General features: G+C 69.5%; 76 protein-coding genes and 3 tRNA genes. 62 read left to right on the top strand and 17 right to left on the bottom strand.

The features are described from left to right. Positions 1 to 2,617: P-loop NTPase fold protein (locus I5731_RS07305; protein WP_268926564.1), on the top strand; the 2,617-nt coding region annotated here is incomplete at its 5' end. Here the strand turns inward: I5731_RS07305 and I5731_RS07300 are convergent. After that, positions 2,595 to 3,515 (bottom strand): pirin family protein, encoded by a 921-nt coding sequence (locus I5731_RS07300; protein ID WP_197310713.1) that lies wholly within the window; start codon positions 3,513 to 3,515, stop codon positions 2,595 to 2,597. The genes I5731_RS07305 and I5731_RS07300 overlap by 23 nt on opposite strands. Positions 3,516 to 3,738: 223 nt before the next feature. Between I5731_RS07300 and I5731_RS20000 the strand changes: the two genes are divergently transcribed. The 4 genes from I5731_RS20000 to I5731_RS19995 all read left to right on the top strand — a co-directional run bounded on the left by I5731_RS20000 (position 3,739) and on the right by I5731_RS19995 (position 8,100). Continuing rightward, positions 3,739 to 5,475, top strand: a complete 1,737-nt coding sequence (locus I5731_RS20000) for a methyl-accepting chemotaxis protein (protein ID WP_197310712.1) — start codon at positions 3,739 to 3,741, stop codon at positions 5,473 to 5,475. 182 nt (positions 5,476 to 5,657) lie between these two features. After that, positions 5,658 to 6,023 (top strand): hypothetical protein, encoded by a 366-nt coding sequence (locus I5731_RS19750; protein WP_235981615.1) that lies wholly within the window; start codon positions 5,658 to 5,660, stop codon positions 6,021 to 6,023. Continuing rightward, complete coding sequence (locus I5731_RS07290) at positions 5,977 to 7,278, top strand: DNA-packaging protein (protein ID WP_407941829.1); 1,302 nt, start codon at positions 5,977 to 5,979, stop codon at positions 7,276 to 7,278. The genes I5731_RS19750 and I5731_RS07290 overlap by 47 nt, the downstream gene beginning before the upstream one ends. A 165-nt stretch (positions 7,279 to 7,443) precedes the next feature. Then, entirely contained in the window at positions 7,444 to 8,100 is a 657-nt protein-coding gene (locus tag I5731_RS19995) for a methyl-accepting chemotaxis protein (protein ID WP_328838354.1), read from the top strand. A gap of 112 nt (positions 8,101 to 8,212) precedes the next feature. On the opposite strand, the gene I5731_RS07280 is transcribed toward I5731_RS19995, so the two are convergent. After that, complete coding sequence (locus tag I5731_RS07280; RefSeq protein WP_197310710.1) at positions 8,213 to 8,566, bottom strand: hypothetical protein; 354 nt, start codon at positions 8,564 to 8,566, stop codon at positions 8,213 to 8,215. A gap of 166 nt (positions 8,567 to 8,732) precedes the next feature. On the opposite strand from I5731_RS07280, the gene I5731_RS07275 reads away from it, so the two are divergent. The 11 genes from I5731_RS07275 to I5731_RS07225 all read left to right on the top strand — a co-directional run bounded on the left by I5731_RS07275 (position 8,733) and on the right by I5731_RS07225 (position 15,637). Beyond that, the gene (locus tag I5731_RS07275) at positions 8,733 to 9,998 is read left to right on the top strand and encodes a phage portal protein (protein WP_197310709.1); all 1,266 of its coding nucleotides are present in this window, start codon (positions 8,733 to 8,735) and stop codon (positions 9,996 to 9,998) included. Further along, complete coding sequence (locus I5731_RS07270) at positions 9,989 to 10,177, top strand: hypothetical protein (protein WP_197310708.1); 189 nt, start codon at positions 9,989 to 9,991, stop codon at positions 10,175 to 10,177. Before I5731_RS07275 ends, I5731_RS07270 begins: the two co-directional genes overlap by 10 nt. A 441-nt stretch (positions 10,178 to 10,618) precedes the next feature. After that, positions 10,619 to 11,185, top strand: a complete 567-nt coding sequence (locus tag I5731_RS07265) for an HK97 family phage prohead protease (RefSeq protein ID WP_197310707.1) — start codon at positions 10,619 to 10,621, stop codon at positions 11,183 to 11,185. A gap of 61 nt (positions 11,186 to 11,246) precedes the next feature. Beyond that, positions 11,247 to 12,539 (top strand): phage major capsid protein, encoded by a 1,293-nt coding sequence (locus I5731_RS07260; RefSeq protein WP_197310706.1) that lies wholly within the window; start codon positions 11,247 to 11,249, stop codon positions 12,537 to 12,539. 100 nt (positions 12,540 to 12,639) lie between these two features. Then, positions 12,640 to 13,209, top strand: a complete 570-nt coding sequence (locus tag I5731_RS07255; RefSeq protein WP_197310705.1) for a head-tail connector protein — start codon at positions 12,640 to 12,642, stop codon at positions 13,207 to 13,209. Continuing rightward, positions 13,206 to 13,535 (top strand): head-tail adaptor protein, encoded by a 330-nt coding sequence (locus tag I5731_RS07250; protein ID WP_197310704.1) that lies wholly within the window; start codon positions 13,206 to 13,208, stop codon positions 13,533 to 13,535. The genes I5731_RS07255 and I5731_RS07250 overlap by 4 nt, the downstream gene beginning before the upstream one ends. Next, positions 13,532 to 13,957 (top strand): DUF3168 domain-containing protein, encoded by a 426-nt coding sequence (locus I5731_RS07245; RefSeq protein ID WP_197310703.1) that lies wholly within the window; start codon positions 13,532 to 13,534, stop codon positions 13,955 to 13,957. Before I5731_RS07250 ends, I5731_RS07245 begins: the two co-directional genes overlap by 4 nt. Positions 13,958 to 14,009: 52 nt before the next feature. Then, positions 14,010 to 14,423: a phage major tail protein, TP901-1 family gene (locus I5731_RS07240; RefSeq protein WP_197310702.1), complete on the top strand. Its 414-nt coding sequence runs from the start codon at positions 14,010 to 14,012 to the stop codon at positions 14,421 to 14,423. 1 nt (position 14,424) lies between these two features. After that, positions 14,425 to 14,841 (top strand): gene transfer agent family protein, encoded by a 417-nt coding sequence (locus I5731_RS07235; RefSeq protein ID WP_197310701.1) that lies wholly within the window; start codon positions 14,425 to 14,427, stop codon positions 14,839 to 14,841. Next, entirely contained in the window at positions 14,838 to 15,044 is a 207-nt protein-coding gene (locus I5731_RS07230) for a rcc01693 family protein (RefSeq protein WP_268926565.1), read from the top strand. The genes I5731_RS07235 and I5731_RS07230 overlap by 4 nt, the downstream gene beginning before the upstream one ends. 26 nt (positions 15,045 to 15,070) lie before the next feature. After that, positions 15,071 to 15,637: a phage tail tape measure protein gene (locus tag I5731_RS07225; protein WP_235981614.1), complete on the top strand. Its 567-nt coding sequence runs from the start codon at positions 15,071 to 15,073 to the stop codon at positions 15,635 to 15,637. Positions 15,638 to 15,667: 30 nt separating this feature from the next. Here the strand turns inward: I5731_RS07225 and I5731_RS07220 are convergent, their stop codons facing one another. Next, the gene (locus tag I5731_RS07220) at positions 15,668 to 15,931 is read right to left on the bottom strand and encodes a YdcH family protein (RefSeq protein WP_197310699.1); all 264 of its coding nucleotides are present in this window, start codon (positions 15,929 to 15,931) and stop codon (positions 15,668 to 15,670) included. 80 nt (positions 15,932 to 16,011) lie between these two features. Here I5731_RS07220 and I5731_RS07215 point away from each other — a divergent pair, with 80 nt between their 5' ends. The 19 genes from I5731_RS07215 to I5731_RS07125 all read left to right on the top strand — a co-directional run bounded on the left by I5731_RS07215 (position 16,012) and on the right by I5731_RS07125 (position 40,214). After that, positions 16,012 to 16,623, top strand: coding sequence for a DUF2460 domain-containing protein (locus I5731_RS07215; RefSeq protein ID WP_197310698.1), 612 nt, complete (start codon positions 16,012 to 16,014; stop codon positions 16,621 to 16,623). Between the two features lie 5 nt (positions 16,624 to 16,628). Next, positions 16,629 to 17,516: a DUF2163 domain-containing protein gene (locus I5731_RS07210; RefSeq protein ID WP_197310697.1), complete on the top strand. Its 888-nt coding sequence runs from the start codon at positions 16,629 to 16,631 to the stop codon at positions 17,514 to 17,516. Next, a complete protein-coding gene (locus I5731_RS07205) occupies positions 17,516 to 17,962 on the top strand; it encodes an NlpC/P60 family protein (RefSeq protein ID WP_197310696.1) in 447 nt (148 codons plus the stop codon). Before I5731_RS07210 ends, I5731_RS07205 begins: the two co-directional genes overlap by 1 nt. Before the next feature lie 45 nt (positions 17,963 to 18,007). Beyond that, complete coding sequence (locus I5731_RS07200) at positions 18,008 to 21,907, top strand: baseplate multidomain protein megatron (RefSeq protein WP_197310695.1); 3,900 nt, start codon at positions 18,008 to 18,010, stop codon at positions 21,905 to 21,907. Then, positions 21,900 to 23,579 carry a DUF2793 domain-containing protein gene (locus tag I5731_RS07195; protein WP_197310694.1) on the top strand — a complete coding sequence of 560 codons (1,680 nt, stop codon included), beginning with the start codon at positions 21,900 to 21,902 and terminating at the stop codon, positions 23,577 to 23,579. Before I5731_RS07200 ends, I5731_RS07195 begins: the two co-directional genes overlap by 8 nt. Further along, positions 23,579 to 23,902 (top strand): hypothetical protein, encoded by a 324-nt coding sequence (locus I5731_RS07190; protein ID WP_197310693.1) that lies wholly within the window; start codon positions 23,579 to 23,581, stop codon positions 23,900 to 23,902. The genes I5731_RS07195 and I5731_RS07190 overlap by 1 nt, the downstream gene beginning before the upstream one ends. An 80-nt stretch (positions 23,903 to 23,982) precedes the next feature. Continuing rightward, positions 23,983 to 24,297, top strand: a complete 315-nt coding sequence (locus tag I5731_RS07185) for a PepSY domain-containing protein (protein ID WP_197310692.1) — start codon at positions 23,983 to 23,985, stop codon at positions 24,295 to 24,297. A 32-nt stretch (positions 24,298 to 24,329) separates the two neighbouring features. After that, positions 24,330 to 25,007 (top strand): response regulator transcription factor, encoded by a 678-nt coding sequence (locus tag I5731_RS07180; RefSeq protein ID WP_197310691.1) that lies wholly within the window; start codon positions 24,330 to 24,332, stop codon positions 25,005 to 25,007. Continuing rightward, positions 25,004 to 26,392 (top strand): sensor histidine kinase, encoded by a 1,389-nt coding sequence (locus I5731_RS07175; RefSeq protein ID WP_235981612.1) that lies wholly within the window; start codon positions 25,004 to 25,006, stop codon positions 26,390 to 26,392. Before I5731_RS07180 ends, I5731_RS07175 begins: the two co-directional genes overlap by 4 nt. A 216-nt stretch (positions 26,393 to 26,608) precedes the next feature. Continuing rightward, a complete protein-coding gene (locus I5731_RS07170) occupies positions 26,609 to 27,085 on the top strand; it encodes an RT0821/Lpp0805 family surface protein (protein WP_197310690.1) in 477 nt (158 codons plus the stop codon). 206 nt (positions 27,086 to 27,291) lie between these two features. Further along, a complete protein-coding gene (locus I5731_RS07165; RefSeq protein ID WP_197310689.1) occupies positions 27,292 to 28,686 on the top strand; it encodes a hypothetical protein in 1,395 nt (464 codons plus the stop codon). Positions 28,687 to 28,918: 232 nt separating this feature from the next. Beyond that, positions 28,919 to 30,004 (top strand): c-type cytochrome biogenesis protein CcmI, encoded by a 1,086-nt coding sequence (gene ccmI, locus I5731_RS07160; RefSeq protein WP_197310688.1) that lies wholly within the window; start codon positions 28,919 to 28,921, stop codon positions 30,002 to 30,004. A 91-nt stretch (positions 30,005 to 30,095) separates the two neighbouring features. Further along, complete coding sequence (gene ccmE / locus I5731_RS07155; RefSeq protein ID WP_197310687.1) at positions 30,096 to 30,557, top strand: cytochrome c maturation protein CcmE; 462 nt, start codon at positions 30,096 to 30,098, stop codon at positions 30,555 to 30,557. Positions 30,558 to 30,629: 72 nt separating this feature from the next. Further along, positions 30,630 to 32,627, top strand: a complete 1,998-nt coding sequence (locus I5731_RS07150; protein ID WP_197310686.1) for a heme lyase CcmF/NrfE family subunit — start codon at positions 30,630 to 30,632, stop codon at positions 32,625 to 32,627. Positions 32,628 to 32,638: 11 nt separating this feature from the next. After that, complete coding sequence (locus I5731_RS07145; protein WP_197310685.1) at positions 32,639 to 33,121, top strand: cytochrome c-type biogenesis protein; 483 nt, start codon at positions 32,639 to 32,641, stop codon at positions 33,119 to 33,121. A gap of 186 nt (positions 33,122 to 33,307) precedes the next feature. Beyond that, on the top strand, positions 33,308 to 34,861 hold the full coding sequence (locus tag I5731_RS07140) for a Do family serine endopeptidase (RefSeq protein ID WP_197310684.1): 1,554 nt from the start codon (positions 33,308 to 33,310) through the stop codon (positions 34,859 to 34,861). A 221-nt stretch (positions 34,862 to 35,082) separates the two neighbouring features. Continuing rightward, complete coding sequence (locus I5731_RS07135; protein ID WP_197310683.1) at positions 35,083 to 35,763, top strand: response regulator transcription factor; 681 nt, start codon at positions 35,083 to 35,085, stop codon at positions 35,761 to 35,763. Further along, positions 35,750 to 37,210 carry an ATP-binding protein gene (locus I5731_RS07130; RefSeq protein ID WP_210336261.1) on the top strand — a complete coding sequence of 487 codons (1,461 nt, stop codon included), beginning with the start codon at positions 35,750 to 35,752 and terminating at the stop codon, positions 37,208 to 37,210. The genes I5731_RS07135 and I5731_RS07130 overlap by 14 nt, the downstream gene beginning before the upstream one ends. Next, positions 37,200 to 40,214, top strand: coding sequence for a bifunctional [glutamine synthetase] adenylyltransferase/[glutamine synthetase]-adenylyl-L-tyrosine phosphorylase (locus I5731_RS07125; protein ID WP_197310681.1), 3,015 nt, complete (start codon positions 37,200 to 37,202; stop codon positions 40,212 to 40,214). The genes I5731_RS07130 and I5731_RS07125 overlap by 11 nt, the downstream gene beginning before the upstream one ends. A gap of 290 nt (positions 40,215 to 40,504) precedes the next feature. Here I5731_RS07125 and I5731_RS07120 read toward each other — a convergent pair whose 3' ends face one another. Beyond that, positions 40,505 to 42,922, bottom strand: a complete 2,418-nt coding sequence (locus tag I5731_RS07120) for a PAS domain-containing protein (RefSeq protein ID WP_197310680.1) — start codon at positions 42,920 to 42,922, stop codon at positions 40,505 to 40,507. A 158-nt stretch (positions 42,923 to 43,080) separates the two neighbouring features. After that, entirely contained in the window at positions 43,081 to 45,726 is a 2,646-nt protein-coding gene (gene pepN / locus I5731_RS07115) for an aminopeptidase N (protein ID WP_197310679.1), read from the bottom strand. A gap of 229 nt (positions 45,727 to 45,955) precedes the next feature. Between pepN and I5731_RS07110 the strand changes: the two genes are divergently transcribed. The 4 genes from I5731_RS07110 to I5731_RS07095 all read left to right on the top strand — a co-directional run bounded on the left by I5731_RS07110 (position 45,956) and on the right by I5731_RS07095 (position 48,479). After that, complete coding sequence (locus tag I5731_RS07110) at positions 45,956 to 47,095, top strand: CaiB/BaiF CoA transferase family protein (protein ID WP_197310678.1); 1,140 nt, start codon at positions 45,956 to 45,958, stop codon at positions 47,093 to 47,095. A gap of 85 nt (positions 47,096 to 47,180) precedes the next feature. Continuing rightward, on the top strand, positions 47,181 to 47,405 hold the full coding sequence (relB, locus tag I5731_RS07105) for a type II toxin-antitoxin system RelB family antitoxin (protein ID WP_197310677.1): 225 nt from the start codon (positions 47,181 to 47,183) through the stop codon (positions 47,403 to 47,405). Then, a complete protein-coding gene (locus tag I5731_RS07100) occupies positions 47,389 to 47,658 on the top strand; it encodes a type II toxin-antitoxin system RelE family toxin (protein ID WP_197310676.1) in 270 nt (89 codons plus the stop codon). The genes relB and I5731_RS07100 overlap by 17 nt, the downstream gene beginning before the upstream one ends. A 116-nt stretch (positions 47,659 to 47,774) precedes the next feature. Beyond that, complete coding sequence (locus tag I5731_RS07095) at positions 47,775 to 48,479, top strand: hypothetical protein (RefSeq protein ID WP_197310675.1); 705 nt, start codon at positions 47,775 to 47,777, stop codon at positions 48,477 to 48,479. A gap of 230 nt (positions 48,480 to 48,709) precedes the next feature. On the opposite strand, the gene I5731_RS07090 is transcribed toward I5731_RS07095, so the two are convergent. Continuing rightward, positions 48,710 to 49,135, bottom strand: coding sequence for a hypothetical protein (locus I5731_RS07090; RefSeq protein WP_197310674.1), 426 nt, complete (start codon positions 49,133 to 49,135; stop codon positions 48,710 to 48,712). Between the two features lie 544 nt (positions 49,136 to 49,679). Between I5731_RS07090 and I5731_RS07085 the strand changes: the two genes are divergently transcribed. Then, a complete protein-coding gene (locus tag I5731_RS07085; RefSeq protein ID WP_197310673.1) occupies positions 49,680 to 51,869 on the top strand; it encodes an anthranilate synthase component I in 2,190 nt (729 codons plus the stop codon). A gap of 208 nt (positions 51,870 to 52,077) precedes the next feature. Here the strand turns inward: I5731_RS07085 and argE are convergent, their stop codons facing one another. Continuing rightward, on the bottom strand, positions 52,078 to 53,241 hold the full coding sequence (argE, locus tag I5731_RS07080; protein WP_197310672.1) for an acetylornithine deacetylase: 1,164 nt from the start codon (positions 53,239 to 53,241) through the stop codon (positions 52,078 to 52,080). Positions 53,242 to 53,627: 386 nt separating this feature from the next. On the opposite strand from argE, the gene I5731_RS07075 reads away from it, so the two are divergent. After that, positions 53,628 to 55,010: an NAD(P)-dependent oxidoreductase gene (locus I5731_RS07075; RefSeq protein ID WP_197310671.1), complete on the top strand. Its 1,383-nt coding sequence runs from the start codon at positions 53,628 to 53,630 to the stop codon at positions 55,008 to 55,010. 11 nt (positions 55,011 to 55,021) lie between these two features. Continuing rightward, the gene (gene preA, locus I5731_RS07070; protein ID WP_197310670.1) at positions 55,022 to 56,332 is read left to right on the top strand and encodes an NAD-dependent dihydropyrimidine dehydrogenase subunit PreA; all 1,311 of its coding nucleotides are present in this window, start codon (positions 55,022 to 55,024) and stop codon (positions 56,330 to 56,332) included. 12 nt (positions 56,333 to 56,344) lie between these two features. Here the strand turns inward: preA and I5731_RS07065 are convergent, their stop codons facing one another. Further along, a complete protein-coding gene (locus I5731_RS07065) occupies positions 56,345 to 56,818 on the bottom strand; it encodes a hypothetical protein (protein ID WP_197310669.1) in 474 nt (157 codons plus the stop codon). Positions 56,819 to 56,958: 140 nt separating this feature from the next. Then, positions 56,959 to 57,609, bottom strand: a complete 651-nt coding sequence (rutR, locus tag I5731_RS07060) for an HTH-type transcriptional regulator RutR (RefSeq protein ID WP_197310668.1) — start codon at positions 57,607 to 57,609, stop codon at positions 56,959 to 56,961. Positions 57,610 to 57,895: 286 nt separating this feature from the next. Here rutR and I5731_RS07055 point away from each other — a divergent pair, with 286 nt between their 5' ends. The 4 genes from I5731_RS07055 (at position 57,896) to I5731_RS07040 (ending at position 63,274) form a co-directional block, all read left to right on the top strand. Continuing rightward, positions 57,896 to 59,251 (top strand): aspartate aminotransferase family protein, encoded by a 1,356-nt coding sequence (locus I5731_RS07055; protein WP_197310667.1) that lies wholly within the window; start codon positions 57,896 to 57,898, stop codon positions 59,249 to 59,251. 63 nt (positions 59,252 to 59,314) lie between these two features. Continuing rightward, a complete protein-coding gene (locus I5731_RS07050) occupies positions 59,315 to 60,568 on the top strand; it encodes a Zn-dependent hydrolase (protein ID WP_197310666.1) in 1,254 nt (417 codons plus the stop codon). A gap of 229 nt (positions 60,569 to 60,797) precedes the next feature. Then, on the top strand, positions 60,798 to 62,258 hold the full coding sequence (hydA, locus tag I5731_RS07045) for a dihydropyrimidinase (RefSeq protein ID WP_197310665.1): 1,461 nt from the start codon (positions 60,798 to 60,800) through the stop codon (positions 62,256 to 62,258). 209 nt (positions 62,259 to 62,467) lie between these two features. Then, positions 62,468 to 63,274, top strand: coding sequence for an ABC transporter ATP-binding protein (locus I5731_RS07040; protein ID WP_197310664.1), 807 nt, complete (start codon positions 62,468 to 62,470; stop codon positions 63,272 to 63,274). Between the two features lie 997 nt (positions 63,275 to 64,271). Here the strand turns inward: I5731_RS07040 and I5731_RS07035 are convergent. Further along, on the bottom strand, positions 64,272 to 64,676 hold the full coding sequence (locus I5731_RS07035) for a cupin domain-containing protein (protein WP_197310663.1): 405 nt from the start codon (positions 64,674 to 64,676) through the stop codon (positions 64,272 to 64,274). A 62-nt stretch (positions 64,677 to 64,738) separates the two neighbouring features. Between I5731_RS07035 and I5731_RS07030 the strand changes: the two genes are divergently transcribed. The 8 genes from I5731_RS07030 to I5731_RS06995 all read left to right on the top strand — a co-directional run bounded on the left by I5731_RS07030 (position 64,739) and on the right by I5731_RS06995 (position 72,078). Continuing rightward, positions 64,739 to 65,659 (top strand): ABC transporter permease, encoded by a 921-nt coding sequence (locus tag I5731_RS07030; RefSeq protein ID WP_197310662.1) that lies wholly within the window; start codon positions 64,739 to 64,741, stop codon positions 65,657 to 65,659. Further along, positions 65,656 to 66,777 (top strand): ABC transporter permease, encoded by a 1,122-nt coding sequence (locus tag I5731_RS07025; protein WP_197310661.1) that lies wholly within the window; start codon positions 65,656 to 65,658, stop codon positions 66,775 to 66,777. Before I5731_RS07030 ends, I5731_RS07025 begins: the two co-directional genes overlap by 4 nt. Positions 66,778 to 66,809: 32 nt before the next feature. Next, positions 66,810 to 67,793: an ABC transporter substrate-binding protein gene (locus I5731_RS07020; RefSeq protein WP_197310660.1), complete on the top strand. Its 984-nt coding sequence runs from the start codon at positions 66,810 to 66,812 to the stop codon at positions 67,791 to 67,793. A 182-nt stretch (positions 67,794 to 67,975) separates the two neighbouring features. Further along, the gene (locus I5731_RS07015; RefSeq protein ID WP_268926563.1) at positions 67,976 to 68,980 is read left to right on the top strand and encodes an IS30 family transposase; all 1,005 of its coding nucleotides are present in this window, start codon (positions 67,976 to 67,978) and stop codon (positions 68,978 to 68,980) included. A gap of 519 nt (positions 68,981 to 69,499) precedes the next feature. Then, positions 69,500 to 69,985 (top strand): thiosulfate oxidation carrier protein SoxY, encoded by a 486-nt coding sequence (locus I5731_RS07010; RefSeq protein WP_197310658.1) that lies wholly within the window; start codon positions 69,500 to 69,502, stop codon positions 69,983 to 69,985. After that, entirely contained in the window at positions 69,982 to 70,332 is a 351-nt protein-coding gene (gene soxZ / locus I5731_RS07005; RefSeq protein WP_197310657.1) for a thiosulfate oxidation carrier complex protein SoxZ, read from the top strand. Before I5731_RS07010 ends, soxZ begins: the two co-directional genes overlap by 4 nt. A 142-nt stretch (positions 70,333 to 70,474) precedes the next feature. After that, positions 70,475 to 70,789 carry a c-type cytochrome gene (locus I5731_RS07000; protein ID WP_197310656.1) on the top strand — a complete coding sequence of 105 codons (315 nt, stop codon included), beginning with the start codon at positions 70,475 to 70,477 and terminating at the stop codon, positions 70,787 to 70,789. Positions 70,790 to 70,806: 17 nt separating this feature from the next. Beyond that, the gene (locus I5731_RS06995; RefSeq protein WP_197310655.1) at positions 70,807 to 72,078 is read left to right on the top strand and encodes an FCSD flavin-binding domain-containing protein; all 1,272 of its coding nucleotides are present in this window, start codon (positions 70,807 to 70,809) and stop codon (positions 72,076 to 72,078) included. Between the two features lie 112 nt (positions 72,079 to 72,190). Here I5731_RS06995 and I5731_RS06990 read toward each other — a convergent pair whose 3' ends face one another. Continuing rightward, a complete protein-coding gene (locus tag I5731_RS06990; RefSeq protein WP_197310654.1) occupies positions 72,191 to 72,631 on the bottom strand; it encodes a hypothetical protein in 441 nt (146 codons plus the stop codon). 165 nt (positions 72,632 to 72,796) lie between these two features. Further along, a complete protein-coding gene (locus I5731_RS06985) occupies positions 72,797 to 73,189 on the bottom strand; it encodes a c-type cytochrome (RefSeq protein WP_197310653.1) in 393 nt (130 codons plus the stop codon). Between the two features lie 379 nt (positions 73,190 to 73,568). Here I5731_RS06985 and I5731_RS06980 point away from each other — a divergent pair, with 379 nt between their 5' ends. Then, entirely contained in the window at positions 73,569 to 74,759 is a 1,191-nt protein-coding gene (locus tag I5731_RS06980) for an Mrp/NBP35 family ATP-binding protein (protein ID WP_197310652.1), read from the top strand. 28 nt (positions 74,760 to 74,787) lie between these two features. On the opposite strand, the gene I5731_RS06975 is transcribed toward I5731_RS06980, so the two are convergent. Further along, positions 74,788 to 75,078, bottom strand: a complete 291-nt coding sequence (locus tag I5731_RS06975; RefSeq protein WP_197310651.1) for a helix-turn-helix transcriptional regulator — start codon at positions 75,076 to 75,078, stop codon at positions 74,788 to 74,790. Between the two features lie 242 nt (positions 75,079 to 75,320). On the opposite strand from I5731_RS06975, the gene I5731_RS06970 reads away from it, so the two are divergent. After that, positions 75,321 to 75,914 (top strand): hypothetical protein, encoded by a 594-nt coding sequence (locus I5731_RS06970; protein ID WP_197310650.1) that lies wholly within the window; start codon positions 75,321 to 75,323, stop codon positions 75,912 to 75,914. A gap of 19 nt (positions 75,915 to 75,933) precedes the next feature. Here I5731_RS06970 and I5731_RS06965 read toward each other — a convergent pair whose 3' ends face one another. Beyond that, a complete protein-coding gene (locus I5731_RS06965; RefSeq protein ID WP_197310649.1) occupies positions 75,934 to 77,610 on the bottom strand; it encodes a serine/threonine-protein kinase in 1,677 nt (558 codons plus the stop codon). Positions 77,611 to 77,866: 256 nt separating this feature from the next. Here I5731_RS06965 and I5731_RS06960 point away from each other — a divergent pair, with 256 nt between their 5' ends. From I5731_RS06960 to I5731_RS06950, 3 genes are all read left to right on the top strand, one after another. Next, positions 77,867 to 79,036 (top strand): OmpA family protein, encoded by a 1,170-nt coding sequence (locus I5731_RS06960; RefSeq protein WP_197310648.1) that lies wholly within the window; start codon positions 77,867 to 77,869, stop codon positions 79,034 to 79,036. 67 nt (positions 79,037 to 79,103) lie between these two features. Next, positions 79,104 to 80,288 carry a caspase family protein gene (locus I5731_RS06955; RefSeq protein WP_235981610.1) on the top strand — a complete coding sequence of 395 codons (1,185 nt, stop codon included), beginning with the start codon at positions 79,104 to 79,106 and terminating at the stop codon, positions 80,286 to 80,288. A gap of 167 nt (positions 80,289 to 80,455) precedes the next feature. Beyond that, positions 80,456 to 84,436: a PIN domain-containing protein gene (locus I5731_RS06950; protein ID WP_197310646.1), complete on the top strand. Its 3,981-nt coding sequence runs from the start codon at positions 80,456 to 80,458 to the stop codon at positions 84,434 to 84,436. A 63-nt stretch (positions 84,437 to 84,499) separates the two neighbouring features. Here I5731_RS06950 and I5731_RS06945 read toward each other — a convergent pair. Together I5731_RS06945 and I5731_RS06940 are read right to left on the bottom strand one after the other, a co-directional pair. After that, positions 84,500 to 84,574, bottom strand: a tRNA-Thr gene (locus I5731_RS06945). 91 nt (positions 84,575 to 84,665) lie between these two features. Continuing rightward, positions 84,666 to 85,475 (bottom strand): TrmH family RNA methyltransferase, encoded by an 810-nt coding sequence (locus tag I5731_RS06940; protein ID WP_197310645.1) that lies wholly within the window; start codon positions 85,473 to 85,475, stop codon positions 84,666 to 84,668. Positions 85,476 to 85,697: 222 nt separating this feature from the next. On the opposite strand from I5731_RS06940, the gene I5731_RS06935 reads away from it, so the two are divergent. After that, a tRNA-Tyr gene (locus tag I5731_RS06935) sits at positions 85,698 to 85,782 on the top strand. Positions 85,783 to 85,841: 59 nt separating this feature from the next. Here I5731_RS06935 and I5731_RS06930 read toward each other — a convergent pair. After that, complete coding sequence (locus I5731_RS06930; RefSeq protein ID WP_197310644.1) at positions 85,842 to 87,233, bottom strand: RtcB family protein; 1,392 nt, start codon at positions 87,231 to 87,233, stop codon at positions 85,842 to 85,844. A gap of 280 nt (positions 87,234 to 87,513) precedes the next feature. On the opposite strand from I5731_RS06930, the gene I5731_RS06925 reads away from it, so the two are divergent. Then, a tRNA-Gly gene (locus tag I5731_RS06925) sits at positions 87,514 to 87,587 on the top strand. Positions 87,588 to 87,868: 281 nt separating this feature from the next. After that, positions 87,869 to 89,059, top strand: coding sequence for an elongation factor Tu (tuf, locus tag I5731_RS06920; protein ID WP_197309634.1), 1,191 nt, complete (start codon positions 87,869 to 87,871; stop codon positions 89,057 to 89,059).

Below are 89,059 nucleotides of genomic sequence, written 5' to 3'. Positions count from 1 at the left end.
GCTGCGCGGGCACGAGGGCACGGTCTGGAGCGTCGGCTTTTCCCCGGACGGCACGCGGATCGTCTCCGGCGGTGACGACGGCACGGTTCGGCTTTGGACACCGGACGGCGCTGCGGCGGGCGAGCCGCTGCGCGGGCACGAGGGCACGGTCTGGAGCGTCGGCTTTTCCCCGGACGGCACGCGGATCGTTTCGGGCGGCCATGACGGCACGGTGCGGCTGTGGACGCCGGACGGCGCTGCGGTGGGTGAGCCGCTGCGCGGGCACGAGGGCACGGTCTGGAGCGTCGGCTTTTCCCCGGACGGCACGCGGATCGTTTCGGGCGGCCGTGACGGCACGGTGCGGCTGTGGACGCGGGACGGCGCTGCGGTGGGTGAGCCGCTGCGCGGGCACGACGGCATGGTCTTCAGCGTCGGCTTTTCCCCGGACGGGACGCGGATCGTCTCGGGCGGCGAGGACGGCACGGTGCGGCTGTGGACGCCGGACGGACGCCGCCTTCTCGTCTTTCGCGGTTCGGTCTCTGGCGTCCCCTGGGTCGCGATCAACGATGTGGGGCAGATCGTTTCCGGAAACTGGGCCGGCCAGATCCATGTTTTTCAGCCAGAGCCGACGTTGCTGCTGCCGCCGCCGTGGACATGGCTCGCGCCCGGGTTCAGCCTTGCCTTGCTGGGAGCGGCATCCGCTGCCTGGCGAAGGGCGGCGGACGACATTCGCCGCGAGGCGGCGCATCGGGAGCAGCGAGTTCCCGCAGCGGCGGCGTTTCTCGATGCCGAAGGGCCGCTGGAGCGCCCGGACCTTGCCGGGCCGGCGATGTCGGCGCTCGTTCACCGGCTGTCCGGATTCATCCGCAATCGCGATACCGCGACCCCCTTCACCTTCGCGCTCGCCGGGGAGTGGGGCAGTGGCAAGTCGTCGGTGATGCGCCTGTTGCAGGACGATCTGGAGCGGGCGGGGTTTCCCACGATCTGGTTCAACGTCTGGCATCATCAGAATGAGGAGCACCTGTTCGCGGCGTTGATGGAGGCGATCCGCACCGAGGCGGCGCCGAGCCTGATGAGTTTTTCGGCCTATCGCTGGCACCCGCTCGCCTTTCGCCGCCGGCTGCTTGTCGAGCGGATGCAGGCGCATCCGTTGCGCTACGCCCTGCAACTCGCCGTCGCCATCTTCTTCGTGATCCTGCTCTGGAAGCTGGTCCCGACTGTCGACATGAGAACGTTGCCGGAAGGGCTGCTGAAGTGGACGGACCAGGGCATCGTTCTCGTCAAGCTCGCGGCGAGCCTCGGAGCCTTCTGGCTCGCCTTGCGGGAACTCGTGCTGCCGTTCAACGTGAAGCCCGGCGCGCTGCTGGCGAGCAGCGACGGCTGGCTGGGCACGCGGTCTTTCAATGATCGGCTCGGTTTCCGCCAGACCTTTGCGACGGCGTTCGGCGAAGTCACCCGCGCGATGGGCGACCGGCGCCTGACCATCCTGATCGACGACCTCGACCGCTGCCGGCCGGACCGGGTCGTCGACCTGCTGGAGGCGGTGAACTTTCTGACCAGCAACGGCAACTGCTTCGTGGTGCTCGGCCTGTCGGAAGGTCCCGTGACGGCGGCGATCGGGCTGAGTTTCAAGGAGATCGCCGACGAGCGAGTGCGGCCGACCCGGCGACGCGGTCGGGAGGCGAAGCCGGCGGCTGCGGCACGGCTCGCCTTCGCCCGCAACTATCTCGAAAAGCTGGTCACCCTGCGCGTCCCGGTTCCGGCGTTCGACGGCGCCGCGCTGCGGAACTGGCTGGACAACGGCGGTCTGCAGGCACGGTCGGCAAGGCCATCGGGATGGCGCGAGTTTGCGAGGGCGCTGCCGTTGCTCCTGTGCTTCGGATGTTTCGCGATTGGAGCCGCGCTTTTGGCCCGGGAAGTTGCCGGACCAATCGGCAGAACTTGGGACACCGCCCCCAAACAGCAGACGGATGCTATGCCGCCACCGCCGACCGGGCAGGCTGGAGTTCCGGCGCCGGTGCCGCAGGCTGGCGACAGCGCTGCTGCCCCGCCCGTCAATCCGGCCGGCGATCCTCTCGACGACCTGCAGCGGCGTTCGCCCGACCGCGGATACATCGCGCCGGCGGCGCCGCACTGGACGGCGGACTTGCACTGGCTGGCGGCGGGGCTGCTGCTGGTGGTTCCGCTGCTGCTGCTCAGCCCGTCGTGCCGACGGTACGTGTTCGGCTGGATCTCCGGCGTCGAGAGCGGCGTGCGGCGGGACAGCGACGAGTATCGCCGGGCGTTCGGGCTCTGGGCGCCGCTGGTGCTGTCCTCGCGCGGCTCGCCGCGGGCAATCAAGCGCTTTGCCAACCGGATGCGTTACCTGACCTCGGACGTCGAGGTGCGCGGCAACGAGGGCAAGATCGCCGCGCTGGTGGCGCTCGGCGCCCTCGACGAGGCCGGGCTACTGGACGCGGCGCGCGGGGTGGCGCAACTCGCGACGCTGCGCCATTTCGGCACCATAGAGGCGCTGGATGCCGGGATGCTGGCGGCGATCGGGGCGATTGCGCCGGCCGACTGGGACGATTATTGGGTCCGCACGGGGACGCCGATGGCTCCGCCCCCCGCCACGCCTACCCCTCCGGCAGCGGAATGAACTCGGTTTCGTCGGGGACGGGGTCGAAGCGGCCGCGTTTCCAGTCTTCTTTGGCCTGTTCGATGCGCTCGCGGCTGGAGGAGACGAAGTTCCACCAGATGTGGCGGGGGCCTTCGAGGGCGGTGCCGCCGAGGAACATCATGCGGGCGTCGTCGACGGCGCGCACGGCGATGGCGTCGCCCGGGCGGAAGACGAGGAGGCGGGGGCCTTCGAAGCGTTCGCCGGCGATCTCGACCGTGCCGTCAAGGACGTAGATCGCGCGCTCCTCGTGGTCGGGATCGAGCGGGGCGACGTGGCCGGCGGCGAGCGCCACCTCGATGTAGAACCAGTCCGACACCATGCTGACCGGCGAGGTGACGCCGAAGGCGGAGCCGCCGACGACGCGGGCGCGCAGGCCCGGCTCCTCGACGACGGGCAGCACGGCGGCGTCGAAGTGCTGGAACGACGGGTCGATCTCCTCGCGGCCGGCGGGGAGGGCGATCCAGCTCTGCAGGCCGAGCATGCGCTGGCCGTTCGCGCGCGCGACGTCGGGCGTGCGCTCGGAATGGGCGATGCCGCGGCCGGCGGTCATCAGGTTCATCGCGCCGGGTCGGATCTCCTGAATGTTGCCGACGCTGTCGCGGTGCATGACGCTGCCGTCGAAGAGATAGGTGACGGTGGCGAGACCGATGTGCGGGTGCGGGCGGACGTCGAAGCCGGCGCCGGGAACGAACTGCATCGGCCCCATCTGGTCGAAGAAGATGAACGGCCCGACCATCTGGCGCTTGCCGTGCGGCAGGGCGCGGCGGACGAGGAAACCGTCGCCGAGATCGCGGGCGCGCGGCACGACGACGAGCTCCAGCGCGTCGCACGAGCGCGGGTCGCCGGCGACGGGATCCTGCGAAGCGAGCCAGCTCATGGCGATGCTCCCTGAATGGTCGCCTGCGGGCAGGCGGGAGAACCCATGATGCCGCGGGCCGCGGCCGCCTGTCGATCCGGAAATCATCGGCGCCGCGGCGGGGCACGATCCGAGGTTGGCGTTTCGGGGGGCCGGGACCGGCTGCGGTTGCGGCCGGAATTCACCCTCTGTTAGCCATGTCGCCATAAAGTTGTGCGGACCAAAGCCCCCGGGGACGTCCGCCGTGTCGAAGATCTTCTCGTTTCGCCGTGAAGCCATGCCGGATCCGGTCGTGGCCTCGGCCGCTCCGGTTGCAACCGCCGCGGCCGAGGCGCCTCCGGCGCCGGCGGGGGGCATGCTCGATCTCGTCGAAGAGGACATCGCCCGCTCGCGGCTGCGGCTCGAGGCGGCGTCGGCGGATGTGGCCGATTTCATCCGGCACGGCGCGGAGCTGGCCGGCCGGGTCGCGGGGGACGCCGACACGCTGGCGACGACGATCGGTTCGGCGGTGGCGGCGGTCGACGCGCTCGGCGCCTCCTATGGCCACGTGGTCGAGGCCGGCCAGTCGATCGGCGGCGAGATCGGCAAGGTGAAGACGCTGTCGGTCGCGGCGCAGGACGGCGCGCGCCGGGCCGGCGACGGCGTCGAGGAACTCCGAGCCGCCATCGCGCGCATCGGCGTCGTGGTCGGGCTGATCGCCAAGGTCGCCAAGCAGACCAACCTGCTCGCCCTGAACGCGACGATCGAGGCCGAGCGGGCCGGCGAGGCGGGGCGCGGCTTTGCCATCGTCGCCAAGGAAGTGAAGTCGCTGTCGCGCGAGACGCAGGAGGCGACGGACGAGATCACGGGCACGATCGCGGCGCTGCAGGCGGCGGCCAAGCGCTCCGGCGGCAGCGTCGCCGAGGTGATCGAGATCATCGCGCAGCTGTCGCCGAGCTTTGCGCGGGTCGCCGACCTCGTCGCGGCGCAGGAGCAGCGCGTCGCCCATGCGGCTGCGAGCGCCGACGAGGTGCGAGCCTTCGTCGAAACCGTGGCGAGCCGCGCCGACGACATGAAGCGCAACAGCATCGCCTCGGCGGAGGCGGTCGGCGGCGTGCGCGGGGCGGCGGAGACGCTGCGCGACACCAGCCTGCGCACCTCGCAGCGCCTCGTCACGGTGCTGCGCCAGACCCCGGCCGCCGACCGGCGCCGACACGACCGCTTTCCGCTCGCAAACCGGGTGACGCTGTCGCGCGGCGGCAGCCTGGTTAGAGGCGTCAGTGTCGATCTTTCGCGCGGCGGCATGTTGGTGCGTCCCGCCGAGGCGGGTGCGCGGCTCGACGGCCGCTGCATCGCCGAGGTGCAGGGCGTCGGCCGGATCGAGGCGCGGGTGGTGGGCCAGTCGCCCATCGGGCTGCATCTGGCGTTTGCGGAAGGCCCGGAGACCGACCGGCTGGTCGGCGCCGCGGTGGACCGGCTGCAGGCCGAGTACCAGCCGCTGATCGACCGGGCGACGACGACCGCGCGGAAGATCGAGGAGATCTTCACCGCCGCGCTGGCGGAGGGGGCGATCGATGCGCGCGCGCTGTTCGACACCGACTATGTCGCAATCCCCGGCACCGACCCGCAGCAGTTCGACACCGCGGCGATGCCGTTCCTCGAGCGCGTGCTGCGGCCGCTGCAGGACGGGCTGCTCGGCGAGGACGAGCGGATGGTGTTCTGCGCCGCGGTCGACCGCAACGGGCTGCTCCCCGTGCACAACCCTGCGTTTTCGAAACCGCAGCGGCCGGGGGAGCCGGTGTGGAACAATGCCAACGCCCGCAACCGGCGCATCTTCGACGACCGCACCGGCCTGCTCGCCGCCCGCAACAGCCGGCCGTTCCTGATCCAGGCCTACACCCGCGACATGGGCGATCGCCAGGTGGAGATGAAGGAAGTCGACGCGCCGATCGTGGTCGGCGGCCGGCACTGGGGCGGGTTCCGGACGGCCTATCGGTTCTGATCAGGAAAAATTTCAGAACTAGGAATTTTGTCCTTGACAGCGTCGCGCTGCTCGGGCATGTTCTCGTCATGATCCGAGATGTGCGGGCGGCGGGGTCACCGCCGGGACGGAGCGGAATGGGGAAGCCGGGCGACTTATGGTCGGCCGGCTTTTTGCGTTTCGGCAGCGAGACGGGACGCGCGATGGCCGGGGCAGGGACACGGCGGGCGCCGCGACCGGAGACGCTGCTTGCCCGGATGCGGCGCACGCTGGGGCGCCAGGTCGAGGAACTCGAGAAGCGGTTCGCGGATGCGACCACGGTCGAGGAAAAGGACGCCCGCACGCTGGCGACGCTGGCGCGGGCGCTGGACGTGCTGATGACGCTCGAGAACGACGCGGGGAGGGGCCGTGCGGCAGCCGACCATGCCGGAGACGGCCGCCCCGGGTCCGCCGGACGCGAGCTCCCCGTCGGCCGCGACGGTGCCGCCGCCGCGGCCCTGCGCGGCGAACTTGCGCGCCGCCTTGAAGCGCTCTGCGCGGACGGGCCGGCTGACGGCGGCGCTGGATGAGCTCGACCCGGCGCTGGCCGAATGGCTGCTGACCGATTGGCCGACGTTTGCCCGGCCCGACCAGCTGCCGCCGGAGGGCGACTGGACCGTCTGGCTGGTGCTTGGCGGGCGCGGCGCGGGCAAGACGCGCACCGGCGCCGAATGGGTGCGGGCGCAGGCTTTGGGCGACCCGGCCGGCGGCATCGCCGCGGCGGGGCGGATCGCCCTCGTCGGCGAGACCTATTCGGATGTGCGCGACGTGATGGTCGAGGGCGTTTCGGGGCTGCTCGCCGTGCACGCCGCGGCGGAGCGTCCGCTCTGGCAGCCGAGCCGGCGCCGGCTGGAATGGCCGAACGGCGCCGTGGCGCAGGTGTTCTCGTCGGAGGATCCGGAGGGATTGCGCGGGCCGCAGTTCGACGTCGCCTGGGCCGATGAACTCGCCAAATGGCGCCACGCCGAGGCGACCTGGGACATGCTGCAGTTCGGCCTGCGCCTTGGCCGGCGGCCGCGGCAGGCGGTGACGACGACGCCGCGCGCGGTGCCGCTGCTCCGGCGGCTGCTGGCCGCGGAGGGGACCGTGATCTCGCGGGCGCCGACGCTGGCGAATGCGCGGTTCCTGGCGCCGGCGTTTCTCACGGCCGTGGTCGGGCGCTACGCCGGCACAAGGCTCGGGCGGCAGGAACTCGACGGCGAACTGATCGAGGAGCGCGCCGACGCGCTGTGGTCGCGGGCGCAGCTCGATGCGATCCGGATCGAGGGGCGGCCGGAGCTGCGCCGGATCGTGGTCGCGGTCGATCCGCCGGCCTCGTCGCATCGGCGCTCCGACGCCTGCGGCATCATTGCCGCCGGCATCGACGCGGCGGGCATCGGCTTCGTGCTCGCCGACGCCTCGCTGCGGGCGGCGCGGCCGGAGGTCTGGGCGCGGCGGGTGGTGGAGCTGTTTCACGCCGAGGAGGCGGACCTCGTCGTCGCCGAGGTCAACCAGGGCGGCGACATGGTCGCGGCGGTGCTGCGCGAGGTGGATGGCGCGGTGCCGGTGCGGGCGGTGCGGGCGAGCCGGGGCAAATGGCTGCGCGCCGAGCCGGTCGCCGCGCTCTATGCCCAGGGCCGGGTGCGACACGCCGGGCTGTTCCGCGAGCTGGAAGACGAGATGGCCGACTTCGGCATCGACGGGCTGTCGGGCGGCCGGTCGCCGGACCGGCTCGACGCGCTGGTCTGGGCGCTCGGGACGCTGATGCTGGGTCCGGAGCGACAGCCGCGGGTGCGGCGGACGTGAGCCGGCTCGTTGGACAGCATGCAAGCCTCTGAAATCGAACAGAATTTGACTAAAACTTGTGCACGGAGATCAACTAAGCATTAACCCTGACGGCCTAGCCTCGTCGCATCAGCCTCTGCGGGTGGGCCGCCGCGGCTGCAAACCATGACGGGCGGAGAGCGTGCGATGCTGGCGCCGGCCTTTGCGATCGACCTTGAAGAATTCACGCTGAGCATCGGCCGTCGCATCGACGGGTTTCTCTATCGCGGCCTCAACAGCGACGACTACGCCATGTGCTGGCTGTCGAGCGGCTTCGAGGCGCTGACGGGCTATCCGGCCGACCGCTTCGTGGCCGAGCGCAAGGCCTTCGCCGACCTGATCCATCCGGATGATCTCGGCGCCGTCAACGCGGCGGTGGCCGACGCGCTGGAGCGCACCGGGCGCTGGCAGCTGTTCTACCGGATCCGCCACGCGAGCGGCGACTGGGTCTATGTGCTGGAGACCGGCGGCGGCTGCGCCCCCGACCCCGCGACCGGACGTGTGCTCTATCTCGACGGCCTCATCGTCGAGGCGGGGCGGATGACCGAACTCGCCGGACGGCTCGAAACCGGGCAGGCGGCGGTCGAACTGATCAACGCCTCGGTGCGCGAGATCGTCCGGACGCTGAAGACGTTGCGCCTGCTGGCGCTGAACGCCCGCATCGAGGCGGCGCGGGCGAATGAGCATGGCGCCGGCTTCGGCGTCGTCGCCCAGGAAATGGTGGCACTGGCCGATACGGGCGAGACCGTGACGCGGGCGATCGAAGTCGAGCTGAAGAGCTTGAACGCAGTCGTCCGCATCTAGCGCCCCGTGGCGGCGGGACGACTGACCGCCATCCCGACACACGAACGCCCGGCCGGAGGGATCCGACCGGGCGTTGCTGTTTCAAGGCCGCAGCTGCGGCGCGACGGAGGCCTTATGGCGCCGTCGCGGGCGGCGGCAGGGCGGGCGAACCGTCGTCCGGCGGCGTCTGGTCGGCCGGCGCGGTGTTCTCCGGCGGCTGAACGGTCGGCTGGACGTCGTTCGGCGCCGGGGTCGCCGGCTCGGGCGTGGTGGTGGTGGCCGCCGGCGGTGCCGGGGTCACGGGGGCCGGCGTCGTCTCGGCCGCGGGGGCGTTGTCGATGGCGTCCTGCTCGGCCACGTCGGTCTGCACGATCGTCGTGTAGGCGAAGTAGAGCAGAGCGAGCGCGAGGCCGCCGATCAGGACGTAGAGGACGGGACGTCCCTTCTTGCCCTGCCGTGCTTCGGTCGGTTCGAGTTGCGGAGGCATCGGTCGTCTCCCTTTCAGATTCTTGTTCGAATGAGGCGTGGGACGGTCTCACCAGGGTGGGCCGGGCGGCGGAAGCCGTTCGTCCCGAGACACGCTCTGCAGGCTTAACGTTCCGGCGGCCCTCCGGTTCCCTCTCGTCATACTTCTTGTCAGCGAGGATTTGCCCATGCCGTGGGACACGATCCGCCGGCGCCTGCAGCGCCCGGCGCGCAGCACCGCGCCCGCCGAGCCGGCGCCGACGCCTCTGGGGCCGGCAGAAGCCAAGGCGTCACGCACGGCGGCGCTGATTGCATTCGCTCAGGGCGGACGGCCGGTGTGGACCGCGCGTGACTATGCGCCGCTGATCCGAGAGGGCTTCACGCGCAATCCGGTGGTGTACCGGGCGGTGCGCCTCGTCGCCGAGGCGGCGGCGAGCGTGCCGCTGGTGCTGACCGAGGGCGCCGAGGAACCCGAGACGCATCCGCTGCGCGACCTGCTCGCCCGGCCGAACGCCGGCGAGGCCGGTGCCGATTTCATGGAGGCGCTGTTCGGGCACCTGCTGCTCGCCGGCAACGCCTATGTCGAATGCGTCGCGGTCGAGGGCCGGCCGGCGGAACTGCACGCGCTCCGGCCCGACCGGATCAAGGTGGTCGCCGGCAGCGACGGATGGCCGGCCGGCTACGACTACAGCGTCGGCGGGCGGACGGTGCGCTTCCGCGACGGGGACGGCACGCCGCCGCTGCTGCACCTGAAGCTGTTCCATCCGCTCGACGACCACTACGGCTTCGCGCCGCTCGAGGCGGCGCAGGTCGGCCTCGACGTCCACAACGCGGCGGCGGCCTGGAACAAGGCGCTGCTCGACAATGCGGCGCGGCCGTCCGGCGCGCTGGTCTACCGCGGCGAGGGCGGGCTCAGCGACGAGCAGTTCGAGCGGCTGAAGCGTGAACTCGCCGACGGCTTCCAGGGGGCGGGCAATGCCGGGCGGCCACTGCTGCTGGAGGGCGGGCTCGACTGGACGGCGATGAGCCTCTCGCCGCAGGACATGGATTTCATGCAGGCGAAGAACGCGGCGGCGCGCGACGTGGCGCTCGCCTTCGGCGTGCCGCCGATGCTGCTCGGCATTCCGGGCGACGCGACCTACGCCAACTATGCTGAAGCCAACCGGGCCTTCTGGCGCCAGACCGTGCTGCCGCTGTGTCAGCGCGTCGCTGCGGCGCTCGCCGCCTGGCTCGGGCCGCTCTACGGCCAGGGGATCAGCCTGCGGGTCGATCTCGACCAGGTGCCGGCGCTCGGCGGCGAACGGCAGGAGCTGTGGCAGCGGGTGATGGCGGCCGACTTCCTCACCGTCAACGAGAAGCGCGCCGCGGTCGGCTATGCCCCCGTCGAGGACGGCGACCGGCTGCCCGCCGGGGGCGGCCGCGAGCCGAAGCCGGAGGGGCGGGGATGGATGTGACACGGGTCTTCGCCGAGCGCGGCGACCTCGCCCATCTCGCGCTGTTCCTGTGGGCGAGCGGATCGAGCGGGCTGCTGGTCTGGAGCTTGCGCGAGCTCGCGGCCTCCAACCGCCGGTTCAACGATTTCGTGGCCGAGAACGCGCGGCTGAATCAGTGGTTCAACGACGACGGGGCGTGAGCCGTTTCGGTCATCGATCTGACCGCACGGGCCTTTCCAGCCCGGGCTCAACCTCGCCCTTCGCGCGGGGGTGCGGGCGGCTGAGATGCGGCCTCAAAAAGCGGCGGCCGAACTTCAAGCGGCTGAATCGGCACGCGAAGTTCCCTGCGCAAGGGATTCATCCGACTCGGCTTTCGGGCGCAGCCTCATGTGCAGCGTCAAGCCGTTGAATCTACAGCTCTACATCGGAGAGGAGGGGAAAGTGACTCGACCGGCAGGGTCTGTCAACGACCTGATTCATCGCCTGAGGCCGTTGAATCAGTCTGGCAACGGCGGCGCGGATCCCGCCCCGCTGCCCGAGCCCGCGCGCGTCTTCGGCGCCTTCTCCGCCGGGCTGCGCCGGGTGCTCGCGTCGGAGGTGGCGCGGCTCAGGCCGCAGCCGCCGGACGCCGGGAGCCGGCGATGAGAAGCTTCGCCGCGGCGATCGCCGCGCCCGAGATCCGCACCGTGCCGGCCGCCTTCGGCCTGCCCGGCACGGACGGGGTGATCACCGGCTACGCCAGCCTGTTCGAGCGCGCGGACCTCGCCGGCGACGTGGTGGCGCCGGGGGCGTTCGCGGCGAGCCTCGCCCGGCGCGGGGTCGGCGGGGTGCGGCTGCTCTGGCAGCACGACCCGCGCGAGCCGATCGGCACCTGGCTCGAGATCGCCGAGGACCGGCACGGTCTGCGCGTCACCGGCCGGCTGCAGCTCGACGTCGCCCGCGGGCGGGAGGCGTTCAGCCTCGTTTCGGCCGGCGTGCTCGACGGGCTGTCGATCGGCTTTCGCACGGTGCGGGCGGTGCGCGAGCGCCGCGGCGCGGTGCGGCGGCTGCTCGAGGTCGACCTCTGGGAGATCTCGCTAGTGACCTTCCCGATGCAGCCGGACGCCCGGCTGGTGACGCCGGCGGCGGCCGGGACCGCGCCGGTCGTCCGCGCCATCCGCGCCGCCGCCCGGCGGCTCGATCCGAGACTGCCCGAGCACCGGACCTGACCGGCCGGCTCGGCTCCACCCGCGCCCGGCCGGCGGCCGGCGACGATGAAAGGACGACGACATGCAGATGAGTGGCATGGCCCCCGAGGTGCGGGGCGAGATCAAGGCCGAGGTGCGCGGTATCGCCGGCGGCGATCCGGCGGCCGGCGAAGTGGCGGGGGCCTTCGCCGAGTTCATGACGGCGTTCGACGCCTTCAAGGACGCGAACGACGAGCGGCTCGCGGCGATCGAGCGGCGCACGCTCGACCCGCTGACGCTGGAAAAGCTCGCCCGGATCGACCGGACGCTGGATGCCCGCAAGGCCGAGCTCGACCGGCTGACGGCGCGCAGCCAGCGCCCGCCGATCGCCGGTGACGACAGCGGCCGGCCGAGCGCGGCGGCGCTGGAGCACCGCGACGCCTTCCACGGCTATGTCCGCGGCGGCGGCGAGGCGGGGCTGAAGACACTGGAGGCGAAGGCGCTGTCGGTCGGCTCCGGCCCCGACGGCGGCTACCTGGTGCCCGAGGCGACCGAGGCCGAGATCGGCCGGCGGCTCGCGGTGCTGTCGCCGATCCGCGCGCTGGCCTCGGTGCGCACGGTGTCGACGGCGACCTACAAGCGGCCGTTCTCGGTGTCGGGGCCGGCGTCGGGCTGGGTCGGCGAGACGGCGGCGCGGCCGCAGACGGCGTCGCCGACGCTGGCCGAGCTCGCCTATCCGGCGATGGAGCTCTACGCGATGCCGGCCGCGACGCAGACGCTGCTCGACGATGCGGTGGTCGACATCGACGCCTGGCTCGCCGACGAGGTCGAGACGGCGTTCGCGGCGCAGGAGGGCACGGCCTTCGTCACCGGCAACGGCGTCAACAAGCCGACCGGCTTCCTCGCCGTCGACGTCGAGCCCGAGGCCGACTGGGAGTGGGGCAAGCTCGGCTACATCGCGAGCGGCGCGGCCGGTGCGTTTGCGGCGAGCAATCCGTCGGACCGGCTGATCGATCTCGTCTACGCGCTCAAAGCCGGCTATCGCCAGAACGCCAGCTTCGTGATGAACCGCCGCACCCAGGCGGCGATCCGCAAGCTCAAGGACGCCGACGGCAACTATCTCTGGCAGCCGCCGGCAATCGCCGGCGGGCGGGCGAGCCTGATGAGCTTCCCGCTCGCCGAGGTCGAGGAGATGCCGGATATCGGGGCCAACGCGCTGGCGGTGGCGTTCGGCGACTTCCGGCGCGGCTATCTCGTCGTCGACCGGGTCGGCGTGCGGGTGCTGCGCGATCCCTACTCGGCCAAGCCCTACGTGCTGTTCTACACGACCAAGCGCGTCGGCGGCGGCGTGCAGGACTTTGACGCGATCAAGCTGCTCCGCTTCGCCGAGAGCTGAGTCGCGGGCCGCGGCCGGGGTCGTTTCGCCGGTGGGGGTAGCCTCCGCCGGCAAAACGGCCAGCAGGACAAAATTCCCAAACATCGCGACGGAGGCGTCCATGACGACCGAGCGGATCGAGCCGCCGGCGACCGAGCCGGTGAGTCTCGCCGAGGCGAAGGCGTTCCTGCGCGTCGACGGCGACGGCGAGGACGAGCTGATCGCGAACCTGATCGCGGCGGCGCGCGAGCGGATCGAGCGGGCAGCGGGGCGGGCGATGATCGCGCAGGGCTGGCGGGTGCGCGTCGATGCGCTGCCGGCGGGGCGCGTGCTGGCGCTGCCGGTGCGGCCGGTGCTCGCCGTGACGGCGGTGCGGGTCGCCGATGCCGGCGGAGTGCTGCAACCTCTGGACGAGGCGGACTACGAGGTCGATACGGCCGGCGGGCGGGTCGCGATCAAGGCGGCGGTGGTGCCGGGGCGGCGCCTCGGCGGCATCGAGGTCGACGTCACGGCGGGCTACGGCGCGGCGGCGTCGAGCGTGCCGGAGGATCTGCGCCAGGCGGTGCGGCTGCTCGTCGCCGACGCCCATGCCAATCGCGGCGACGCGGCGACGGAACGGGCCGGGGCGGGACTGCCGGCCGCGGCGGCGGCGCTGATCGCGCCGTTCCGCCAACTGAGGCTCCTGCCATGACCGCGCCGGTCGCCATCGGCGCGCTGCGCCATCGCCTGACCGTCGAGGAGCCGGTCGCGACCACCGACGACCTCGGCGGCGCCGCGACCGTCTATGTCGTGGTCGGCGACGTCTGGGCCGCGGTCGCCGAACCGGCGCTCGCCGAGCGGGTCGGGGCCGACGACCGGCCGATCGGGGTCGCGACGCACCGGCTGGTGCTGCGCGACGACATCACGGTCGCGGTCGGCTGGCGGCTGACCGGGGGCGGGCGGAGCTTCCGCGTGCTCGCCGTCACGTCGGCGGGGCTGGGCTTCGTGCGCTGCCTCGCCGAGGCGGTGGCGCCATGAGCGCGGTGGTGCCGTCCCGCTTCGGCGACGCGGCGGCCGCCCTGCAAAGGGCCGTGCGGGGCCGGCTGCTCGGCGATGCCGCGGTGGTGGCGGCCTGCGGCGGACGCATTGTCGACGGGCCGCCGAAGGCCGGCGAGTATCCGTATCTCGCGTTTGCAACAGTGCGCGTGCGGCCGTTCGGCGGCGACGAGGCCGACGGGGCCGAGGTGACGCTCGGGCTCGACGCGGTCGGCCGCGGCGGCGGCCGGGCCGACGTGCTGGCGCTGGTCGCGGCCGTCGAGGCGGCGCTCGCTGCCTCGGCGCCGGCGCCGGATGAGATCCACCTCGTCGCGCTGCGCCTTGCCGGCGCCGAGGCCGAGCGGCTGCGCGACGGGCGCACCTGGCGCTGCCGGATGACGCTGGTGGCGCTGGTCGAGACCTGAGCCGGCCGGCGGTGGCCGCTGTTTTCACGAGACAACCATCAGGGAGCCGGACATGGCGGCGCAGCGGGGACGCGATCTTCTCCTCAAAGTCGATGCGGGCGGCACGGGCAGCTTCACCACGGTGGCCGGGCTGCGCGCCCGGCGGCTCGCCTTCAACGCGGCGGCGGTCGACGTCACCGACACCGACTCCGCCGGGCGGTGGCGCGAGCTGCTGGCGGGGGCCGGCGTGCGCCGGGCCAGCCTGTCGGGCAGCGGCCTGTTCAAGGACCAGGCCTCGGACGCCGCCGTGCGGCAGCTGTTCTTCGACGGCGTGATCCGGCCCTGGCAGGTGGTGGTGCCGGACTTCGGCACCATCGAGGGGCCGTTCCAGCTCACCGGGCTCGAATATGCCGGCAATCACGACGGCGAGGTCACCTACGAGATGGCGCTGGAATCGGCCGGCGCCCTCAGCTTCACGGGAGCCTGACATGGCCAACCGGCATCGCGGCGAGATCGACGCCGAGATCGGCGGTCGTCGCCGCACCCTGTGCCTCACCCTCGGCGCGCTCGCCGAACTCGAGGATCGCTTCGGCGCCGCCGATCTCGGCGCGCTCGCCGATCGTTTTGCCGGCGGGCGCCTGCGCGCCGCCGACGCGGCGGCGGTGATCGCCGCCGGGCTGCGCGGCGCCGGCGAGGCGGTGAGCGAGGCGGACGTCGCGACGATGCCGGCGGCCGGCGGCGCAGCGGGCTATGCGGCGATCGTGGTGCGGCTGCTGCAGGCGACCTTCGGCACCGCCGCGCCGGACGGGGAGGGCGGGACATCCCCCGGCGAGCCGCTGCACCCTTCGCAGCCCCGGCCGGCGACGCCCGGGGCGGACGGAGTGAGCACGGCCGCGCGGCGCTGACCGGCGCGCCGGTCGCCGCGGCGGCCTTTCCCTGGGACGAGGCGATGCGGCTCGGCTTCGGCGTGCTGCGGCTCGGCCCGGCGGCGTTCTGGGCGATGACGCCGCGCGAACTCGCGGCCGCCGCCGGCCGGCAGCGCCCGGCCGGCCCGGGCCGCGACGTGCTGGCCACGCTGATGGCGGCTTATCCGGACCATGCCGGCTGACCGGCGGCCGGAGGGAGGAGGGGTTCATGACCGACGAGACGGAAACCGGCGGGGCGGGCGCCCTCGCGGCGATCGCCGGGGAAGCGACGGCGCTGCGCGCGGTGCTCGGCGACCTCGACGGGTTGTCGGAGCGGTTCGGCGCCAATCTCGCCCGGGCGCTCGCCGGGGCGGTGGTGCAGGGGCGCTCGCTGGATGGCGTACTAAAGCAACTGGCGCTGTCGCTGTCGAGTTCGCTGCTGAACCAGGCGTTGGCGCCGCTCACGGGGGCGCTGACCGGGTTGCTCGGCAACCTGCTGGGCGGGGCTGCTTCGTCCGTGATGCCGTTCGCGGCGGGGGGCGTGATCGCGGCGCCGACCTATTTTCCGCTGCCCGGCGGCGGAACGGGCCTCGCGGGGGAGGCGGGGCCGGAGGCGATCGTGCCACTCGCCCGCGGCAGCGACGGCCGGCTCGGCATTCGGGGCGCGGCGGGCGGCGGCACCGTGTCGGTGACGTTCAACGTCACCACGCCGGATGCCGAAAGTTTCCGGCGCTCGGAGGGGCAGTTGACCGCGATGCTTGCCCGCGCCGCGGCGCGAGGGCGCCGCGGGCTGTGAAAAGATCCTCGCGACCGGCCTGACGGGGCGTCAGGCGACCGCCTTGCGGCGCAGGAGCAGGTAGCTGCTGATCTCGCCGAGAATGATGCGGCGCCGCGCCTTGAGGTCGGCGAGCGTTTCGTCCGTCGCCGCTTCGATGAGCGACTCGATCCGGTGGATGCGCTTGGTGATGGCCTGATGACTGGCCGCGAGCTCGGCGAACAGGGTGTCGTCGAGTTTCAGATCCCTGATCAGGGCGGCGTCGTCGGGGAATACTTCGGCGAGGTCGTGGGGAAGATGGTTCATCGCGCGCATCCTTTTTTCGTTGTCGTTCCCAAGGGTTGCAACCGGACGGCACGAACCGTCGCGGCCTCATTCAAACGGCGAGTGCCCCAATGCCTCCATCCTCCTTTCACGATGTCGGATTTCCCGTCGACATCGCATTCGGCGCTTCCGGCGGGCCGGAACGGCGGACAGAAATCGTAACGCTCGGATCGGGCCGCGAGTTCCGTAACAGCCGTTGGGCCGATGCCAGGCGCAGGTTCGACGCCGGCTACGGAATCAGGACGCTCGATGATCTCTACGAAGTAATTTCCTTTTTCGAAGAACGGCGCGGCCGGCTCTATGGCTTTCGGTTCCGGGACAAAACGGACTGGAAGTCCTGCGCGCCGGGGCAAACCCCGTCTCCGGCCGATCAAACTATCGGCATTGGCAATGGTAGCACGGTCAACTTCCAGCTCGTCAAGAGCTACGGATTGATGATGCCATATGTTAGGCGGATTACCCGGCCGGTCGCCGGAAGCGTGCGACCGAGTGTCGCAGCCGACATCGATCTCGCGACCGGGATGCTGACGTTCGCCGCGCCGCCGCCCGCCGGCGCCGTCGTCGCGGCGGGCTTTGCCTTCGACCTGCCGGCCCGCTTCGATACCGACCGCCTGGTGATCAGCCTCTCGGCCTTCGAGGCGGGCGAGATCCCGTCGATCCCCGTGGTCGAGATCGCGGAGTAACCCCGATGCGCAGCCTTCCCGACGATCTCGCCGCGCGCCTCGCGGCGGGCGCCACCACGCTTGCGAACTGCTGGCTGCTGACGCGCGCCGACGGCAGCCGCTTCGGCTTCACCGACCACGACCGCGACCTCGTCGTCGATGGCGTCACCTGCCGCGCCGCCTCCGGGCTCGATCGCTCGGCCGCCGCGGCGTCCGGCGATTTCGCCGCCGGCGACGAGGACCTCGCCGGCGTCGTCGCCGGCGAGTCGCTGAGCGAGGAGGACCTCGCCGCCGGCCGCTGGGACGGTGCGCGCGTCGAGGTCTACCTCACCGACTGGACCGATCCGGCGAGCGCCCTGCTGCTGCGGGCCGGCACGATCGGCGAGGTGGTGCGCAGCGACGGCGCTTTTCGCGCCGAACTGCGCGGTCCGGCGCATGCGCTGGGCCACCCGGTCGGCCGGCTGTTCGGCCGCGGCTGCGATGCCGAGCTCGGCGATGCGCGCTGCGCCGTCGCGCTCGACCATCCGGATTATCGCGCGACGGCGGATGTCGTCGGCGGCGACGGCATCGCCCGGCTGCTGCTCCAGGGCCTCGGCGCGTTCGACGACGACTGGTTCGCCGGTGGACTGCTGGTGCCGGCGAGCGGCGCGCTGGCGGACCGGCCGCTCAGGATTGACCTCGACCGCAGGGCAGGCGACCTGCGCGAGATCGTGCTCTGGCGGCGGGCACCCCTGGCACTTGCACCCGGCCTGCTGGTGACGCTGACGGCCGGCTGCGACAAGCGCTTCGCCACCTGCCGCACGAAGTTCGCCAACACGGTCAACTTTCGCGGTTTTCCGCACATGCCGGGCAACGACTTCGCCTTCGCCTATGCGCGCAGCGACGGCGGCAACACCGGCGGGGTGCTGTTCTGATGCCGCCGCTCGGACCCCCGACGCGCGCGGCGATCGTCGCCGAGACGTTTGGCTGGCTCGGCACGCCCTATCGCCATCAGGCCTCGTGCAAGGGCGCGGGCTGCGACTGTCTCGGGCTCGTCCGCGGCGTCTGGCGCGCGGTGATCGGCCCGGAGCCGGCTGCCGCCCCGCCCTATACGCCGGACTGGGCGGAGGCGGGGGCCGATACGCTCGCCGCCGCGGCCGCGCTGCATCTGGTGCCGGTGGCGGCGGAGGCGATGCGGCCGGGCGACGTGCTGCTGTTCCGCTGGCGCGCCGGCTTGCCGGCGAAGCACGCCGCGATCCTTGTCGATGTGGACCGGTTCGTTCACGCCCATGCCGGGGCCGCGGTCGCCGGCGCGGCGCTGTCACCCTGGTGGCGGCGCCGGCTCGCCGGGGTTTTTGCGTTTCCCGGCGTCACGGGCTGAACCCGGCCTGCATCTTCATCTGCCCGCAACCGACGGAATGCCGCCATGGCCACGCTCATCCTCGCCGCCGCCGGGGCCGTGTTCGGCCAGAGCTTCGGCCTCTTCGGCGTCGTCGCCGGCCGGGCGATCGGGGCGCTGGCCGGCGCGGCGCTCGACCGGGTGCTCGCCGGGTCGGGCGGCACGGTGGAGCGCGGCAAGCTCGCCGACCTGTCCGTGCAGGCCTCGATCGAGGGCGCGGCGATCCCGCGCCTCTACGGCCGCGCGCGCCTCGCGGGGCAGGTGATCTGGGCGACCGAGCTGGAAGAAACCGTGACGTCGGAAGGCGGCGGCGGCAAGGGCGGGCCGGAGGTCGAGACCTATCGCTATTTCGCGAACTTCGCCGTCGGCCTCTGCGAAGGGCCGATCGCGCGCATCGGCCGGGTCTGGGCCAACGGCCATTTGCTCGACCTCGACCGCATCACCATGCGGGTGCACCCGGGCGACGAGACGCAGATGCCCGACAGCCTGATCGAGGCGCGACAGGGCGCGGACGGGGCGCCGGCCTATCGCGGGCTCGCCTATGTCGTGTTCGAGCGGCTGCCGCTCGCCGACTTCGGCAACGCGCTGCCGCAACTCTCCTTCGAGGTGTTCCGGCCGGTCGGACGGCTGGAGAGGATGATCCGCGCCGTGACGCTGATCCCCGGCGCGACCGAGTTCGGCTACCACCCCACCCCCGTGACGCGGGCGCCCGAAGACGGTGTCAGCGAGGCGGAGAACGTGCATACGCCGATCGCCGCCACGGACGTGATCGCGGCGCTCGACGAGTTGCAGGACCTTTGTCCCCGGCTCGAGAGCCTCGCGATCGTGGTGAGCTGGTTCGGCGACGATCTCCGCGCCGACGCCTGCAGCGTGCGCCCGCGTGCCGAGCGCACCGACAAGGTGACGCGCGGCGCGACGTGGCGCGTTGCCGGCCTCACCCGCGCGGCGGCGGGCGCCGTCAGCAGCCTCGACGACCGGCCGGCCTTCGGCGGCACGCCGTCGGATGCGAGCGTCGCGGCGCTGATCCGGGAGGCGAAGGCGAGGGGCCTCGCCGTCACGCTCTATCCCTTCGTGATGATGGACGTCGCGCCGGGCAACGCCCGCGTCGATCCCTACACCGGGGCCACGCCGCAGCCGGCCTATCCCTGGCGCGGGCGGATCACCTGCGATCCCGCGCCCGGCCGGCCGGGATCGCCGGACGGCACCGCGGCGATCGAGGCGGTCGTGGCCGCGTTCGTCGGGGCGGCCGCTCCTGGTCATTTCACCGGACTGCCGGCGCTGGACACGGTCGCCTATGCGGGGCCGGCCGAATGGTCCTACCGCCGGCTGATCCTGCATTATGCGGCGCTCGCCGAGGTCGCCGGCGGGGTCGATGGCTTCCTGATCGGCTCGGAGCTGCGCGGGCTCACGGCGCTGAACGATGGTGCCCGCGGACATCCGTTCGTCGCCGCGCTGCGCAGTCTCGCCGCCGACGTGAAGGCGATGCTCAGGCCTGGAACCGAGGTCGGCTATGCGGCGGACTGGTCGGAATACGCCAATCATCGCCCGGACGACGGCAGCGGCGACGTCACCTTTCACCTCGATCCGCTCTGGGCCGACCCGAACATCGACTTCGTCGGCATCGACGCCTACCTGCCGCTGACCGACTGGCGCGAGGGCGACCATCTCGATGCGGCGATCGCCGACGGGCCGGCGGACCGGGCCTATCTCGCGGCAAGCGTCGCAGGCGGCGAGCTCTATGACTGGTACTACGCCAGCGACGCCGACCGCGCCGCGCAGCTGCGCAGCCCGATCACCGATGGGGCGGCGGGCAAGCCCTGGGTGTTCCGCATCAAGGACTTTTCCAATTGGTGGGGCAACCTGCATGTCGACCGCGTCGGCGGGGTCGAGGTCGGTACGCCGACCGCCTGGGTGCCGGGGCTGAAGCCGATCCGCTTCACCGAGATCGGCTGCCCGGCGGTCGACAACGGCGGCAACGAGCCGAACGTGTTTCCCGACCTCGTCTCCTCCGAAGGCCGGCCGCCGCACCACTCGCGCGGCCTGCGCGACGATCTGGTGCAGCGGCGCTATCTGGAAGTGCTGCTCGGCCATTTCGACCCGGCCGAGCCGGAGTTTGCGGCGGGGCACAACCCGCTGTCGCCCGTCGACGGCCGCCGCATGGTCGATGTGGCGCGCGCCCACGTCTGGTCCTACGACGCGCGGCCGTTTCCCGCCTTTCCGCTCGCCACCGACGTCTGGGCGGACGGGGCGAACTGGACCACCGGCCACTGGCTGAACGGCCGCCTCGGCACGGCACCGCTCGCCGATCTCGTTGCGGCGGCGGCGGCCGAGCAGGGGATCGGGGCGGTCGACAGCAGCGGCCTGTCCGGTCTCGTCGATGGCTGCGTCTTCGCCGGGCGCACCACCCTGCGCGACGGCCTCGAATCGCTCGCCACCCTGTTTCGCTTCGACGTGATCGAGCGGCCGGACGGGCTGCTGTTTCGCGACCGCGGCCGGCGCAGCGTCGCCACCATCGGCGCGGGCGACCTCGTCGAGACCCGCGACGGGCCGCTGGTCGAACTGCGGCGGGCGCAGGCCGAGGACCTGCCCGTCGAGGTCGCCGTTGGCTTTCTCGACGGCAGCGCCGATTACCTGCAGACCTCCGTCGCGGCGCGCCGGGTGGCGGAGAGCGCCGGCCCGGCCCGGGTGCTCGACCTGCAACTGCCGATCGTCGCGGCGCCCGAGGTGCTGGCGGGCCACGCCGAGGCGATGATCAAGGAACTCGACGCCGCGCGCGAGCGCCTGCGCTTCGTGCTGCCGCCGAGCTTCACCGGCCTCGAGCCGGGCGACACGCTGACCCTCGCGCTGCCCGGCTACCCGGCGACCGTCGCCGTCGAGCGCACCGAGCGCACCGAGGCGATCGTGGTCGAGGCGCGAGTGATCGACCGGACGATCCGGGCGCGCGCCGGGCGGACCGAGCCGCGCGCGCTCGCCGCCGGCATCCCCGTCGCGCTCGGGCCGCCGCGGCTCGAGATCCTCGACGTCCCGGCGGCGAGCGACGATGCCGGTGTGCACGCGCCGCGGATCGCCGCGAGCGCCCGGCCCTGGCCCGGCGCGCTGTCGGTGCTGCGCGCGGCGGGCAGCGGCTACCAGCCGGTGCAGCGCCTCGACGCGCCGGCGGTGATCGGCCGCCTCAACGCGCCGCTTGGTCCCGGCCCGCTGTGGCGCTTCGACCGGACGGGCGTGATCGACGTGACGCTGCTATCCGGCACGCTGGCGAGCGTCGACCTCGGGACGCTGTTCGACGGGGCGAACCTCGCCGCGGTAGCGGCGGAGGGTGGCGGCTGGGAACTGGTGCAGTTCGCCAACGCCGAGCTGATCGGCCCGCGCCGCTACCGGCTGACGACCCTGCTGCGCGGCCAGCTCGGCACCGGCGACGCGATGGCCGCCGGCCACGCGGCGGGCGCCTCCTTCGTGATGATCGGCGCCGCGACGCCGCGGCTCGCGCTCGGCATCGACTTCGTCGGCCGCAGCGCGGCGCTGCGCATTGTGCCGGCCGCCGCCGGCAGCGGCTCGGACGCTGCGATCGACCGGACCGTGACGATCGGTGGCCGGGCGCTGCGGCCGTTGCCGCCGGTGCGCATCCGGGCGGTGCGGGTCGGCGGCGACGTGGAATTCGGCTGGATCCGTCAGACCCGCAGCGGTGGCGACGGCTGGGAACAGGCGGAGGTTCCGCTCGCCGAGGAGCGCGAGGCCTACTCCGTCGACATCCTTGATGGCGCCAGCGTCGTCCGCACGCTCGCCGTGACCGAGCCCCGCGCGCTCTACACCGCGGCGGCGCAGGCCGCGGATTTCGGAACCATGCCCGCGACCTTCGACGTGGTGGTCTGCCAGATCTCCACGCGGATGGGCCGCGGCCTGCCGGGAAGGGCCACGCTCCATGTCTGACACGATCCGTCTCGGCCTGCCGCTGCTCGCGGCGGCGCAGGCGCAGAAGCACGTCACCCACAACGAAGCACTGCTCGCGCTCGACCGCGTCGTGCAGCTCGCCGTGCTCTCCCGCGACCTCGCCGCGCCGCCAGGATCACCCGGCACGGGCGACCGCTACATCGTCGCGGCGGGCGCCACGGGCGACTGGGCCGGCGCGGCGGACCGCATCGCCGCGTTCGAGGACGGCACCTGGTCGTTCGTCGATCCGGCGCCCGGCTGGACCGCGCTGGTGCTGGACGAAGGCGTGCTGGCGTTCTGGACCGGGACGGCCTGGATCGCGCTCGCCGGCGAGACGGTGGACGCGCTGCAGAACCTCGTGCTGCTCGGCGTCGGCACCACGGCGGACGCCGGCAACCCGCTGGCGGTGAAGCTCAACAACGCGCTGTTCACCGCGACCCCGGTCGGGGAGGGCGGTGACGGCAGCCTGCGCCTGAAGCTCAACCGCGACGCGTCCGCCGGCACCGTGTCGCAGCTGTACCAGACCGGCTACGCCGGCCGCGCCGAGACCGGCCTCGTCGGCGACGACAGCTACCGCATCAAGGTTTCGGCCGACGGCGCTACCTGGCGCGATGCACTGGTCGCCGATTCTGCGACGGGTGCGCTCGCGCTGCACGCCGCCCTCAGTGTCGCCGAGGGCGGGACGGGCGCGCGCACCGCGGCCGACGCCCGCACCGCGCTCGGCGCGCTGGCGAAGGCCGGCGACACCGTGACCGGCGACCTCGCCGTCACCGGCAAGCTGACGACGGGCAGCACCGGCGTCGGCCTCAACGTCGAGGGCAATGCCGGCAGCACGACCTTTCATCTCGGTACGCTCGGCGGCATCCCGATCGGCAACGAGAGCGGGGCGAGCTTCACGCCGTCGCGGGTGTTCTTCTCGACCGCGAACGGGCCGGCGGCGGTGATGTTCCTGCTCGAGGCGTCGACCTCGACCGCGCGCCAGCGCGTCGTGTTCGCGCGGCAGAAGTCGGGTGCCACCGCCCTGCAGAGCGGCGATCCGATCGCCGGCTTCATGATCGGCGGCCACGACGGCACCCGGCTGCTGACCGGCGCCGAGATCCGCGGCGTCGTCTCCGGGACGGTGGCGACCGACGCGCTGCCGGTGCGGCTCGAGTTCCACGGCAACCCGGGCTCGGCGTCACTCTCCTATGTGATGGGCCTCGATCCGGCCACCGGGCTGTCGATCGGCGCCGCGGCCAACGTCGTCGTCGACATGAACCGGATCCTGCGGCTGCGGCCCTACACGATCGGGACGCTGCCGTCGGCGTCGCCGGCCGGGCAGCTCGTCTGGTGCTCCGACCTCGGTGGCGGCGCCGGCATGCTGGAAAGCAACGGCACCGTCTGGGTGCGCAAGGCCGGCGGCATGGCGGCCGTCGCCACCAACGCCGACTTCACGCTCACCTATCTCACCTCCGCCCCGGTGCAGCGCCACACCGGCACGCTGACGGCCGACCGTGCCATCACCCTCGCCACGACCAACGCGCCGAACGGCGCCCGCTTCCGCGTTGTGCGCGAGGGCGGCGGCGCCTTCGTGCTGTCTCTCGGCGGGCTGAAGGCGCTCGCCACCGGAACCTTCGCCGAAGCCGAATACGACGGTGCCGCCTGGCGCCTCGTTGGATATGGAGCCCTCTGATGCGCCTCTCGATCGCTTCCTTCCTCTGGGTCGCCCGCGCCTACGACCGGCCCGACCAGCCGGCCTGGCAGATCGACATCGACGAGATCGCCGAGGACCTCGCCGAGGCGGCCGCGCTCGGCGGGCAGCTCGCCCGCCGCCGCACGCTGAGCATGGCGGACGCCGCCGGGCTCGGGATCGATCTCGCGGTGATCGGCGCCGGCATCGACGCGGGGCTACTTGGCGAGGCCGAGCGGCTCCGGCGGCGCGTGGCGGAGCTCGAAGAAGGGATCGACTCCCCCGCCGGCGCTGTCGCCGGGACTGCGGTCGGCGCTGCGGGTTGACGCGCCCGGCCGGGGTGCCATGATCGCGCTCCCGCCGACCGTTCATTCCCGGTTCAGTCGCTGTCCGCTAGAAAGCGCCCATGCACGCCGCGCGCCCCCTCTTCATGTCTCTGGCCGGACCGCTTCTCGCGGTTGCGCTCGCCGTTTTCGGCGGGCTCGCCACGACCGGGCCGGCGGAGGCCGCGTGCCTGTCGAGCGGCGAGGCGCGCGATGCGGTGGCGAGCGGGCAGGCCGCCCGGCTCAGCGCCGTGACCCGCGGCATCGACGGCGACGTGGTCAACGCGCAGCTCTGCGAAAGCGGCGGCCGGCTGGTCTACCGTCTCGCGGTGATGCAGGGCGGCCGGGTGGTGACCATCGTCATCGACGCGCGCAGCGGCGCCGTGCTCGGGCGATAGGTCAGGACGGCAAGGTAGAGGGCGACGACCGCATGCGTATCCTGATCGTCGAGGACGACCCCGACCTGCGCCGCCAGCTCGGCACCGCCTGCCGCGACGCCGGCTATGTCGTCGACACGGCGGCCGACGGCGAGGAGGGCCACTTCCTCGGCGACACCGAACCCTATGACGCGGTGATCCTCGACATCGGCCTGCCGAAGAAGGACGGCATCAGCGTGCTCGAGGGCTGGCGCCGCGCCGGCCGGCTGATGCCGGTGCTGCTGCTCACCGCGCGCGACCGCTGGAGCGACAAGGTCGCCGGCATCGACGCCGGCGCCGACGACTACGTCGCGAAACCCTTCCACATGGAGGAGGTGCTGGCCCGCCTGCGCGCGTTGGTCCGCCGCTATGCCGGCCATGCCTCGAACGAGATCGAGGTCGGGCCGGTGCGGCTCGACGTCAAGTCCGGCCGGGTGACGGTGGACGGCTCGCCGGTCAAGCTCACCTCGCACGAATTGCGGCTGCTGCAGTACCTGATGCATCACAAGGAGCGCACGGTGTCGCGCACCGAGCTGATCGAGCATCTCTACGACCAGGATTTCGACCGCGATTCCAACACGATCGAGGTTTTCGTCGGCCGCCTCCGGCGCAAGCTCGCCGTCGACGTCATCGAGACCGTGCGTGGCATCGGCTATCGCATCGCCGGCCCCGGCGTGCCACCGGCGCCATGACCACCGCCCGCGCCGGGATCCTGCGCCGCCTGACGCCGCGCTCGCTCGCCGCGCGCATGGTGGTCGCCGCCGCGATCTGGAGCGCCGTCGCGCTGGTGTTCGCCGGCGTCGTCCTCACCCGCCTCTACAACGCCAGTGTCGAGCGCAGCTTCGACGCCCGCCTCGTCGTCTACCAGAAGGCGCTCGCCGGCCTCGTCGCCGCGACGCCCGAGGGCGATCCGCCCGACGTGACGACCCTCGGCGAGCCGCGGTTCCTGCTGCCGCTGTCCGGCTGGTACTGGGTGGTGCGCGACCCGATCAGCCGCGAGGTGCGCGCCATGTCGCGCTCGCTGTTCGGTGACGTCCTCGATCTCGGCGAGCCCGCGCACGACGGCACCGTCACGGCAGAATATCGCACCGGCCCGGGCAACGAGGAACTGCGCGTCGTCTCGCAGGTCGTCGAGTTCGACGGCGGCCGCAGCCTCGACGTCGTCGTCGCCGGCAACGCCGACGAGGTGAAGGCCGACATGCGGTCGTTCTCGCGCAGCGTCTTCGTCACCCTCGCCGTCTTCGCCGCGGGACTGCTGTTCGCCACCATCGTGCAGGTCCGCGTCGGCCTCCGGCCGCTGCAGCAGATCGGCGCCGCGCTCGCCGACATCCGCGAGGGCCGGGCCGACCGGCTCGCCGGCGAAATGCCGAGCGAGATCGCGCCGCTGTCGGTGGAACTCAACGCGCTGATCGACGCCAACCGCGCGGTGGTCGAGCGCGCCCAGGCCAACGTCGGCAACCTCGCCCACGCGCTCAAAACGCCGCTCAGCGTCATCGTCAACGAGACGCGCAGCGACGGCGGTCCGCTGGCGGCGAAGGTGCTGGAGCAGGCCGAGATCATGCGCGGCCGCATCGACAGCGACCTCGACCGCGCCCGCGCCGCCGCCCAGCGCCGCACCATCGGCGCCGCCTCCGAGGTGGCGCCGTCGCTGGCCGGCCTCGCCAAGGTGCTGCGCCGCGCCTATCCCGACCCCGGCGTCGCGATCGACATCGACTGCCCGCCCGACCTCAGGGTCCGCGTCGCCCGCAGCGATCTCGAGGAGATGGTCGGCAACCTGCTCGACAACGCCTGCAAGTTCGGCAACGGCCGCGTGCTGGTGCGCGCCCGCCCGATCGCCACCGGCGCCGCCTCGCGGGCGATGATCGAGATCGTCGTCGAGGACGACGGCCCCGGCCTTGCGCCGGAACTGCGCCGCGAGGCGCTGGCGCGCGGCCGGCGTCTCGACGAGAGCGTGCCGGGTTCGGGCCTCGGGCTGGCGATCGTCGAGGAGCTGGTCGAGGCCTACGGCGGCACGATCACCCTCGGCGCGGCCGGCCTCGGCGGCCTCGCCGTGGCGGTGGTGCTGCCGAGAAGCTAGGTGCGGGATCTCGGCAGCGTTCCGCGCGCCGAAACCTGCCGCGGACCGAGCCAGCTTCCTACTTCGGCCATGTTCGGGCTGTGTAATGCAAGGTAACGTGATCGTGTGGTAAACTTGGGCCATTCCGAATCGGCGCCGAATATTGCGTTCGGAACCGTCGGTGGCGGACTTGGGACGCGTCCTCCGACACGGCGGATTTTTTCGACGGGAGTAATCATGACTTTCAAGGCATTGATCGCGGTCGGCATCATGGCGGCGACGCTCGCCGGCTGCCAGACGGATCCCTATGGCCAGAGCGGCATCAGCAAGCAGGGCGTCGGCACGCTGGCCGGCGCAGCGGCCGGTGCGGCGATCGGCAGCCAGTTCGGCAGCGGCGGTGGCCGTGTCGCGGCGATCGCCGGCGGCGCTCTGCTCGGCGGCTTCCTCGGCAACCAGATCGGCGCGCAGCTCGACGAGGCCGACAAGCAGTACTACCAGAACGCGCAGTACCAGGCGCTGGAATACGGGGCGCCGCAGCAGTGGCAGAACCCGCAGTCCGGCCGCTACGGCCAGGTCAACGTCGGCCCGCCGCAGTACATCAACAGCGCCCAGTGCCGCGACTACACCAACACCGTGTACATCGATGGCCGGCCGCAGGTCGTCCGCGGCACCGCCTGCCGCAATCCGGACGGCACCTGGCGCCAGGTGTCCTGACCGACCGGTTCCGGCACCCGTCGGCGAGACCGCAATGATCGGCACGAAGGGGGCGGCATCCGCCCCCTTCGTCGTTTCCGCCGCGCGGGATCGCGTCCGGCTCGGCCCGGATGCACACCAAACGTCAACCTTCCCTCGGCCATAGTCGCCTCTGGTGGCGGACCGTCGGCGGCAGGTCGCGGGCAACGATGAAGGAACGCACGGACATGCCGGACGGGCGTCTGATGCGCGCGAAGGTGATCGACTATCTCGGCTCGCTCTCTCCCGGCGCGCGCCTCATGCTGCTGCGCAAGCTGGAGATCGCCGGCGAGGCGGGCCAGCTCGATGCCTCCACTCGCCTGATCCTCGAAGCGACCCGGGCCGTTGTGAACGGCACCAAGTCTGACGAGCCGCGTCCCGCCCGCGTCCGCCGGCTGTTCTTCGAGCCGTTCGCGCCGTTCATCATCCGCGAGGAACTGCGCACCCGCCAGACCGGCCGGCTGTCGATCGATTCGATCGACGGCATCTGGACCTATCTCGTGCGCGACGTCGCCCCCGACCTGTTCGGCCCCTGGCTCGACGAGGCCTCAATCCGCGTCTATTCGCCGGAGGCCGACCTCAAGGTGATGATGGCGGAGCTGCGCGACACAGGACTCAGGCAGCTGCGCGCCAACCACGACGAACTGTCGGCGACCGCCAAGGGCCGCCAGCGCCTCGGCGGCCTGATCGGCGGCGAGCGCGCCCTGAGCGACCTCGGCGACCTCTTCGCGATCCATGAGCGCCGCAAATCGATCGCTACGCTCGTGCACGAACTCCCCGCCACCATCGTCGTCGGCGACCCTTCCGAGACCACGGCGCTCGAGGTGGTCGGTCGCTTCGTCGAGCGGGTGCCGGCCGATGCCGTCTGGGCCGGCTGCGTCCTGCTGTCGCGGCTGGCGTCGCCCGCGGTGCTCGCCCGCATCGCGGTGGCACTCGGCGGGGGTGACAAGGCCGGCGACATCCGCCGCTCCAGCGTCGCCTCCTTCCTCGACATCTATTTCTCCGAGGCGGAGCGCGTGATCGTCCGCTTCGGCGCCGCGCGGCGCCGTCCGGACGGCACCGCCGAGATGGCCCGCGCCCTCGGCAGCTTTCACGACCTCGTGCGCAGCATCTCGATCTCGATCGACTTCGACGGCGACTCCGCCTGGCGCAAGCGGCTCGGCGATCTGCGCCGCAGCATGTCCGACATGGTGCAGGCCGAGGTCGAGGCGATCGTGCCGACGATCCGGCGCGCGCTGCGCGTCGAGGGCGGCTCCACCGCCGGCCGCGAGGGCGAGGGGCAGGACGCGATCCGCGCCATGACGGTGCTCGCCGAAGCACGGCGCTGCCGCGACAGCCTCGCCATCAACGAACTCCTCGCCCAGGTCGGCCAGTCGTCCGAGCAGGCGATCGAGGTGCTCGGCAACCGCGCCATCGAGCAGTTGAAGAAGACGGCCGGCGCCGGCCGGGCCGACGTGCTGATGGCGGTCGACATCATGATCAAGCTCGCCGAACTCGCCTTCGGCCCGGAGTATGCCGTGGTGATGCGCAAGGCGCGCGACCGGGCGGTGGGCCGAACCGGCGCGGCGCTGGCGACGGGCTGAGCGGTCGGCCTGCTGCCGATCGGCGCAGGCGACCCGGAATGCGTTGAGAAATCCGGCCACCTCCCCTATTTGATCGACGACGAGGCCGCGCGGGCCGCCGCCCGCTTCGGCGCATGACGCGGCGCCCGCGCGGCGTTTGACCCCGATCAATGCGCGCTGCGCCCATTCCGGCGGTTTGATGCGGCGCACCGCCGGGCACCGGGCAGGTTCGAGGGACGAGGACGCCGACCGCATGATGCTCTGGATCGTTCTGGCCATTCTGACGGGACTGGCGACGCTGTCGGTGCTGGTACCGCTCGCCCGCGCCGGACGCGGCACCGTCGGCGGCGACGACGTCGAGGTCTACCGCGACCAGCTCGGCGAGATCGAGCGCGACCTCGACCGCGGCCTCGTCGCCCGGGAGGAGGCCGCCGCGGCCCGCGCCGAGATCGCCCGCCGGTTGCTGAAGGCCGACGAGGCGAAGGCGAGTGGCCCGACCCGTGCGTCGTTCGCGAAAATCGTCACAATCGCCGTCATCGCCTTCGTGCCGGCCGCGAGCCTCGGCGCCTATACCTACGTCGGCGCTCCCGACCTGCCGGACCAGCCGGTGGCATCGCGCAGCTGCGGCCCGGAAACGCCGCTCACCGACCTCGTGATCTGCATCGAGCGCCATCTCGCGCAGAACCCCGACGACGTCGAGGGCTGGCGCGTCGTCGCGCCGGTCTATCTGCGCATCGGCCGGCCGCAGGACGCCGCGCGCGCCTATGGCGAGATCGTCCGCCGCGGCGGCACGGACTCGGCGACGCTCGCCGACCTCGGCGAGGCGATCGTGATCGCCGCCGACGGCCGCTTCCCGCCTGCCGCGATCGAGGCGTTCAACGCCGCCGTCGCCGCAGACGGCGACAACATGAAGGCCCGCTTCTACGCCGCGCGCGGCCTCGCCGCGGAAGGCCGGTTCGACGAGGCGGTTCAGGCATTCGACGCGATGCTTGCGAATGCGCCGCCCGACGCGCCGTGGCTGGCGGCGGTGCGCGCGAGCCGTGCCGAGGCGGTCGAAGCCGGCGCGCCGGCGATGGAGGCGCCGGCCGAAGGCGGCGCCCCGGCCGTGAATGACGGCATGATCCGGCAGATGGTCGCCTCGCTCGCCGAGCGGCTCGCGGCCGAGCCGCTCGACCCGCAGGGCTGGGCCCGGCTGGTGCGCTCCTACCGCGTGCTCGGCGACGAGCCGGCGGCCACGGCGGCGGCGGCGCGCGGCCGGGCGGCGCTCGCCGGCGACGTCGAGGCCATCGCCCTGATCGACGATGCGGCGAACGGCCCGCTGCCGAACGCGCTCAACTGAGCGCGATCACACGATTATCAATCGGGCCGGCCGTGCCCGGGCATAAGATGCGCGCCGCGACATCGTCGGCGCGGGGAGACGACCGAAGGCCATGACCAGGAAGCAGAGACGACTGACGCTGATCGCCGCCGCGGGCACCGTGCTCGCGGTGTCGGCCGGCCTTGTCCTCAATGCCGCGAGCAGCCGGATCACGTTGTTCAAGACGCCGACCGAGATCGCCGAGGGCCTCGCCGGACAGGGCGACCAGCGGTTGCGGATCGGCGGGCTCGTCAAGGACGGGTCCGTGCTGCGCGGCGAGGGTGCGACGGTACGCTTTGCCGTCACCGATACGGTCAACGACGTGCCGGTCACCTACGTCGGCCTACTGCCGGATCTCTTCCGCGAAGGGCAGGGCGTCGTCGCGGAGGGCCGGCTCGGCCCCGATGGCGTCTTTACCGCCGACAACGTGCTCGCCAAGCACGACGAGAACTACATGCCGAAGGAAGTCGTCGACTCGCTCAAAGCCCAAGGTGTCTGGGAAGGCGACGGCGCCGGCGCGATGAAGAGCAACTGACGAGCGGCGAGGCCGGCCTATAGTGGCCGGCCGCATGGGACCGGCCATCGATCCGGATCGAGGGAGCGACGGATGATTTCCGAGGTCGGGCATTTCGCCCTGGTTCTGGCCCTGATCCTGGCCCTGGTGCAGTCGGTGGTGCCGGTGATCGGCGCCCGGCGCAACGATGCGGCGCTGATGGCGATCGCGCCGCCGGTGGCGGTGACGCAGCTGCTGCTGATCGCGCTCAGCTTCGCGGCGCTGACCCACGCCTACGTCGTGTCCGACTTCTCCGTCGTCAACGTCTACGAGAACTCGCATTCGGCCAAGCCGATGCTCTACAAGATCACCGGCGTCTGGGGCAACCACGAGGGCTCGATGCTGCTCTGGGTGCTGATTCTCGCGCTGTTCGGCGCGGCGGTCGCCTGGTTCGGCGGCAACCTGCCGACGACGCTGAAGGCCAACGTGCTCGGCGTGCAGGCCTGGATCACCGTCGCCTTCCTGCTGTTCATCCTGCTCACCTCGAACCCGTTCCTGCGCCTCTCGCCGGCGCCGATGGAGGGGCAGGATCTCAATCCGCTGCTGCAGGACATCGGCCTCGCCATCCATCCGCCGCTGCTCTACCTCGGCTACGTCGGCTTCTCGATCTCGTTCGCCTTTGCCGTCGCGGCGCTGATCGAGGGCCGCATCGACGCCGCCTGGGCGCGCTGGGTGCGGCCGTGGACGCTGGCCGCCTGGGTGTTTCTCACCGCCGGCATCTCGATGGGCTCCTACTGGGCCTATTACGAGCTCGGCTGGGGCGGCTGGTGGTTCTGGGATCCGGTCGAGAACGCCTCGTTCATGCCGTGGCTGATCGGCACCGCGCTGCTGCATTCGGCGCTGGTGATGGAGAAGCGCAACGCGCTGAAGATCTGGACCGTGCTGCTCGCGATCCTCACCTTCTCGCTGTCGCTGCTCGGCACCTTCCTCGTCCGCTCGGGCATCCTGACCTCGGTGCATTCGTTCGCCACCGACCCCGCCCGCGGCGTCTTCATCCTGACCATCCTGCTGATCTTCATCGGCGGCAGCCTGGCGCTGTTCGCGCTGCGCGCCTCGTCGCTGCAGGCCGGCGGCCTGTTCGCGCCGGTCAGCCGCGAGGGGGCGTTGGTTCTCAACAACCTGCTGCTGACCGCGGCGACGGCGTCGGTGCTGGTCGGCACGCTCTATCCGATGGCGCTCGAAGCCGTGACCGGCGACAAGATTTCGGTCGGCGAGCCGTTCTTCAACCTCACCTTCGGCCCGCTGATGATCCCGCTGCTGCTCGCGGTGCCGTTCGGGCCGTTCCTCGCGTGGAAACGCGGCGACATCTATGCGGTCGCGCAGCGTCTCTACGCCGCCTTCGGCATCGCGATCCTCGTCACGCTCGCCGTGATCTGGGCCACCTCGGGCGGCCCGGTGCTCGCGGCGCTCGGCATCGGCCTCGCCACCTGGCTGATGGTCGGCGCGGCGGCGGAGCTGCTGTTCCGCGCGCGCTTCGGCGACGTCGGCTTCGCCGCCGGCTGGCGCCGGCTCGCCGGCCTGCCACGCTCGGCCTACGGCACCGCGGCGGCGCATGCCGGCCTCGGCATCACCCTGCTCGGCATCGTCGCGGTCTCCACCTTCGAGGCCGAGACGATCACCGTGATGCGCCGCGGCGACACCGCCACCATCGGCGCCTACGAGGTCAGCTTCGACGGCTTCGAGAACCGGGCGGCCGGCACCTACCGCGAGCTCGTCGCCCACATGACGGCGCGCAAGGACGGCGAGGTGGTCGCCCGGCTCGATCCCTCGAAGCGCATCTACGAGGTGCGCCAAATGCCGACCACCGAGGCCGCCATCGTCACCCACGGCTTCTCGCAGCTCTACGTCACGCTCGGCGATACCACCGCCGAAAATGACGGCATCACCGTGCGGATGTGGGACAAGCCGCTGGTGACGCTGATCTGGCTCGGCACCGTCGCCATGATGCTCGGCGGCGCGCTGTCGCTGTCCGACCGCCGCCTGCGCGTCGGTGCGCCGAAGCCCGCCCGCGCCGCGCCGCGGCCCGGCCGCACGCTGGCCGCGGGCGAATGAGGAGGACGCCGATGTTCGCCCGCTTCGCCGCCACCTGCCGCCGCGCCGTGGTGGCCCTCGCGCTCATGACAGTGCCCGCCGCGGCCCTGCAGCCCGACGAGCGCCTGCCCGACCCGGCGCTCGAGGCGCGCGCGCGCACGATCTCGGCGGAGCTGCGCTGCGTCGTCTGCCAGAACCAGTCGATCGACGATTCCGATGCCGAACTCGCCCGCGACTTGCGCCTGCTGGTGCGCGAGCGGATCATGGCCGGCGACGACGATGCCGCCGTGCTCGGCTTCATCTCCGAGCGCTACGGCCGCTTCGTGCTCCTGAAGCCCCCGTTCGACTGGAGCACGGCCGGGTTGTGGGTGGCGGGGCCGGTGGTGCTTCTGATCGGCGCCGGCGCGCTGCTGATGGCGCTGCGCCGCCGACGCGCGGCGCCCTCCGCCGAAATCGGCCTCTCGTCCGAGGAGGAAGAGCGCCTGAAGCAGGTGCTCGGCCGTCCCGACGCCTGACCCCGTCTTGGCCGTGATTCCCGCGGCTTACAGGGATTTCACTAGGCATCTTCTCCGCGCTGTCGCACCAATGGATGGCTCGAACCGGGCCCGGCCCGTCCATTGCGGACGCCCGTGGTCTTGGTTCCGGACCCGTCAGGCCCTATCTGCCGAACGGTCCCGTCATCAGGAGGAGCGACAGACGCCATGATCGGTTCATCGATCGGCCCGAAGATCAACCGGACGTCGGGCAGGCGGCACATCGTGTCGGCCGCCCTGACGGCCGCACTCGCCGCCAGTGTCGCGACGTTCGCCGTCGTCGCGCCAGTCGCGGCTGAAAATGTCAGCGAGGGAGCCCCGGCGACCGCGCTGGTCGACTTCACCAGCCTGGTCGAGCGGGTGCAGCCCGCCGTCGTTTCGATCCGCGTGCGCGGCGAAGCGCCGAGCCGGCAGACCTCGCGCAATCTGATCCCGCAGATCCCCGACGATCACCCGCTGCAGGAATTCTTCCGCCGCTTCGGCGAGGAGGGCATTCCCGGCCTGCCGAACATTCCCGGGATGCCCGGTGGCCGCGGCGGCGACGAGCCGTCTTCGCCGCGTCCCTTCGCCCAGTCGCAGGGCTCCGGCTTCTTCGTCAGCGCCGACGGCTTCGTGGTCACCAACAATCACGTCGTCGAGAATTCGAGCGAGGTCACGGTCGTGCTCAACGACCAGTCCGAGCTCGAGGCGACCGTGGTCGGCACCGACCCGAAAACCGATCTTGCCCTGCTGAAGGTGACCGGCCGCGACGACTTCAACTACGTCACCCTGGCTGACGCGGACCCGAAGGTCGGCGAATGGGTCGTCGCCGTCGGCAATCCCTTCGGCCTCGGCGGCTCGGTCACGGTCGGCATCGTCTCGGCCCGCGGCCGCGACATCGGCGCCGGCCCCTACGACGACTTCCTGCAGATCGACGCCTCGATCAACCGTGGCAACTCCGGCGGACCGGCGTTCAACCTCCAGGGCGAGGTGATCGGCGTCAACACGGCGATCTTCTCGCCGTCCGGCGGCTCGGTCGGCATCGGCTTCGCCATCCCGGCGGCGGTGGTCACGACCGTGATCGAGTCGCTGAAGGAGAACGGCGTCGTCACCCGCGGCTGGCTCGGGGTGCAGATCCAGCCGGTGACCCAGGACATCGCCGATTCGATCGGCCTCGACACGGCGTCGGGCGCGCTGGTCACCGAGCCGCAGCCCGACGGGCCCGGCATCGCCGCCGGCATCCGCTCGGGTGACGTCGTGCTGAAGGTCGACGACACCGACATCGATAGCCCGCGGGCACTGGCCCGCCGTATCGCGAGCTATGCCCCGGGCTCGACGGTCACGCTCGGCATCTGGCGCAACGGCGAGGCGCAGACGCTGGAAGTCGAACTCGGCACGCTGCCGGCGGACCAGCAGCAGGCGGCGCTGACCCCGCCGGCGCCGATTCCGGATGAGCCGACCCGGCTCGACAGCTTCGGCCTCACCGTCGCCCCGGCCTCCTCGCGCGAGCCGGAAGCGGAAGGCGTGGTGATCGTCAGCGTCACGCCCGATGGCCCGGCCGCCGAACGCGGCCTCGCCGAAGGCGACATCATCCTCGAAGTCGGCGGCAAGGCGGTCAGCCGCCCGGCCGACATCGAACAGTCCATCCGGACGGCGAGCGAGAGCGGGCGCAAGGCCGTGCTCATGCGCGTGCGATCCGGCGATCAGGTCCGCTTCGTCGCGCTTTCCCTGGGGCGCGTCTGACGCGGCAAACGCAGCGCCCGCCATCGCCGTCCCTCCGGCGCGGCGGGCCGACGACCAGAGCCGCAGGCCATCTACCGGTGGCCTGCGGTTCGTCGTTTCGGCCCCTGCGGCGGTTCCTGTCCTCAATGTCATTTTCGCCGCTCGGCGATTTGCTCTAGAGATGAGCCTCGGCCCGGGAAGTCCGGCCGGTGGGGGGCTCGAAAGGGCGATACGGGCGGGCAATGCGGATTCTGGTGATCGAGGACGACCGGGAAGCGGCGGGTTATCTCGTCAAGGCGCTCGAAGACGCGGGCCATGCCGTGGTGCATGCGGCGGACGGTGACGACGGACAGGCGCAGGCGGCCGCCGGTGGGTTCGAGGTCGTGGTCGTCGACCGGATGTTGCCGAAGCGCGACGGCCTCTCCATCGTCGACGACATGCGCCGCCGCGGTGATTCCACGCCGGTGCTGATCCTCTCCGCCCTCGGCCAGGTCGACGACCGCGTCGCGGGCCTGCGCGCCGGCGGCGACGACTATCTCACCAAGCCCTATGCCTTTTCCGAGCTGCTCGCCCGCGTCGAGGTGCTCGCCCGCCGCAATCGCCCCGTCGAGGTCGAGACGCAGTATCGCTGCGGTGAACTGGTGCTCGACCGACTCGCCCACGCCTGCCAGCGCGGCAGCGTCGACATTCCGCTGCAGCCGCGCGAGTTCCGCCTGCTCGAATATCTGATGCGCCACGCCGGCCAGGTGGTGACGCGCACCATGCTGCTCGAGAACGTCTGGGACTATCATTTCGACCCGCAGACCAACGTCATCGACGTGCATATCTCGCGGCTGCGCGCCAAGATCGACAAGGGCTTCGACCAGCCCATGCTGCACACGATCCGCGGCGCGGGATACATGATCCGTGATGGCGCTCCGTAGGCTCTTCCGCACGACCGCGCTCAAGCTGTCGCTGCTGTACCTCGTCGTCTTCGGCGGCCTGACGGCGTTCCTGCTCGGCTACATCTCCTACAACACGACGGCCTTGCTCTCGCGCACGCAGGAGAGCTCGATCTCGGCCGAGATCGCCTCGCTGACCGAGGATTATCGCCGTGGCGGCATCCGCCGGCTGGTCGAGACCGTGCTGCAGCGTTCGCGCTGGCCAAGCGCCAGCCTCTACATGGTCACCGACTTCTCCGGCCGCACCGTCGTCGGCAACGTCGCCGACCTGCCGATGACCGTGTTCGCCAATTCCGACGGCACCCCGCAGCCGGTGATCTACCGCCGGCTCGAGGGCGATGGCGCGCGCGACTACACCGCGATGGTGCAGGTGTTCCAGCTGCCCGGCGGCTTCCGCCTGCTGGTCGGGCGCGACGTGTCGGAGCGCGAGGAATTCGGTCTCGTCATCCGCGATTCGGTGCGCCTCGCCATCATCGTCATCGCGCTCACCGGGCTCGCGAGCTGGATCTTCGTCGGCCGGCGCGTGCTGAAGCGGGTCGAGGGTGTCGCCGAGACCTCGCGCCGGATCGTCTCCGGCGATCTTTCGCGGCGGCTCGACGTCGTCGGCTCCGGCGACGAGTTCGACAACCTCGCCGGCAGCCTCAACGGCATGCTCGACCGGATCGAGCAGTTGATGGTCGGCCTGAAAGAGGTCTCCGACAACGTCGCGCACGACCTGAAGACGCCGCTCACCCGCCTGCGCACCCGCCTCGAGACCGTGCTGCGCACCGCCCGCAGCGACGCCGACTACCGCGCCGCGATCGAGACCTCGGTCGAGGAAGCCGATGCGCTGATCCGCACCTTCGACGCGCTGCTGCGCATCGCCCGCGTCGAGGCCGGGTCCGCCGGTGAGGTCGCGAGCGACCTCGACGCCGCCGTGGTGCTCGCCGACGTCGGCGAACTCTACGAGCCGGTGGTCGAGGACGCCGGCGGCCGGCTCGAACTCGACGTCGAAGGGCCGCTGCCGGTGCACGCCAACCGGGCGCTGCTGTCGCAGGCGCTCGCCAACCTGATCGACAACGCGATAAAATACGCGCTGCCGGACCCCGAGACGGAGACCGTCCGGGCGGACGCACCGCCGCCGCGCATCCGCATCGTCGGCCGCCGCACCGGCGCCCTGGTGCATCTCTCCGTGGTCGACGAGGGGCCGGGCGTGCCCGAACAGGACCGCGAGCGCGCGACGCAGCGCTTCGTCCGGCTCGACGCCAGCCGCAGCCGACAGGGCTCCGGGCTCGGCCTCAGCCTCGTCGCGGCGGTCGCGCGCTATTCCGGCGGCAGCTTCCGCCTCGCCGATGCCGGCCCCGGCCTCGCCGCGGTGATTCAGCTGCCGGCGGCCGACGAGCACCGGCCGGACGAGAAGAAACAGGGTGAGGACCAGCATGTCAGCTGACGCAGAGGCGACGCCGCGCGGCGCCGCCGCGCTCGCGGCCCGGATCCGGGACGTCCCGCCGTTCGGCCCCGACCGCGCCGCCGCCGAATCCGACCTCGCCGACGTGCTCGCCGTCGCCGCGCCGGAGGCTGCTGCGCTCGCCGACCTGCTCGTCGCCGTGCCGGCGGCGCGCGACTTGCTCGTCTCCACCATGGCCAACGCGCCGTTCCTGCGCGACCTGATGCGCGGCCGGCCCGAGCGGGTGCTCGCCTGCCTGACCGAGGCGCCGGAGGCGCGCATGGCGGCGCTCGTCGGCCGGCTCGGCGACGAGGTGCCGCCGACCGAGGCCGAGGCGATGCGCCTGCTGCGCCAGGTGAAGCAGGAGGCGGCGCTGCTGATCGCGCTCGCCGACCTCGGCGGCGTCTGGAGCCTGTTCGAAGTGACCGGCGCGCTGACCCGCCTCGCCGACGCCTCGGTCTCCGCCGCGATCCGCTTCCTGCTGCGCGAGGCCGCCGCCCAGGGCAAGTTCCTGCCGCCCGATCCCGCCGACCCCGAGGCCGGCAGCGGCCTGATTGTGCTCGCCATGGGCAAGCACGGCGCGTTCGAGCTCAACTATTCGAGCGACGTCGACCTGATCGTCTTCTACGACGCCGAGGTCGCCCCGGTGGCGCCGGGCGTCGAACCGGCGACCTTCTTCGTCCGCCTCGTCCGCCGCATGGTGCGCATCCTGCAGGACCGCACCGCCGACGGCTATTCCTTCCGCACCGACCTGCGCCTGCGGCCCGACCCCGGCGCCACCGCCATGGCGATCTCGGTCGCCGCCGCCTTCGTCTACTATGAGAGCATCGGCCAGAACTGGGAGCGCGCGGCGCTGATCAAGGCGCGGCCCTGCGCCGGCGACATCGTCGCGGGCGATCGCTTCCTGCGCGAGATCGGCCCGTTCATCTGGCGCAAATACCTCGACTACGCCTCGATCCGCGACATCCACTCGATCAAGCGCCAGATCCACGCCCACAAGGGCCACGGCCGCATCGCCGTCGCCGGCCACAACATCAAGCTCGGCCGCGGCGGCATCCGCGAGATCGAGTTCTTCGTCCAGACCCAGCAACTGATCGCCGGCGGCCGCAATATCGAACTGCGCGGCCGCGAGACGGTTCCGATGCTGTCCGCCCTCGTCGATCTCGGCTGGCTGCAGCCGCAGGTGCGCGACGAACTGGTCGAGGCCTACGTCTTCCTGCGCACCGTCGAGCACCGCATCCAGATGGTGAACGACGAGCAGACCCACCGCCTGCCGGAAACCCCCGCCGGCCTCGACCGCATCGCCCGCCTGTCCGGCTTCGGCGACGGGACGAGCTTCGGCGCGGCGCTGACGAAACGGCTGACGCTGGTGACCGGGCATTACGGCGAACTCTTCGACCAGGAGGCGTCGCTCGCCATCGATGGCGGCAACATGGTGTTCACCGGCGACGAGGACGACCCCGGCACCATCGAGACCCTGCGCGGCCTCGGCTTCAGCCGGCCGGAGGAGGTGACGCGGGCGATCCGCGCCTGGCACTTCGGCCGCTATCCGGCGACGCGCTCCACCAAGACGCGCGAGATCCTGACCGAGATCACGCCGCGCCTGCTCGACGCCTTCGCCCGCACCGACGCCGCCGACCAGGCCTTCAACGCCTTCGACACCTTCCTCTCGCGCCTGCCGACCGGCGTGCAGCTGTTTTCGCTGCTCAGCGCCAACCCCAATCTGCTCGACCTCGTCGCCACCATCATGGGCACGGCGCCGCGGCTCGCCCAGGTCGTCGCCCGCCGCGCCCACGTCATGGACGCAGTGCTGGAGCCGGCCTTCTTCGGCGCGGTGCCGGACGAGGAGGAGATCGCCCGCCACCTCGACGAGACGCTGGCGCAGGCCCGCTCGTTCGAGGAGGCGCTCGACCGGGCGCGCATCTTCGCGCACGAGCAGCAGTTCCTGATCGGCGTGCGCATCCTGTCGGGCACGCTCTCCGCCCGCCGCGCCGGCGACGCCTTCGCCCGCCTCGCCGATGCGCTGCTGCGCGCGGTGCTCGGCCGCGTCGTCGCCGTCTTCGAGGGCAATCACGGCAAGGTGCCGGGCGGGCGCATGGCGTTGCTCGCGCTCGGCAAGCTCGGTGGCCGCGAGATGACCGCGACCTCCGACCTCGACCTGATCCTGCTCTACGACTACGACCGCGAGGCCGCCGCCTCGGACGGGCCGAAGCCGCTGGCGCCGAGCCAGTATTTCGCGAGGCTGACCCAGCGCCTCGTCACCGCGCTGTCGGCGCCGACGGCGGAGGGCAAGCTCTACGACGTCGATTTCCGGCTGCGCCCGTCCGGCAACTCCGGCCCGCTCGCCACCCGCATCGACGCCTTCGCGCGCTACCAGCGCGAGGACGCGTGGACCTGGGAGCACATGGCGCTGACCCGCGCCCGCGTCGTCGCCGGACCGGAGGATTTCGCCGCCGAAATCGAGGCGGTGCTCGCCGAGACGCTGACCCGGCCGCGCGACCGCGCCGCGACACTGCTCGACATCGCCGACATGCGCGCCCGGGTCGAGACCGACCGGCCGGCGAAGGACATCTGGGACCTGAAGCTCGCCCCCGGCGGCCTGTTCGACGTCGAGTTCGTGGCGCAGGCTCTGGAACTCCTGCACGGCCACGATCACCCGGAGATCCTGTCGACCTCGACCGAGGCGGCGTTGCGGGCCGCGGCGGAGGCCGGCGTGCTGGAGGCCGTGGATGCCGACGTGCTGATCCCGGCGCTGACGCTCTACAGCGACCTCACCCAGCTGATCCGCCTCGCCATCGAAGGCAACTTCAAGGTCGCCGACGCCCCGCGCGGCTTCCTCGACCTCGTCGTCCGCGCCGGCGAAATGCCGAGCATCGCGACGCTGGAGGCGCACCTCGCCGCGACCCAGGCCGCCGTGCGAGGGGTGTTCGAAAAGGTGGTGGGGAAGGTCGCGCGCAAACCCGAGGCGGAGCCGAAGCCGCCGGGCGAGGCGCCGCAGGGCGCTTGACGGGCCGGGCCGCACTGCGTTGATCAACCACTTTCAGATTGATCCACGGGCGCCAATCTGACCGACCTCTGTCCCACCTCATCCTGAGGAGCGCCGCGCAGCGGCGCGTCTCGAAGGACGAGGTGGCCACGGTGGTCGCCCCTGTGGCGGCAGGGAACAACGGGGCCGCCCCCGCCCTTCGAGACGGCCCGTTCCGGGCCTCCTCAGGGTGAGGGCGGGGAGGGGGGCAAACCCAGGAAAAGCCTCACGGTCGGCACTAGGGAGCCCGGGCCCCGAAAAACCATTCCCCCTCAGTGCACCGTCCGGTCTTCCAGCGTGCCATCGTCCGGCGTTGCCCCCGGCAGCAGGGTGCGCAGGCGGAGGGTGTCGCCGGCGAAGGTCGGGGAGGCGATGCGGGGCAGGTCGACGACGACGGTGGTGCCGACGCCCTCCTGCGACTGGATCGTCATGCTGCCGCCGTGCAACTCGGCGAGCGAGCGGGCGATCGCAAGGCCGAGGCCGGAGCCCGGATGCTTGCGCGTCATCTGGTTCTCGACCTGCACGAAGGGCTTGCCGAGCCGGGCCAGCGCCTCGCGCGGAATGCCGATGCCGGTATCCTCGACGGTGAGCCGGGCGACGTCGTCGATGAGTTCGGTCCGCACCCGCACCCGGCCGCCGAGCGGCGTGAACTTCAGCGCATTGGAGACGAGGTTCAGCGCCACCTGCTTGATGGCGCGGCGATCGGCGAGGATCGGCACCGGCACCGAGAAGTCGGTGACGAGCTGGATCGAGCGGTCCTCGGCCTGGTTCTTCATGATGCGGGTGGACTCGGCCAGCACCTCGTCGAGGTGGACCGGCTCCAGCGTGAGATTGACCCGGCCCGCCTCGATCTTCGACATGTCGAGGATGTCGCTGATCACGTTGAGCAGGTAGGTGCCGCTCTCGTGGATGTCGTTGCAGTACTCGTCGTATTTGATCGAGCCGAGATCGCCGAAGATGCGCGAGCGCATCACTTCGGAAAAGCCGATGATCGCGTTGAGCGGCGTGCGCAGCTCGTGGCTCATCGAGGCGAGGAACTCGGATTTCGAGCGATTGGCCGCCTCGGCGCGCGCCTTTTCTTCCGCATACTTGTCGGCGAGCTCCACCAGCTGCTGCGTCTGGGTCTGCAGCTTCTGGCGCGACTGGCGCAGGTCCGCCACGGTCGCCATCAGGCGGCGCTCGCTGTCGAGCAGCCGCTCCTCCTGCTGCTTCAGCTCGGTGATGTCGGTGCCGACCGACACGAAGCCGCCGTCCTTGGTGCGGCGCTCGTTGATCTGCAGCCAGCGCCCGTCGCGCAGCTGCGCCTCGAAGGTGCGCGCGCCGTCATCCTGCGAGAGCGGCTGCAGCCGCGGCGCGCTGTGCACGATTGGCTGCGTGCCGGCCGACATCACCTCGTCGTAGGGCGTGCCGGGGGTGACCAGCTCGGCGGGGAGGCCGTGCAGGCTCTGGTACTTCGAATTGCACATCACGAGCCGGTTGTCGGCGTCCCACAGCACGAAGGCTTCCGAGATCGTCTCGATCGCGTCGCGCAGGCGGAGATCCGCGGTCTCGTTGGCTTCCGCAAGGCGCTTCTGCTCGGTCTCGTCGACGGCGATGCCGATCAGGTGCGGGGTGCCGTCGCGGTCGCGCACGATCTCGGCGCGCGCCCGCAGCCAGACCCAGCGCCCCTCGGCGTGGCGGATGCGGAACGAGAAATCGACCGAGCTCTGGCCGGATTCCAGCAGGTCGCGCGCCATGGCGTAAAGGTCGGTGTCGTCGGGATGGATCATCGCCTGCAGGTCGCCGAAGCCCATCAGCTCGGAATTTGGCTGCATCCCGAGGATGACGTACATCGACGGCGACCAGAACAGCCGCCCGCGCGACAGGTCCCAGTCCCACAGGCCGCAGCGGCCACGCCGGAGCGCCGTATCGACCCGGTGCTGGGTCTGGGCATAGAGGTGGTCGGCCTCGCGCGCCCGGCTCGTCTGCACGAAATAGGCGTAGACCACGACGATCAGGATGCAGCTCGTGCCGATGAACAGGCTGACGTTGACCGAGACGTCGCGCCGCCAGCTGGCGAACACCTGCTCGAACGGCTGGTACACCGCCACCTGGCCGCGGTCGCCGGCGAGGTTGCGCACCGTGGCGTAGACCGTCGGACCGGACGGCAGGTCGATCTCGAGGATGCCGGCGCGGGCGCCGAAGGTGGTGAGCGGCTGGCCGTAGCCGAGGATCTCGTTGAGCGAGCGGCCGGTGAGGGCCGGGTCTTCCGGTGCCGTGCTGACGACGGTGCCGTCGGCGTCGGCGAACAGGATCTTGCGCCCGCCGCTGGTCGCGGTCGGCGGCAGCGCCTCCTGCAGCGTGGTGCGGATCGTCATGCGGTAGCCGGCGCCGTCGGCCGGGACGGGCGCGGCCGACAGGGTGCTGTCGAGCGCCTCGGCGATCAGCGCCAGCATGTCCTGAGCCGCCGTGTCGGTCTCGTCATGCCGGTCGGAGAGGCTGTAGGCGCGGGCGACCCCCACCACGATCAGGAACACGGCGATGAGCACCGGGATCGATCGCCGGAGGATCGGTTCGGCCTGCAGCAGCCGCTGGTAAGCGGGATGGACGATCAACCGCGCGTGTCCTCTCATCGCCTCGTCGGCTTCCGATGCGCCGAAGAAGCGCAGTCGCCAGCGTTCGGACGCAGCTGCGTCCGTTGTTCGAGCCATCGCTCGTCCCCTCTGGGTGCCTACGCGCGACTAGGTGGAGGACCGGGAATACGCCCCGAATCGAGACCAGTGTGAATCGCGGAGAATCACCTTGTCCAGAGGCAAGCGCCATCAATTTGGACTATTTCGCGGCAGACCTTCGCCTGCCGCGGAAAGCCTCAGGCGAGCGAGCGCTCGGCGATGTCGCGCACGTCGCGGGAGAGCTCGGGCTTGGCGACGATGCGCTCCAGCGCCGCCTGTGCCTTCGCGCGCCGCCCGGGCTCCAGCGAGCGCCAGGAGCGGAAGCTGACCAGCAGCCGCGCCGCCACCTGCGGGTTGGTCTCGTCGAGCCTGAGCACCACGTCGGCGACGAAGTCGAAGCCGGCGCCGTCGGCCCGCCCGAACGCCGCCGGGTTGCCGGAGGCGAAGGTGCCGACCAGCGAGCGGATGCGGTTCGGGTTGCGGAACGAGAACGCCGGGTGCTGCGTCAGCGCCTTCACGGCGTCCAGCGTCGCGGTGCCGGGCGCCGCCGCCTGCACGGCGAGCCATTTGTCGACCACCAGCGGCACCTTCGAGAAACGCTCGTAGAAGGCGGCGAGCGCCCGCGGTGCCTCCGTCGCGCCGTTCTGCACGAGGCTCGACAGCGCCGCGATCCGGTCGGTCATGTTGGTCGCCGTCTCGAAGCGCTCGACGACGGCGAAGATCGCTTCCGGGTCGCCCGAGGCGGCGCGCAGGTCGAGCGCGGCGTTGGCGAGCGCCCGCCGGCCGGCGCCGGCGGCGTCCGGCGCGTAAGGCGCGCTCTGGCCGTACTCGCCGAGCACGGCGTCGAGGCTGGCCGCGAGCCGGCTGCCGAGTTCGCGCCGCACGAAGCGGTAAGCCCGCGCCACCGCGTCCGGATCGACGTTGTCGCCGATCTCGCGGGCGATGTCGTTCTCCTGCGGCAGCGCCAGCATCAGCGCGCGGAACGCCGGATCGAGCCCTTCGTCACCGGCGATCTCGCCGAGCGCCGCCACATAGGCGGGATCGATCTCCGGCGTGCCGCCGGCGGCGAACGTCTGCGCTGCCGCGGTGAGCAGGTACATCGCGATCGTCGAGCCCGACTGCCAGCGATTGAACGGGTCGCTGTCGTGCCGCATCAGGAACAGGATGTCCGACATCGGCAGGTTGAACACCGGCCGCACCGGCGCGGAGAAGCCGCGCAGCAGCGACGGCACCGGCCGCTCGCCGATGCCGGAGAAGACGATCTCGTGCACCGGCTGGTCGAGCACGATGACGTCGCCGTTCACCTCGGCGCCGCTCACCGCCGTGATCGCCATGTCGCCGCCGTTCGGGCCGACGAGGCCGAAGCGCACCGGCAGCACCATCGGCAGCTTGGTCGGCTGGCCGGGGCTCGGCGCGAGCGTCTGCGCCAGCGTCAGCCGGTATTCCTTGCGGACCGGGTCGTAGTGGTCGCGGATGTCGAGCACCGGCGTGCCGGCCTGGCGGTACCACAGCATGAACTGCGACAGGTCGCGCCCCGAGGCTTCCGCAAAGCACGCGACGAAATCCTCGATCGTCGCGGCGTCGCCGTCGTGCCGGTCGAAGTAGAGGTCCATGCCGGCCTTGAAGGCGTCGTCGCCGATCAGCGTCTTCAGCAGCCGGATGACCTCCGAGCCCTTCTCATAGATCGTCGCCGTATAGAAGTTGCTGATTTCCTTGTAGACTTCCGGCCGCACCGAATGCGCCAGCGGCCCGCCGTCCTCCGGGAACTGGTGGCTGCGCAGCAGCCGCACGTCCGAAATCCGCTTCACCGGCCGCGAGCGCATGTCGGCGGTGAACTCCTGGTCGCGGAAGACGGTCAGCCCTTCCTTCAGGCAGAGCTGGAACCAGTCGCGGCAGGTGATGCGGTTGCCGGTCCAGTTGTGGAAGTATTCGTGCGCGATGACGGCCTCGATGCCGCCGTAGTCCTGGTCGGTGGCGACGTCCTGGTCGGCGAGCACGTATTTGTCGTTGAAGACATTGAGACCCTTGTTCTCCATCGCGCCCATGTTGAAGTCCGACACCGCAACGATGTTGAACACGTCGAGGTCGTACTCCCGGCCGAAGGCGGTTTCGTCCCAGCGCATCGAGCGCTTCAGCGCGTCCATCGCATAGCCGCAGCGCGGCTCGTTGCCGTGCTCGACATAGATGCCGAGCTGCACGGTGCGGCCCGACATGGTGACGAAGCTGTCCTCGACGAGGCCGAGATCCCCCGCGACGAGGGCGAACAGGTACGAAGGCTTCGGGTGCGGGTCGTGCCAGACGGCGAAGTGCCGGTCGGTGCCGGGCACCGGGCCGCTCTCCACCGGATTGCCGTTGGCGAGCAGCACCGGGGCTTCGGCCAGCGGCGCCTCGATGCGCACGGTGTAGACGGCGAGCACGTCCGGCCGGTCGAGGAAATAGGTGATGCGGCGGAAGCCTTCCGCCTCGCACTGGGTGCACCAGTTGCCGCCCGTGCGGTAGAGGCCCATCAGCTTGGTGTTCGCCGACGGATTGAGCCTGGTGACGATCGTCAGCGTGAACGGCTCGGCCGGCGGCGTATGCAGCGTCAGCCCGTCCGGTGCTGCGGTGTAGCCGTCCGCCGGCACCTCGACGCCGTCGACCAGCAGGCTTGCGAGGGTGAGTTCGTCGCCGTCGAGCACCAGCGGCGCCCCCGCCGCCGTGCCCTCGCGCCGGGCAAAGCCGATCTCCGCCGTCACCACGCTCGCCGCGATGTCGAGCGCGAAGTCGAGCCGCACCCCGTCGATGGCGTAGGCACTTGGGGTATAATCGGCGAGGCGGACGGGCGTGGCGATGTCGGTGCGCATAGATTGTTCCGGACTGTGATCGGCCGCGGCGCCGTCAGGCGTTGGAACGGCCGGAAAGGCATGGTCTAACCGTCGCCACCGATGCAGGCAACACGGTGGCGGCGTCCGGTGCCGGCTTGGTTGATGGGGCGTTCGGGTTTTGCCGAGCGGCAGCCGGCGCCACGCCACCTTGCAGCCCACCTGCGCCGGGTTTATTCGCCTACGAATGTTTCCGTCCGATGGAGTTCCGATGCCCGGTCCCTTGCAAGGTGTTCGCGTCCTCGAACTCGCCCGCATCCTCGCCGGCCCGTGGTGCGGCCAGATCCTCGCCGACCTCGGCGCGGAGGTGGTGAAGGTCGAGGCGCCGGAAGGCGACGACACCCGCACCTGGGGCCCGCCCTTCGTCACCAACGACGACGGCACCCCCGGCGACGCGGCCTACTTCCACGCCGCCAACCGCGGCAAACGCTCCGTCATCGCCGACTTCCGCTCCGAGGAGGGCCGCGCGCTGGTGCGCCGGCTCGCGGCCGAGTCAGACGTGCTGATCGAGAACTTCAAGGTCGGCGGCCTGAAGCGCCACGGCCTCGACTACGACAGCCTCGCCGCGCTCAACCCGCGGCTCGTCTACTGCTCGATCACCGGCTTCGGCCAGGACGGGCCCTATGCGTCGCGCGCCGGCTACGACTTCATCATCCAGGGCATGAGCGGCTACATGGACCTCACCGGCGCGCCCGACGGCGAGCCGCAGAAGGTCGGCGTCGCGGTCGCCGACCTCTACACCGGGCTCTATTCGACCGTCGCGATCCAGGCGGCGCTGCTCCACCGCGAGAAGACCGGCGAGGGCCAGCACATCGACATGGCGCTCTACGATACGCTCGTCGGCGTGCTCGCCAACCAGGCGCAGAACTATCTCGTCTCCGGCAAGGCGCCGCGCCGCCTCGGCAACGCCCATCCGAACATCGTGCCCTACCAGGTGTTTGCCGTCGCCGACGGCCACATGATTCTCGCCTGCGGCAACGACGGCCAGTTCGCCCGGCTCTGCGACATGCTCGGCGTGCCAGGTCTGCGCGACGATCCGGCCTTCCGCACCAACGGCGCCCGCGTGCAGAACCGCGCCCGCCTGATCCCGCTGCTGGAACCGCTGCTCAGCCAGTTGCCGCGCGACGACATCCTCGCCCGGCTGGAAGCCGCCGGCATCCCCGCCGGGCCGATCAACACCGTCGACCAGGTCTTCGCCGACCCGCAGATCCTCCACCGCGAACTCCGCCTCGACCTCCCCGTCACCGGCGTCGCCGGCGGCACGGTCCCGCAGGTCCGCACCCCGATCCGCTTTTCGAAGACCCCGCTGGAGTACACGAAGGGCGCGCCGCGACTGGGGGAGGGGGAGTAGGGGGCGCGTTCGCGGACGCATCGGAGGCGTGTCGCCGCGGACCTCCCTGTGCTATACGTGTATGGCACCCACGGAGACCGCCGCGATGCTGGCCCTGCGCTTGCCGCCCGATATCGAAGCCCGGCTCGACGAGCTCGCCCGGCGCACCGGCCGCAGCAAGAGCTTCTACGCCCGCGAGGCGATCCTCGAGCACCTCGATGACCTCGAGGACATCTACCTCGCCGAAAAGCGCCTCGAGGATCTGCGCCGCGGCGACAGCGACACGGTGAGCCTCGCCGACCTGCTCGCGCGCCATGGCCTTCCGGATTGAGTTCGAGCGCCAGGCCGAGCGCGAACTGTCGAGGCTCGGTAGCGACGACGCGCGCCGCGTCTTGCGTTTCCTGCACGACCGCCTCGCGCGCCTCGACGACCCGCGCCAGATCGGCGAGGCCTTGAAGGGCGCACAACTCGGCGGCTTCTGGAAGTACCGGGTCGGCGACATCCGCGTCATCGCGCATATCGAAGACCGGCAGGTGCGCATCCTGATCGTGCGCATCGGCAACCGGCGCGAGGTCTATCGCTGAGACCGGGCGACGGGATCTCGACCAATCCGAGGTAGCGCCGCGAGCGCCTCGCCACTTGACCGCCGGCCGGCATCGTCGTCTCGTGGGCGGCCCGCTCAACCGATCGCCGAGACCTCATGTCCGTTCGCATCAACGAGGATCTGCTCGCCGCCCTCGAGGACCTCTATCGTGTCTTCGCGGACCGGCGGCCGAACGGCCAGGTCGACGCATCGCCGCTGAAAGATGCAGAGCGCATCGCGCAGCTGACGGCTTCGCCCCTGCGGGACGTCCCCGCGAGCGTCATCGAGTACTATGTCGACGGCGCGCTGTGGACGATCGGCGACGCGCGCGATTTCCTGCATTTTCTGCCGCGCGCGCTGGAAGTCGCCGTGCGTGAACCCGGCCTTGGCGATCCGCTGCTGGTCGCGACCAAGCTGACGATGGTGCCCGCGGCGGACTGGGCCGACCCGAAGCGGTCCACCGTCATCACCTTCTACCAGCGAGCGACGCATGCGGCCGCCATCACCAATCCGGCGAAGTCGATTGCGGTGATCGACTGGCTGCATGGCTGCGGCGTGCTGGGGCTCCCCGCGGCGCCGCTTCTCGCCGAGTGGCTGAGGACACCCTATCTCAACGCAACGCTGCAGATGGCGACGGCCATCACCCAGCAGGTGCCGATGCACATCGCCCGTGGCGACTGGAACGACGTCGATCCGGCATTCGCGGCCGCCGTCGCCGACTGGATCGGCGGCACGGCCGTGCAGGAGCGCATGCTGGCCGATCTCGACCGTCTCGATGCGGGCGGGCGCGATCTCGTCGAGACGGCGTTCATGTATCTCTGACGCGGTTTGATGGCGGTCGGGAAACTGGTTGCCCAGCGGCATCAGGACTGCTGCGCACGGCGCTGCCTGCACGATCCTGCAAAGGCGACAAGGGCCAGGACAGCAACGCCTTTCGCACGCAGATCGACCAAAAGGCCCGTGCAGCCATTCAACCCTGGGCTAAACTGGAGCTGGTACTCAGCCGGGAGCAAAATGACGTTCGGCGCAGGTTCGGCCGCCACCCCGGACGGTTATTCCGGGTCTCCTGGTTTGCCCTGACTGGCGACCGAGATGCCTGGGAACTGAAGCACGCGATCTTTGAATTTATTGAAAGAAGCATCAAAATCGACACACGATCTACCTTTTGCATCATATATCGCAATATCGAAATCCAAAATACTCCTCGAATTGTAAAATAGTATTGAGCATTCGCTGTTTTTTATTTCTATCACTAATTCTCCGTCTGGAGAAACAATTGAATAATTCATCGTCGAGCTCATGTCTGAGGCAATTATCTCAAGATTTTCCAGTAGGGAAGCTCTTGCCTTGTTTGATACGGTGACGGATATGGAGCTTTTCGGCGGACGAGTATCAGATGCTTCCGATCTGATATTAATCAAATCATCCGAATGAAAAAACAATAATGCGATTAAAAATATAGCGATATAGTATCTCATTGGCGCACCATTGCTAGATGATGTTCTAGAACGAAAAAATATTGATCTTCAGAGATTGCAATAGGCGTGCCGCGGGGTATCGCCAGATAGAGCGCGCGGTGCAGCAATTGACGGACGCAAAGGCCCCCACCCTGCAGGCCGCTATAGCTTGGCCTGAGTTCAACCGTCCCTCAGGATGAAACATGTCGGGATTTTCCGCCATCGCCTCCTGTTCGATCCGTCCGCCAGCGTTTCGCCAACCGCATGTCATTCGCCAGATCGCATTCCCGCCCCCGATTGCCATCCCCCCGCTCTTCCTCTAGTCTCCGCCGCCATGTCGACCAATGCATCTTCCCAGGGCTGGTGGTGGCGGACCGCTTGAGCGGCCGTCGGCGCATGCGTTGGGCATGAGACGAAGACGAGGCCGCTCCGAACCCCGGAGGCGGCCTTTTTCTTTGCCCATCGAAGATCACGGGCGACAGGAAATCGGGTGGCTCTCCGGGCCCCGGGGCGGGAACCAAGAACGAGGCGGGTCGGCGACAAGACCGGCCGGACGGAGAGTGACATGGTGAAGAGCGAAGACGGATTTTCGACCGCCGCCGGCGTCGAGGTCACCCGGCGCACCCGCGCGGCGACCTACAAGGACGCGACGCTCGGCTACATCGACCGGCTCGATGATCGCCGCGGCGCGGTGTTCTCGTCGAACTACGAATATCCGGGCCGCTATTCGCGCTGGGACATCGCCTTCGTCGATCCCCCCGTCGTGCTCACCGCCCGCGGCCGCCATGTCGTGATCGAGGCGCTGAATGCGCGCGGCCGCGTGCTGCTGCCGGCCTTCGCCGCCGCCGTCGCCGGCGACGACCTCGTCTCGCTCGACGTCGCGCCGGCGCGGATCGCCGCCGAGGTGAAGGCGCCCGAGGGGCGGTTTCCCGAGGAGGAGCGCTCGCGCCAGCCCTCGGTGTTCTCGATCATCCGCCGCATCGTCGCGCACTTCCGCGTTGAGGAGGACCAGAACCTCGGCCTCTGGGGTGCCTTCGGCTACGACCTCGCGTTCCAGTTCGAGCCGATCGACTTCAAGCTGCAGCGCCCGGACGACCAGCGCGACCTCGTACTCTATTTCCCCGACGAACTGCTGATCGTCGACCACTACCGCGCCGCGGCGACGATCTTCGCCTACGACTTCACCGTCGGCGGCGTCTCGACCGAGGACCTGCCGCGCGACTGCCCGCCGGCGCCGTACAAGCCCGCCGACCGCATTCCCGGCCGCGGCGACCACGAGCCGGGCGAATACGCCGCCTCGGTGTCGAAGGCGGTGGAGTACTTCAAGCGCGGCGACCTCTTCGAAGTCGTCCCCGGCCAGACCTTCTTCGAGCGGCCCTCGGCGCCGCCGTCGGCGATCTCGCGCAAGCTGCAGCAGATCAACCCGTCGCCCTACGGCTTCATGATCAACCTCGGCGACAACGAGTTCCTCGTCGGCGCCTCGCCGGAAATGTACGTCCGCGTCACCAACGGCCGCCGGGTCGAGACCTGCCCGATCTCCGGCACCATCCGCCGCGGCGGCAACGCGATCGAGGACGCGGCGCAGATCCAGACGCTGCTGAATTCGAAGAAGGACGAGGCGGAGCTCACCATGTGCTCCGACGTCGACCGCAACGACAAGAGCCGCATCTGCGAGCCCGGCTCGGTGCGCGTCATCGGCCGGCGCCAGATCGAGATGTATTCGCGCCTCATTCATACGGTGGACCATATCGAGGGCCGCCTGCGTCCCGGCATGGACGCGCTCGACGCCTTCCTCAGCCACGCCTGGGCTGTCACCGTTACTGGCGCGCCGAAGCGCTGGGCGATGCAGTTCATCGAGAGCCACGAGAAGAGCCCGCGCGCCTGGTACGGCGGCGCGGTCGGCGCAATCCTGATGAACGGCGACCTCAACACCGGCCTGACGCTGCGCACCGTCCGCCTGAAGGACGGCATCGCCGAGGTCCGCGCCGGCGCGACGCTGCTCTATGATTCGATCCCGATCGAGGAGGAGCGCGAGACCGAGCTGAAAGCCTCCGCCATGCTCGCCGCAATCCGCGAGGCCGGCCGCAGCGAGGCGGTGCGGCCCGACAAGGTGGCGGCAACGCTCGGCGAGGGGCTGAAGATCCTGCTCGTCGACCACGAGGACAGCTTCGTCCACACGCTGGCGAACTACTTCCGCCAGACCGGCGCCGACGTGCTCACCGTGCGCACGCCGCTCGACGACGACGTGCTCGCGAGTTACGCCCCCGACCTTGTCGTGCTGTCGCCGGGGCCCGGGTCGCCCACCGACTTCGGCTGCGCGGTGACGATCGGCAAGGTGCGCGCCCGCGGCACGCCGATCTTCGGCGTCTGCCTCGGCCTGCAGGCACTGACCGAGGCCTTCGGCGGCGAACTCGCGCAGCTCGACATTCCGGTGCACGGCAAGCCGTCGCAGATCAGCGTCGAGACGGCCGGGCTGTTCGAGGGCCTGCCGGAGCGGATCATCGTCGGCCGCTACCACTCGCTCCACGCGGTGCGCGGCAAGCTGCCGGCGGCGTTCCGCGTCACGGCCGAAACCGACGACGGCGTGATCATGGCGATCGAGCATGTCGACGAGCCGATCGCCGCGGTGCAGTTTCATCCGGAATCGATCATGTCGCTCGGCGACGAGGCCGGCCACCGCATCATCGAGAACGCGGTGCGCTCGCTGGTGGTCGCTCGCCGCAACCGCAAGCCGGTTTCGGCGGCAGCCATCTGATCCTGCATACCCCCCAAGATTTCGGGGGTATGTCATGCGCCGGTGATCGGTCTACATTCGGACTGTAGAGAGATGTTCGCTGGCGCTCGTTTCTCTGCGGGACCGGGTTTCCGGTCCATCCGCGTTATCGCGGAGTTGCGGTCCTGACTTCAAAGGAGGAGAAGGCAACTTCTCCTCCTCTCTTTTTGAGAACAATTTCCTCAGTACACTAATATTTGCATGCAAATTGAATCAGGCTGGCGACGAATGCCCGCCCCTTGGTCAATTGCTCAATGGTGATGAACTCGTCGGCCTTGTGCGCCTCGCCGATCGAGCCCGGGCCGAGAATCACCGTCGGAATCCCGATCTCCGCGAACAGCCCGGCCTCGGTGCCATAGGCGACCTTGGCGTGGTCGTTGCGGCCCGCGAGCCGCTTCGCCATCCCGACGACCGGCGCCTCGACGTCGGTGTCGAGCCCCGGAAATCCCGAGGTCAGTTCGAAGACGATGCCGGTGCCCGGATCGCGCGCGTGCATTTCCGGCTCGAGGACCTCCTCGGCCAGCGCGACGATCCTTGCCAGCAGCGCATCGATGTCGACGAGGGGGAGGGCGCGGATCTCGAAGGTGAAGCTGCACTGGTCCGGCACGATGTTGAGCGCCGTGCCGCCGACTATGGTGCCGACGTGCGTCGTCGTCACCGGCACGTCGAACAGCTCGTCGCGGTCGCCGCCCGCGAGCTCGCGGCCGAGCGCGTGGATGCCGGCGATCAGCCGCGCCGCATATTCGACGGCGTTGACCCCCTCGGGCGCGAGCGACGAGTGGCAGGAGCGGCCGGTGACGGTGACGCGCAGCGAGCGCTTGGTCTTGTGCGCGACGACGACCTGCATGTCGGTCGGCTCGCCGACGAAGCAGGCGAGCGGCAGCACCGGCCGCCCGGCGAGTTCCGCGATCAGGCCGCGCACGCCGATGCAGCCGATCTCCTCGTCATAGGAAAAGGCGAGGTGGATCGGCCGGGCGAGCGGCGCCGCCACCATCTCGGGGACCAGCGCCAGGCAGCACGCCAGAAACCCCTTCATGTCGCAGGCGCCGCGCCCGTAGAGCCGGCCGTCCGCCTCGCGCAGCACGAAGGGATCGGAGGCCCAGACCTGCCCGTCCACCGGCACCACGTCGGTATGGCCGGACAGGATGTAGCCGGACACATCCGCCGGCCCGATCGTCGCAAAAAGGTTCGCCTTGCTGCCCGTCGCATCGAAGATGCGCTGCGCGGCGACGCCGTGGCGCGCGAGAAAGTCTTCGACGAAATCGATCAGCGCGAGATTGGAGTTGCGGCTCGTCGTGTCGAAGCGGACGAGCTCGCTGAGCAGGTCGATCGCGTCCTGTGGCCGTTGCTGCATGCCGGTCCGCCGGTTGGGGGAGAAAGGTCCGAGGCTTCCGCGGACCCTAGCTTCCGCCCGGCGCAGTGCAAGACCCTTCGCGCCTGAGCCCGCATCGAACCGCACCGGTCGCCACGCTTGGCCTGCCTAAAACAAGGGCATGCCGCACACGGCGGCGATCTTTACCATGGAATCGTTCCAGAGCCTCTTGACGATCAAAAAAATTGACCGGATGATCAAATCCAACGACCGGCGCCAAGCCGGCGGAACCGAGGTGGAACCGGTCGTCCCGGGGGCGGGGCGGCCATGAATGGCGAAGCGGCCGGCAGGTCGCGGCGATGCGGTCGGTGCGTTTCGCGCCGGCGGGCCGCCGTGTATGCGGGCCGGCGCCAGAGGAGGGGGTCGTCATGACCGAGCTCGCCGCAGCCGATACCGTGCCTTTCGAGACCGCGCCCGGCACCGCCGGCCCGGACATCCGCGGCCAACGTCTCGCCGCCGCGGACTACGCCCGCAACTTTTCCGACATGCACCCGCCGCTCGGCCGGCACGAGGCTCTGGTCGAGAGCGACCGCTGCTATTTCTGCTACGACGCGCCGTGCCAGACCGCCTGTCCGACCGGCATCGATATCCCGCTGTTCATCCGCAAGATCGGCACCGGCAACGTCGACGGCGCCGCGAGCACGATCTTCGAGGCGAACATCCTCGGCGGCATGTGCGCCCGCGTCTGCCCCACCGAGACCCTGTGCGAGGACGCCTGCGTCCGCCACACCGCCGAGGACCGGCCGGTGCGCATCGGCCTGCTGCAGCGCTACGCCACCGACCACTTCATGCAAGGGCACACCAGCTTCGGCACCCGCAAGGCGCCGACCGGCAAGCGCGTCGCGGTCGTCGGCGCCGGCCCCGCCGGCCTCTCCTGCGCCCATGCGCTGGCGAGCGAGGGTCACGACGTCACGATCTTCGACGCCCGCGGCAAGCCCGGCGGCCTCAACGAGCACGGCATTGCCGCCTACAAGGCGGTCGGCGATTTCGCCCAGGAAGAGGTCGACTTCATCCTCGGCATCGGCGGCATCACCCTGGAAGGCGGCAAGGCGCTCGGGCGCGATCTCGCGATCGAAACGCTCACCGCCGAATTCGATGCCGTCTTCCTCGGCGTCGGCCTGCAGGGCGTCAATGCGCTCGGTCTGTCCGGTGAAGCCGCGGCCGGCGTCGTCGACGCCGTCGCCTGGATCGAGGCGATGCGGCAGGCCGAGGACAAGGGCAACGTTCCCGTCGGCCGCCGCGTCGTCGTCATCGGCGGCGGCATGACGGCGGTGGATGCCGCGGTGCAGGCCAGGAAGCTCGGCGCCGAGGAGGTGACGATGGTCTACCGCCGCGGCGAGGCGGCGATGAACGCCAGCGCCTTCGAGCGCGAGGTCGCCCGCAACGCCGGCGTCGTGATCCGCACCTTCGCCCGCCCGGCCGAGTTGCACGTCGCGGCCGGCGCCGTCACCGGCATCAGCTTCGAGAAGACCGTGACCGACGCCGAGGGCCGCCTGACGGGCACCGGCGAGCGCTTCACGCTTGCCGCCGATCAGGTGATGAAGGCGATCGGCCAGAGCTTCGAGCCGGGCCCTCTCGGCACCATCGGTCTCGAAGACGGCCGCATCGCCGTCGATGCCGCGTTCCGGACCACGAACGCGAAGGTCTGGGCCGGCGGCGACTGCGTGCCCGCCGGGGAAGATCTCACCGTCGTCGCCGTGGAGCACGGCAAGCGCGCCGCCCGTTCCATCAACGCCGCCCTGAAGGCTTGAGGAGGTTCGTCATGGCCGACCTTTCCACGAATTTCCTCGGCATCCGCTCGCCGAACCCGTTCTGGCTCGCCTCGGCGCCGCCGACCGACAAGCAGTACAACGTCGAGCGCGCCTTCCGCGCCGGCTGGGGCGGCGTCGTCTGGAAGACGCTGGGCGAGGACGGCCCGCCGGTGGTCAACGTCAACGGCCCGCGCTACGGCGCGATCCACGGCGCCGACCGCCGCCTGCTCGGCCTCAACAACATCGAGCTGATCACCGACCGGCCCCTCGAGGTGAACCTCCGCGAGATCGCCGAGGTGAAGAAGAACTGGCCCGACCGGGCGATGATCGTCTCGATCATGGTGCCGTGCGAGGAGCAGGCCTGGAAGGCGATCCTGCCGCTGGTCGAGGCGACCGGCGCCGACGGCATCGAGCTCAACTTCGGCTGCCCGCACGGCATGTCCGAGCGCGGCATGGGCTCGGCGGTGGGGCAGGTGCCGGAATACATCGAGATGGTCGCGCGCTGGTGCAAGCAGACGACGCGCATGCCCGTCATCGTCAAGCTGACGCCGAACATCACCGACATCCGCTATCCCGCCCGCGCGGCGAAAAAGGGCGGCGCCGACGCGGTGTCGCTGATCAACACCATCTCGTCGATCATCTCGGTCGATCTCGACAGCTTCTCGCCGACCCCGTCGATCGACGGCCGCGGCAGCCACGGCGGCTATTGCGGCCCGGCGGTGAAGCCGATCGCGCTCAACATGGTGGCCGAGATCGCCCGCGACGCTGAAACCCGCGGCCTGCCGATTTCCGGCATTGGCGGCATCACGACGTGGCGTGACGCGGCGGAGTACATCGCGCTCGGCTGCGGCACGGTGCAGGTCTGTACCGCCGCGATGACCTACGGCTTCAAGATCGTGCAGGAGATGATCGACGGCCTCTCGGCCTACATGGACGAGAAGGGCTTCCGGACGATCGAGGATTTCCGCGGCCGCGCGGTGCCCAACGTCACCGACTGGCAGTATCTCAACCTCAACTACATAGCCAAGGCGCGCATCGACCAGGACGCCTGCATCAAGTGCGGCCGCTGCCACATCGCCTGCGAGGACACCTCGCACCAGGCGATCACCAGCATGGTCGACGGCAAGCGCCACTTCGAGGTGATCGACGCCGAATGCGTCGGCTGCAACCTCTGCGTCTCGGTCTGCCCGGTCGAGAACTGCATCACGATGGAGGAGATGGTCGCCGGCACCGATCCGCGCACCGGCCGGCCGGTGTCGCCCGACTATGCCAACTGGACGACGCACCCGAACAACCCGATGGCACGCGTCGCCGCGGAGTAGGGCGGCGGAGCCTCAGGGCAACAGGTCGCGCGTCAGCCGCATCGTGAAGAACACGATGCAGTTCGGCCCGCGGTTCCAGCCCTTCACCGCGCCGCTCACCACGACGCTCTGCGTCGTCGCGGTGATCGTCGAGGGCGACTGCGAGGTGATCCGCATCATCGGGTCGAAGCTGTCGAGGCGATCGCTGATGTGGACGTTCCAGACCTTCTCGAAGGTCGAGCCGATGCGGCCGTCGTTCTTCTGGAAGCCTTCGGACGAATGGCCGTCGAAGTGGAAGGTCAGGATGGTGTTGTCGCCGTTGGTCGAGCCGGCGACCGGCGTCAGGTACGTGCCGACGAAGAACTGCTTGTCGGGAGTTTCGCCGGTGCAGCCGCTGACCCGCGTGATGGTGCCGCCGCCCTTGAAGACGACGTCGGTGCTGGCCGCCTGCGCCGGCAGGGCGGCGAGGGCGAGGCAGAGGCCCGAAAGGGCGGCTGCGGTCTTCATGGGAACGTCCTTCGAGTCATCAATCGGCGTATAGCCTGCATGAAGGGTCTTTAGGTTCGATGTATGGCGCCGCCAACATTTTCCCCATGCGCCCGGCCGCCGCCGGTGCGGCTCGCCGCGCCGCGTACGGCTCGGCCGGCTCAGCGGGGCAGGATGCCGCGAAACAGGATCTGGTCCACCGTCTCCCGCGCCCGCTCGAAGGTCGCCGCGTCGGTGGCGACGCCGCGGCCGGTGACCGCCTGGATCTGGGTGTCGAAGTCGGCGTAGTGCTGCGTCATCGCCCAGATCATGAAGATGAGATGCACCGGGTCCACGGCGGCGAGCTTTCCGGCGGCGATCCAGCCGGCGAGCACGGCGGCCTTGGCGTCGACGATCTCCTTCAGGTCGGTGGCGAGCAGCGGCCCCAGCATCGGCGCCCCCTGCAGCACCTCGTTGGCGAACAGCCGCGACTCCATCGGCGCATCACGCGACAGCGCCAGCTTCTGTCCGACATAGGCGCGGATCTCGGCCTCCGGCTCGCCGTCCGGGTCGAGCGCGCCGAGCGGCGTCAGCCAGTTCTCCAGCGTGCGGGTCAGCACGGCGACGTAGATGTCCTGCTTGCGCCGGAAGTAGTAGAGCAGGTTCGGCTTCGACATGCCGGCGCGCTCGGCGATCTGGTCGACGGTGGCGCCGCGAAAGCCGAAGCTCGAGAACACGTCCAGCGCCGCGTCGAGGATGCGTTCCTCGTTCTCGATCTGGATTCGGGTGCGCTTCTTGCTCTGGCTGGCGCGGGCGGAATTCTCGGTGAGCATCGGCGCCTCAGTTCCCCACGCGTGCAGCGGTCCGGTCCGTATTCCTGCGATCGGCCTGCCGCAAAAAAGCGCTTGAGGCCATATTGGGCATCCAATAGCCTTATGTTGACCGATCAGTCAGGATTTTTGCAAGTGCTTGCGGTCAGATGCGTTTCGGGCACGGCCGCGCGCCACGACCGGAAGGCGTCCGGCCCTCTGCGGCGTGGCCATCGGGCGCTCCCTGCCTGCCGCGGCGCGCCCTGCCGAGTGCCGGTTCCGACTGACCAGACATACCCGGGAGCCTCCGATGGCCGATAGCCGCAACACCGCCAACAATCTCGACGCCTTCTGGATGCCGTTCACGGCAAACCGGCAGTTCAAGCAGGATCCCCGCCTGCTCGTCTCGGCCAAGGGCATGTATTACACGAGCTCCGACGGCCGGAAGGTGCTCGACGGCACCGCCGGGCTCTGGTGCGTCAACGCCGGCCACGCGCGGCCGAAGATCGTCGAGGCGGTCGCCAACCAGATCGGCGAGCTCGACTACGCCCCGGCCTTCCAGATGGGCCATCCGAAGGTGTTCGAGCTCGCCTCGCGCCTCACCGCGATGATGCCGAGCCCGCTCGACCACGTCTTCTTCACCAACTCCGGCTCCGAATCGGTCGAGACGGCGCTGAAGATCGCGCTCGCCTACCAGCGCGTGAAGGGCAACGGCGCCAAGACCCGGCTGATCGGCCGCGAGCGCGGCTATCACGGCGTCAACTTCGGCGGCATCTCGGTCGGCGGCATCGTCACCAACCGCAAGATGTTCGGCACGCTGCTCGGCGGCGTCGACCACATCCGCCACACCCACGATCTCGCCCGCAACGCCTTCTCGCGCGGCGTGCCGGAGTACGGCGCCGAGTTCGCCGACGAGCTCGAGCGCGTCATCCTGCTGCACGACGCCTCGACGGTCGCGGCCGTGATCATCGAGCCGGTCGCCGGCTCCACCGGCGTGCTGATCCCGCCGAAGGGCTACCTGCAGCGCATCCGCGAGATCTGCGACAAGTACGACGTGCTGCTGATCTTCGACGAGGTCATCACCGGCTTCGGCCGCCTCGGCACGCCGTTCGCGGTCGACTATTTCGGCGTGATGCCGGACCTCGTCGTCACCGCCAAGGGCATCTCCAACGGTGTCGTGCCGATGGGCGCCGTCTTCGCCCAGAAGAAGATCTACGACGCCTTCATGACCGGGCCGGAGCACCTGATCGAGTTCTTCCACGGCTATACCTATTCCGGCCACCCGCTCGCCTGCGCCGCGGCGCTCGCCACCCTCGACACCTATGCCGAGGAAGGGCTGCTGACGAAGGGCGCCATGGACGGCGACGAGCCGGGCGACGGCAAGGGCCTCGGCACCTACTGGCAGACGGCGCTGCATTCGCTGCGCGGCATGCCGCACGTCATCGACATCCGCAACATCGGCCTCGTCGGCGCGATCGAGCTGGAGCCGATCCCCGGCCAGCCGACCAAGCGCGCCTTCACCGCCTTCCTGAAGGCCTACGAGAAGGGGGTGCTGATCCGCACCACCGGCGACATCATCGCCCTGTCGCCGCCGCTGATCGTCGAGAAGGAGCACATCGACGAGATCGTCGCGACGCTGGCGATGATCCTGAAGGATCTCGCCTGACCTGACTGGACCCGCGGCCGCCCCGCAGCGGCCGCCTCTTCCCGACGCCCGGAGTACCCGTCGATGACCACCCCGCTCTCCAACCTGCGCGTCAACGGCGACCGGCTGTGGGACAGCCTGATGGAGATGGCGAAGATCGGCCCGGGCGTGCGCGGCGGCAACAATCGCCAGACGCTGACCGATGCCGACCGCGACGGCCGCCTGCTGTTCAAGGCTTGGGCCGAGGACGCCGGCTGCACGGTGGCCGTCGACAGCATGGGCAACATGTTCGCGACGCGTCCCGGCACCGATCCGGAGGCGCTGCCCGTGATGGTCGGCAGCCACCTCGACACCCAGCCGACGGGCGGCAAGTTCGACGGCGTACTCGGCGTGCTGGGGGCCCTCGAAGTCGTCCGCAGCCTCAACGACCTCGGCATCCGCACCAAACACCCGGTCGAGGTGGTGAACTGGTCGAACGAGGAGGGCACGCGCTTTGCCCCCGCCATGCTCGCCTCCGGCGTCTTCGCCGGCGTGCACGACGAGACCTGGGCCAAGGGCCGCACCGACGCAAAAGGTCTTTCGTTCGGCGACGAGCTGAAGCGGATCGGCTTCGAGGGCGAGGAGCCGGTCGGCACCCGCAAGCTCGCCGCGCTGCTCGAACTCCACATCGAGCAGGGGCCGATCCTCGAGGCGGAAGGCAAGGACATCGGCGTCGTCACGCACGGGCAGGGGCTCTGGTGGCTGCAGGTGACGCTGACCGGAAAGGACAGCCACACCGGCTCGACCCCGATGCCGATGCGCCGCAACGCCGGCCTCGGCATGGCGCGGCTGACCGAGCTGGTGCACACCATCGCCATGGCCAACCAGCCCGCCGCGGTCGGCGCCATCGGCCACGTCGAGGTCTATCCCAACTCGCGCAACGTCATCCCCGGCAAGGTGGTCTTCACCGTCGACTTCCGCTCGCCGGATCTCGGCACGCTGAACGGCATGAAGGCCCGCTTCGAGGAAGAAGCGCCGAAGATCGCCGAGGCACTCGGCCTCGGCCTCACGATCGAGGTCTCTGGGCACTTCGACCCCGTCGCCTTCGACGAGACACTGCTCGGCCGCATCCGTGCCGGCGCCGACCGGCTGGGCTATTCGCACCGCGACATCATTTCCGGCGCCGGCCACGACGCCTGCTGGATCAATCGCCTCGCCCCGACCGCGATGATCTTCTGCCCCTGCGTCGACGGGCTCAGCCACAACGAGGACGAGGACATCTCGAAGGAATGGGCGACGGCCGGCACCGACGTGCTGCTGCACGCGGTGATCGAGACGGCGGGAGTGGTGGAAGGGTAGGGCGGAGGGGCTTGCGCCCATCCCTCCCCCTCGTGGGGAGGGTGGCCCGGCCGAAGGCCGGGTCGGGAAGGGTAGCAGCCGCGCCTCGATTCGCGGAGAGGCCGTAACCCCTCCCGGCTCGCTGCGCTCGCCACCCTCCCCACGAGGGGGAGGGATGTCGCCGACCGGTCCGCCTGCGCCAGCCGCCACCACGCAACACCAGGTCAGAAGAACACCAGGGGACAGCGACATGTCGAAAGTCATCAAGGGCGGCACCATCGTCGCCGCGGACCGCACCTACGAGGCCGACATCCTGATCGAGGGCGAGACGATCGCCGCGATCGGCCCGAATCTCGTCGGCGACGAGGTGATCGACGCGACGGACGCGTTCATCATGCCGGGCGGCATCGACCCGCACACCCACCTGCAGATGCCGTTCATGGGCACCACCGCCGCCGAGACCTTCGAGAGCGGCACCATGGCCGCGATCTCCGGCGGCACCACCACCGTGGTCGACTTCGTGATCCCCGACGGCCCGGACGGCTCGCTGATCGCCGCGCTCGACGCCTGGGAGGGCCGGGCGAAGCCGCAGGTGGTGGCCGACTATTCGTTCCACATGTGCATCGTCGGCTGGAACGAGAGGATCTTCGAGGAAATGCAGGCCGTCGTCGGCCGCGGCGTCAACACCTTCAAGCACTTCATGGCCTACAAGGGCGCGCTGATGGTCAACGACGACGAGATGTTCGCGTCGTTCTCGCGCTGCGCCGCGCTCGGCGCGCTGCCGCTCGTCCACGCCGAGAACGGCGACGTCGTCGCCGCCTTGCAGCAGAAGTTTCTCGCCGATGGCGTCACCGGCCCCGAGGGCCACGCCTTCTCGCGCCCGCCGGAAGTGGAGGGCGAGGCGACCAACCGGGCGATCATGATCGCGGATGCCGCCGGCGTGCCGGTCTATATCGTGCACGTCTCCTGCGAGCAGAGCCACGAGGCGATCCGCCGGGCGCGGCAGAAGGGCATGCGCGTCTACGGCGAGCCGCTGGTGCAGCATCTCACCCTCGACGAGGGCGAGTACTTCAACGCCGACTGGGACTACGCCGCCCGCCGCGTGATGAGCCCGCCGTTCCGCAACAAGGCGCATCAGGACAGCCTGTGGGCCGGCCTGTCGTCCGGCTCGCTGCAGGTCGTCGCCACCGACCACTGCGCCTTCACTACGGCGCAGAAGCGCATGGGCCTCGGCGACTTCACCCGCATCCCGAACGGCACCGGCGGGCTCGAGGACCGCATGCCGGTGCTCTGGACCAGGGGCGTCACCACGGGCCGCATCACGCCGAACGAGTTCGTCGCCGCGACCTCCACCAACATCGCCCAGATCCTCAACATCTACCCGCAGAAGGGCGCGATCCTGCCCGGCTCCGACGCCGACCTCGTCGTCTGGGACCCGAAGAAGACGAAGACGATCAGTGCCGCGGGCCAGCGCTCGATCATCGACTACAACGTCTTCGAGGGCGTCGAGGTCACCGGCCTGCCGCGCTACACGATCTCGCGTGGCGAGATCGTCTGGAAGGACGGCCAGAACGAGGCGGTGCCCGGCCGCGGCAAGTTCGTCGCGCGGAGGCCCTTCCCGGCGGTGAACAAGGCGCTTTCGACCTGGAAGGCGCTCACCGCGCCGCGGCTGGTGACGCGCGATCCGAAGCTGATGCCGGTGGGTGTGTGAAGGCCAAGCGCCGGGCGCGGGGCTCACCCCTCACCCTGTCCCTCTCCCGCAAGGGGAGAGGGGACGATCGGCGATAGAGCGTGCCTAAACACGCCCGCCCCACCGGCCGAAGCGCTGATGTGACGACGAGCACCGCAACCTGCGTCCCCTCTCCCCTTGTGGGAGAGGGACAGGGAGAGGGGTAAGGCCCCACGGAACACCGCATGACGATGGCACTGCAAAAAGACGCCCCGACAAAACCCTCCGTGGTCTCGATCCGCGACCTCTCGCTCACTTTCGAGACGGGCGACGGGCCGGTGCACGCGCTCTCGCACATCGACCTCACCATCGAGAAGGGCGACTTCGTCTCTTTCATCGGCCCGTCCGGCTGCGGCAAGACCACGCTGCTCCGCGTCATCGCCGACCTCGAGCGCCAGACCGCCGGCTCGATCACCGTCAACGGCACCACGCCGGAACAGGCCCGCCTCGACCGCGCCTACGGCTACGTCTTCCAGGCCGCCGCGCTCTATCCCTGGCGCACCATCGCGAAGAACGTCGCGCTGCCGCTGGAGATCATGGGGCTCTCAAAGGCCGAGCAGCAGGCGCGGGTGGCGAAAAACCTCGCGCTGGTCAACCTCGCCGGCTTCGAGAACAAGTATCCCTGGCAGCTTTCCGGCGGCATGCAGCAGCGCGCCTCGATCGCCCGCGCGCTGGCCCTGGAGCCCGACCTCCTTCTGATGGACGAGCCCTTCGGCGCCCTCGACGAGATCGTCCGCGACCACCTCAACGAGCAGCTGCTGCAGCTCTGGGCGAAGACGGCCAAGACCGTGGTCTTCGTCACCCACTCGATCCCCGAGGCGGTCTACCTCTCCTCGAAGATCGTGGTGATGAGCCCGCGCCCCGGCCGAATCGAGGACGTGATCGTCTCCGACCTGCCGCGCGACCGCGGCCTCGACATCCGCGAGACCCCGGGGTTCCTCAAGCTCGCGCACCGCGTGCGCGAGGGTCTTCGCGCGGGGCACTCCTATGAGGATTGAGGCGGCCGCCATCCCCAGCCGCAGGGCCGCCCGCGTCCCTCCCCCGCGTGGGGAGGGTGGCCCGGCCACAGGCCGGGTCGGGAGGGGTGGGGCGTCTCACCCCCCGCTTTCCTTTCGGTCGTCATCCCCGCGAAAGCGGGGATCCAACTTTCCGCAGGGGCGGACTGTCTGCCCATGCCGCGGTCTATCCACGAACGCCTCTCCCGCGGAAAGTTGGATCCCCGCTTTCGCGGGGATGACGGCGAAGGCGGACTTGAGGGTGGACAAGCTATTTCCGTCTCGGGGTGGGGCGGGGGGCTCGGCGATGGACTCTACCGAGCAGGTCAAGGCCTCTCACCCCCCGCTTTCCTCTCGGTCGTCATCCCCGCGAACGCGGGGATCCAACTCTCCGCGGGGGCGGACTGTCTGCCCATGCCGCGGTCCATCCACGAACGCCTCTCCCGCGGATCGTTGGATCCCCGCTTTCGCGGGGATGACGACGAAGGCGGACTTGAGGGTGGACAAGCTATTTCCGTCTCGGGGTGGGGCGGGGAACTCGGCGATGGACTCTACGGAGCAGGGCAAGACCTCTCACCCCCCGCTTTCCTCTGGGTCGTCATCCCCGCAAACGCGGGGATCCAACTCACCAAGGGGGCGGACTGTCTGCCCATGCGGCGGTCCATCCACCAACGCCTCTCCCGTGGAATGTTGGATCCCCGCTTTCGCGGGGATGACGACGAAGGGGGACTTGAGGGTGGACAGGCTATTTCCGTCTCGGGGTGGGGCGGGGGGCTCGGCGATGGACTCTACCGAGCAGGGCAAGGCCTCTCACCCCCCGCTTTCCTCTCGGTCGTCATCCCCGCGAACGCGGGGATCCGACTCTCCGCGGGGGCGGACTGTCTGCCTATGCCGCGGTCTAGCCACGAACGCCTCTCTCGCGGAGAGTTGGATCCCCGCGTTCGCGGGGATGACGATTGAGAGGGACGTTCCTCCCCACAAGGGGGAGGGACGTTCCCCCTCACCCCTTCACCACCCCATCCAGCTCCGGCAGCAGCACGACGCTCTCCTGCTCGTTCGGGTCCGTGCGCGCGATCACGGCCACGGCCGGCTGGTCGGAGAGGTTCGCCGGCAGGTGCGGCACGCCGGCGGGGATGTAGAACATGTCGCCCGCGCGCACGATGATGTGCTGCGCGAGGCCCTCGCCGTACCAGGTGTGCGCCTCGCCGGCGAGCATGTAAATCGCGGTCTCGTGGTTCTCGTGCAGATGCGCCTTGGCGCGCCCGCCCGGCGGAATCTCCAGCAGGTGCATGCAGATGCCCTTGGCGCCGACCGACTGGGCGGTGATGCCCTCGAGATAATCGAACCCCTGCTTGCCGGCGTAGGTGGAGGTGCCCGGGCGGATCAGGCGGCAGTCGGCGGTCATGGTGCGCTCTCCCTCGCTGGCGCCGCAAAGCTCCCGGCGGCGCTCGAACGGAGTGTGATGCGATGACCGCGGCGGCCGTCAACCCCGTTCGCGCGCCGCGCGGCACCGGCTGGATCATGGGCCACGCCGTGCCGGTGCTCGCCGTGCTCGCGGCGATCGTCGTGGTCTGGTACGCCGGGGCGATCTTCCTCAACACGCCGGTGCAGCGCGACATGTTCGCCCGTGCCGGCGTCACCGACTACGGCTTTGCCGACCTCGCCGCCGCGACGCTGTCGCAGGAGCGCCCCGTGCTGCCGGCGCCGCACCAGGTCGCGGCCGATTTCTGGAAGTGGACCTTCGCCACCGCGCCGACCTCGAAGCGCAGCCTCGTCTACCACGGCTGGATCACGCTCTCCTCGACCCTCGCCGGCTTCATCGCCGGCACGCTGCTCGGCATCCTGATTGCGGTTGCCGTCGTGCACAGCCGCACCCTCGACAAGAGCCTGATGCCCTGGGTGGTCGCCTCGCAGACCATCCCGATCCTCGCGCTGGCGCCGATGATCATCGTGGTGCTCAACGCGGTCGGCATCACCGGCCTGATGCCAAAGGCGGCGATCTCGACCTACCTCTCGTTCTTCCCCGTCGCCGTCGGCATGGTGAAGGGGCTGCGCTCGCCGGACGTGATCAACCTCGACCTGATGCGCACCTATTCGGCGACGCCGGCCGAGGTGCTGTGGAAGCTCAGGCTGCCGTCCTCGGTGCCGTTCCTGTTCACCTCGATGAAGGTGGCGATCGCCGCCAGCCTCGTCGGCGCCATCGTCGGCGAACTGCCGACCGGCGCCGTCGCCGGCCTCGGCGCCCGCCTGCTCGCCGGCTCCTACTACGGCCAGACCGTGCAGATCTGGTCGGCCCTCGTCGCCGCCTCGCTGCTCGCGGCCATGCTGATCGCCATCGTGTCGCTGGCCGAAAAGCTGGTGCTGGCGCGGATGGGGGTGCGGCCATGACCGCCGCCGCCCGGCCGAAGATCCCGCTGCTGCTCCTCGTCACCATCGCGGCGGGCCTCGGCGCGCTGGTGCTGGTCGCGCTCGGCCATTCGGCCGCCGAGCGCAACCTGATCCTGCTCTGCCTGCTGCTCCCCGTCGCCGCCCGCGCCGGACTTCGCCTCGGCGGCAGCGGCACCGGCCTCGTCGTGCTCGGCGCCGCCTCCGTCGCCGCCCTCGGCTGGCTGGTCTGGACGATGCCCGCCGCCCGCGCCGGCTTCACACCGGCGTTCTGGCTGCTCGTCCTCGGCGCCTGGACGCTCGGCTGGCAGACCTGCGCGGCGCTGTCGGCGGCGCGCCCGCGCGGCCTTGCGCTGCAGCGCCTCGTCGGCGTCGCCGTGCCGCTGCTGTTCGGCGCCTGGCTGCTGCTGTTCTGGGAGCTCGCCTGCCGCGGCTTCGCCATTCCGCAGGTGCTGCTGCCGGCGCCGAGCCAGGTGTGGGCGCGGATCCTCTCCGACTGGCCGACGCTTCTCGCCGATTTCCGCCAGACCTTCCTGCAGTCGGTGCTGATCGGTTACGCCATCGGCTGCGGCAGCGGCTTCCTCGCGGCGCTCGCCATCGACCGGGTGCCATTCCTGAAGCGCGGGCTGCTCCCCGTCGGCAACCTCGTCTCGGCGCTGCCCATCGTCGGCGTCGCGCCGATCATGGTGATGTGGTTCGGCTTCGACTGGCCGTCGAAGGCCGCCGTCGTGGTGATCATGACCTTCTTCCCGATGCTGGTGAACACCATCGCCGGCCTCGACGCCGCCGGCCGCATGGAGCGCGACCTGATGCGCACCTATGCGGCGAGCCACGGCCAGGCACTGACCAAGCTGCGTCTGCCCGCCGCGATGCCCTTCGTGTTCAATGCCCTCAAGATCAACTCGACGCTGGCGCTGATCGGCGCCATCGTGGCCGAGTTCTTCGGCACGCCCACGGTGGGCATGGGCTTTCGCATTTCGACCGAGGTCGGCCGCATGGCGATCGACATGGTCTGGGCCGAGATCGCCGTCGCGGCGCTCGCCGGCTCGCTGTTCTACGGTTTCGTCAGCCTCGTCGAGCGGCTGGTGACGTTCTGGCACCCGTCCTTCCGCGCGCGGTAGGGCGGGGGCCCAAATCAGAGAGGGGAACAACAATGAAGCGCATTCTGGCTCTTTCGACCGGCCTTGCGACGCTGCTCGCCGCCGCCCCGGCTTTTTCGGCCGACAGCGTCACGCTGCAGCTGAAGTGGGTCACCCAGGCCCAGTTCGCCGGCTACTACGTGGCAAAAGACAAGGGCTTCTACGAGGAGGAGGGCCTCGACGTCACCATCAAGGCCGGCGGCCCCGACATCGCCCCGCCGCAGGTGATCGCCGGCGGCGGCGCCGACGTCGTCGTCGACTGGATGCCCTCCGCGCTCGCCAGCCGCGAGAAGGGCGTGCCGCTGGTCAACATCGCCCAGCCGTTCAAGACCTCGGGCATGATGCTGACCTGCCTGAAGGAGACCGGCATCACCAAGCCGGAGGACTTCAAGGGCAAGACCCTCGGCGTCTGGTTCTTCGGCAACGAGTATCCGTTCCTCTCCTGGATGGCGACGCTCGGCATCCCGACCGCCGGCGGCGCCGACGGCGTCACCGTCCTGAAGCAGGGCTTCAACGTCGACCCGCTGATCCAGAAGCAGGCCGCCTGCATCTCGACGATGACCTACAACGAATACTGGCAGGTCATCGACGCCGGCATCACGCCGGAAGAGCTGGTCGTCTTCAAGTACGAGGAGCAGGGCGTCGCCACGATGGAGGACGGCCTCTACGTGCTCGAATCCAACCTCGAGGACCCGGCCTTCGTCGACAAGATGGCGAAGTTCGTCCGCGCCTCGATGAAGGGCTGGGCCTACGCCCGCGAGAACACCGAGGAAGCCGCCGGCATCGTGCTCGAAAACGACGAGACCGGCGCGCAGACCGAGGCGCACCAGGTGCGCATGATGGGCGAGATCAACAAGCTCACCGAAGGTTCCGACGGCACCCTCGACCCGGCCGACTACGAGCGCACCGTCAAGATCCTGCTCGGCGGCGGCTCCGACCCCGTGATCACCAAGACCCCGGAAGGCGCCTGGAGCCACGCGGTCACCAACAAGCTCTGAGCCGGTTGCGCAAATTCGGACGTTGGGAGGCCCCGGGCGACCGGGGCCTCTTCTCGTTTGGCGGGGGGGGAGGGCGTTCCCGCGAGCCGCGCCGCCTGCCTCTCGAAGGGTGTTCCGTGGGCCCCCGTGGGTGGTCCGCGGGTTCACGAGACAAGTGCAACATCTGCTAAGGTGTTGCTGCGATGGGACAATGCTATGACCAGCTCTCGCTTCGGGAGCGGATGACGATCGACCTTTTGCTGAGCGAAGGTCTGTCGCAGAGCCAGATCGCGATCCGGCTGGGCCGGTCGCGGTCGACGATCAGTCGGGAGGTCCGGCGCAATGCCCGGCCGACCAAGCGGTGGAGGGGGGCCTACGACGGGGCTCGGGCCGACGGGCTGGCGGCGCGGCGCCGGAAATGGGATGCCCGCTTCAAGCTGGCGCGCCAGCCGGATCTGGCGGCCGAGGTCAAGCGACGCCTTGCGATGGGACTGTCACCCGAGCAGGTCGCCGGCCGGCTGGCGCGCGAAAACGGTCGCACGATCGTCAGCCACGAGTCCATCTATCGCTTCATCGCCCATCGCTCGCGCTGCCGGGATCCGTCCTGGCGACGGCTGCTGCACCGCGCGACCCGCCGACGCGGCCATCCCAAGCCGCGCGGCGGCAGCCTCGTCCACCTGATGAAGCACCGCGTTTCCATCACCTTGCGCCCGCCCGCCGTCGCCGGAAGGACCGAGCCGGGTCACTGGGAGGGCGACCTCATGACCTTCCGGCGCAACCGGCAGTCCGTCCTCGTCCTCCATGAACGGGTCTCGCGCTTCACCCTCGCCTGGCGCATCCCCGACAAGAGCGCGGCAACCATCGCCGACCGTCTCACGGCATTCTTCCGCACCCTGCCACCCTCGCTGGGGCGCTCGGTCACCTTCGACAACGGCGGCGAGTTCGCCCACCACTATCGCCTCGCCGAGAGCTGCGGCGTCGCCACCTACTTCTGCGATGCCCACGCACCCTGGCAAAAGGGCGGCATCGAAAATGCCATCGGGCGCCTCAGACGAGCACTGCCGTCCAAGACCGACCTCGACGCCATTCCCCCACACCACCTCCAAGCCGCAGTCACCGCCTACAACGCCACACCGCGCAAGGTTCTCGCCTACGCAGCCGCCGACGAGGTATTCTCAAGCCTCAACAATGGTGCACTTCAAACGTGACTCCTGCGTCCGCCTGCGCGGACCATGACAACCAAAAGATGTGTTCAGGGTTTGCCACAGCGGCCGGGCCACTTGAAAAGAAACAGAAATTTTGTCTTGGTCCGCGCAGGCGGACCATTCACGAGGCGGCCGGGCGGAGTGTTCACGGCTTGTTTTTGCTCCTGAAGCCGCGCGGCAAAACGAGAACCAGCAGCAACCCACGGCCCCTCCACCGTCTTTGCCGGGCTTGACCCGGCAACCCAATGGCCTCGCAGCGATCAATGATCCCTCCGAAGAACATCGAGGTTTCCCGCCAGCGACCTCGCGCGCCGCGCCGCGAGTGGGTCGCCGGGTCAAGCCCGGCGAAGACGGGGTGAGAGGTTGTGGTTCCTGGACCGCGCCCTGCCGCCCGATGGCTGCGCAGGCCGGTATCAAGACCGCCCCGATCACGATCCGGTGCCCCGCTTCCGGTCCCCCCGCCGCGCAGGCTAAGCTCCATCCCAACCGCAGCCGATAGACGCGCGGATCTGGAGGATGGGTGTGACGACGCCGACGACCAAAAACCCGGCCCGGCCGATGAGCCGGCGCGAGACGCTGGCGCTCGGCGCCACGGCGGCCGCGTTTGCCGCCTGGCCTGCTCCCGCCCGCGCCCGCATCGAAGGGCCGACCCTCGCCGAGGAAATCGCCGCCTTCGCCGGGGCGGCGACGCCGCAGGAAGGCTCGCTCGTGCTCGAGGTCGAGCCCGCGGTCGAGGACGGCTACAACGTGCCCGTCCGGCTCGCGGTGGAGCAGTCGTTCGGCGACGGCCGCTTCGTCACGGCGATGGTGCTGCTCGCCCCCGAAAACCCGCTCGTCCGCGTCGCGACGTTCCACTTCACCCGCCTCAGCGGCGCCGCCGACGTCACCACCCGCATCCGCGTCGCGCGCGACCAGACGCTGACGGCGCTGGCAAAACTCTCCGACGGCACGGTGCTCACGGCTTCAAGGCCGATCGCGGTCACCGTCGGGGGCTGCGACGCGACATGAGCGGCGAACCGAGGGTCAAGCTGCCGGCCACGGCCCGGCCCGGCGACGTCGTCCGCATCCGCACGCTGCTCGGCCACCGCATGGAGTCGGGCTTCCGCCGCGGCGACGACGGCGCGCGGGTGCCGCGCGACATCGTCAACCGCTTCGAATGCCGCTTCGAGGGCGAACTGGTGTTCGCCTGCGACCTCGCCCCGGCGATGGCGGCGAACCCGTTCCTCGAATTCTCCGCCCGCGTCGAGCGCGCCGGCCGCTTCAGCTTTCTCTGGATCGACGACGCCGGCGTGCGCACCACGGCGACGGCCGACATCGCCCTCGCCGACACGGGGGCCGACGCCCCGGCGCCGTAGTCGCACCCGGGCAGAAGTTCCCGAATTCCACTGGTCGATCTCCGCCGCCCGGGCGTAGAGTTTTTTGCAGCGGCGGCACGCGACGTCGCCGACGAAGGGCAATCCGGCCGCGACGAGCCGGGCCCTCAGGAGGGGGAACGCAATGAGGCTTCATTCGGCGGCCGCGCTCGCGGCGCTGGTCCTGTTGCCGTGCGCGGCGCCGGCGTTTGCCGGACCGGCTTCGGCCTCCGGCGACGACCGTATCGCCTATCTCGCCGGCACCTGCGGCCTCTGCCACGGCCCGGCCGCCAACGCCGAGATCCCGGCGCTCGCCGGCCGCAGCGCGGACGAGGTCGCGACGCTGCTCGGCGACTACCGCGAGCAGCGCCTGCCGAGCCCGGTCATGCACGCCGTGACCAGCGGCCTCGACGACCCGACGCTGGCGGCCCTCGCCGCCTACGTCGTCGCGCATCCTTGAGCGGGGAGGGGACACGGATGACCATTCACCGCCGCGATCTGCTGAAAGCCCTGGCGACGGGCGCCGCCACCCTCGCCGCCCCCGCCGTTGCCCGCGGGCAGGCCCGCCCGCGCATCGTCATCGTCGGCGGCGGCGCCGGCGGCGCGACCCTCGCGGTGACGCTGGCGCGGGCGCACCCGGGCGCGTTCGACATCGTCCTGATCGAGCAGGACGAGCGCTACGTCACCTGCTTCTTCTCGAACCTCTACCTCGGCGGCCTCGCCAGCTTCGAATCCCTCGGCCACGGCTACGGCGGGCTCGCCGGCCTCGGCATCGAGCTCGTCACCGAGCGGGCGACCAGCATCGACCGCGACCGCCGCAGCGTCGCGACGCCAAGCCGGCCGGCGATCGCCTACGACCGGCTGGTGGTCGCCCCCGGCGTCGAGCTCGACTACGCCTCGGTGCCCGGCTACTCGGCGGAGGCGGCCGAGCTGCTGCCGCACGCCTGGAAGGCCGGGCCGCAGACCCGGCTCCTGAAGGCGCAGCTCGATGCGGTCGAGGATGGCGGCACCATCGTCATGCTCGCCCCGCCCAACCCCTTCCGCTGCCCGCCCGGCCCCTACGAGCGCATCTCCATGATGGCCTACGCGCTGCAGCAGTCGGGCCGCAGCAAGGCGCGCATCGTCGTGCTCGATGCGAAAGAGAAATTCTCCAAGCAGGCGCTGTTCATGGAAGGCTGGCAGCGCCACTACCCCGGCATGGTCGAGTGGCTGCCGCCCTCGGTCCACGGCGGCATCGACCATATCGACGTCAACACCCGCACCGTCGTCGCCGACCTCGACAGCTTCACCGGCGCGCTCGTCAACGTCATCCCGGCGCAGAAGGCCGGGATCACGGCGCAGCAGGCCGGCCTCGTCGACGAGAGCGGCTGGTGCCCGGTCGACGCCGCCTCGATGCGCTCGACCCTCGACGCCGCCGTCTTCGTGCTCGGCGACGCCTCGAAGGCCGGCGACATGCCGAAGTCGGCCTTCGCCGCCTCGAGCCAGGCGAAGGTCGCGGCAACCGCGATCGCCGCCGACCTGATCGGCCGGCCGACGATCGAACCGCGCTACTTCAACACCTGCTGGAGCCGGATCACCGCCGAGGACTGCGTCAAGGTGGGCGCGCTCTACCTGCCGGCCGAGGGCAAGATCACCACCACGGCCGACTTCGTCAGCCAACCCGGCGAACCGGATGCAGAGCGCGCCGCCGCCGCGCGGGAGAGCGAGGCGTGGTACGGCGCGATCACGGCGGGGATGTTCGCGACCTGAGCAAGGGGGCGCCGCGCGTCCTCGATCCCGGGGCCTTGAACGGCAAACTCAAAAAGGTCTTGAAGTGCCGGGAACAGGCTCGCGGTTTGCTAAGCAAGTGGAGAATTGATCATCAAATCTGGCTCAATCCGTTCTCCAGGCTTTCCCTTGATACTTCCCATTTGGAAATAGGATTTTCTCCAGCAGCTGTGGCGGACAGTTCCGTTGCGTACTTGTAGATATTGTTCTCATTGAATTCCTCTTCGATTTTATTGAGAATAAGTATCTGATTTGTGAATATAAACCGTTCGCCTGCAGGATGGATTGGCCACCACTCGATAAACACGGCATCTTCCGGATTGGGTAGTGCTGTGACGAGCGCGCCAGTTTGTCCAGAGATTGCTCTCATAAGACCTTCTCGCCATTGGCGAGTATATTTCTCTCTCGTCCAATAAGATATTGGTGCATAGAATCGCTCAGAGTGATGATTTAGAGTCAGAAACCCCTGATAGACCTCCCGACCTTCAAATCGGACGGGGTCGTTTTCGAGACGAATAGAAAACATGGCCGTCATCCGATCCTGAAAGCAACGATCTGATTGGGAGAAGGGCGATAGCGGTTTCTCGATGAAATCCGCGCGAGCCGACAGCGCCCCGCCTCGAACGCGAAAAGGCCGGGTCTGATCGACCCGGCCTCTTCTGCATCACTGGAAAAAAGCCTTCGCGCGCTGCGCGTCGGCTCACTTCTCCGGGAACGTCTTCAGGTACGCGATGATGTCGGCGATCTCGTCGTCCTTCTTCAGGCCGGCGAACGCCATCTTGGTGCCCTTCGCGAATTCCTTGGGGTTCTTCAGCCAGGCGGCGAGGTTCTCGTCGTTCCAGGTCTCGCCCGCATCACCCTTTTCGACCAGCGCCGGGGAGAACTTGTAGTCCTCCGGGTGCTTGCCGATGACGGAGCCGAGCAGGCCGTTGAGGACCGGGCCGACCTTGTTCTTGGCATCGGGGCCGACCGCATGGCAGGCCGCGCACTTCCGGAATGCCTTCTCGCCCGCTGCAGCATCACCCTCGGCATGCGCGCCGGCCGCGGACAGAGCGAGGACGGCGGCGGCCAGTACCAGACTTGTCTTCATCATGGGTTTCCTTGTCGTTCCTCAACCTAGATGTCAGCGAGCGGAAGGAGCGGAGCCGCCTCGCGTCTGCCGTTATCGTCGCGCCCTCGGCGAGGGTGGCCGACGCCGGCAGCTTTATGACGTTTCGCCTGAACGGCCACTGAATGGCAAGCACTCTGGAGGCGTTCCAAGGACGAAACTCGCTCAAAAAATAGGGCCTCCGGGAAAAGAAGACAAAGCCAAACCGTCGGTGCGGCAATGGGTCCGGGGAAAGGGGGCGACAGCGACGTCGCGGCTACCCATATGCGGCGGATCATGTATGAGGTGAGCCGGACGAAGCCGGCGGCACGGGTCCGCCCAGCGCCGCGCGGCATCGCCGCAGGCGGCATAGCGGAGCGGACGAATGGCAGGCGTGACGAAAGACGACATCCTCGGCAAGCTGCGCAGCGTGCCCGCGCCGGACGGCGCCGGCGACATCGTCGGCCGCAACCTCGTGTCGGAAATCTTCATCTCCGGCGGCAAGGTGATGTTCTCGATTACCGTGCCGTCCGAGCGGGCGCACCAGCTCGAGCCGCTGCGTGTCGCCGCCGAACGCGCCGTCGCCGCGCTGCCCGGCGTCGACAAGGCGACGGTGATGCTCACAGCCGATCGCCGCCCCGGCGAGGGCGCTCCGCCGCCGCGCCCGCCCGCCGCCGGGCGTCCCCCCCATGATCACCAGCACGGGCATCAGCACGGCCCGGGCCATTCGCACGGGCCGGCCGGCGCTGCCCCCGCCGCGCCGCAGAAGCCGGGAGTGCCCGGCGTCGCCACCATCATCGCGGTCGCCTCGGGCAAGGGCGGTGTCGGCAAGTCGACCACCGCCGTCAACCTCGCCCTTGGCCTGAAGCGCCTCGGCCTGCGCACCGGCATCCTCGACGCCGACATCTACGGCCCGTCGCTGCCGCGCCTGCTCGGCCTCTCGGGCCGCCCGGAGACGATCGGCGGCAAGACGATCAAGCCGATGGAGGGCTTCGGCCTCAAGGCGATGTCGATGGGCTTCCTCGTCGAGGAAGAGACGCCGATGATCTGGCGCGGCCCGATGGTGATGTCGGCGATCACCCAGATGCTGCGCGAGGTCGCCTGGGGCGAGCTCGACGTGCTGGTGGTCGACCTGCCGCCCGGCACCGGCGACGCCCAGCTCACCATGGCGCAGCAGGTGCCGCTCGCCGGCGCGGTGATCGTCTCGACGCCGCAGGATCTCGCCCTGATCGACGCCCGCAAGGGCCTCAACATGTTCCGCAAGGTCGACGTGCCGGTGCTCGGCATCGTCGAGAACATGAGCTTCTTCGTCTGTCCGAACTGCGGCACCAGCCACGACATCTTCGGCCACGGCGGCGCGCGGCGCGAGGCCGAGCGCCTCGGCGTGCCGTTCCTCGGCGAGGTGCCGCTGCACATCGCGATCCGCGAGACCTCGGACGCCGGCCGGCCGGTGGTGGAATCCGAGCCGGACGGCGTGCATGCCGGGATTTACGAGAAGATCGCCCGCGCGGTCTGGGCGCGCGTCGCCGAAGTCCGCGGCCTCGCCCGCCCGGCGCCGAAGATCGTCATCGAATGACGCGCCGGCGGCCGGTCGGCCGCCGAAATCAACCGTCGTTGGCGGAGTTGAGATCCTCGGGCCGGATGCCTTCGTCGGCGGAAGCCTGCGGCCGGGCGAAGCGCACGCCCTCGCCGTAGCCATCGACGGGCAGCAGCAGGATTCCCGCGGCCTCCAGGGCCCGCCGGATCGCCGCTCCGGCGGGGTCCGACGGCGCGACGCCGCGGTCCTCGAAGGCGGCGATCTCGCTGCCGTCGATCCGCGCGGTCTCGGCGAGCTTGCGCCGGGACCAGCCGAGCAGCCCGCGGGCCGCCCGAAGTTGTGCCGCGCTGATCGTCATGGTGCCGTTCTCCTGCATCCTGTCGTCCCCTGCCATTGTGACCCGGCCGCCCGGGACAAGCGAGCGCAACCTGATGCGCCGACCCGCCGTCGCGGCGGCGTCCGCATGCGTCAAAAAATGTAACCATCTGTTGCGGGCCGGGTTCCGGCCTTTTCTCCGCCAATTTCTCGGGCAGACATGGCGTCCAGTGAGGGCAGGCGGCCACGAGCCGCCACCCGCGGCTCGAGGGATCGGACGGGATCATGCGACGCACCATCGGATCGACGCTGGCAATCGGGCTCTTCATCGCGCTGATCGCGCCGGTGTTCGGCCCCCGCGACACCCCGCAGCGGTCCGCCGTGACGGTCGAGACGCGCAGCAACCCGGCGGCGGGCGCGATGGTCGAGGTCCGGGCGGATCTCGACACACCGGCCCCCGTGCACCGGCGCGACGAGACGGCGCGCGCGCCGCTCTCGGAAGCGGCGCTGGGCATCGGCGACTATGCGCGCCCTGCCCGCACCGGCATGTCTGACGTTCACCCCGAGCCGCAACCGCGGCCGGAGGCGCCGGCGACAAGCGCGGTGGCCGCGCGGCCGGCACCGGTTCCCCCCACACGTCCCGCCCCGCCGCTGCCGCTCGTCGCCGTCTACGCCGACGCGGCACCGCCGGCGTTCGACGCCTTGTTCACCGTGGAGCCGATCCCGGTCGCGGAGGCGGTCGCCGAGCCCGCCTCGCTGGTTTCGCGCGCGGGCGACGCCCTGCGCTCAGGCAAGCGCGCGGTGGTCGGCGGCACCGTCGACCTCGCCCGCGCCGCCGCCGATGCCTCGCTCGGCGCGATCTCGACCATCTGGGAATGACGCACCGCCGGCGGCCCGGTCAGGGCCCCGCGTCGATCGGCAACGTCACCGCCATGCGTGTCTCGGCGCCGTCGGTGTCGCGGGCGACGAGCGCGAAGGTCGCCGAGCGGGTCTGGCGCGGCGTGCCGACGATCTCGGAAAAGCCCGAGCCGAGGTCGCGGAAGCTGAGGCCGGCCGGCAGGTCGCCGACCAGCGCCACCTTCAGCCGGCCCGTTTCGATGCCGTCGGTGAAACCGGGCAGGGCGGCCCGGTACGGCTGGTCGACAGTGGCGGTCGGCAGCGTCAGCGCCGGGTAGGGCGCGCGCGGCGGCGTCGCGGGCCTGAGCGCCGCGCCGATCGGCGGCGTCACGGTGACGGTCGGCGGGGCCGGTACGGCGACAGGCCTCGCGGGCTCGGCGACCGCCGCCGGCGGGGCGGGGGGCTCGGCGATCTCCGCCGCCGGCGGAGGCAGGCTTGGTGGCGACAGGGTGGCAGGCGCTGCCACCTCGGGGCGCGTTGCGGGGGCCGGGGCGGTCGGCGCGGTGACGACCACCGGCGGCGGCAGCACTTGCGGCGCCGGGGCCTGCGGCGCGGCCGGCGTGACGGCAGCGATCGGCGGCGGTGCCGGAGGCGGCGCTTCCGCCTCGCCGCCGCGCAGCAGCAGCGCCGCCGCACCACCCAGCACGACCACGCCGGCGAGCCCCGCGAGCCCGAGGCGCAGCATCGGCGATCGGGCCGGCGGCGCGGCCGTCGTGACGGCGGGCGCCTTGCCCGGGCGGCGGGTCGGTGCCGCCGCGGCGACCACGGGCGCCGGCGCGACGAAGCCGGCCACCTCCGCCATCGTCGGCCGGTCGTCGGGCAGCGGCTGAAGCATCGCGGTGATCAGCCCGGCGAGCTCCGGCGCGATGCCGGCGAGATCCGGCACCGTGCGCCGCTTCTCGATGATCGCCGCCTGGCTGCCGCTCATGTCGAGCGGCCGGCCGAGCGCCGCCTCGGCGAGCAGCAGGCCGAAGCTGTAGACGTCCGACTTCGCCGTCACGCTGCCGCCGGCGAGGCCGAGCTGTTCCGGCGAAACGTAGTTGTATTTCCCTGCAAATCCGCCGCCGATGATCGTGCCGTTGCCGTCGAAGGCGCTGCGGGCGATGCCGAAATCGATCAGCTTCGCCGCCGCGACGTCGCCGCCGGGCAGCAGCACGTTGTCGGGCGCGATGTCACGGTGCACGACGCCGTGCTGGTGCGTCAGCGCCAGCGCCGAGGCGAGCCGCCGGCGCAACAAGCCGAGTTCGTCCGCCGACAGCGGCCCGTGCCGCAGCCGCTCCGACAGCGGCGGCCCGTCGACATATTCCATCGCGAGATAGGCGCGGCCGAGCGACGGCTCGATCGAGAACACATAGGTGCGCACGATCGCCTCGTGCGCCAGCCGGTGCAGCACCGAGGCTTCACGCCGGAACAGGCCGATCGCGTCGGTATTGCTGGAGAGCCAGGGCTGCAGCAGCTTGATCGCCACCGGATCGTCGGTCTGCACGTTGTGGCCGCGATAGACCTCGCCCATGCCGCCCTCGGCGATGAGGTCGTCGATCGCATAGATGCCGTTGAGCAGCGTGCCGCGCGGCACGCGAAGGGTCGCCGTCGCCTCGGGTGGCGCCCCGCCGCCTCCCGTCCCGTTCGTCGCCCCGGGCCTGCCACCGATCGCCGTCCCGGCCTCGTCGCCGTCCATTCACGCCTCGTTCCGAACCGGTCGGACAACTGCCGTCCGCGCATCCCGTAAAGCGACGATAGCACGACGCCGCCGGCCCGTGTCGCCCCGGCCCGGGCAACGCCTACTCTAGCGCCGAAAGCATCGACCGGGGAGGATATTGGCCGCGCCGAGATCGATGCAAATTTGTCGGATATGTGCTGAAATCGAAATCCAGCGGCAGCAGCCAGATCCGGAAAACGGACGGCACGCGCCGATCGCGGGGGATACGCTGAAGATGTGGAGTTTCGGACACCGAACCGGCCGCGCACGGCGCTCGGTCATTCGCCGGCTCGGCGCGGCCCTCGCGCTCGTCGCGGGCTTCGCTGCAGGCCCCGCCGCCGCCGCGACCGACTGGCTGCTCGTGCCGGATTCGTCGACGCTGACCTACCAGTCGATCAAGAAGAACTCGATCGTCGAGACCAACGCGGTCCGGAACCTCAGCGGGATCGTCACCGCCGGCGGCGAGGCGCTCGTCACGATCGACCTCAACTCCGTCGATACCGGCGTCGACATCCGCAACGTCCGCATGCGCTTTCTGTTCTTCGAAACGTTCAAGTTCCCCGCCGCGAGCCTCACCGCCCGCATCGACCCGGCCGTCTTCGCCGACCTCAAGACGAAGCGCCGCCTGACGATGCCGCTGCCGTTCCGCCTCAACCTGCACGGCGTCGAGAAGGACCTCACCGCCGACGTCGTGGTGACGATGGTCACCGATACGATGGTCTCCGTCGCCTCGCGCGCGCCGGTTTCGGTCGCGGTCGCCGACTTCGACCTGCTGCCGGGCCTCGAGAAGCTCAAAGAGGCCGCCGAGGTCGACAGCATCGTGCCGTCGGCGTCCGTGTCGTTCGACCTGATCTTCGCCGCCGACGACGGCACCGCGCCGCCCGCCGTCGCCGCCGCTCCCTCGTCGGCCCCTGGCGCCGCGACGCCGGCCCCGGCCGCCTCGATCGCCGCCGCGGCCCCCGCCGCCGCGGCTGCCGCCCCCGCCGTCGCCGGACCCGTCGTCACCGACGCGGCGCGCGCCGATTTCAGCGATGAGGAATGCCTCAACCGCTTCGAGGTGCTGTCGCGCACCGGCGCGGTCTATTTCGCCACGGCGAGCGCCAGGCTCGACCCCGAAAGCGGCCCGCTGCTGCGCCAGGTGCTCGACGTCGTCGGCAAATGCCCGCGCCTCGGCGTCGAGGTGGCCGGCCACACCGATTCGGACGGCCCGGCCGACGAGAACCAGCGCCTGTCGGAACGCCGCGCCGCCGCCGTCGCGGATTTCCTCGCCACCGCCGGGGTGCCGTCCGGCCAGGTCAGCGTCGCCGGCTACGGCGAAACCCGCCCGATCGCCGGCAACGACAGCGCCCGCGGCAAGGCGCTCAACCGCCGGATCGAGTTCGTCGCGCGCCCGCTCGGCAACTGACGATCGAAACGGGCCGAGGCTCCCCGCCAGAAGGCGGCCGACGAGGATGATGGGACCGATGCATGTGATGGCAAGACTGCTCGGGCGGCTCGCGCTCGCCGCCCTGATCCTCGCCGCCGCCGGCGCCGCGGCGCATGCCGACCGCCGCGTCGCGCTGGTGCTCGCCAACGGCGCCTACGTCAACGCCCCGCCGCTCGTCAACGCGGTGCGCGACGGCGAGGCGATCCGCGACGTGCTGACGGGGCTCGATTTCGAGGTGATCGCCGGCTTCGACCTCACCAAGGCCGAGACCCAGGCGATGATCGCCGACTACGCCACCTCGGTGCGCGGCGCCGACGTCGCGCTGTTCTTCTATGCCGGCCACGGCATGCAGGCGGGCGGCGCCAACTACCTCGTCCCCGTCGACGCCGCCCTCGAGGACGACATCTCGCTCGATTTCGAGACCGTGGCGGTCGACTTCGTGCTCCGGCAGATGTCGCGCGACACCGGCGTCCGCCTCGTCTTCCTCGACGCCTGCCGCGACAATCCGCTCGCCGCCGCCTTCGCCGAGCGCAGCGCCTTGCCCGCGCAGAGCGGCCTTGCCGAGATCCGCGTCGAGGGCGCCGGCACCGACACGCTGATCGCGTTTGCCACCAGCCCCGACGCGGTCGCCTTCGATGGCGCCGGCGCCAACTCGCCGTTCTCCGCCGCCCTCGTCGACCATCTCGCCGCGGCGAACACCCCGCTCACCACGGTGATGACCCGCGTCACCGGCGACGTCTACCGCGCCACCGGCGGCGCCCAGCGCCCGTGGATCAACGCCTCGCTCACCGGCGAAATCGTGCTGAACCCCGCCGACGCCGCCGACCGCGTCGCCGCCGCACTCCCCGGTGCCAATCCCCCGGGCGCCGACACCCCGCCGGCGGGCGAGACCCGCGCCGCCGCGACCGACCCCGCCGCCAGCGTCCCGGGCCTTGCGGGCAGCGGCCCGGTATTCTTCGACGCCCCGGTCCTCTTCGGCGACCCGACCATCGACGGCATGAGCCTCAGCCAGCTCATCGAGGGCAAGCCGCTCTACAGCCCGGTCGAGGGCCTGCCGCGCGAATACTGGGACGCCCAGTGCTCCTCCTGCCACCAATGGACCCGCGACCGCCTCTGCGTCCAGGGCCGCACCTACCAGACCGCCGGGGAGAACGTGCTGCGGCTGGAGCACCCGTATGGGGCGAGGTTCAAGGTGGCGCTGGGGGAGTGGGCGCGGAATGAGTGCAGGTGAGGTAGGGACTGAAATGGCCGGACTGAACGCGATTCTAGAGCCCACTGCAACTTCAAGGGTTCCGGTATCTCCTCAATGCCTGAGCCCAATCTGCGATATGCTGGCCACATCAGATGGTAAGGTGTTCTGAGTGCGCAAAGGCGCGAATCGCTTCGATGTAAGTTCCAATGTCTCTACTTGCTGCAACGCAGATATCAAAGCCAGCCGATGAGCAGGCCTTTGAACGAGCTTCAGTCGTCTTATGGCGCTGTCTGCTCAATGATCCTTCCGTCCAACGGAACGGCCGACGGGGGCAGAGGCAGAACGGCGTCGATCTTTCAGGCATACGAGACGGCGATACGAATTGGCATGTAGGAGTTCAGTGTAAACTTAAGACAGAAGGGCATACGCTTTCGAAAGACGAAGTTGTTGGTGAGGTAAAAAAAGCGCTGACCTTTAAGCCTATGCTTAGGGAATTTTACATCACTACAACCGCTCCGGATGACGTCGTGATGCAAGAGCTTGCGCGATTGATCACGAGCGAGCTTGCGACAGAAGGCAAGAGAATGCGTGTTTCAGTGTGGGGCTGGAACACACTGGAGGAGAGAATTAGCGAATACGCCGCAGCGCGCAAAGAATTTGATCCAACTTTCACAATGTTTGGGGAAGAAATATTAGCAGAGACCAAATCGATTTCTTCGAGCGTCGCCGTTGGATTTTCTACAGTTATAGAGATGATTGCCCATAGTGACAGGCGGTACGCTAACCGGCCTGGAGATGGCACCATCGAAGTTAGCGCTCTCGAAGCGCATTTAGATGCGGAGATTGACGAGTACCGTCAGCTAAACGATGCCGGCAAGACGCTGACCGCTATGCCTCTTTTGGAGAGGCTGTTAGCTCGCATTGAAGCTAGCGCATCCGGCCGCATCTTGTTTCGCATCAAGGCGAACATTGGTCACTGCTTGATGGCCCTCAATGAGGACAAGAAAGCAGCCGAAATGTTACTTTCTTCGTACGAGCACGCCCAGGATGAGCCGAAGGCGATCGCCAATAAGGCGTTTGGTCTTCTCCTGCGTGGCGACTGGCAACAACTGATAGCGTTCGGCAAGTCACAACTTGAGATCGATCCGGCGAACGAGTGGCTTGCTGGCTATCTCGTTCAAGCGGCCCGGTTCGACATGACAATAACCGATCCTCTCGGGCTGGTGCCGGAACAACTGCGTCAAACCGCGTCCGTGCAAATTGCATGGGTCGACTTCGTCAGGCGTCGCGGGGCATCTGGAACTTGGTGGGGTCATGCCCGGCGACTCGTTGCCGACTATCCGTCCGAACCCACTGCTGTGCAATTTGCAGCTGAGGCAGATTTCGATGAAATTTTGACAAGCTCCAGCTTCCTGCAGATGCGCGTCCTACATATGACGGAGCGGCAGCGGTTAAGGGCGGCCACTGTGACGCTCAAATCCCAATGGGATCGCGAGCGTGTGAGTGACGGCCCGCTGCGGCCAGAAGACATTGCGCTGTGCGGAAATGTTATCGTCGGCCTGGCTGCACTTGATGAGTTTTCTGAGGCGCGTGATGTCGCCCGCCAAGGTATCGCTCTTGCTCCCGCTGACGCAGATTTACTTATACGGGCAACCGTCGTCGCTATCGAAGCGGGCGACGATGCGTTGGCGAGCGAGCTCCTCCCGAGACTACCCGTTACTCATGATAGCGTAGTTTTGAAGTTTCGCTTTCACGCGGAACGAGCCAACTGGACTGAGGTTGTAGAACTTTTCGCGAATAATGTGCCTCTTATCCCTGCGACTGAGATGCCGATTATAACGGCAACTGCCGAGCTCGCGGCGATCAAAATCCGTGTCGACGATCCGGAAAAGCGCAGGAGTGAGATCGCCGCGGTAGCAGATGCGGCGGCGAATGATGCCCGGGCGAGCATCGTGGTCGCGGACTTCGCGCGACGGGACAAGATGGAGGATATTGCCGACGCCGCATTTGAAGCGGCGCTAGGATTAATTGATGAAAACAGTCACATGGCTGATCGATTGATGGTGGCGCATCACGCCCACTGCCGAGGTGATGCCGCAATCGTCGTCAATTTGCTGGCAGGCAAAATTGCAGAAGATCACGACAGCAGCGAATTGCGAATGCTTGCGCGTGCCTTCGTCAATGACAGTCCAATTCGTCAGCGTGCGCTTTCCTTCTTCAAGCGCCTGCCCCCGGCAGTGGCAAATTTGCCTTATTTCCTGCAAGCTAAAGGCCTACTCCACTTCAATCGCGGTGCTCTGCCCGAAGCAGAAATCGCGTTGCGGGAGGCTGCAACGGTTCAGCCCGATCTCGAAAGTTTTATTGCCTTATTCTCGGTTCTTCACCGCCTTGACCGCGGAGACGAGATGAAGGCAATTGTCGATGATATTGATCTGGAGACGGTCAAAGGAACGCCCAGTCAAAAGATGTATTTGGCTCAGGTCATGAGGATGATTGGCAGGGGCTCTCAGGCGCTCGAGTTTGCTTATAAAGTTCTCCAATCAGCACGAAATGATCATAGGGTCGTCCTTCGATATTTTGGGTTAATTATGGTCGATCCCGAGGAGGACCTTATTCCTTTGGTGGATGCTGTAGCTGTTGATACGTGGGTTCGTCTCGAGAGCGATCGGCAAGAGCGTCACGCTTTTCTTATCGAGGATGGGGTGGATCGTCCGGCGGATGATATTTTGAGCCCCTCTCATCTACTGGCGAAAGCAGCGCTGAATCTTCGAGTCGGTGACGAATTCGAGATGCCCCTCGGGCACGGCGGTACGCGACGGTGGTGCGTCGCCGAGATCAAACATAAGTATCTTCACGCCCTCCACGACGTTATTGACAACTTTGAAAGCCGGTTCCCGAACGCGAAGGGGTTCTATGCAATTCCATTCCAAGACGGTGACATTCAACCAGCGCTCGATCAAGTTCGCCGAGTGGCGGAAGGTAACCGACGGCTTGCCGATCTCTACCTAGTAAATAATATTCCAATAAAATTCGTTGTCGCAAACAGTTCCCGCGACGATATACAGTTCGCAGACTACTTGCGATTTCTTGATTTCAATATCCGATCCTGCACCGGCACCGAGCATGAGCGGTTCGCAGCAACTAAGTTGCTCTATGCCCGTCAATACTCCGGCGCGGTAGTCGATACCTACACGGCTTGGACTTTGGCGACCATGGACGCATTTGATGTGCTTGAATCTGTTTTTGGATTGCTGGTAATTCCCCAAACAACTATCGACGAGATTAAAAATCTTCGGGATGAATATGATGCAAATAATAGACAGTCAGTTTCGCTAACATGGCACAATGGAAAATTTTTTCGTGAAGAACAGACGGCAGAAGATCGATGTGTACGGCGCGATTACATTGTCGATCAGATCAGGAAAATCGAGTCAAAATGTAGTGTTTGCCCGGTCATTGCTCCAGACGAACCCACAGACGTTGCGGCTCTGATTGCAAAAGTGTTCGGCGGTCACGTTTTAGATTCAGCCAATTTGGCAGGGGAAAATTACATCCTTGTTTCAGAAGACATGCACTATCGCCAACTCGCATCAGTCTCATGCGGCGTAAGGGGCGTTTGGCTGCAGGCTGTCTTCTCATTCGCATTCGACAGAGGAATGATCGATCATCGACGCTATGCCGAACTCGTGGCGAAACTTGCCTCTCGACGACATGAGCATTTAGCTTTAGACGCAGATGTTATACTGGCAATTTTTGATGAGGGCTACGAGCGAGACCTCAGTAGCTTTAAAGATGTCGCAAATTTTATCGGGACCCAAAATGCTGAAATAAGATCGCACATCGCCGTTGCAACAGAGGTGATGAATAGAATTTGGAGAAAAAAAGGTCACGCGGATCTTTACTGCATGAAGGCAACAAGCATTCTATTGCGATGCCTTATTCGCTACAGGACAAACGATTGGGCCATCGTATTGGCTTTGGTGCAAAGAAATTCCTTGCCTTATGTTCGAAGCTACATTGTTGATTGGATTAATGGCCACTTTCTACCCGCTGAAGATGTCGCTATTGCGGCTCGGGAAATTGAAAGGCGGTCCAACCAGTCACTAGAATATTTGGATCTCACGGTTCGTCAACAGATCAGTGGATCGATGAAAGCTAAGAGAAAGCGTAGAAAATCAATAAAGTAGTGAAAAGTGATGTCAATGAAAGAACATTTGACGGTCTACTGGAAATTCTGTTCTGACAAAAAATGGTGCCGGCAGAGGGGATCGAACCCCCGACCTTCGGTTTACAAAACCGCTGCACTACCGCTGTGCTATGCCGGCCCGGTGGTGGGATTAGCGTTTTGGCGGTGGAATTTCAACGCGGTTTTGCCGGTCCGCGGGGCCCCGCCCGCCGGCTGACGCCCCGCCCGGGTCAGCGGTTCAGCGCGGTGCGCACCACGTAGAGCGACAGGGCGCAGGCGTTGGAGACGTTGAGGCTCTTGATCGGGCCGGGCATGTCGAGCCGGGCGAGCGCGTCGCAGAGCTGCGCCGTGCGCTGGCGCAGGCCCTTGCCCTCGGCACCCAGCACCAGCACCACCGGCGCCGTGATCGCGACGTCCTCGAGCGGGGTCGGGCCCTCGCTGTCGAGGCCGATCACCATGTAGCCGCCCGACTTCATCTCATCCAGCGCGTCGCCGAGGTTGCGCACCTCGATCATCGGCATCAGGTCGAGCGCGCCCGACGCCGATTTTGCCAGCACGCCGGATTCGGCCGGGCTGTGCCGCGCGGTCGTCATCACCGCGTCGACGCCGAGCGCGGTCGCGGTGCGCAGGATCGCGCCGACGTTGTGCGGGTCGGTGATCTGGTCGAGCGCCAGCACGAGGCGCGCGTCGGGCAGGTCGCGAAAGCCGAGCGGGGCAAGCGGCCGGGTCTCCAGCGCGACGCCCTGGTGCACCGCGTCGGAGCCGAGCAGCTTGTCGAGAGCCGGCGGCGAGGTGTTCTCGGCGGCGAGCGGCAGGCCCTCGGGGAATCGTTCGGCGAGACGCGCCTCGGCATTGCGTGTCGCGAGCAGCTTGATCGCCTTCCGCCGCGGGTTCTTCAGCGCGAGCTCGACCGTGTGCAGGCCGTAGAGATAGAGCGTTTCGCCGGCCGTGCGCTCGCGCTTCGGGCGCGGGCGAAAGCCTTGCGGGGGCGCGGCGCGGCCGGGGCGGGCGCGGGGCGGGCGGGAGTTTTCCTGTGTCATCGCGCCATATAGCGGTGCGCCGCGCCCGCTGCCAAGCGCCGCGGCGGGGAAGTTGCGCGGGGCCGGCGGGATCGGCCGGACAGGGTTGCAGGCAAAGCTAAATCGCCGCCGGGGACGGGTTGACAGGGGGGCGACCCCCCGCCATAACACCGCCCGTCCGGCGGGGCATTGTTTCGCCGGGCAAACTCGGGCCCGCATTCAGGTGCGCCCCGGGCGAGACGTGGGGGAATGTCCCGAGCGGCAAAGGGGGCGGACTGTAAATCCGCTGGCTACGCCTTCGTAGGTTCGAGTCCTACTTCCCCCACCATCTCTCGCCTTTTTATCCAGTCGACACGCCCGATCGTCACCGCCCGCCCGGCGCCGCCTTCAGCGCGGCTTGCCCGTGCGCCACGGCGCGTCGGCCTCCCAGTCTCCCGCCATGATGCAGCCGTGCGGCTCGATCCGGTCAACGACGCGCGCGAGCTTGAACGCCTCGATCTGGCGGATCACCGCCCGGTGGTCCTTGTAGGCGGCGGGCAGTTCCGACGGGTCGAGCCGGCCGCAATAGGAGCGCAGGTCGATGCCGGGCGGCGGCGCCAGCGCGTCCGGGTTGCCGCGCATGAAGGCTTTGCGCCCGATGTTGCGCCCGGCGCCGTGCGGCGCGAAGTCGAGCGCTTCGGCGTTGTCGCCCGGCGCGCAGATCAGGATCGGCGCCGCCATGTTCATCGGGATCAGCGTCAGCTCGGTGTCGCGCTGGTCGCTCGCCCCGTCGCCCCACCAGCCGCGGAACGACGGCGTCGCCCCCTTGGCGTGGTAGTAGAGGCCGTCGGCGCGCTGGAAGACGAAGTTGTGCTCGTTCCAGAACTGGTCCTCGATGCGGTTGCCGAGGGCGCGCGCGATCATCTCGTGGATCGCGAAGTGGCTTGCCTTGGTCCAGCGCCGCACGATCTGCAGCGCCTCCCAGTACGACCGCCCGGCGTCCGAATCGGCCTTCAGCCAGGATTGATGTTCCGGCACGCGGTGCGCGACGATGCCGGTGTGCCGCTTCGCCGCCGCCATGCCGCGCTTGTAGAGCATCGCGCCGGGGCCGCGGCTGCCGTGATGCGTCACGATGGCCCGCTCGCTGGTCTTGCCCAGCGTGCCGACGAACAGGAAGTGGTTGCCGTCGCCCTGGGTGGCGAACTGCGCGTCGGGGTCGATGTCGCGCAGGAACGGGTTCGCCGCAAACGCCGCCGCGATGTCGCGCGGCGCGGGCACGATGTCCTTGCGCCGCCCGGGGCCGAAGTGGGTCAGTTGCTGCGCGACGTCGAGCACGCGCTTCGGGTCGTCGTGGCGCTTCAGCGTGGTGATCGCCACCGAGCAGCAGATGTCGGAGGAATGAAAGCCGGGGTGGATCGCGTCCTCGCAGGCGACGACGCCGCCGACGGGAATGGTGCCGGGCGACACGCCGGACGGGCAGGCGTCGGGCATCACCGCGCCGGCCTTGATCGTCGGCACGCGCATCAGCGCATCCATGTGCGCGATCACCGCGGCCCGGTTCGCCTGCTCCGCCTCGTCGTCGGCGTCGAGGAAGACGCCGAATGGGATCGCGTTGGTGCGGATGGGGATCGGCGCGGCGGCGGTCTCGAGGCTTGCGAGATGCGCCTGGATCGCGCCGTCGTCGTCACCGGCATTGCGCATCGCATTGGCGGCGGCGATCAGGTCGCCGAACCGCCGCGAGGGCTTGAAGCCCCAGGCAATGAGGTCTGCGCCGGTGATTGCGCCGTGCTCCGTCGTCATCTCGTATCGCTTTCCGGGCTGGTCGGTCCCAGGACTGGCAGGTTGCGGGGGCGATGTTGTACGCCTCTGCCGCGCGCCCGCCAAGGGCGCGGGACCGGCGGAACGGCGGCTTTCCGGCGCGCCGGCCGCGGAGGACTTGAAACGTCCCCGCCATATGCTAATACCCGGCGCCATCGGCGATGCGGCGGATCCACGAGGGTCCGCAGCGGCGCCGGCCGGGGCGCGGCGGCGCGAAACCGGCTCGCCAGACGGCGGCGCGCCGCTTATGATCGGTGCGGTCGCGGGTATAGCTCAATGGTAGAGCAGCAGCCTTCCAAGCTGAATACGCGGGTTCGATTCCCGCTACCCGCTCCACGCCCTCCGCATCGCTTGCCCGGCCGCCTCCACCGCGCCTGACCGACGGCCTCGCCGCGGCGCGGCCGCAGGGCTGTCATGCTGGCGTCATCCTCGCCGTTTCATGTCGGCCACCCCACATGGGCCGCCGGGAGCACCCCCGGGCAACGGACTTGCGACGCACGCCACCCCGCGCCGGAATCGGCGCTGGGGACTTGAACCGCGGCGTGAAACAAACTATTCGACCCGCCGGCTGGTCCGGTTACCCGGAATTTTGCGACACTTCGGAAAGAGACGAGACGATGGCCAAGGAAAAATTTGCGCGGACGAAGCCGCACTGCAACATCGGAACGATCGGGCACGTCGACCACGGCAAGACGTCTCTGACGGCCGCGATCACGAAGGTGCTGGCCGAGACGGGTGGCGCGACGTTCAAGGCGTACGACCAGATCGACGCGGCGCCGGAAGAGAAGGCGCGCGGCATCACGATCAACACGGCGCACGTGGAGTACGAGACGGCGAACCGTCACTACGCCCACGTCGACTGCCCGGGCCACGCCGACTACGTGAAGAACATGATCACGGGCGCGGCGCAGATGGACGGCGCGATCCTGGTGTGCTCGGCCGCCGACGGCCCGATGCCGCAGACGCGCGAGCACATCCTGCTCGCCCGCCAGGTCGGCGTGCCGGCGATCGTGGTGTTCCTGAACAAGTGCGACATGGTCGACGATCCCGAGCTGCTGGAGCTCGTCGAGCTCGAGGTGCGCGAGCTGCTGTCGTCCTACGACTTCCCGGGCGACGACATTCCGATCATCAAGGGCTCGGCGCTGGTGGCGCTCGAGAATGGCGATCCGAAGCTCGGCCACGACGCGGTGCTGGAGCTGATGGCGGCGGTCGACGCCTACATCCCGCAGCCCGAGCGCCCGATCGACCAGCCGTTCCTGATGCCGATCGAGGACGTGTTCTCGATCTCGGGCCGCGGCACGGTGGTGACCGGCCGCGTCGAGCGCGGCATCGTGAAGGTGGGTGAGGAAGTCGAGATCGTCGGTATCCGTCCGACGACCAAGACGACGATCACCGGCGTCGAGATGTTCCGCAAGCTGCTCGACCAGGGCCAGGCCGGCGACAACATCGGCGCGCTGCTGCGCGGCACCAAGCGTGAAGACGTCGAGCGCGGGCAGATCCTCTGCAAGCCGGGCTCGGTGACGCCGCACACGACGTTCAAGGCCGAGGCGTACATCCTGACCAAGGAAGAGGGCGGCCGTCACACGCCGTTCTTCACCAACTACCGCCCGCAGTTCTACTTCCGCACCACGGACGTGACGGGGATCGTCACGCTGCCCGAGGGCACGGAAATGGTGATGCCGGGCGACAACGTCGCGATGACCGTCAAGCTGATCGTGCCGATCGCCATGGAGGAGAAGCTCCGCTTCGCCATCCGTGAAGGTGGCCGCACCGTCGGCGCCGGCGTCGTCGCCACGATCATCGAGTAA

Source organism: Methylobrevis albus, from assembly GCF_015904235.1.
Classification (GTDB): domain Bacteria; phylum Pseudomonadota; class Alphaproteobacteria; order Rhizobiales; family Pleomorphomonadaceae; genus Methylobrevis_A; species Methylobrevis_A albus.
Note: the sequence above shows the minus strand (reverse complement) of the source record. Positions and strands in the feature narration are given on the sequence as shown.

Bases quoted from the DNA above. Each gene is read 5' to 3' on its own strand.
- I5731_RS07300 (WP_197310713.1), bottom strand. From the start codon at position 3,515: ATGAGCTGGCTCGCTTCGCAGGATCCCGTCGCCGGCGACCCGCGCTCG.
- I5731_RS19750 (WP_235981615.1), top strand. From the start codon at position 5,658: ATGGCCGGGGCAGGGACACGGCGGGCGCCGCGACCGGAGACGCTGCTT.
- I5731_RS19995 (WP_328838354.1), top strand. From the start codon at position 7,444: ATGCTGGCGCCGGCCTTTGCGATCGACCTTGAAGAATTCACGCTGAGC.
- I5731_RS07280 (WP_197310710.1), bottom strand. From the start codon at position 8,566: ATGCCTCCGCAACTCGAACCGACCGAAGCACGGCAGGGCAAGAAGGGA.
- I5731_RS07275 (WP_197310709.1), top strand. From the start codon at position 8,733: ATGCCGTGGGACACGATCCGCCGGCGCCTGCAGCGCCCGGCGCGCAGC.
- I5731_RS07270 (WP_197310708.1), top strand. From the start codon at position 9,989: ATGGATGTGACACGGGTCTTCGCCGAGCGCGGCGACCTCGCCCATCTC.
- I5731_RS07265 (WP_197310707.1), top strand. From the start codon at position 10,619: ATGAGAAGCTTCGCCGCGGCGATCGCCGCGCCCGAGATCCGCACCGTG.
- I5731_RS07260 (WP_197310706.1), top strand. From the start codon at position 11,247: ATGCAGATGAGTGGCATGGCCCCCGAGGTGCGGGGCGAGATCAAGGCC.
- I5731_RS07255 (WP_197310705.1), top strand. From the start codon at position 12,640: ATGACGACCGAGCGGATCGAGCCGCCGGCGACCGAGCCGGTGAGTCTC.
- I5731_RS07250 (WP_197310704.1), top strand. From the start codon at position 13,206: ATGACCGCGCCGGTCGCCATCGGCGCGCTGCGCCATCGCCTGACCGTC.
- I5731_RS07245 (WP_197310703.1), top strand. From the start codon at position 13,532: ATGAGCGCGGTGGTGCCGTCCCGCTTCGGCGACGCGGCGGCCGCCCTG.
- I5731_RS07240 (WP_197310702.1), top strand. From the start codon at position 14,010: ATGGCGGCGCAGCGGGGACGCGATCTTCTCCTCAAAGTCGATGCGGGC.
- I5731_RS07235 (WP_197310701.1), top strand. From the start codon at position 14,425: ATGGCCAACCGGCATCGCGGCGAGATCGACGCCGAGATCGGCGGTCGT.
- I5731_RS07225 (WP_235981614.1), top strand. From the start codon at position 15,071: ATGACCGACGAGACGGAAACCGGCGGGGCGGGCGCCCTCGCGGCGATC.
- I5731_RS07220 (WP_197310699.1), bottom strand. From the start codon at position 15,931: ATGCGCGCGATGAACCATCTTCCCCACGACCTCGCCGAAGTATTCCCC.
- I5731_RS07215 (WP_197310698.1), top strand. From the start codon at position 16,012: ATGCCTCCATCCTCCTTTCACGATGTCGGATTTCCCGTCGACATCGCA.
- I5731_RS07210 (WP_197310697.1), top strand. From the start codon at position 16,629: ATGCGCAGCCTTCCCGACGATCTCGCCGCGCGCCTCGCGGCGGGCGCC.
- I5731_RS07205 (WP_197310696.1), top strand. From the start codon at position 17,516: ATGCCGCCGCTCGGACCCCCGACGCGCGCGGCGATCGTCGCCGAGACG.
- I5731_RS07200 (WP_197310695.1), top strand. From the start codon at position 18,008: ATGGCCACGCTCATCCTCGCCGCCGCCGGGGCCGTGTTCGGCCAGAGC.
- I5731_RS07195 (WP_197310694.1), top strand. From the start codon at position 21,900: ATGTCTGACACGATCCGTCTCGGCCTGCCGCTGCTCGCGGCGGCGCAG.
- I5731_RS07190 (WP_197310693.1), top strand. From the start codon at position 23,579: ATGCGCCTCTCGATCGCTTCCTTCCTCTGGGTCGCCCGCGCCTACGAC.
- I5731_RS07185 (WP_197310692.1), top strand. From the start codon at position 23,983: ATGCACGCCGCGCGCCCCCTCTTCATGTCTCTGGCCGGACCGCTTCTC.
- I5731_RS07180 (WP_197310691.1), top strand. From the start codon at position 24,330: ATGCGTATCCTGATCGTCGAGGACGACCCCGACCTGCGCCGCCAGCTC.
- I5731_RS07175 (WP_235981612.1), top strand. From the start codon at position 25,004: ATGACCACCGCCCGCGCCGGGATCCTGCGCCGCCTGACGCCGCGCTCG.
- I5731_RS07170 (WP_197310690.1), top strand. From the start codon at position 26,609: ATGACTTTCAAGGCATTGATCGCGGTCGGCATCATGGCGGCGACGCTC.
- I5731_RS07165 (WP_197310689.1), top strand. From the start codon at position 27,292: ATGCCGGACGGGCGTCTGATGCGCGCGAAGGTGATCGACTATCTCGGC.
- ccmI (WP_197310688.1), top strand. From the start codon at position 28,919: ATGATGCTCTGGATCGTTCTGGCCATTCTGACGGGACTGGCGACGCTG.
- ccmE (WP_197310687.1), top strand. From the start codon at position 30,096: ATGACCAGGAAGCAGAGACGACTGACGCTGATCGCCGCCGCGGGCACC.
- I5731_RS07150 (WP_197310686.1), top strand. From the start codon at position 30,630: ATGATTTCCGAGGTCGGGCATTTCGCCCTGGTTCTGGCCCTGATCCTG.
- I5731_RS07145 (WP_197310685.1), top strand. From the start codon at position 32,639: ATGTTCGCCCGCTTCGCCGCCACCTGCCGCCGCGCCGTGGTGGCCCTC.
- I5731_RS07140 (WP_197310684.1), top strand. From the start codon at position 33,308: ATGATCGGTTCATCGATCGGCCCGAAGATCAACCGGACGTCGGGCAGG.
- I5731_RS07135 (WP_197310683.1), top strand. From the start codon at position 35,083: ATGCGGATTCTGGTGATCGAGGACGACCGGGAAGCGGCGGGTTATCTC.
- I5731_RS07130 (WP_210336261.1), top strand. From the start codon at position 35,750: ATGGCGCTCCGTAGGCTCTTCCGCACGACCGCGCTCAAGCTGTCGCTG.
- I5731_RS07125 (WP_197310681.1), top strand. From the start codon at position 37,200: ATGTCAGCTGACGCAGAGGCGACGCCGCGCGGCGCCGCCGCGCTCGCG.
- I5731_RS07120 (WP_197310680.1), bottom strand. From the start codon at position 42,922: ATGGCTCGAACAACGGACGCAGCTGCGTCCGAACGCTGGCGACTGCGC.
- pepN (WP_197310679.1), bottom strand. From the start codon at position 45,726: ATGCGCACCGACATCGCCACGCCCGTCCGCCTCGCCGATTATACCCCA.
- I5731_RS07110 (WP_197310678.1), top strand. From the start codon at position 45,956: ATGCCCGGTCCCTTGCAAGGTGTTCGCGTCCTCGAACTCGCCCGCATC.
- relB (WP_197310677.1), top strand. From the start codon at position 47,181: ATGCTGGCCCTGCGCTTGCCGCCCGATATCGAAGCCCGGCTCGACGAG.
- I5731_RS07100 (WP_197310676.1), top strand. From the start codon at position 47,389: ATGGCCTTCCGGATTGAGTTCGAGCGCCAGGCCGAGCGCGAACTGTCG.
- I5731_RS07095 (WP_197310675.1), top strand. From the start codon at position 47,775: ATGTCCGTTCGCATCAACGAGGATCTGCTCGCCGCCCTCGAGGACCTC.
- I5731_RS07090 (WP_197310674.1), bottom strand. From the start codon at position 49,135: ATGAGATACTATATCGCTATATTTTTAATCGCATTATTGTTTTTTCAT.
- I5731_RS07085 (WP_197310673.1), top strand. From the start codon at position 49,680: ATGGTGAAGAGCGAAGACGGATTTTCGACCGCCGCCGGCGTCGAGGTC.
- argE (WP_197310672.1), bottom strand. From the start codon at position 53,241: ATGCAGCAACGGCCACAGGACGCGATCGACCTGCTCAGCGAGCTCGTC.
- I5731_RS07075 (WP_197310671.1), top strand. From the start codon at position 53,628: ATGACCGAGCTCGCCGCAGCCGATACCGTGCCTTTCGAGACCGCGCCC.
- preA (WP_197310670.1), top strand. From the start codon at position 55,022: ATGGCCGACCTTTCCACGAATTTCCTCGGCATCCGCTCGCCGAACCCG.
- I5731_RS07065 (WP_197310669.1), bottom strand. From the start codon at position 56,818: ATGAAGACCGCAGCCGCCCTTTCGGGCCTCTGCCTCGCCCTCGCCGCC.
- rutR (WP_197310668.1), bottom strand. From the start codon at position 57,609: ATGCTCACCGAGAATTCCGCCCGCGCCAGCCAGAGCAAGAAGCGCACC.
- I5731_RS07055 (WP_197310667.1), top strand. From the start codon at position 57,896: ATGGCCGATAGCCGCAACACCGCCAACAATCTCGACGCCTTCTGGATG.
- I5731_RS07050 (WP_197310666.1), top strand. From the start codon at position 59,315: ATGACCACCCCGCTCTCCAACCTGCGCGTCAACGGCGACCGGCTGTGG.
- hydA (WP_197310665.1), top strand. From the start codon at position 60,798: ATGTCGAAAGTCATCAAGGGCGGCACCATCGTCGCCGCGGACCGCACC.
- I5731_RS07040 (WP_197310664.1), top strand. From the start codon at position 62,468: ATGGCACTGCAAAAAGACGCCCCGACAAAACCCTCCGTGGTCTCGATC.
- I5731_RS07035 (WP_197310663.1), bottom strand. From the start codon at position 64,676: ATGACCGCCGACTGCCGCCTGATCCGCCCGGGCACCTCCACCTACGCC.
- I5731_RS07030 (WP_197310662.1), top strand. From the start codon at position 64,739: ATGACCGCGGCGGCCGTCAACCCCGTTCGCGCGCCGCGCGGCACCGGC.
- I5731_RS07025 (WP_197310661.1), top strand. From the start codon at position 65,656: ATGACCGCCGCCGCCCGGCCGAAGATCCCGCTGCTGCTCCTCGTCACC.
- I5731_RS07020 (WP_197310660.1), top strand. From the start codon at position 66,810: ATGAAGCGCATTCTGGCTCTTTCGACCGGCCTTGCGACGCTGCTCGCC.
- I5731_RS07015 (WP_268926563.1), top strand. From the start codon at position 67,976: ATGGGACAATGCTATGACCAGCTCTCGCTTCGGGAGCGGATGACGATC.
- soxZ (WP_197310657.1), top strand. From the start codon at position 69,982: ATGAGCGGCGAACCGAGGGTCAAGCTGCCGGCCACGGCCCGGCCCGGC.
- I5731_RS07000 (WP_197310656.1), top strand. From the start codon at position 70,475: ATGAGGCTTCATTCGGCGGCCGCGCTCGCGGCGCTGGTCCTGTTGCCG.
- I5731_RS06995 (WP_197310655.1), top strand. From the start codon at position 70,807: ATGACCATTCACCGCCGCGATCTGCTGAAAGCCCTGGCGACGGGCGCC.
- I5731_RS06990 (WP_197310654.1), bottom strand. From the start codon at position 72,631: ATGACGGCCATGTTTTCTATTCGTCTCGAAAACGACCCCGTCCGATTT.
- I5731_RS06985 (WP_197310653.1), bottom strand. From the start codon at position 73,189: ATGATGAAGACAAGTCTGGTACTGGCCGCCGCCGTCCTCGCTCTGTCC.
- I5731_RS06980 (WP_197310652.1), top strand. From the start codon at position 73,569: ATGGCAGGCGTGACGAAAGACGACATCCTCGGCAAGCTGCGCAGCGTG.
- I5731_RS06975 (WP_197310651.1), bottom strand. From the start codon at position 75,078: ATGACGATCAGCGCGGCACAACTTCGGGCGGCCCGCGGGCTGCTCGGC.
- I5731_RS06970 (WP_197310650.1), top strand. From the start codon at position 75,321: ATGCGACGCACCATCGGATCGACGCTGGCAATCGGGCTCTTCATCGCG.
- I5731_RS06965 (WP_197310649.1), bottom strand. From the start codon at position 77,610: ATGGACGGCGACGAGGCCGGGACGGCGATCGGTGGCAGGCCCGGGGCG.
- I5731_RS06960 (WP_197310648.1), top strand. From the start codon at position 77,867: ATGTGGAGTTTCGGACACCGAACCGGCCGCGCACGGCGCTCGGTCATT.
- I5731_RS06955 (WP_235981610.1), top strand. From the start codon at position 79,104: ATGGCAAGACTGCTCGGGCGGCTCGCGCTCGCCGCCCTGATCCTCGCC.
- I5731_RS06950 (WP_197310646.1), top strand. From the start codon at position 80,456: ATGTCTCTACTTGCTGCAACGCAGATATCAAAGCCAGCCGATGAGCAG.
- I5731_RS06940 (WP_197310645.1), bottom strand. From the start codon at position 85,475: ATGACACAGGAAAACTCCCGCCCGCCCCGCGCCCGCCCCGGCCGCGCC.
- I5731_RS06930 (WP_197310644.1), bottom strand. From the start codon at position 87,233: ATGACGACGGAGCACGGCGCAATCACCGGCGCAGACCTCATTGCCTGG.
- tuf (WP_197309634.1), top strand. From the start codon at position 87,869: ATGGCCAAGGAAAAATTTGCGCGGACGAAGCCGCACTGCAACATCGGA.